The sequence below is a fragment of the Nocardia sp. NPDC051750 genome, assembly GCF_044453135.1.
Taxonomy (GTDB): domain Bacteria; phylum Actinomycetota; class Actinomycetes; order Mycobacteriales; family Mycobacteriaceae; genus Nocardia.
Genome location: NZ_JBITCK010000003.1, coordinates 287,570 through 400,525 on the forward strand (window position 1 = coordinate 287,570; position 112,956 = coordinate 400,525).

Annotated in this window: 113 protein-coding genes, 2 pseudogenes and 1 riboswitch (2 of these 116 only partly in view); of the genes and pseudogenes, 69 read left to right on the forward strand and 46 right to left on the reverse strand. The window is 67.7% G+C overall.

Going from position 1 to position 112,956, the window contains the following annotated elements; all coding sequences use genetic code 11:
* The 15 genes from sufB to ACIA75_RS15030 form a co-directional block, all read left to right on the forward strand.
* Nucleotides 1-13, forward strand: partial view of a Fe-S cluster assembly protein SufB gene (gene sufB, locus ACIA75_RS14960; protein ID WP_397103998.1) — the final stretch only. 1,424 nt of this gene lie to the left of the window's left edge; the window shows 13 of its 1,437 coding nt (coding positions 1,425-1,437); its start codon lies off the left edge, out of view; its stop codon occupies nt 11-13.
* Complete coding sequence (gene sufD / locus ACIA75_RS14965; RefSeq protein ID WP_397104000.1) at nt 13-1,191, forward strand: Fe-S cluster assembly protein SufD; 1,179 nt, start codon at nt 13-15, stop codon at nt 1,189-1,191. Before sufB ends, sufD begins: the two co-directional genes overlap by 1 nt.
* 37 nt (nt 1,192-1,228) lie before the next feature.
* Nucleotides 1,229-2,041: a Fe-S cluster assembly ATPase SufC gene (gene sufC, locus ACIA75_RS14970; RefSeq protein ID WP_397104002.1), complete on the forward strand. Its 813-nt coding sequence runs from the start codon at nt 1,229-1,231 to the stop codon at nt 2,039-2,041.
* A gap of 1 nt (nt 2,042) precedes the next feature.
* Complete coding sequence (locus ACIA75_RS14975; RefSeq protein WP_397104004.1) at nt 2,043-3,296, forward strand: cysteine desulfurase; 1,254 nt, start codon at nt 2,043-2,045, stop codon at nt 3,294-3,296.
* A gap of 3 nt (nt 3,297-3,299) precedes the next feature.
* A complete protein-coding gene (sufU, locus tag ACIA75_RS14980; RefSeq protein ID WP_397104006.1) occupies nt 3,300-3,806 on the forward strand; it encodes a Fe-S cluster assembly sulfur transfer protein SufU in 507 nt (168 codons plus the stop codon).
* Nucleotides 3,803-4,186 (forward strand): metal-sulfur cluster assembly factor, encoded by a 384-nt coding sequence (locus ACIA75_RS14985; protein WP_397104008.1) that lies wholly within the window; start codon nt 3,803-3,805, stop codon nt 4,184-4,186. The genes sufU and ACIA75_RS14985 overlap by 4 nt, the downstream gene beginning before the upstream one ends.
* Nucleotides 4,187-5,008: 822 nt before the next feature.
* Nucleotides 5,009-6,586 (forward strand): ATP-binding protein, encoded by a 1,578-nt coding sequence (locus ACIA75_RS14990; RefSeq protein WP_397104010.1) that lies wholly within the window; start codon nt 5,009-5,011, stop codon nt 6,584-6,586.
* A complete protein-coding gene (locus ACIA75_RS14995) occupies nt 6,586-7,020 on the forward strand; it encodes a roadblock/LC7 domain-containing protein (protein ID WP_051157625.1) in 435 nt (144 codons plus the stop codon). The genes ACIA75_RS14990 and ACIA75_RS14995 overlap by 1 nt, the downstream gene beginning before the upstream one ends.
* Entirely contained in the window at nt 7,017-7,364 is a 348-nt protein-coding gene (locus ACIA75_RS15000) for a DUF742 domain-containing protein (protein ID WP_397104012.1), read from the forward strand. The genes ACIA75_RS14995 and ACIA75_RS15000 overlap by 4 nt, the downstream gene beginning before the upstream one ends.
* Nucleotides 7,339-7,962 carry a GTP-binding protein gene (locus ACIA75_RS15005; RefSeq protein ID WP_397104014.1) on the forward strand — a complete coding sequence of 208 codons (624 nt, stop codon included), beginning with the start codon at nt 7,339-7,341 and terminating at the stop codon, nt 7,960-7,962. Before ACIA75_RS15000 ends, ACIA75_RS15005 begins: the two co-directional genes overlap by 26 nt.
* Before the next feature lie 146 nt (nt 7,963-8,108).
* Nucleotides 8,109-9,230: a cytochrome P450 gene (locus ACIA75_RS15010; RefSeq protein WP_397104016.1), complete on the forward strand. Its 1,122-nt coding sequence runs from the start codon at nt 8,109-8,111 to the stop codon at nt 9,228-9,230.
* Between the two features lie 12 nt (nt 9,231-9,242).
* A complete protein-coding gene (locus tag ACIA75_RS15015; protein ID WP_397104018.1) occupies nt 9,243-10,460 on the forward strand; it encodes a cytochrome P450 in 1,218 nt (405 codons plus the stop codon).
* 194 nt (nt 10,461-10,654) lie between these two features.
* Nucleotides 10,655-11,923 (forward strand): cytochrome P450, encoded by a 1,269-nt coding sequence (locus ACIA75_RS15020; protein ID WP_397104020.1) that lies wholly within the window; start codon nt 10,655-10,657, stop codon nt 11,921-11,923.
* A gap of 328 nt (nt 11,924-12,251) precedes the next feature.
* Nucleotides 12,252-13,466, forward strand: a complete 1,215-nt coding sequence (locus ACIA75_RS15025; protein ID WP_397104022.1) for a cytochrome P450 — start codon at nt 12,252-12,254, stop codon at nt 13,464-13,466.
* 18 nt (nt 13,467-13,484) lie between these two features.
* Nucleotides 13,485-14,714, forward strand: coding sequence for a cytochrome P450 (locus ACIA75_RS15030; RefSeq protein WP_397104024.1), 1,230 nt, complete (start codon nt 13,485-13,487; stop codon nt 14,712-14,714).
* A gap of 69 nt (nt 14,715-14,783) precedes the next feature.
* Here ACIA75_RS15030 and ACIA75_RS15035 read toward each other — a convergent pair whose 3' ends face one another.
* Nucleotides 14,784-16,394, reverse strand: coding sequence for an ABC transporter permease (locus tag ACIA75_RS15035; protein ID WP_397104026.1), 1,611 nt, complete (start codon nt 16,392-16,394; stop codon nt 14,784-14,786).
* Nucleotides 16,391-17,302 (reverse strand): ATP-binding cassette domain-containing protein, encoded by a 912-nt coding sequence (locus ACIA75_RS15040; protein WP_397104028.1) that lies wholly within the window; start codon nt 17,300-17,302, stop codon nt 16,391-16,393. The genes ACIA75_RS15035 and ACIA75_RS15040 overlap by 4 nt, the downstream gene beginning before the upstream one ends.
* Before the next feature lie 305 nt (nt 17,303-17,607).
* Between ACIA75_RS15040 and ACIA75_RS15045 the strand changes: the two genes are divergently transcribed.
* The gene (locus tag ACIA75_RS15045; RefSeq protein WP_397104030.1) at nt 17,608-17,796 is read left to right on the forward strand and encodes a hypothetical protein; all 189 of its coding nucleotides are present in this window, start codon (nt 17,608-17,610) and stop codon (nt 17,794-17,796) included.
* An 80-nt stretch (nt 17,797-17,876) separates the two neighbouring features.
* Here ACIA75_RS15045 and ACIA75_RS15050 read toward each other — a convergent pair whose 3' ends face one another.
* The 7 genes from ACIA75_RS15050 to ACIA75_RS15080 all read right to left on the reverse strand — a co-directional run bounded on the left by ACIA75_RS15050 (nt 17,877) and on the right by ACIA75_RS15080 (nt 25,873).
* A complete protein-coding gene (locus ACIA75_RS15050) occupies nt 17,877-18,869 on the reverse strand; it encodes an Acg family FMN-binding oxidoreductase (protein ID WP_397104032.1) in 993 nt (330 codons plus the stop codon).
* Between the two features lie 68 nt (nt 18,870-18,937).
* Complete coding sequence (locus tag ACIA75_RS15055; protein ID WP_397104034.1) at nt 18,938-20,215, reverse strand: hypothetical protein; 1,278 nt, start codon at nt 20,213-20,215, stop codon at nt 18,938-18,940.
* Between the two features lie 91 nt (nt 20,216-20,306).
* The gene (locus tag ACIA75_RS15060; protein WP_397104036.1) at nt 20,307-21,059 is read right to left on the reverse strand and encodes a L,D-transpeptidase family protein; all 753 of its coding nucleotides are present in this window, start codon (nt 21,057-21,059) and stop codon (nt 20,307-20,309) included.
* A gap of 119 nt (nt 21,060-21,178) precedes the next feature.
* On the reverse strand, nt 21,179-23,290 hold the full coding sequence (locus ACIA75_RS15065) for a glycogen debranching N-terminal domain-containing protein (RefSeq protein ID WP_397104038.1): 2,112 nt from the start codon (nt 23,288-23,290) through the stop codon (nt 21,179-21,181).
* Nucleotides 23,287-24,438, reverse strand: coding sequence for a glycosyltransferase family 4 protein (locus ACIA75_RS15070; protein WP_397105323.1), 1,152 nt, complete (start codon nt 24,436-24,438; stop codon nt 23,287-23,289). The genes ACIA75_RS15065 and ACIA75_RS15070 overlap by 4 nt, the downstream gene beginning before the upstream one ends.
* A 271-nt stretch (nt 24,439-24,709) precedes the next feature.
* A complete protein-coding gene (locus tag ACIA75_RS15075; RefSeq protein WP_397104040.1) occupies nt 24,710-24,991 on the reverse strand; it encodes a hypothetical protein in 282 nt (93 codons plus the stop codon).
* A gap of 219 nt (nt 24,992-25,210) precedes the next feature.
* Nucleotides 25,211-25,873, reverse strand: coding sequence for a cyclodeaminase/cyclohydrolase family protein (locus ACIA75_RS15080; RefSeq protein ID WP_397105325.1), 663 nt, complete (start codon nt 25,871-25,873; stop codon nt 25,211-25,213).
* Nucleotides 25,874-26,002: 129 nt separating this feature from the next.
* Here ACIA75_RS15080 and ACIA75_RS15085 point away from each other — a divergent pair, with 129 nt between their 5' ends.
* Nucleotides 26,003-27,043: an LLM class F420-dependent oxidoreductase gene (locus tag ACIA75_RS15085; protein WP_397104042.1), complete on the forward strand. Its 1,041-nt coding sequence runs from the start codon at nt 26,003-26,005 to the stop codon at nt 27,041-27,043.
* Between the two features lie 117 nt (nt 27,044-27,160).
* Here ACIA75_RS15085 and ACIA75_RS15090 read toward each other — a convergent pair whose 3' ends face one another.
* From ACIA75_RS15090 to mftR, 7 genes are all read right to left on the reverse strand, one after another.
* Nucleotides 27,161-27,499, reverse strand: a complete 339-nt coding sequence (locus tag ACIA75_RS15090; protein WP_397104044.1) for an STAS domain-containing protein — start codon at nt 27,497-27,499, stop codon at nt 27,161-27,163.
* A gap of 46 nt (nt 27,500-27,545) precedes the next feature.
* The gene (locus ACIA75_RS15095; RefSeq protein ID WP_397104046.1) at nt 27,546-29,876 is read right to left on the reverse strand and encodes a SpoIIE family protein phosphatase; all 2,331 of its coding nucleotides are present in this window, start codon (nt 29,874-29,876) and stop codon (nt 27,546-27,548) included.
* 16 nt (nt 29,877-29,892) lie between these two features.
* On the reverse strand, nt 29,893-30,540 hold the full coding sequence (locus tag ACIA75_RS15100) for a SpoIIE family protein phosphatase (protein WP_397104048.1): 648 nt from the start codon (nt 30,538-30,540) through the stop codon (nt 29,893-29,895).
* Nucleotides 30,533-30,946 (reverse strand): anti-sigma regulatory factor, encoded by a 414-nt coding sequence (locus ACIA75_RS15105; protein ID WP_397104050.1) that lies wholly within the window; start codon nt 30,944-30,946, stop codon nt 30,533-30,535. Before ACIA75_RS15105 ends, ACIA75_RS15100 begins: the two co-directional genes overlap by 8 nt.
* A complete protein-coding gene (locus tag ACIA75_RS15110) occupies nt 30,936-31,328 on the reverse strand; it encodes an STAS domain-containing protein (RefSeq protein ID WP_357231267.1) in 393 nt (130 codons plus the stop codon). Before ACIA75_RS15110 ends, ACIA75_RS15105 begins: the two co-directional genes overlap by 11 nt.
* Nucleotides 31,329-31,338: 10 nt before the next feature.
* Nucleotides 31,339-32,241, reverse strand: a complete 903-nt coding sequence (locus tag ACIA75_RS15115; protein ID WP_280399396.1) for an STAS domain-containing protein — start codon at nt 32,239-32,241, stop codon at nt 31,339-31,341.
* 116 nt (nt 32,242-32,357) lie between these two features.
* Nucleotides 32,358-32,975 carry a mycofactocin system transcriptional regulator gene (gene mftR / locus ACIA75_RS15120; protein WP_397104053.1) on the reverse strand — a complete coding sequence of 206 codons (618 nt, stop codon included), beginning with the start codon at nt 32,973-32,975 and terminating at the stop codon, nt 32,358-32,360.
* 166 nt (nt 32,976-33,141) lie between these two features.
* Here mftR and mftE point away from each other — a divergent pair, with 166 nt between their 5' ends.
* The 4 genes and pseudogenes from mftE to ACIA75_RS15140 all read left to right on the forward strand — a co-directional run bounded on the left by mftE (nt 33,142) and on the right by ACIA75_RS15140 (nt 37,168).
* Nucleotides 33,142-33,843, forward strand: coding sequence for a mycofactocin biosynthesis peptidyl-dipeptidase MftE (gene mftE, locus ACIA75_RS15125; RefSeq protein WP_397104055.1), 702 nt, complete (start codon nt 33,142-33,144; stop codon nt 33,841-33,843).
* Nucleotides 33,840-35,057 (forward strand): pre-mycofactocin synthase MftD, encoded by a 1,218-nt coding sequence (gene mftD / locus ACIA75_RS15130; protein ID WP_397104057.1) that lies wholly within the window; start codon nt 33,840-33,842, stop codon nt 35,055-35,057. The genes mftE and mftD overlap by 4 nt, the downstream gene beginning before the upstream one ends.
* Before the next feature lie 35 nt (nt 35,058-35,092).
* Nucleotides 35,093-35,293: pseudogene (locus ACIA75_RS15135) on the forward strand (ADP-ribose pyrophosphatase); the annotation flags it as partial.
* Nucleotides 35,294-35,491: 198 nt separating this feature from the next.
* On the forward strand, nt 35,492-37,168 hold the full coding sequence (locus ACIA75_RS15140) for a fumarate hydratase (protein WP_397104059.1): 1,677 nt from the start codon (nt 35,492-35,494) through the stop codon (nt 37,166-37,168).
* 26 nt (nt 37,169-37,194) lie between these two features.
* Here ACIA75_RS15140 and ACIA75_RS15145 read toward each other — a convergent pair whose 3' ends face one another.
* Entirely contained in the window at nt 37,195-37,662 is a 468-nt protein-coding gene (locus tag ACIA75_RS15145; RefSeq protein ID WP_397104061.1) for a hypothetical protein, read from the reverse strand.
* Nucleotides 37,663-37,835: 173 nt separating this feature from the next.
* Between ACIA75_RS15145 and ACIA75_RS15150 the strand changes: the two genes are divergently transcribed.
* The 6 genes from ACIA75_RS15150 (at nt 37,836) to ACIA75_RS15175 (ending at nt 45,629) form a co-directional block, all read left to right on the forward strand.
* The gene (locus ACIA75_RS15150; protein ID WP_397104063.1) at nt 37,836-39,365 is read left to right on the forward strand and encodes an ABC transporter substrate-binding protein; all 1,530 of its coding nucleotides are present in this window, start codon (nt 37,836-37,838) and stop codon (nt 39,363-39,365) included.
* Nucleotides 39,350-40,291 (forward strand): ABC transporter permease, encoded by a 942-nt coding sequence (locus ACIA75_RS15155; protein ID WP_397104065.1) that lies wholly within the window; start codon nt 39,350-39,352, stop codon nt 40,289-40,291. The genes ACIA75_RS15150 and ACIA75_RS15155 overlap by 16 nt, the downstream gene beginning before the upstream one ends.
* Nucleotides 40,288-41,121 carry an ABC transporter permease subunit gene (locus ACIA75_RS15160; RefSeq protein WP_397104067.1) on the forward strand — a complete coding sequence of 278 codons (834 nt, stop codon included), beginning with the start codon at nt 40,288-40,290 and terminating at the stop codon, nt 41,119-41,121. Before ACIA75_RS15155 ends, ACIA75_RS15160 begins: the two co-directional genes overlap by 4 nt.
* Nucleotides 41,118-42,554, forward strand: coding sequence for an ABC transporter ATP-binding protein (locus ACIA75_RS15165; RefSeq protein WP_397104069.1), 1,437 nt, complete (start codon nt 41,118-41,120; stop codon nt 42,552-42,554). Before ACIA75_RS15160 ends, ACIA75_RS15165 begins: the two co-directional genes overlap by 4 nt.
* A gap of 361 nt (nt 42,555-42,915) precedes the next feature.
* The gene (locus ACIA75_RS15170) at nt 42,916-43,935 is read left to right on the forward strand and encodes a fused (3R)-hydroxyacyl-ACP dehydratase subunits HadA/HadB (RefSeq protein WP_397105327.1); all 1,020 of its coding nucleotides are present in this window, start codon (nt 42,916-42,918) and stop codon (nt 43,933-43,935) included.
* 158 nt (nt 43,936-44,093) lie between these two features.
* Nucleotides 44,094-45,629: a serine hydrolase domain-containing protein gene (locus ACIA75_RS15175; RefSeq protein ID WP_397104071.1), complete on the forward strand. Its 1,536-nt coding sequence runs from the start codon at nt 44,094-44,096 to the stop codon at nt 45,627-45,629.
* 190 nt (nt 45,630-45,819) lie between these two features.
* On the opposite strand, the gene ACIA75_RS15180 is transcribed toward ACIA75_RS15175, so the two are convergent.
* A complete protein-coding gene (locus ACIA75_RS15180; protein ID WP_397104073.1) occupies nt 45,820-46,179 on the reverse strand; it encodes an Rv2640c family ArsR-like transcriptional regulator in 360 nt (119 codons plus the stop codon).
* A 97-nt stretch (nt 46,180-46,276) separates the two neighbouring features.
* On the opposite strand from ACIA75_RS15180, the gene ACIA75_RS15185 reads away from it, so the two are divergent.
* The 3 genes from ACIA75_RS15185 to ACIA75_RS15195 are packed head-to-tail and all read left to right on the forward strand — an operon-like array spanning nt 46,277 to nt 48,245.
* The gene (locus tag ACIA75_RS15185; RefSeq protein ID WP_397105329.1) at nt 46,277-46,756 is read left to right on the forward strand and encodes an ArsI/CadI family heavy metal resistance metalloenzyme; all 480 of its coding nucleotides are present in this window, start codon (nt 46,277-46,279) and stop codon (nt 46,754-46,756) included.
* Nucleotides 46,757-46,791: 35 nt separating this feature from the next.
* Entirely contained in the window at nt 46,792-47,817 is a 1,026-nt protein-coding gene (arsB, locus tag ACIA75_RS15190; RefSeq protein WP_397105331.1) for an ACR3 family arsenite efflux transporter, read from the forward strand.
* A gap of 14 nt (nt 47,818-47,831) precedes the next feature.
* Entirely contained in the window at nt 47,832-48,245 is a 414-nt protein-coding gene (locus ACIA75_RS15195; RefSeq protein WP_397104075.1) for an arsenate reductase ArsC, read from the forward strand.
* A 289-nt stretch (nt 48,246-48,534) separates the two neighbouring features.
* On the opposite strand, the gene ACIA75_RS15200 is transcribed toward ACIA75_RS15195, so the two are convergent.
* The 3 genes from ACIA75_RS15200 to ACIA75_RS15210 form a co-directional block, all read right to left on the reverse strand.
* On the reverse strand, nt 48,535-48,882 hold the full coding sequence (locus ACIA75_RS15200; protein ID WP_397104077.1) for a DUF1330 domain-containing protein: 348 nt from the start codon (nt 48,880-48,882) through the stop codon (nt 48,535-48,537).
* 104 nt (nt 48,883-48,986) lie between these two features.
* Nucleotides 48,987-49,229: a hypothetical protein gene (locus tag ACIA75_RS15205; protein ID WP_397104079.1), complete on the reverse strand. Its 243-nt coding sequence runs from the start codon at nt 49,227-49,229 to the stop codon at nt 48,987-48,989.
* Entirely contained in the window at nt 49,229-49,564 is a 336-nt protein-coding gene (locus tag ACIA75_RS15210) for a hypothetical protein (protein WP_397104081.1), read from the reverse strand. The genes ACIA75_RS15205 and ACIA75_RS15210 overlap by 1 nt, the downstream gene beginning before the upstream one ends.
* Nucleotides 49,565-49,583: 19 nt before the next feature.
* Between ACIA75_RS15210 and ACIA75_RS15215 the strand changes: the two genes are divergently transcribed.
* The 3 genes from ACIA75_RS15215 to ACIA75_RS15225 all read left to right on the forward strand — a co-directional run bounded on the left by ACIA75_RS15215 (nt 49,584) and on the right by ACIA75_RS15225 (nt 52,123).
* Nucleotides 49,584-50,255, forward strand: a complete 672-nt coding sequence (locus tag ACIA75_RS15215) for a TetR/AcrR family transcriptional regulator (protein WP_397104083.1) — start codon at nt 49,584-49,586, stop codon at nt 50,253-50,255.
* Between the two features lie 174 nt (nt 50,256-50,429).
* On the forward strand, nt 50,430-51,116 hold the full coding sequence (locus ACIA75_RS15220) for a HEAT repeat domain-containing protein (RefSeq protein ID WP_397104085.1): 687 nt from the start codon (nt 50,430-50,432) through the stop codon (nt 51,114-51,116).
* Complete coding sequence (locus tag ACIA75_RS15225) at nt 51,110-52,123, forward strand: HEAT repeat domain-containing protein (RefSeq protein ID WP_397104088.1); 1,014 nt, start codon at nt 51,110-51,112, stop codon at nt 52,121-52,123. The genes ACIA75_RS15220 and ACIA75_RS15225 overlap by 7 nt, the downstream gene beginning before the upstream one ends.
* 178 nt (nt 52,124-52,301) lie before the next feature.
* Here the strand turns inward: ACIA75_RS15225 and ACIA75_RS15230 are convergent, their stop codons facing one another.
* The gene (locus ACIA75_RS15230) at nt 52,302-53,258 is read right to left on the reverse strand and encodes a hypothetical protein (RefSeq protein WP_397104090.1); all 957 of its coding nucleotides are present in this window, start codon (nt 53,256-53,258) and stop codon (nt 52,302-52,304) included.
* A 170-nt stretch (nt 53,259-53,428) separates the two neighbouring features.
* On the opposite strand from ACIA75_RS15230, the gene ACIA75_RS15235 reads away from it, so the two are divergent.
* Nucleotides 53,429-53,848: a VOC family protein gene (locus ACIA75_RS15235; protein ID WP_397104092.1), complete on the forward strand. Its 420-nt coding sequence runs from the start codon at nt 53,429-53,431 to the stop codon at nt 53,846-53,848.
* Nucleotides 53,848-54,420, forward strand: coding sequence for a TetR/AcrR family transcriptional regulator C-terminal ligand-binding domain-containing protein (locus ACIA75_RS15240; RefSeq protein ID WP_397104095.1), 573 nt, complete (start codon nt 53,848-53,850; stop codon nt 54,418-54,420). Before ACIA75_RS15235 ends, ACIA75_RS15240 begins: the two co-directional genes overlap by 1 nt.
* A 190-nt stretch (nt 54,421-54,610) precedes the next feature.
* Here the strand turns inward: ACIA75_RS15240 and kstD are convergent, their stop codons facing one another.
* The 3 genes from kstD to ACIA75_RS15255 are packed head-to-tail and all read right to left on the reverse strand — an operon-like array spanning nt 54,611 to nt 57,523.
* Complete coding sequence (kstD, locus tag ACIA75_RS15245) at nt 54,611-56,290, reverse strand: 3-oxosteroid 1-dehydrogenase (RefSeq protein ID WP_397104098.1); 1,680 nt, start codon at nt 56,288-56,290, stop codon at nt 54,611-54,613.
* 4 nt (nt 56,291-56,294) lie between these two features.
* A complete protein-coding gene (locus tag ACIA75_RS15250; protein ID WP_397104100.1) occupies nt 56,295-56,927 on the reverse strand; it encodes a TetR/AcrR family transcriptional regulator in 633 nt (210 codons plus the stop codon).
* Between the two features lie 35 nt (nt 56,928-56,962).
* A complete protein-coding gene (locus ACIA75_RS15255; protein WP_397104102.1) occupies nt 56,963-57,523 on the reverse strand; it encodes a GNAT family N-acetyltransferase in 561 nt (186 codons plus the stop codon).
* A 23-nt stretch (nt 57,524-57,546) separates the two neighbouring features.
* A riboswitch (ZMP/ZTP riboswitch) is annotated at nt 57,547-57,626 on the reverse strand.
* Between ACIA75_RS15255 and ACIA75_RS15260 the strand changes: the two genes are divergently transcribed.
* Nucleotides 57,589-58,260 (forward strand): chloramphenicol phosphotransferase CPT family protein, encoded by a 672-nt coding sequence (locus tag ACIA75_RS15260; protein WP_397104104.1) that lies wholly within the window; start codon nt 57,589-57,591, stop codon nt 58,258-58,260. Its footprint overlaps the riboswitch before it by 38 nt.
* Nucleotides 58,261-58,501: 241 nt before the next feature.
* On the opposite strand, the gene ACIA75_RS15265 is transcribed toward ACIA75_RS15260, so the two are convergent.
* The 3 genes from ACIA75_RS15265 to ACIA75_RS15275 all read right to left on the reverse strand — a co-directional run bounded on the left by ACIA75_RS15265 (nt 58,502) and on the right by ACIA75_RS15275 (nt 59,855).
* A complete protein-coding gene (locus ACIA75_RS15265) occupies nt 58,502-58,711 on the reverse strand; it encodes a DUF397 domain-containing protein (RefSeq protein ID WP_397104106.1) in 210 nt (69 codons plus the stop codon).
* 66 nt (nt 58,712-58,777) lie between these two features.
* On the reverse strand, nt 58,778-58,981 hold the full coding sequence (locus tag ACIA75_RS15270; protein ID WP_397104108.1) for a DUF397 domain-containing protein: 204 nt from the start codon (nt 58,979-58,981) through the stop codon (nt 58,778-58,780).
* Nucleotides 58,968-59,855, reverse strand: coding sequence for a helix-turn-helix domain-containing protein (locus ACIA75_RS15275; RefSeq protein WP_397104110.1), 888 nt, complete (start codon nt 59,853-59,855; stop codon nt 58,968-58,970). Before ACIA75_RS15275 ends, ACIA75_RS15270 begins: the two co-directional genes overlap by 14 nt.
* Nucleotides 59,856-60,355: 500 nt before the next feature.
* Here ACIA75_RS15275 and ACIA75_RS15280 point away from each other — a divergent pair, with 500 nt between their 5' ends.
* Together ACIA75_RS15280 and ACIA75_RS15285 are read left to right on the forward strand one after the other, a co-directional pair.
* The gene (locus tag ACIA75_RS15280; RefSeq protein WP_397104112.1) at nt 60,356-60,685 is read left to right on the forward strand and encodes a hypothetical protein; all 330 of its coding nucleotides are present in this window, start codon (nt 60,356-60,358) and stop codon (nt 60,683-60,685) included.
* A gap of 284 nt (nt 60,686-60,969) precedes the next feature.
* Entirely contained in the window at nt 60,970-61,296 is a 327-nt protein-coding gene (locus ACIA75_RS15285) for a hypothetical protein (RefSeq protein WP_397104114.1), read from the forward strand.
* A gap of 19 nt (nt 61,297-61,315) precedes the next feature.
* Here ACIA75_RS15285 and ACIA75_RS15290 read toward each other — a convergent pair.
* Nucleotides 61,316-61,723, reverse strand: a pseudogene (locus ACIA75_RS15290) (transposase); the annotation flags it as partial.
* Between the two features lie 19 nt (nt 61,724-61,742).
* Nucleotides 61,743-62,315, reverse strand: coding sequence for a helix-turn-helix domain-containing protein (locus tag ACIA75_RS15295; RefSeq protein ID WP_397104116.1), 573 nt, complete (start codon nt 62,313-62,315; stop codon nt 61,743-61,745).
* A 67-nt stretch (nt 62,316-62,382) separates the two neighbouring features.
* On the opposite strand from ACIA75_RS15295, the gene ACIA75_RS15300 reads away from it, so the two are divergent.
* Complete coding sequence (locus ACIA75_RS15300; RefSeq protein WP_397104118.1) at nt 62,383-63,360, forward strand: alpha/beta hydrolase family protein; 978 nt, start codon at nt 62,383-62,385, stop codon at nt 63,358-63,360.
* Between the two features lie 34 nt (nt 63,361-63,394).
* Here ACIA75_RS15300 and ACIA75_RS15305 read toward each other — a convergent pair whose 3' ends face one another.
* Entirely contained in the window at nt 63,395-64,366 is a 972-nt protein-coding gene (locus ACIA75_RS15305) for a helix-turn-helix transcriptional regulator (protein ID WP_397104120.1), read from the reverse strand.
* A 175-nt stretch (nt 64,367-64,541) separates the two neighbouring features.
* On the opposite strand from ACIA75_RS15305, the gene ACIA75_RS15310 reads away from it, so the two are divergent.
* The 6 genes from ACIA75_RS15310 to ACIA75_RS15335 all read left to right on the forward strand — a co-directional run bounded on the left by ACIA75_RS15310 (nt 64,542) and on the right by ACIA75_RS15335 (nt 67,889).
* Nucleotides 64,542-64,895, forward strand: coding sequence for a RidA family protein (locus ACIA75_RS15310; protein WP_397105333.1), 354 nt, complete (start codon nt 64,542-64,544; stop codon nt 64,893-64,895).
* On the forward strand, nt 64,892-65,044 hold the full coding sequence (locus tag ACIA75_RS15315) for a hypothetical protein (protein ID WP_397104122.1): 153 nt from the start codon (nt 64,892-64,894) through the stop codon (nt 65,042-65,044). The genes ACIA75_RS15310 and ACIA75_RS15315 overlap by 4 nt, the downstream gene beginning before the upstream one ends.
* A gap of 84 nt (nt 65,045-65,128) precedes the next feature.
* Nucleotides 65,129-65,653 (forward strand): M15 family metallopeptidase, encoded by a 525-nt coding sequence (locus tag ACIA75_RS15320; protein ID WP_397104124.1) that lies wholly within the window; start codon nt 65,129-65,131, stop codon nt 65,651-65,653.
* Nucleotides 65,654-65,754: 101 nt separating this feature from the next.
* A complete protein-coding gene (locus tag ACIA75_RS15325; protein WP_397104126.1) occupies nt 65,755-66,672 on the forward strand; it encodes an RNA polymerase sigma-70 factor in 918 nt (305 codons plus the stop codon).
* Nucleotides 66,673-66,714: 42 nt separating this feature from the next.
* Nucleotides 66,715-67,494: an SDR family oxidoreductase gene (locus tag ACIA75_RS15330; RefSeq protein ID WP_397104128.1), complete on the forward strand. Its 780-nt coding sequence runs from the start codon at nt 66,715-66,717 to the stop codon at nt 67,492-67,494.
* Nucleotides 67,494-67,889, forward strand: a complete 396-nt coding sequence (locus ACIA75_RS15335; protein ID WP_397104130.1) for a hypothetical protein — start codon at nt 67,494-67,496, stop codon at nt 67,887-67,889. The genes ACIA75_RS15330 and ACIA75_RS15335 overlap by 1 nt, the downstream gene beginning before the upstream one ends.
* An 87-nt stretch (nt 67,890-67,976) precedes the next feature.
* On the opposite strand, the gene ACIA75_RS15340 is transcribed toward ACIA75_RS15335, so the two are convergent.
* On the reverse strand, nt 67,977-69,209 hold the full coding sequence (locus ACIA75_RS15340) for an XRE family transcriptional regulator (protein WP_397104132.1): 1,233 nt from the start codon (nt 69,207-69,209) through the stop codon (nt 67,977-67,979).
* A 213-nt stretch (nt 69,210-69,422) separates the two neighbouring features.
* On the opposite strand from ACIA75_RS15340, the gene ACIA75_RS15345 reads away from it, so the two are divergent.
* Complete coding sequence (locus ACIA75_RS15345; protein WP_397104134.1) at nt 69,423-69,728, forward strand: hypothetical protein; 306 nt, start codon at nt 69,423-69,425, stop codon at nt 69,726-69,728.
* A 33-nt stretch (nt 69,729-69,761) separates the two neighbouring features.
* Here ACIA75_RS15345 and ACIA75_RS15350 read toward each other — a convergent pair whose 3' ends face one another.
* Nucleotides 69,762-70,649 (reverse strand): PAC2 family protein, encoded by an 888-nt coding sequence (locus ACIA75_RS15350; protein WP_397104136.1) that lies wholly within the window; start codon nt 70,647-70,649, stop codon nt 69,762-69,764.
* Nucleotides 70,650-70,806: 157 nt separating this feature from the next.
* On the opposite strand from ACIA75_RS15350, the gene metH reads away from it, so the two are divergent.
* The 8 genes from metH (at nt 70,807) to hisG (ending at nt 82,295) form a co-directional block, all read left to right on the forward strand.
* Entirely contained in the window at nt 70,807-74,403 is a 3,597-nt protein-coding gene (gene metH / locus ACIA75_RS15355) for a methionine synthase (protein WP_397104138.1), read from the forward strand.
* 318 nt (nt 74,404-74,721) lie between these two features.
* A complete protein-coding gene (locus ACIA75_RS15360; RefSeq protein ID WP_397104140.1) occupies nt 74,722-76,329 on the forward strand; it encodes a protein kinase in 1,608 nt (535 codons plus the stop codon).
* Between the two features lie 112 nt (nt 76,330-76,441).
* Entirely contained in the window at nt 76,442-77,110 is a 669-nt protein-coding gene (locus ACIA75_RS15365) for an HAD family hydrolase (RefSeq protein ID WP_397104142.1), read from the forward strand.
* Between the two features lie 155 nt (nt 77,111-77,265).
* Entirely contained in the window at nt 77,266-78,126 is an 861-nt protein-coding gene (locus ACIA75_RS15370; protein ID WP_397104144.1) for an arpA protein, read from the forward strand.
* Between the two features lie 47 nt (nt 78,127-78,173).
* Nucleotides 78,174-78,977 carry a class I SAM-dependent methyltransferase gene (locus ACIA75_RS15375; RefSeq protein ID WP_397104146.1) on the forward strand — a complete coding sequence of 268 codons (804 nt, stop codon included), beginning with the start codon at nt 78,174-78,176 and terminating at the stop codon, nt 78,975-78,977.
* A gap of 131 nt (nt 78,978-79,108) precedes the next feature.
* A complete protein-coding gene (locus tag ACIA75_RS15380; RefSeq protein WP_397104148.1) occupies nt 79,109-80,923 on the forward strand; it encodes a choline/carnitine O-acyltransferase in 1,815 nt (604 codons plus the stop codon).
* 218 nt (nt 80,924-81,141) lie between these two features.
* Nucleotides 81,142-81,405, forward strand: coding sequence for a phosphoribosyl-ATP diphosphatase (locus tag ACIA75_RS15385; RefSeq protein ID WP_030521337.1), 264 nt, complete (start codon nt 81,142-81,144; stop codon nt 81,403-81,405).
* A gap of 38 nt (nt 81,406-81,443) precedes the next feature.
* Complete coding sequence (hisG, locus tag ACIA75_RS15390; protein ID WP_397104150.1) at nt 81,444-82,295, forward strand: ATP phosphoribosyltransferase; 852 nt, start codon at nt 81,444-81,446, stop codon at nt 82,293-82,295.
* A 45-nt stretch (nt 82,296-82,340) separates the two neighbouring features.
* Here the strand turns inward: hisG and ACIA75_RS15395 are convergent, their stop codons facing one another.
* Nucleotides 82,341-83,237, reverse strand: coding sequence for a RecB family exonuclease (locus ACIA75_RS15395; protein WP_397104152.1), 897 nt, complete (start codon nt 83,235-83,237; stop codon nt 82,341-82,343).
* A gap of 79 nt (nt 83,238-83,316) precedes the next feature.
* Here ACIA75_RS15395 and ACIA75_RS15400 point away from each other — a divergent pair, with 79 nt between their 5' ends.
* Nucleotides 83,317-84,150, forward strand: coding sequence for a tRNA (adenine-N1)-methyltransferase (locus tag ACIA75_RS15400; protein ID WP_397104154.1), 834 nt, complete (start codon nt 83,317-83,319; stop codon nt 84,148-84,150).
* Between the two features lie 161 nt (nt 84,151-84,311).
* Here ACIA75_RS15400 and ACIA75_RS15405 read toward each other — a convergent pair whose 3' ends face one another.
* Nucleotides 84,312-84,854, reverse strand: a complete 543-nt coding sequence (locus ACIA75_RS15405) for a hypothetical protein (protein WP_397104156.1) — start codon at nt 84,852-84,854, stop codon at nt 84,312-84,314.
* Between the two features lie 179 nt (nt 84,855-85,033).
* Here ACIA75_RS15405 and arc point away from each other — a divergent pair, with 179 nt between their 5' ends.
* The 4 genes from arc (at nt 85,034) to ACIA75_RS15425 (ending at nt 89,757) form a co-directional block, all read left to right on the forward strand.
* The gene (gene arc / locus ACIA75_RS15410; protein ID WP_397104158.1) at nt 85,034-86,794 is read left to right on the forward strand and encodes a proteasome ATPase; all 1,761 of its coding nucleotides are present in this window, start codon (nt 85,034-85,036) and stop codon (nt 86,792-86,794) included.
* A 198-nt stretch (nt 86,795-86,992) separates the two neighbouring features.
* Complete coding sequence (locus ACIA75_RS15415; protein ID WP_397104160.1) at nt 86,993-88,531, forward strand: ArnT family glycosyltransferase; 1,539 nt, start codon at nt 86,993-86,995, stop codon at nt 88,529-88,531.
* Nucleotides 88,532-88,558: 27 nt separating this feature from the next.
* Complete coding sequence (locus ACIA75_RS15420) at nt 88,559-88,927, forward strand: arsenate reductase family protein (protein ID WP_397104162.1); 369 nt, start codon at nt 88,559-88,561, stop codon at nt 88,925-88,927.
* Nucleotides 88,928-89,079: 152 nt separating this feature from the next.
* Complete coding sequence (locus tag ACIA75_RS15425; protein WP_397104164.1) at nt 89,080-89,757, forward strand: TIGR00266 family protein; 678 nt, start codon at nt 89,080-89,082, stop codon at nt 89,755-89,757.
* A 193-nt stretch (nt 89,758-89,950) separates the two neighbouring features.
* Here ACIA75_RS15425 and ACIA75_RS15430 read toward each other — a convergent pair whose 3' ends face one another.
* The 6 genes from ACIA75_RS15430 to ACIA75_RS15455 all read right to left on the reverse strand — a co-directional run bounded on the left by ACIA75_RS15430 (nt 89,951) and on the right by ACIA75_RS15455 (nt 96,768).
* Nucleotides 89,951-90,496 (reverse strand): dihydrofolate reductase family protein, encoded by a 546-nt coding sequence (locus tag ACIA75_RS15430; RefSeq protein ID WP_397104166.1) that lies wholly within the window; start codon nt 90,494-90,496, stop codon nt 89,951-89,953.
* A 1-nt stretch (nt 90,497) separates the two neighbouring features.
* Nucleotides 90,498-91,421, reverse strand: coding sequence for a helix-turn-helix domain-containing protein (locus tag ACIA75_RS15435; RefSeq protein WP_397104168.1), 924 nt, complete (start codon nt 91,419-91,421; stop codon nt 90,498-90,500).
* Nucleotides 91,422-91,579: 158 nt separating this feature from the next.
* Nucleotides 91,580-92,815 carry a DUF3533 domain-containing protein gene (locus ACIA75_RS15440; protein ID WP_397105335.1) on the reverse strand — a complete coding sequence of 412 codons (1,236 nt, stop codon included), beginning with the start codon at nt 92,813-92,815 and terminating at the stop codon, nt 91,580-91,582.
* 394 nt (nt 92,816-93,209) lie between these two features.
* Nucleotides 93,210-94,799: an FAD-dependent monooxygenase gene (locus ACIA75_RS15445; protein WP_397104170.1), complete on the reverse strand. Its 1,590-nt coding sequence runs from the start codon at nt 94,797-94,799 to the stop codon at nt 93,210-93,212.
* A gap of 107 nt (nt 94,800-94,906) precedes the next feature.
* A complete protein-coding gene (locus ACIA75_RS15450; protein WP_397104172.1) occupies nt 94,907-95,515 on the reverse strand; it encodes a TetR family transcriptional regulator in 609 nt (202 codons plus the stop codon).
* A 68-nt stretch (nt 95,516-95,583) separates the two neighbouring features.
* Nucleotides 95,584-96,768, reverse strand: coding sequence for a DUF418 domain-containing protein (locus tag ACIA75_RS15455; protein ID WP_397104174.1), 1,185 nt, complete (start codon nt 96,766-96,768; stop codon nt 95,584-95,586).
* A gap of 128 nt (nt 96,769-96,896) precedes the next feature.
* Between ACIA75_RS15455 and dop the strand changes: the two genes are divergently transcribed.
* The 5 genes from dop to pafA all read left to right on the forward strand — a co-directional run bounded on the left by dop (nt 96,897) and on the right by pafA (nt 102,005).
* Complete coding sequence (gene dop, locus ACIA75_RS15460) at nt 96,897-98,396, forward strand: depupylase/deamidase Dop (RefSeq protein ID WP_397104176.1); 1,500 nt, start codon at nt 96,897-96,899, stop codon at nt 98,394-98,396.
* A gap of 167 nt (nt 98,397-98,563) precedes the next feature.
* Entirely contained in the window at nt 98,564-98,758 is a 195-nt protein-coding gene (locus ACIA75_RS15465; RefSeq protein ID WP_030521323.1) for a ubiquitin-like protein Pup, read from the forward strand.
* Complete coding sequence (prcB, locus tag ACIA75_RS15470; RefSeq protein ID WP_397104178.1) at nt 98,755-99,627, forward strand: proteasome subunit beta; 873 nt, start codon at nt 98,755-98,757, stop codon at nt 99,625-99,627. Before ACIA75_RS15465 ends, prcB begins: the two co-directional genes overlap by 4 nt.
* Nucleotides 99,624-100,388 carry a proteasome subunit alpha gene (prcA, locus tag ACIA75_RS15475; protein ID WP_397104180.1) on the forward strand — a complete coding sequence of 255 codons (765 nt, stop codon included), beginning with the start codon at nt 99,624-99,626 and terminating at the stop codon, nt 100,386-100,388. The genes prcB and prcA overlap by 4 nt, the downstream gene beginning before the upstream one ends.
* Nucleotides 100,389-100,646: 258 nt before the next feature.
* Nucleotides 100,647-102,005, forward strand: a complete 1,359-nt coding sequence (gene pafA, locus ACIA75_RS15480; RefSeq protein WP_357430260.1) for a Pup--protein ligase — start codon at nt 100,647-100,649, stop codon at nt 102,003-102,005.
* On the opposite strand, the gene ACIA75_RS15485 is transcribed toward pafA, so the two are convergent.
* Nucleotides 101,989-103,236 carry a M20 family metallopeptidase gene (locus tag ACIA75_RS15485; protein WP_397104183.1) on the reverse strand — a complete coding sequence of 416 codons (1,248 nt, stop codon included), beginning with the start codon at nt 103,234-103,236 and terminating at the stop codon, nt 101,989-101,991. The two genes, pafA and ACIA75_RS15485, sit on opposite strands and share 17 nt — an antisense overlap.
* Before the next feature lie 49 nt (nt 103,237-103,285).
* Here ACIA75_RS15485 and ACIA75_RS15490 point away from each other — a divergent pair, with 49 nt between their 5' ends.
* Nucleotides 103,286-104,197: a dihydrodipicolinate synthase family protein gene (locus tag ACIA75_RS15490; RefSeq protein ID WP_397104185.1), complete on the forward strand. Its 912-nt coding sequence runs from the start codon at nt 103,286-103,288 to the stop codon at nt 104,195-104,197.
* Here the strand turns inward: ACIA75_RS15490 and ACIA75_RS15495 are convergent.
* The 4 genes from ACIA75_RS15495 to ACIA75_RS15510 are packed head-to-tail and all read right to left on the reverse strand — an operon-like array spanning nt 104,173 to nt 108,493.
* The gene (locus ACIA75_RS15495; protein WP_397104187.1) at nt 104,173-105,069 is read right to left on the reverse strand and encodes a hypothetical protein; all 897 of its coding nucleotides are present in this window, start codon (nt 105,067-105,069) and stop codon (nt 104,173-104,175) included. The genes ACIA75_RS15490 and ACIA75_RS15495 overlap by 25 nt on opposite strands.
* A gap of 9 nt (nt 105,070-105,078) precedes the next feature.
* Nucleotides 105,079-106,407 (reverse strand): MFS transporter, encoded by a 1,329-nt coding sequence (locus ACIA75_RS15500; protein WP_397104189.1) that lies wholly within the window; start codon nt 106,405-106,407, stop codon nt 105,079-105,081.
* A complete protein-coding gene (locus ACIA75_RS15505) occupies nt 106,404-107,471 on the reverse strand; it encodes a dihydrodipicolinate synthase family protein (RefSeq protein ID WP_397104191.1) in 1,068 nt (355 codons plus the stop codon). The genes ACIA75_RS15500 and ACIA75_RS15505 overlap by 4 nt, the downstream gene beginning before the upstream one ends.
* A complete protein-coding gene (locus ACIA75_RS15510; protein WP_397104193.1) occupies nt 107,471-108,493 on the reverse strand; it encodes an NAD-dependent epimerase/dehydratase family protein in 1,023 nt (340 codons plus the stop codon). Before ACIA75_RS15510 ends, ACIA75_RS15505 begins: the two co-directional genes overlap by 1 nt.
* A 93-nt stretch (nt 108,494-108,586) precedes the next feature.
* Between ACIA75_RS15510 and ACIA75_RS15515 the strand changes: the two genes are divergently transcribed.
* The 4 genes in view from ACIA75_RS15515 to ACIA75_RS15530 are tightly spaced (at most 60 nt apart) and all read left to right on the forward strand, a layout consistent with a single transcriptional unit that may run on beyond the window.
* Nucleotides 108,587-109,942 (forward strand): L-serine ammonia-lyase, encoded by a 1,356-nt coding sequence (locus ACIA75_RS15515; protein ID WP_397104195.1) that lies wholly within the window; start codon nt 108,587-108,589, stop codon nt 109,940-109,942.
* On the forward strand, nt 109,926-111,176 hold the full coding sequence (locus ACIA75_RS15520; protein WP_397104197.1) for a hypothetical protein: 1,251 nt from the start codon (nt 109,926-109,928) through the stop codon (nt 111,174-111,176). The genes ACIA75_RS15515 and ACIA75_RS15520 overlap by 17 nt, the downstream gene beginning before the upstream one ends.
* Nucleotides 111,177-111,236: 60 nt before the next feature.
* Nucleotides 111,237-112,232: a helix-turn-helix transcriptional regulator gene (locus ACIA75_RS15525; protein ID WP_397104199.1), complete on the forward strand. Its 996-nt coding sequence runs from the start codon at nt 111,237-111,239 to the stop codon at nt 112,230-112,232.
* On the forward strand, nt 112,229-112,956 hold the 5' portion of the coding sequence (locus ACIA75_RS15530) for a helix-turn-helix transcriptional regulator (RefSeq protein WP_397104201.1). The gene runs 241 nt beyond the window's last position; 728 of the gene's 969 nt are visible here — the first part of the coding sequence; its start codon is at nt 112,229-112,231; its stop codon lies beyond the right edge, outside the window. The genes ACIA75_RS15525 and ACIA75_RS15530 overlap by 4 nt, the downstream gene beginning before the upstream one ends.

The window sequence follows — 112,956 nt, forward strand, 5'->3', positions numbered from 1 at the left end:
AGCCGTCGGCTGATGGCAGTGGAAAATATTGCCGAGGCCGCCGAGGCTCGTACACCGGCGATCAACAAGGGCGAGGTCTTCACTTCGTTCGATGTGAACGCCTTCGAGATCCCCACCAGCAAGGACGAGGCGTGGCGGTTCACCCCGCTGCGCCGGTTGCGCGGTCTGCACAACGGCACGGCCACCCGGGACGGGCAGGCCGGGGTCGAGGTGACCGACGTCGCCGGAGTCACCGTGGAAACGGTGGGCCGCGACGATGCCCGGCTGGGCACCGGCGGAACCCCGTCGGATCGGGTCGCCGCCCAGGCGTACTCCGGATTCGAGCAGGCGACCGTCGTGTCGGTGGGCAAGGAGACCGAGGTCGCCGAACCTGTCGTGGTGCGCGTGACCGGGCCGGGCGAGGGGAAGACCGCTTACGGTCATCTCCAGGTCCGGCTGGCCGAATTCGCCGTCGTGACCGTCGTCATCGACCAGCGGGGCAGCGGAACGTACGCCGAGAACATCGAGTTCGTGCTCGGCGACAGCTCCCGGCTGACCGTCGTCGCGGTCCAGGACTGGGCCGACGACGCGGTGCACGCCACCGCGCATCACGCGACCCTGGGGCGAGATGCCGTACTGCGGCATACCGCGGTCACCCTGGGCGGGAATCTGGTGCGGCTCACCGGCAATGTCCGCTACGCCGGTCCGGGTGGCGACGCCGAACTCCTGGGCCTCTACTTCGCCGACGCCGGACAGCATTTCGAACAGCGCCTGCTGGTCGATCACGCTGTCCCGCATTGCAAGTCGAATGTGCTGTACAAGGGCGCGCTGCAGGGCGATCCCGATTCGCACAAGGGCGATGCCCGCACGGTGTGGGTCGGCGATGTACTGATCCGGGCCGCCGCCGAGGGAACCGACACATTCGAGATCAACCGCAATCTGGTCCTCACCGACGGCGCGCGCGCCGATTCGGTGCCGAACCTGGAGATCGAGACCGGTGAGATCGTCGGGGCCGGCCATGCGTCGGCCACCGGCCGGTTCGACGACGAGCAGCTGTTCTACCTGCGCGCCCGCGGTATTCCGGAGGATGTCGCCCGCCGCCTCGTGGTGCGCGGTTTCTTCCACGAGATCATCCAGAAAATCGGGGTTCCGGAGGTCGCCGAACGGCTGGCAGCGGCCATCGAGGCCGAACTCGCCGCGATCGGCGCCTGACCGACCCCCACAGCCCACCGAAGGAATTCAGCAACCCATGACCACTCTGGAAATCAAGGACCTGCACGCCGAGGTCAACACCCCGGACGGGGATACCGTCAAGATCCTCAATGGTGTGAATCTCACCGTGAAATCCGGTGAGACGCACGCCATCATGGGGCCGAACGGTTCCGGCAAGTCGACGCTGTCCTATGCCATCGCCGGCCATCCCAAGTACACCGTCACGTCGGGTTCGATCACCCTCGACGGCGAGGACGTGCTGGCGATGTCGGTGGACGAGCGGGCGCGCGCGGGCCTTTTCCTGGCCATGCAGTACCCCGTCGAGGTTCCCGGGGTATCCACGTCCAACTTCCTGCGCACCGCGGCGACCGCGGTGCGCGGCGAGGCGCCCAAGCTGCGGCACTGGGTCAAGGAGGTGAAGGAGTCGATGAACGAACTCGAGATCGACGCCGCCTTCGCCGACCGCAGTGTGAACGAGGGCTTCTCCGGTGGCGAGAAGAAGCGGCACGAGATCCTGCAGCTGGGGCTACTCGCGCCCAAGATCGCCATTCTCGACGAGACCGACTCCGGCCTGGATGTGGATGCCCTGCGCATCGTCTCCGAGGGCGTCAACCGCTACAAGGAGCGGGAAAACGGCGGCGTGCTGCTGATCACCCACTACACCCGCATCCTGCGCTATATCCAGCCGCAGTTCGTGCACGTTTTCGTGGGCGGGCGCATTGTCGCCGAGGGCGGCCCGGAACTGGCCGAGGAACTCGACGCCAACGGCTACGTGAAGTTCACGCAGAGCTCACCCACCCCGTCGGCTTCGCCGACTGCCGTCCCCCGTCCAGCGACCGCCGGAGCGTGATATGACAGCGACCCTGCCCGCCTTCGACGTCGCCCGGATCCGGGCCGACTTCCCGATCCTGAACCGTACGGTCCGGGACGGGAAGCCGCTGGTGTACCTGGATTCCGGGGCCACTTCGCAGCGGCCGCTGGCGGTGCTGGACGCCGAACGTGCCTTCCTGCTCGAAAGCAATTCGGCGGTGCACCGCGGCGCGCATCAGCTGTCGGAGGAAGCCACGGACGCGTACGAGGAGGCCCGCGCCGTGATCGCCGGCTTCGTCGGCGCGGCGGCCGACGAGATCGTGTTCACCAAGAACGCGACCGAATCGCTGAACCTGGTGACCTATTCGTTCGCCGACGACCGCTTCCCGTACCACCTGGGCCCGGGCGACGAGATCGTCATCACCGAACTCGAACACCACGCGAACCTGGTGCCGTGGCAGGAACTGGCCCGCCGGACCGGTGCCACGCTGCGCTGGTACGGCGTCACCGAGGACGGGCGTATCGACCTGTCGTCGTTGGAACTGTCGCCGGCGACCAAGGTCGTGGCCTTCACCCACCAGTCCAATGTCACCGGCGCGGTGGCGCCGGTCGCCGAGATCGTGCGCCGGGCCCGGGCCGTGGGTGCGCTGGTGGTGCTGGATGCCTGCCAGTCGGTACCGCACGCACCGGTCGACCTGCATGCTCTGGACGTGGACTACGCGGCCTTCTCCGGGCACAAGATGCTCGGACCGTCGGGAGTCGGTGTGCTGTACGGGAAACGGGCATTGCTCGCGGAGACCCCGCCTTTCCTCACCGGTGGTTCCATGATCGAGACCGTGACGATGGAGCAGACCACCTTCGCACCACCGCCGCAGCGGTTCGAAGCCGGTGTGCCGATGACCTCGCAGGTGGTCGGGCTCGGTGCCGCGGTGCGGTATCTGCAGGAAGTCGGGATGGAGGCGGTGGCCGCGCACGAGCACGAGCTCGTCGACGCGGCCCTGGAGGGCCTCGGCGGTATCCCGGGCATCCGGATCGTCGGCCCCACCGAGAACGTCGACCGCGGCGGCGCGGTGGCCTTCCTCGCCGACGGTATCCACGCGCACGATCTGGGACAGATCCTGGACGACGAGGGCGTGGCCATCCGGGTGGGCCATCACTGTGCCTGGCCGCTGCACCGGCGCTTCGGTATCGCCGCGACCGCGCGCGCCTCGTTCGCGCTGTACAACACCGTGGACGAGGTGGAAAAACTGGTCGCCGCGGTGCGGAAGGCCCAGAGCTTCTTCGGGGTTGTCTAGAACATGCGCATGGAGCAGATGTACCAGGAAGTGATCCTGGATCATTACAAACATCCGCACAATCGCGGCCTGCGGGAACCGTTCGGCGCCGAAGTGCACCACGTGAACCCCACCTGCGGTGACGAGGTGACCCTGCGAGTGCACCTCGGCGCGGGCGGCGATGTCGCCGATGTGTCCTACGACGGGCAGGGCTGCTCGATCAGCCAGGCGTCGGTGTCGGTGCTGACCGATCAGGTGATCGGCCTGCCCCTCACCGAGGCGCTGGGAGTTGTCGACTCGTTCAACGAGATGATCGGCAGCCGGGGCACCGTCGAGGGCGACGAGGATGTGATCGGCGACGGGATCGCGTTCGCGGGTGTCGCCAAATATCCGGCCCGGGTGAAATGCGCACTGCTGGGCTGGATGGCGTTCAAAGACGCGGTGCTCCGGATCGACGGCGCGGCGAATGCCGTGGCCTCGGGCACTGCTACGCCGGAGACCGACCGAGTACGGAACGGGGAAACAGCATGACCGATACTTCCGCCACCGAATCTGCCGCGGAGACCGCGCCCGCCGAGGTCGAATTAACGGCCGAGGAACTCGCGCAGCTCGCCGACCTAGAGGAGGCGATGCGCGATGTGGTCGACCCCGAGCTCGGTATCAATGTCGTGGATCTGGGCCTGGTGTACGGGATGCGGGTCGAGGAGAGCACCGCGGTGCTCGATATGACCCTGACCTCGGCCGCCTGCCCGCTCACCGATGTGATCGAGGACCAGTCCCGCAATGCGCTGGTGCGCAGCGGTCTGGTCGACGATCTGAAGATCAACTGGGTGTGGATGCCCCCGTGGGGTCCGGACAAGATCACCGAGGACGGCCGGGAGCAGCTGCGGGCCCTGGGGTTCACGGTGTAGGCCGGGACAGACCGGACAAGCACCTATTCGGGCGGTGACCTACGGGTCGCCGCCCGAAATTGGTCTATACCCGAATTGGTTCGGATTCGTGCGGGGTAGCGGTCCACTGGTATGGACCGAAGCGGATTCCCCGTGGAACGGTCGCATTTGCTTCCCTTTAATACCCGTGTGCTACCGGAACCGGGACATTTCCGCGCGCCCGAGTTGTTCGGGCCGGGTGGATTCCGCGGGCGGTGTTATTGATTTCCGTTGCGGGACGACTCCGGTAACCCACGGCCGGCCGTGGCATTCGGTATCCGCTCCAATATCAATTTTCCGCTCCGGTTGCCAATCGCCGACCGATCGGTCCGTTCCGGATTCCGTGGCTGGTGATAGGGGACGGCTGCCGTCTGTGGGCTGGAGCACGCCCTCGGTGGGCCGGCTGTCGCGCGGCCAATCGCCTTCGTGATCTTCACCCGCGCAATGCCTTTCCGCATTCCGCGAGGTCGCGACGCAATCACGGATCGGTGACAATCGATTATCGACCGTTATTGAGAGAGTTCACGACAATGCTGCTACTGTGGGCGAGTCGTCGGGTTCCGGGCCATCGGAGGATGTGCTCCGATGGTCAGCGAACGGCCGAATGACTTGTCCCTTAGTTACTTTCGAGTAGCCGAAAGTAACTAAGGGATATGTCACCGACCGTAATCGCTGGTGCCCGGCGCAGACCTCATCCGGCCAGGGCGAACATGGTCGGCGTCGCGAGGAAGGCGAGACGAAGCGCCGTGGCCTGTCACGGCACCGCGTAGCGCACCTCGAACCCCGTCAACGACGAGAAAGCTGATGAATCTGAATACCGCCGTGCTGCTTCCCTGGATACTCGCCCTCTTACTGGTGTTCGGCGTGGCGTGGTACGCCGTTCGGGCCGTGCGCGATCAACAGAAGCGACTCGCTGTGCTGGAGCGGGAGCTTGCCGTGCGCGAGGACGCGCTCGAGCATCTCGCCGCCAGCACGCTACCCGCGCTCTCGGAATCCGTGCGCCGCTTCGAACAGGGCGCCGTCGGGCCCGAAGTTCCCCCGGGACTCGAGAACTCGCGTTTCGCGCAATGCCTGCGCTGGATCATCGACCGGGTCTCCGACGATCTGCGTACCGTCCAGAGCGAAACCCGCGAAACCGTCACCCGGGAAACCGAGGAACAGACCCGTACCGCGGTCGCCACCGCCGAAGAGGCTGTCCGGACCGAGGCCGACGCCGGCCGGGAACGTTCGGAAACCCTTGCCCGCGAAGCCACCAGCGCCGCGGTGCGTTCGTTCGGTACCTCCGTGGTGAGCCTCGGCGCCGATGTCAGCCAGGTGGTCAGCGCCGCGCTGCGCGAACATCGCGACGACCGCGTCTACGAGACCCTGATCCGTATCGACCACACCGTGCAGCAGATGATCCGTCAGGCGCAGTCCTACGTGATCGTCTGCGGTGGCCTGCCCGGCCGCCGGTGGCCCGCCCAGTCGCTGACCGATGTGGTCGGCGGCGCGACCGGCCGTGTCCGTGACTATCTGCGGGTGCGCCCCTCCCAGCTCGACCGCGTCGTCATCAGCCGTGCGGTGGAGCCGCTGGTACACACGTTGGCCTCGCTCATCGACAACGCGCTGCGCTATTCACCGCCGACCTCGTTCGTCGACGTCACCTTCCAGGAAGGTCATCACGGGGTGACCGTGATCGTCGACGACGCCGGTGTGCGAATGAACTCCGAGCAGATGGAGGAGGCCCGTCAGGTCCTCGCCAACGAACGCTCGGTCGATATCCACCAGCTGGGCCCGGCCCCCAAGGTCGGCTTCCCCGGCATCGCCGCCCTCGCTCGCCGCTATGGGTTCACCGTCTACATCGACGGTCCCAACGCCTACGGCGGTATGCGCGCCATGGTCTACATTCCGGAGGCACTGCTGGTCGCTCCAAAGGCAGATCACGACAACGACGCTCTCGCCAACGGTGGCGCCGCACCGCGGGAACTCGCCGCGGTACCCGGCGGCCCGGCCTCCTCGGTATCCGGCAGCTCCGGAAACGCCCTGGTAGGCAACGGGGTATCGGCAACGGCCGGAGCGCATTCCGCTGTGGATACCGGCGCGCACGCCGCGGTGTCCGGCCCGGCCGAGCGGTCCACTCCCGGCGAGTGGGCCTCCGCGGCCGAATCCGCCGAGGACACCGACGGTGAACAGCGGACGACCGTCCACGACATCACCAGCGGTGGTCTACCCCGACGCCGGCGCCGTGCCGCGGCCGTGCCCGCGGATATCAACGATCGCCTGTCCGGGCAATCCAGGACCGAACCGGGGCAGGCTCGCCCCGATATCGCCGCCGCATGGCAGAGCGGCTCCAAGAGCGGCCGAGCCGCCGCATCCGAAAACACCGAAGGGATGACATCCTGATGGGTTCACCGAGGACAGTGGTATCCGACAGCACCAATAAACTGGGCTGGTTACTGGACGATCTCGAGGTTCCCGGCGTCCGATTCGCCGTTCTGCTCTCCGAGGACGGGCTGCGTATCGCGCATTCGGCCGGTATCGCGAAAGACGATGCCGAACGGTTCGCGGCCGCGGCGTCGGGCCTGCGCTCGCTCGGAAAGGCGCTCGGGGAATTCTGCGGGAGCACCGGAAACGACGTGCGGCAGAACATGACCGAGTACGACCAGGGCATGATCATGATCACCGCCGCGGGTGAGGGTGCGCTGCTGGGTGTGGCCACCATGACCGATATCGATGTGGGTCTCATCGCTCATCGGATGAACGAGCTGGCCGGCCGGGTGGGTCACGAGCTCGGCAGTGAGCCTCGCAGAGGCGCACACGGCGGCGATCTGCAATGAGCCGGTCGCGGCGTGATCCAGACCTGGTCCGTGCGTATGTGCGGACCGGCGGGCGCTCGCGCCCGACCCGTGAACTGGGCCTGGTGACCCTTGTCATCGCCGTATCGGACCCGGCGCCGGGCGCGACTCCGGACGCGCGCCGAGTGGTCGACGTGTGCTCACGCGGTGCGCTGTCGATCGCGGAGGTCGCCGCATACCTCGACCTTCCGCCCTCGGTGGTGACGATCGTCGTTTCCGATCTGCTGGACAGCGGACACCTGAACAACCCGACCCCGGCGGAGATCATGCCGGAGATCGCCCTGCTCGAGGAGGTACTCAATGGGCTCCGTGCTCTCCCGGCCTGATCGGTCCGCGGATTACGGACGTTCGGTCGACTATGTCGCGGAGACGGTGACCCGGTCGGTGAAGCTGCTGGTGGCCGGTAATTTCGGCGTCGGCAAAACCACCTTCGTGAGCAGTATTTCGGAGATCAAACCGCTGCGTACCGAGGAAACCATCACCGAGGCCAGCGTCGGGATCGACGATCTGGGCGGGCTGGGTTCGAAAACCACGACCACGGTCGCGATGGATTTCGGGCGTATCACGCTCAATCCCGAACTGGCCCTGTACCTGTTCGGCACCCCGGGGCAGCAGCGGTTCATTCCGCTCTGGGAGGAACTGGCCAAGGGCGCGCTGGGCGCGCTCGTGCTGGTGGATACCCGGCGGATCGAAAAAGCCGACGAGGTGCTCGCGGTTCTCGAGGAACGCAATGTGCCCTATGCGGTCGGGGTCAACGAGTTCGAGGGCGCGAACCGGTTTCCGCTGTCGGAGATCCGGGAGGCGCTGGATCTGACCGCGGACACTCCGCTCGTTGCGCTCGACGCGCGGGATCGGCGCACCTGCCTGCAGGGCCTGATCACGCTTGTCGAATATCTGTTCCATCGATTGGAGTCTCGTCTTTGACCACGCAGTTCTCTCCGGTTCCGCAACAACAACCTCCGTTCGCCGGATGCCCGGTGATCCACGGAGAACCCACCGGAGGCGTTGGCCCTCGATTCAGTCTCTATTCGGCGGAGTTCGCCGATGACCCGCATCGCGCCTATGCCGCGATGCGGAGCCGGTACGGTTCGCTGGTACCCATCGATCTGGCCCCGGATGTGCCGGCCACCCTGGTGATCGGTTACGAGGCGGCCGTCCGGATCCTCAACGATCCCGACCGGTTTCCGGCGGATCCGCGCACCTGGCAGGGCAGTATCCCGGCCGATTCGCCGGTCAAGCCGATGATGGAGTGGTATCCGAACGCGCTGCGCAACAGCGGCGAACTCCATCAGCGCTATCGTCAGGCGTATGTGCACGCGATCGACGGAATCGATCTGCACGAGTTGCACCAGACGGTGGAGCGGATCGCGGTTCCGCTCATCAACGCGTTCTGCGAATCGGGTGAGGCCGATCTCGTTACGCAGTACGCCTTCCCGCTCGTCTTCGAAGTGGTCAACCGTATGGTCGGCTGCACTCCCGAACTGGGGGAGCGGGTGGCCAACGGGATGGCTGCGCTGTTCGACACCGTCAACGCCGAATGGGGGATGAACCACCTCAGCGAGGCGCTGATGGAACTGATCTTCCAGAAGCGGTCCGATCCCGCCGGTGATGTCACCTCGCGCCTGGTCCACCATCCGGCGAAACTGGACGACGAGGAGCTGCTGTCCAATCTGATCAGCTTCTACGGTGCCGGCGTGGAACCGCAGCAGAACCTGATCAACAACACCCTGCTGCTGATGATGACCGACGAACGGTTCGGCGGCAGTATGCTCGGCGGCAGCCTCTCCACCCGAGACGCGCTGGACGAGGTGTTGTTCAACGACCCGCCGATGGCGAATTTCTGCACCACGTACCCGCGCCAGCCGATTCTCATCGAGAACACCTGGTTGCCGGCCCACCAGCCGGTGCTGATCAGTCTGTCCGCGTGTAACAACGATCCGGCCATCCGGGGCGGCGACCCCATCGGGAACCGATCCCATCTGGCCTGGAGTATCGGACCGCATACCTGCCCGGCACAGTCACCGGCGCTCGTTGTGGTCCAGGGAGCGATCGATCTACTGCTCGACGCGCTTCCCGAACTGGAGCTGGCGGCACCGCCGGAGGAACTCGCCTGGCGCCCGGGGCCCTTCCACCGCGCGCTGGCGGCGCTGCCGGTCGTTTTTCCGCCGTCACCGCCACTGAATCTCGTGTAAGGAGAACGCGCGTTGCCACGCGAAACCATCGTCCTGGATATGGCCGGCGCCGATGTCGTCGGTGAGTCGGCCCGGCTGCGTGCCCAGGGCCCGGCGGCGCTTATCGAGTTGCCGGGCGCGGTGCCGGCCTGGGCCGTCACCGATGCCGCGGTGCTGAAAAGCCTGCTGGCCGATCCGCGGGTGTCCAAGGATCCGCGTCAGCATTGGACGGCGTTCGTCAACGGTGAGATCACCGAGGACTGGCCGCTGCTGCCGTGGCTCGCGGTGGAGAACATGTTCACCGCCTACGGTGCCGATCATCGGCGCCTGCGCAAACTGGTCTCGCCCGCGTTCACCCACCGGCGGACCGCGGCCCTGCGGCCCCGGGTGGAGGCGCTGGTCGCCGAACTTCTCGACACACTGGCCGCCGCCCCGGCGGGTGCGGTCGTCGATCTGCGCGAAAACTATGCCTATCCGGTGCCGATCCAGGTGATCACCGAACTGCTGGGGGTGCCGGACACCCTGGGCCCCGGGCTGCGGGTCTGTGTCGACCGGTATTTCGACACCACCATCGGGCAGGAGGAGGCGCAGGCCAACTATGTCGAGATGTACGGGCTGGTCACCGAACTCGTCACTTACCGGCGCGCGAACCCCGGCGACGATATCACCAGCGTGATGATCACGACCCGTGACGAGGACGGGTCCCAGCTGACCGAGAATCAGATCGTCGATACGCTGATGCTGGTCATCAACGCCGGCCACGAGACGACCGTCAACCTACTGGATCAGGCCATCGTCGCCCTGCTCACCCATCCGCAGCAGCGAGCCGCCGCGCTGGCCGGGCAGGTCGGCTGGCCGGATGTGGTGGAGGAGACCCTGCGCTACCAGGCACCGGTCGCGCATCTGCCGCTGCGCTTCGCGGTGGAGGATATCGAGATCGCGGGACTGCGGATCGGTAAGGGCGAGGCCATCCTCGCGTCGTACGCGGCCGCCAGTCGTGATCCGAAAGTGCACGGCGATACCACCGATACCTTTGATCCGGCCCGTACCGTCAAGGACCATATCGCCTTCGGGCACGGCGCCCACCACTGCATCGGTGCGCCACTGGCCCGGATGGAGGGCGAACTCGCGTTGCCCGCGCTGTTCCGCCGTTTCCCGGATATGCGACTGGCGGTGGATCCGAGCGAGCTGAAACCGGTGGTGAGCTTTGTTTCCAACGGTCATCAGGAATTGCCTGTGTACCTGTCCTGAGACCGGTAGCGCGAAGTTCGCCACCGCGCACCGGGAATCGCCTGTGCAGCGGCGCCGTGGCCGGTAGCGTACGACACACAACTTCATTGCTGATGGCTCGTAGCGGACGCCGCTGAACGGGATATATGGGTCGGCGGATACGTCTGTGAAACCGCACTATTCACCGATTCATCCGAACCTCGGAGTGTGACGTCTTGACCACAGCGAGATCTGATCAGTTCTTTGCCGTCGACAGTGTTCCACTGACCCACGGTTCTCCCGTTGTTACCACGGGCCCGCGTATTCCCTTGTACACGGAGGAATTCGCGGCCGATCCGCACAAGATCTACCGGGAGATGCGCGGCCGTTTCGGTTCGCTGGCCCCGGTGGAACTCGCACCCGGAGTCCCCGCCACCCTGGTGATCGGATATCACACCGCGGTCCGGATCCTGCACGATCCGGAGCATTTTCCCGCCGACCCCCGGGTCTGGCAGCGTGATGTCCCGTCGGACTGCCCCGTGCTGCCGATGATGGAATATCGGCCGAATCCACTACGCACCGTGGGACATGATCGCCTGCGCTACCGGTCGGCTGCGGTCGCGGCCGTCGACGGGGTCGATCTGCACGAAATGCACACCATCATCGAGAAGATCTCGATCTCGCTGATCAATTCGTTCTGCGCGGACGGCTACTGCGATGTGGTCGGCCAGTACGCCTCCCCACTCATCTTCGCCACACTCAACGCCATGCTCGGCTGCCCACCCGAACTGGGACATCGGGCGGCGCAGGGGCTGGCGGCCATGTTCGACACCGTGGACGCGGCCGCGGGCAACGCGGCACAGGCCGACGCGCTGCTGGAACTGGCCCGGCTCAAGCGAGTACATCCCGGTGACGACATCACCAGCCGCCTGGTACGGCATCCCGTTCATCTCAGTGACGAGGAGATCAGGCAGCAGCTGGCGCTGCTGTACGGAGCGGGCACCGAACCGCCGCAGAACCTGATCGCCAATACGCTTCTGTTGATGCTCACCGATGATCGGTTCGCGGCCCATGTCCTCGACGGGAGCCTGTCCACCCGCGACGCGCTCGACGAGGTGCTGTTCAACGATCCGCCCCTGGCCAACTACTGCATCAGCTATCCGCGCCAGCCGATGCTGATCGATGGCATCTGGTTACCGGCGCATCAGCCGGTGATGATCAGTATGAGCGCCTGCAACAACGACCCCGCGATCAACACCGGGGCACTGGCCCACAATCGTTCGCACCTGGCGTTCAGTATCGGCCCGCACAGCTGTCCCGCCCGCTCGGTGGCGTTGCTGATCGTGCAGGACGCCATCGATCAGCTTCTGGACGCGATCCCGGAGATGCGGCTCGCGGTGGAGCGCGCCGAGCTGCGGTGGCGGCCGGGGCCGTTCCACCGGGCCCTGGTCTCGCTGCCGGTCCTTTTCCCGGCGATCCCGCCGATTCGTTCCGGCGGTGCCTGAAACGGCTGGGACCGGGATCGGAAGGTCCGTCATTCGTTCGCCCCAGCATCTGCTCGGCATCGGGTGATGAAGATCACGTAGTGGCGTCCGGGTGTGGGTCACGCCCGGGTGTCGTGAGAGGTGGCGGCTGGTTGGGCAACCGGTGCCGCACCGGCGGCGGCCGCCCGTGTCTGGGCCGAAGAGCGATGTGAGGCTGCGTGATTCGGGCATCCGGGCTGAGTTCTGGGTACAGTTCCAGATCGAGTCCGGCGGTCGGGCGTGCCCGGCCGCAGAGTAAATCGTCAGGAATCGGGGGACCTTGACCGACGGCAGCCGAACTCGCTCGACCGTGGCACCAGGTGATTTCGACGGGCCGCGCATTGCGCTGGCTTCGGCGGAATTCGCGGCCGATCCACATGCGGCGTACCGCGAGATGCGGCGGCGCTACGGTTCGCTCGCTCCGGTGGAGCTGGCACCCGGGGTGCCGGCCACCCTGGTCGTCGGTTATCACGCCGCACTCCGGATCCTCAACGATCCGGAACATTTCCCCGCCGATCCGCGGATCTGGCAGCGCGGTATCCCCGCCGACTGTCCGGTCCTGCCGATGCTGGAATGGCGCCCGAATCCCATTCGCAGTGCCGGCCCGGACCATCTGCGTTACCGCTCGGCCGTCGCCGGGGCGCTGGGCAAGGTCGATCTGCACCGGTTGCATGCGACCGTCGAGGAGATCGCCGTTCCGCTGATCAATTCCTTCTGCGAGACCGGCCGATGCGATGTGCTCGGTCAGTATGCGCAGCCGCTCGTCTTCGCAGCGCTGAGCGCCATGCTGGGCGTCCCACCGGAGATCGGGCGGCGCGCGTCCGAGGGGATGGCGCTCATCTTCGGCATGGCCGACGCCGCTGCGGGAAATGCGATGCTGGCCGAGGCGCTGCTGGACCTGGTCCGGCTCAAACGCTCGACCCCGGGTGAGGATGTCACGAGCTGGCTCGTCCAGCATCCGGTGGGTCTGGACGACGAGGAGATGGTGCAGCAGCTGGTGCTGCTGTACGGAGCCGGGCTCGAGCCGCCGCAGGATCTGATCGTCAACACCCTGCTGCTCATGCTCACCGACGACCGGTTCGCGGCGACCGTGCTCGACGGGAGCCTGTCGACGCGGGACGCGCTGGACGACGTCCTGTTCAACGACCCGCCGATCGCGAACTTCTGCATCAGCTACCCGCGGCAGCCCATTCTGGTGGACCGGGTGTGGTTACCGGCGCATCAGCCGGTGATCATCAGTATGGGCGCCTGCAACAACGACCCGGCGATTCGCCGGGGCGAGATCCTGGACAACCGGTCGCATCTGGCCTTCGGCGCGGGTCCGCACGCCTGCCCCGCCCAGTCGCCGGCGGTGCTGATCGTCCAGGACGCCATCGATCAACTTCTGGACGCACTACCGGAAATGGCACTGGCGGTCCCGCGGTCGGAGCTGCAGTGGCGGCCCGATCCGTTCTACCGGGCGCTGGTATCACTTCCGGTCGAGTTCCCGCCGAGTCCACCGATCGGAATGGCCGGTTTTCGATAGTCGAGTGAGGAGTTCTCGATGGAGAAGCACATCACCCCTGTAGTCCTCGATCCCACAGGCTCGGATATCCAGGGCGAGAGTGCCCATCTTCGGGAACGGGGACCGGTCACGCGGATCGAGTTGCCCGGCGGTGTGCCCGCCTGGTCGATCACGGACGCGGCCCTGCTGGAGCAGCTACTGGCCGGACCGGAGGTATCCAAGGACCCCCGGCAGCACTGGCCGGCCTTCCGCAACGGCGAGATCGCCGCGGATTGGCCGCTGCTGCCCTGGGTGGCGGTGAACAATATGTTCACCGCCTACGGTGCCGAGCACCGCCGGTTGCGCAAGATCGTGGCCCCGGCGTTCACCCATCGGCGCACCATGGCACTGAAACCCCGGATCGAGCAGATCACCGGGGAACTTCTCGCCGACCTCGCCGCGACACCGGCCGGCACGGCCGTGGACCTGCGGGAGCGCCTGGCGTATCCGCTGCCGATCCGGGTGATCAGCGAATTGATGGGGGTTCCGGAAGAACTGCAGGCGAATCTGCGGAAATGCGTGGACGGGGTTTTCGATACCTCGCTGTCCCCGGAGGAATCCGCGGCCAACTATACGGACCTGTACGGGGTGATATTCCGGCTCGTCGCCTACCGGCGGGAACACCCCGGCGACGATATGACGACGCTGCTCGTTGCCGATACCGCCGATACCGAGACTCCGCTCACCGAACAGGAACTGGCCGATACGTTGATGCTGGTGATCGGCGCCGGGCACGAGACCACGGTGAATCTGCTCGACCAGGCTGTCTATCAGCTGCTCGTCCGGCCCCGGCAGCGGGCGGATGTGCTCGAAGGCCGGGTCCCCTGGCCGGATCTGATCGAAGAGGTTCTACGCTTCGAGGCGCCGCTCGCCCATCTCCTCCTGCGTTTCGCGGTGCAGGATCTGGTGGTGGGGGGAGTCGAAATCGCCCGGGGTGACGCAATACTCGCCGGGTATGCCGGAGCGAACCGGGATCCGAAGGTCTACGGTGCCACCGCGGATGAATTCGACCCGACCCGGACGGTCAAGAGCCATCTCGCCTTCGGTTACGGCGCCCACCACTGCTTGGGCGCGCCGCTGGCCCGATTGGAGGCGGCGGTGGCCCTACCGGCCGTCTTCGCGAAGTTCCCGGATATGGAACTGGCTGTCGCGCCGGAGGAACTCGGTTCGGTAGCCAGTTTCATATCCAACGGGCACAGCCGCCTGCCGGTGTACCTGAACGGGAAGTGAGCCGCCGAGCGGTCGCTGTTCTCCCGCCGTCCGGGCGGCCCGGGTGCGCGGTCCGGACGGCCCCGGTACTCAGTTGGTTTCGAGGTCGCGGCGGCGGAAACCGAACGCGCCTGCCGCGCCGAGCAGCAGCGCCACCACCAGCGTGATCAGTACCGGGACCAGGTCGAACGACTGAGCCGGCACCAGGGGGAGGTTGTCGAACGGGGACAGACTCATGAGCCAGGCGGGGAACTTCAGGGTCGCGCCGAACATCAGGACCACCACGCAGAAGGCCATGGCCAGCCAGGCCGCGGAGGTCAGTTTCGGTGCGACACCGAACAGGAACAGCGTGACCCCGCCGAGCACCCACACCGCCGGCAGGTAGACCAGTGCGGCACCGGTCAGCGTGACGGCCCGGGAAAGGTCGTCCGCCAGGAGGCCGTAGGTGAGCCCCATCCCGAACCCGCTCAGCGCGACCACGATCGCCGATCCCGCGAGCATGATCACCGCGTGACCGGCCAGCCAGCGCAGCCGGGAGAGTTCCGTGGACAGCAGCGGTTCGGCCTGTCCCGCCGCCTCCTCGGCCCGCGGGCGCAGGCCGGACGAGATCGTGTACGCCGACCCGATGATCGCCAGGATCGCCACGGCCATCGCATAGAACGCGTCGACCATACTGCCCATGTTCTGGCCGAGGATCTGGTTCAGATCGATATCGCCGAGCAGATCGTCGACATCGTCGCCGATTGTGCCGAAGGCCAGGCCGGCGAAGAACATCCCCAGTGACCAGCCGATCAGGGACCCACGCTGCAGCCGCCAGGCCAGACCGAATATTCCGTGCAGCGATTCGGGTGCCCGGGCCGGCCCCGGCCGCGGGGGGATCACCCCGGCACCGAAATCGCGCCGGTCCAGCACCCGCGCCGCCACCACACCGGTGCCCGCCGCCACGACCACCGAGAGTGCCGCGGGCCACCAGATCTCGCCGTCGTAGGGTCGCATCGCCTGACCCCAGCCCAGCGGCGAGAACCAGGACAGGACCCCGTTGCCGACATCGCCGACCGCGCGCAGCAGATAGGACACGGCCAGCGCCGCGCCGGTGATCGCGTAGCCGGTGCGGGTGCTCGCGCTGAGCTGCGCGGCCAGAAGCGCAATCGCACCGAAGACGAAACCGGCGCAGGTGGCAGCGACGCCCAGCGCGATCGAGCCCGGGACCGGCAGGCCGTAGCCGATCAAACTCAGTGCGATCGCCAGGCCCAGCAGGATATTCGCGGCCACGGTCACGACGGCCGCCGCACTCGCCGGGGCATAACGGCCCACCACGCCGGACCGGATCAGCTCGTCCCGGCCGGATTCCTCGTTCGACCGGGTGTGCCGGCCGATGAGGAACATACTCATCAGCCCGGCCACCACCATGCCGAACGCGCTGGACTGGAAAGCAACCTGACCCTCGACCGTGTTCAGTACCCGCGGCGGTCCGGCCATCGCGATCATGGCGGCATTGCCGGCCATGCTGCCGGCGAGGGCATCCAGTTTCTCCTGGGTGGGATAGGCCGCGTCGAGCGCGACCGCCTGCGACCAATAGATCAGCGTGCCGCCCACGATCCACGCCACCAGGGGCAAGCGTTCGCGGCGCAACGCGAACCGGGTGAGGACACCGGTTCCGGTGAAGGTGCCCGCATACCGGGCCGGCTGCCGGACAGTCACGATTCCGGAACCCCCGCGGCCGCGAGTTCGTCCCCGTAGTGACGCAGGAACAGTTCCTCCAAGGTAGGTGGCTGACTGGTCAGGGTCCGGATGCCGAAGGGTGTGAGATGCTCCATGGCCGCGCCCAGATCGACGGTGTCCACCTGGAAGCGCACCCGGGTCCCGTCGTCGACCAGATCGTGGACGCCGCGCAAGGCGGCCAAACCGGTGACCGGGCGCTGGGTTTCGGCTTCGATCGAGGTTCGGGTGAGGTGCCGCAGATCGGCCAGGGTGCCGGATTCGACCGCCCGGCCGTGCCGGATGATCGTCACCCGATCGCACAATGCCTCGACCTGCGCCAGGATATGGCTGGACAGCAGAACGGTGCGCCCGGCGCGGCGCACCTCCTCCACATATTCCTGGAACACCGCCTCCATCAGCGGATCCAGTCCCGAGGTGGGTTCGTCGAACAACAGCAGCTCCACATCGGAAGCCAGCGCCGCGACCAGTGCGACCTTCTGCCGATTGCCTTTCGAGTAGGTGCGGCCCTTCTTCGTCGGATCCAGATCGAAACGTTCCAGCAGATCGGCGCGTCTGCTTTCGTCCAGCCCGCCGCGCAACCGGCCGAGCAGGTCGATCACCTCACCACCGGTGAGATTGGGCCACAGGCTCACATCGCCCGGTACATAGGCCAGCCGGCGATGCAGTTCGGCGGTCTGCGACCACGGATCGCCGCCGAGCAACCGGACCGTACCGCCGTCGGCGCGCAGCAGGCCCAGCAGAACCCGGATGGTGGTGGATTTACCGGCTCCGTTGGGGCCGAGGAAACCGTGCACCTCACCCGGGGCGACCTGCAGGTCGAGACCGTCCAGGGCGCGGGTGCGGCCGAATGTCTTCACCAGACCGGAGATATCGATCGCGGCAGTCATGAATGCACCCTATTCCGGTTCCGGTGGCCATCGTGGGTTTTCCGCACCGGGGGTAGCCGAGTCTCCGGTCGGGCGGTTCGGCGCGACTCCGGCCGCGGCGAGCTACCGGCCGGGGCCCGCCTCGTCCGGATGGCCGGTGGGTCAGCCGGCCGACAGTTCCGGCTGAGACCGGTGGTGCGCGCCGGCTGCCAGGTCACCACACCGGGAACCCCGGCCAGGGTCGCGCCGTCGGCGGCGGTGGCGCCCTCGATTTCGCGCACGTTCTTCTCCAGGACCGCTGCGGCGAGGGCGTCGCGATCGGGAAAGTGCCGGCACAGCACGCCCTGCCCGACCCGGCCCGGCGCGCGATCAAGGACAGCGGTGCGGTCCAGGCCCTGCACCGCGAAGATCTCCCGGGCGGCGTCGACCAGCGCGGCCCGGCGGCGGCCTTCGGGCCCTGGTTCGCGTGCCGCCGTACGCCCGGCGTCGGCTGCTGGGGCATCACGACAGCGTAACGGGCGAACGGCGCGGTTCCGTCGTGGCGATTCCCCGGCCCGGGCGAGCGACCTGTGCTGTTGCCTCGCCCGTGCGGACCTCAGGCTGCCCGGTGCAGATCGAGGAAGTCGCCGACCGGACGGCGTGGCGTCGGCGGCTGGGCGGCGGTGGCGGGTGCCGTGCCGACCCGGACGACGACCTGTGGTTCGGCAGGTCCCGGCACGAGGTTCGCGATGGCGCGGCGGCTCACCGGGATCTCGGTGATATGGGTCAGCGGGCAGGTGGTCAGACCCGCGGCCGTGCATTCGAGCAGCACCGCGGAAAGGGCTTCACCGGACCGTAGCCACTGGAGGGGACCGTCCGCGGCCGAACCGATCACCAGCAATTGCGAGGCATCGGTGAGTTCGCCGCGGCGCAGCGACGGCGGCGCGGTCGGGAACGCCCGGCCCACACCCACCTGAGCGAGTTCCGCGGCCGAGACCAGGGCCGAGAGCGGGACACCGTCGGCCGGCGAGTCGTTGCCCGCCCACCAGTGCAATTCGTTCAGGTACTGCGGATCGTATTCCCGCAGTGCCGCCGACCGGGCGGAAGCGGCCGCCAGCCGGAGCCGGGCCGACCCTTCGAGCACGTCCACGGAAACCTCGTGCGCTGCCGCCACCGTCCGCAGCACCGGTTCCACCTGCTCCCAGTCGCGGGGTGGCAGCATCGGCAATCGGTCGGTGTAGCGGCGATCGATGGCCGCCGCGCGCGCCCGGGTGGTGTCGGAGACATCGCGCGCCGGCGCGAACTCGATCTCGGCCAGATGATCTCTGGCGGTATCGGGCAAACGGATCACCTCGGTCCACCAGCCCGCTGCCGCGAACGCGGTACGGATGTGGTCGAGCAGGGCGCCGCAGCTGATGATCAGCTGACGGCCTTGCGGGTCGGCCGACGACAGCCGCCGGTAGGTATCGGCGTACAGCTGCAACCGGTGGCCGTCGAAGACCAGGCGCCACGGTTGGGTGTTGTGCACCGAGGGTGCACGGCGGGCGAGGGAGAGGGCGGCCTGCACCGTCGGATGATCGGGGACCCGAGCCGTGCCGATAGCGTCCATCTTCCGAGTCTGCCCGCCGCTGTCCCCGGCGACCACCCCGCAAAGCGATCCGGGCCGAATCGTTCCGGTCAGGGCATGGGCCCGATACCGGTGATCAAGGTACGGTCACCGATTCGCATCGTCGTGACCAGTTGCGGGTTGTAGCCGACGGGCGCGGTCTCAGGCCGGTGCTCGGTGATTGCCACGGTGTACTGGCCGACGAAAGCTCCCGGGGTGATCCGGATACAGTGCGTGGTCCCGGGCGGGATGGTGTCGATACCGCGCTGGATGTCGGCGGCCACGGGCACACCGGCTTCCGGTGCCACCAGGGCCCGCGCCTGTTCGCCGGACCGCGCCACGTAGTAGGCGTACTGGAAACCGAAGATCACCTCCGGCCCGGAGCCGGTGCCGCCGGGACCGTTGCCCTGCACGGTGTTGCCGGTGCGTTCGGCCGGGCAGTTCGGATCGGCGACGGGCACCCCGGGTGCCGGTGCACCGAATATTCCGGGTTCGGTCGGCGCCGGGGTGGACGGCGCCGGTTCGCCGGCGCCGACCACCGCGAATTGAACGTAGGCGGCGGCTGCGAGCGCCACCACCGCCGCGCCGCCCAGCAGCACCGGAAGCAGCCGGGTCCGGCCCGGTGGGGCGGTGGACCGGGGTGGTGCCGGCGCGGCGCCTTCGCGGGGTGTGAGCCGGTCCCGCAGCCGTTGACGCGCGGTGGACGGCCCCGGGACGGTCACAGGCGAGCCCGGTGTGCCGTCGACGGCCAGGACCGGGTTCGTGCCGGCATGGTCGCGGCTGTCGGCCGCGCCGGTGCCTGCTACGGCCTCCCTGGGCTCGGCGGCGCCCGGCGATATCGCCTCCGCAGGGCCGGCTCCGGGCCTGGGGGGATATCCGTCGGACGACATCATCCAGTCCGACCAATTGCCCTCGTAGCGGGCATCGGGGTCGGGGCCGGTCGCGTCCGGCGGTGTCGGGTGTGAACCGGCCGGGGACATGAGTCCGGGCCCGGCCGTGCCCGGGGGCAGCGAGGGGCCGTCCGGGCCATGAGCTGTCGGGCCGGAACCAGCCGAGCCCGGTGGCATCGGGCCGGAACCAGCTGGGCCCTGCGGTGCGGTGCCCGGACCGGCCGCACCCGGCGATATCGGGATGGGCGCGGTGGGCGCCGGGTCTCCGGGGCCGGTAGCTGCACCGGATGGATCCGGGGGGACCGGGAGATTCAGGCTGCGGAGCCCGCGCGGGGGATCCGGATCGTCGAACCCGGAAAGCGAGGGGGAGTGCGGGGAATCTCCCCCGCCCGGGTTGCCGGCGGGATGGGTGGGGGAGTGCCCGCTGCGGGTGCCGTGCTCCGGCGGTGGTCGGTCCATGGCGCGGCCCCCTTCGACGATTCACTGCGCGTAATGCTTCCACTGTTCTAGTGGATACGCGATCGTCGCGCAGCACAGTGGCCGCGACGGTTCACCAGTGAACCGTCACCGGATCGCCGATGCCGACGTTCTCGTAGTACCAGGACGCATCGGCGGGCGCGAGATTGATACAGCCGTGGCTGACATTGGAATTACCCTGCTGATCCACCGACCACGGCGCCGAATGGACGAAGACACCGCCCCAGGTGAGGCGTTCGGCCCATTCACCGTCGATCAGATAACCCTCCGGGGAGTCCAGTGGGATTCCGATCGTGCGGGAATCGAAGATGATGTTGCGGAATTTCTCCAGCACCGGGTATGTGCCGGTCGGGGTCTCGTAGCCGGGCTTACCCATGGACGCCGGCATCGTCCGGACGACCTGGCCGCCGATGCTGACGGTGAACATGTGGGTGGACATGTTCGCGTCGGCGACGACTCCGCCGTTGGTCTGGAACTGGGTGCGCTGATCACCGAAATTCACCGTGAGCGTGGTGTTCGCCGGCAGGAATCCGGTGGGGGTCCAGGTCAGTTCCCGGTCACCGTGCCAGGCATAGGTACCGGGCAGCGGGGCCCCGGCGGTGACCGACAGAGACTTCTCGGCGTGGGCCCGATCGGCGACCTCATCCGGGAACCGGACGGTAACTGGGTGGGCGATCCCCACCACGGCGCCGTCGGCCGGAACGACCGAGGCGACCGGTGCGGGGCGGGGTACGTCGCCGGTCATGGCGTTCGCCCCGGCGGGGACGACGATCACCGACAGTGCGATCGCGAGTGCCAGAAAAACGTGCCGGACAACAATATTCATGGTTCCACCCCTTACGGAGGACTGGTGGACAGACGTCCATCCTAAGGGGCCATGATCAACAGAACCAGCTAAGATACCTTCCCGGCACCGGTTCGCGATGTAGACACACCGGGCGATTGCTATTCGGTGACAAGTTTCCAGTCGTCGGGCAACCCGTGGACATGCATCGTTGTGCCCTCGGCGTGGATACTGACCGTCGCCGGACCCAGCCGGAGGTCGGTCAGACCCACTTTGCCCCATTCCCGCGGCAGCTGCGGCGTCACCCGCAGGGTGCGATGCGGCGCACAGGGCGACAATCCGAGGAACGAGCGCACCAGCAGCAGCGGCGCGGCGCTCGCCCACGCCTGCGGGGAGCAGGAGGTCGGGTAGGGGACCGGGGACCGGAAATCGGTGCGGGCGAATCCGCAGAACAGCTCGGGGAGCCGCCCGCCGAACTCACCGGCCGCGTCCAGCAGTCCGGTGGTGAGCCGTTCGGCCAGCTCGCTCGCGCCCGCGATATGCCGGTACCGCAACAGTCCGGCCACGGCGATCGCGGTGTCGTGCGGCCATACCGACCCGTTGTGGTAGCTCATCGGATTGAAGGCGCCCATGGTGGACGCCAGCGTGCGTAGCCCGAAACCGCTGTCCATGGACACATCGGCGAGCCGTTCGATGAGTTCGGCGGCCCGTTCGTCGGAGACGATCCCGGTCCACAGACACTGGGCGGCATTGCTGGTCAGCGAATCGACCTGGTTCTTCTGTCCGTCCAGCGCGACCGCGTACCAGCCGTTCTTGGCGACCCAGAACGCCTCGTCGAACCGGTCTTTGAGATTCTCGGCCTGTTCGCGCAGGCGCGCGGCGGTGCCGGTATCGCCGAAGTACTCGGCCAGCTGGGCGCGGGCCAGCCGCGCCGCGTACACGTATCCCTGGACCTCGCAGAGCGCGATGGACGGTTCGGCCAGATGGCCCGTCGCGTCGTTGATGGAGTCGAAGCTGTCCTTCCACCCCTGGTTGCTCAATCCGCGATCGGTTTTGCGGCGGTACTCGACGAATCCGTCGCCGTCGGCATCGCCGTATTCATCGATCCAGGCCAGTGCCGCGTCGGCGGCCGGGAGCAGCTCCCGGACCACCGCGTCCCCGGCGCCCCAGCGCCAGCATTCGGCCAGCAGCATGACGAACAGCGGGGTCGCGTCGACCGAGCCGTAGTACACGGTGCCGCCGAGTACCTGGCCGCTGGCCGGGCCGTGCCGCATTTCGTGCATGATGCGGCCCGGCTCCTCTTCGGTGATCGGATTGACCTTCGTACCCTGCAGATCCGCCAGCCGCCGCAGGGTGCCCACCGCCAGTGCCGAATCCAGCGGGAGTGCCATCCACGAGGTGAGCAGGCTGTCCCGGCCGAACAGGGCCATGAACCAGGGTGCGCCCGCGGCCACATAGGCGGGTGCGCCGTCGCTGCTGCCGTCGATCCGCAGCGCGCCCAGATCGCTTTCGGTGCGCTGCAGCACGTCCGACAGCGCCGGATCGGTGGCGGTGAGATCGGTGGCGGTGGCCCGCCAGGCCTTGAGCCGGCTGATCGGGCTGTCCTCGTCGTCACCGAAGGACGCCTGGACCCGCCGGTGCGAAACCACCGGCTGGACCAGGATTTCGGTATCCCACCGGCCCCGGGCCGGCACCACCACCTGCCAGGTGATGGTGCCGGGCAGCATCACGGCCCCGGCCGTGGCGCTGATGGTCAGACCGCGGCCGGGTTCGTTGTGATCGGTCAGATGCAGGTCGCCGTCCACGGCGTTGTGCTCGGCACCGCCGCCATGGTTACGGCCTTCCTTGACGGCGAACAGGTCCGCGAAATCGGCGTCGACGAACATGGTGATGGTCATCGCCGTGTCCTCGTGACCGAGGTTGTGTACGGAGATGCCCTCCTTGAGGCCGTTGCCGATGAGCCGCCGGCGCACCACGAGCACGGTGCTGTCGGCGACCCCGGCACGGGGCGGTTTGCGCAGGATGAACCGGCCTTTGAACGCCTCCGGCGTGAGCACCGTGAGATGTTCGGCCGGTTGGCCGTCCAGGCGCAGCTCCCAGCGGGAGATCACCCGCGAATCGCGGTAGAACAGGCCTTGCGAAGTACCGGAATGGATATCGCCGAGTGGGTCGGACAAGCAGAAGGTGCTCGCCTCGACCAGGGTGACCGTCCCCCCGCCGCCGTTGACGGCGGCGGGCTGGCCGGAGTTGAGAATTCTCGGCGGTGCGTTCATGCCCTACTCCATACCGGTGTCGTGCCGGCGTCGGCGCGGATCGCGGGTACCGCGTTGCGGCGCATACCGACGGCGGTCAATGCCTGTCCCCTGCTGTGGGCTTCGTCCCACGCATCGAGTATGCGGTAGTAGGCGGCCTCATACCCCGCACCCAGCTGATCCACGCCGAAATAATCTTCGACGCGGCGCCGGCAGGCATGCGGATCGAGTTCGCTCGCCTTGGCGATGGCGGCCGGCAACTGGTCCGGATGATCGCAGAGAATGCCGGTGACACCGTCTTCGACGACCTCCTCGACCGCACCGCCGCGCAGCGCGACCACGGGTGTACCGCAGGCCATGGCCTCGATCATCACGATGCCGAACGGCTCTTCCCACTGGATGGGGAACAACAGGCAGCGCGCATTCGCGAGCAGTTCCCGTTTCGCGACCGCGTCCGCTTCCCCGAAGACGTGGTCGGTATCGGTGAGCAGCGGTTCGATTTCCTTGGCGAAGAAGGCCTTTTCGGGCGGTTCGTTGCATTTACCGGCCAGGATGAGTTTGATACCGGCCTCGTGCGCGGCGTGCAGGGCCAGATGCGGACCCTTGTAGGAGGCGTAGCGGCCGAGGAACAGCGCGTAATCCTGCTTCTCGGTGCGGAACGGCCATTCGCTGGGGCGCAGCGCATTGTGCACGCGGCCGATCCAGTTGAAACTCGGCGCCAGTTCCCGCTGCCGGTCGCTGATCGCGACGAGGCGGGTGTGTTCGTCGAGCGCGCCGTAGTACTCCCACATATCGTTGTCGACCGGCCCGTGCACGGTGACCGCGGTCGGAATACCCAGGTTTTCGTAGGCGGGGGCATTCAGCGGGCCGGCGAAAGTGTGGTCGTGGATGATGTCGATATGCCGGGAGCGGGCCAGTTTCTCCACCATGCGGCGGACCTTCAGCGCGTTGACGACCTCGGGGAACGGGTCGCCCAGCCGATCGGCCTGGGTGGTCTCCCAGACCGGCACGAATTCCGCCTCCGTACCGGGCTTTCCGGCGCCCAGTAGCGTCACCCGGTGCCCACGCGCGACCAGCGTGTCGGCGAGTTCGGCGACCACGGCCTCGACACCGCCGTAACCGGCCGGGGGCACATCGAAGTACGGAGGCGCGACCAGGACGATGTTCAACGGGTGATTACGGCCGGCTCCGCCGAACCGGGCGCGCCGGGGTTTTCGCGCCGGAACATCCGATTCGGATTCTTCATTCGTGAATATGGTGCTCAACTTTCCCTCCTTGATTAGTGGTCGCACGACATGTGTCGATCGCCGCCCGGCCAATGGGTGGAGCTGCTCGAGAACCATTCGTAGAGAGCGCGGTGAAGCTATTGGAAGCACGCCGGAATGCGCCGGCGGGCAGAAAGACACGCATAGGCGGGTTTACGAATCCGCCGCGCGGGAATCAATCGCCGCGATGGGCCGAGCGGCCGGGCGAAATACCGAAAGCGGGCCGGTCCGGCGGCGTGGCAATGGCCAAGATCAGGCCGGCACGTCTGCGGACCAGACATTCGGGGGAACAGAGTCTGTGGATATCGCGGGCCCGTCGGGCCTGACCAGGGGTCAGAGCGCCCGGATCCGCCGAGCAGTCGGCGATATTGGATACGACTCCGTGTTCGGTGATGACATCGATACCCGGTTCAGGGACTTCCGCCGTTTCCGGCGCCGATGTGTACCCGATCCTCACCGTTACCTCCTGCACTCGTCGAGCTGGAGCAAACAGTTTCCCGGCCGCCGGTGCTCCGCCGGCCGGTCTAGCTGATGTCGCCTGGGGCGAGCGGTGGAGCAGTGTGAAAATCTCCGAACGCCGCCCATTCTACGCGTACTGCGTTCTTCCTAGAATCTCGAATAATCCCAGTTCGGCATATACATGGTTAATTCCCGCGTGCGGATATGTGCACGTGTTTCAGCCCGCGCGCACCGCGTGGAGCACCTCTTGATGTAGCGAATCCGCGCGTGCAGTGATTTCCGAAATCCGGCCCAGTACCTCGGTGAATGCCGTGGTTAGCTCGGCCGGAAGCGAACCCAGATTGATCTCGATATTCAGTTGTGAGGTCACCGCGGCAGCCCGCGCGGCCGCACCGGCGGCACCGATATCGGTGACTACATTCGTGTTTCCGATCGGCAGCAGTTCGGTTGCCAGGGTCAGGATCCCGTCGGCCTCGTCCACCACGGCCGCCGGCACCCGGGCGGCCTCCAGCAGGGCGGCCTCGATCGCGGCGCCCCGGGCGGCGGATTCGCTGTCGGTGTCCTTGGGTAGCTTGTAGGCCGCGCCCACCGCGGTGAAGGCGGCGGCGTCGGCATCGGCCAGGGCGAGTGCGCGTTCGCGGGCCGCGTCGGCGGATTCGATGATCCGGTCGATGACCGGCCGGTGCTCGGCATCCTTGGCGCGCGTGGTGTATCGCGCCACCATGGCCACCAGGGCGGCGCCCTGGGCCGCGTGTAGTGCCGCGACCGCGCCGCCGCCCGGTGCGGGCACCTTCGCCGCGAGTTCGCCCAGGTAGTCGCCGATCGGGGAACCGCCGAAACCGGTGGCGGTGGACTGGGGCGACTGGGTGGGCTGCGACACGATCAGGCCTTTCTCGACACGATAGCTCGAAGTTAGCTGCACTGCGCACGGTGTAACTGCCCTCAACCTACCGCGTCCCCCGGCGTGGCCGGTGCCGGGCCACCCCGTAGCCGGGTTTATGTTGAGGGCATGCGGATCGGATTGAGTATCAATTATTCGGGCGGCTTCACCGAGGCCGCGGCCGAAGTGGCCGATTTGGAACGGGCCGGCCTGGACATCGTGTTCGTTCCCGAGGCGTACTCGTTCGACGCGGTGAGCGCCCTGGGCTACCTGGCGGCCAAGACCTCCCGCCTGCAGCTGGCCTCGGGAATCATGCAGCTCTACACCCGGACCCCCACGCTGACCGCGATGACCGCGGCCGGACTGGATTTCGTCTCCGACGGCCGCTTCGTGCTGGGGCTGGGCGCCTCGGGCCCGCAGGTCATCGAAGGCTTCCACGGGGTCCCCTACGACGCGCCGATCGGGCGGACCCGCGAACTCGTGGAGATCTGCCGCAAGGTGTGGCGGCGGGAACGGCTCACCTACCAGGGCAAGTACTACCAGATCCCGCTCCCCGAAGGGGCGGGCACCGGGCTCGGCAAACCACTCAAGCTGATCAACCATCCCGTGCGCGAACGGATCCCGGTCCTGCTCGCCGCGCTCGGCCCGAAGAACGTCGCCCTGGCCGCGGAGATCGCCGAAGGCTGGCAGCCGATCTTCTTCCTGCCCGAACGCGCCGACGCGGTCTTCGGTGAGGCGCTGCGTACCGGTAAGGAGCGGCGCGACCCCGAACTCGGACCGCTCGACGTCTACGCCGGTCCCGCCCTGGCCATCGGGGAGAATGTCGAACCACTGCTGGAGTTCGTCAAACCCATGCTCGCGCTCTACATCGGCGGAATGGGCGCCAAGGGGAAGAACTTCTACCACACCCTCGCCACGAAGTACGGCTACGGTGCCGAAGCCGACCGGATCCAGGAGCTGTACCTGGAGGGGAAGAAGGACGAGGCGACCCGGGTGGTCCCCGACCAGCTGGTCCGGGACGTCTCGCTCATCGGCCCGGCGGGATATGTGAAGGAACGGATCGCCGCCTTCGCCGAAGCGGGCGTCACCGTGCTCAATGTCGCGCCGCTGGCGGCGACCCCGGCCGATCGGGTCGCGCTGATCGAACAGTTGCGCACGCTCTGCGACTGACTCAGGAGGCCGGACAGCGCTCGCACCGGGGGATACGGGGCGAGCGCGGCCGGACCCAGGGTCCTAGCGGCGGTCCCGGAATCTCCGGGACCGCCCGGTTCGGTGAGCCCGCGGGTTTCAGTCGCTCCGGAAGCCGGCCAGCGCGTCGTCCAGGGTGGAATGCAAGTCGAAAACCTGGTCCAGTGCCGTCATCTTGAGCTGGCGGCTGGTGGCCGGGCCCTCCGCGACCAGCGCGATCGTGGTCTTGTCGCCGGCGCGCTGATGTGCGGCGACCAGTGCGGCCATCCCGGCCGAGGCCAGGAAGCTCACGGCGGCCAGATCGACGACCAGCTGGGCCGGTCCCGCGTCGAGTGCCGCGTCGATCGCGGTCTCCAGGGCGGGGGCCGTGGCGAGATCGACCTCCCCGGTAACCGTGAGCACGGTGACGCCGTCGTGGTCGGCGACCGAAGTCGTCATCGTATCCGTGAGTGGGTTCGCGTCTGGAGAAGAGTTCGTCACATCGTCATAATCTGCCATGAGCCTCTCGATCTCGCTGCATCGAGCCCCCGCGGGACCGGTTGTTCGTCCCGCGCAGGGCGCTGGCCACCGGGAACGTGATTGCCGGCAGGGTCACCGACATCCGCACCCGCGTGCCGGGGCCCGGATGGTCGATTTCGAGTTCCTCGGTGAGTGCCCGCATCATATCGATTCCGCGGCCGCGTGGCCCCGGATCGGCCGGCCGGGGCCGCCAGGTTCCGGTATCCGTTGTTTCGATGACCACCCGGTCGCCGTCGCATTCGGCGGTGAGCATCACCCGTTCCGTCTCCGTGGCGCCTTCGTGATAGGCGTGTTCGATACTGTTGCTGCACGCTTCGTTGGTCGCCGCGACCAGATCGGCGGTCAGATTGTGCGGTACCCCCGCGGCGGACAGCCACGCCGTCAGGGTGCGGCGCAGCATGGTCAGACGGTCCGGCCGGGCCGGTAGGTCCAGCCGGAGCGGTTCGGGTGGCTGCCGATAAACCACCATGGCGATATCGTCGTCGTATCCGCCGTCCGGGCGCAAGGCCGACAGCACCGAATCGGCGACCTCGCGCGGTAGCTTCGCCGCGGTATCGGCCAGGGTCGCGCTGATTTTCGCGAAACCCTCGTCGATATCCTCGCCGCGGCGCTCCACCAGCCCGTCGGTGAACAACACCAGGGTCGAACCCGGCGGCAGCGGTGTGGTGGCTTCCGGGCGGCGGGTGGTCTCGAACGTTGCCAGCGGAACCGACCGGCCGCCCTCGAGCAGCCGGCCGGTGTGATCCACATCGGCCAGGATGGGCGGCATATGGCCGGCATTGCTGTAGCGGACCAGTCCGCGCACCGGATCCAGGACCGCCGCACAGACGGTGGTGCAGAGGGCGCCCGGTATGCGGGCCGCCACCGGGTCGAGTTCGGAGAGCAGCTGCGCCGGTCCGGCGCCGCGCAGCAACAACGCGCGGGCCGCTGTCCGCAACTGACCCATCACCACCGCCGCGGACAGGCCACGACCCACACAGTCGCCGACCACGACGCCGATGGTTCCGTCCGGTAGCGGTACCACGTCGTACCAGTCGCCGCCGATCTCGAGCGGAGGCAGCGCCGGTTCGTAGTGCACCGAGAAACGGGGCGGGAGTTCGATCGGTCCCAGCATCGCCCGCTGCAGGGTCAGCGAGGTGGAGCGGGCCTGGTCGAAGTTGCGGGCCCGCTGTACGGCCAGGCTCAGATGGCCGATGAGCAGCGAGAAAAGCGTCCAATCGGCCGCGTCGACCACCCGGGGTACGGCGAAGCGCAACCATAGCGCGGCGTCACCCGTTTCGCCCAGCGGGGCCACGATCCCCTCGGCACTGCCCGCGCTCTCGGGGACGGCGATGAGAGTGCGGCCGGGGCGTACGCGGGCACGTTTGAGTATCGCCTCGGTGGCGGGTTCGAGGCCGGTGGACTCCGATGATCCGGTGGGCGGGGTCCCGGAGACGTACACCTCCGGCGCCGCGTGGCCGGCCCATACGGCCACCACAGCGGTCTCCGCGCCGACCGTGCGCCGCAACTCGTCCAGGCCGACTTCGAGCACCTCCGCTACGGTGGTCGCCGCGGCCAGTGCCGTGGCCAGCCGATTAGCGGCCTGGTCGCGGGCCTGTGCGTCGTGCTCGGCGGTGACATCGCGGACGGTGCCGACGAAGATATGTTCCTCGCCGTCCGGTTTCACCAGGGCACTGGTACTCACCCCGATCCAGCGGCGCCGGCCGTCCCGGTGCTGGATCGGAACGACGAAACGCGAAGCCTCGGTACCCAGATCGGGGTAGCGCGGGCCCTCCGGGATAGACCAGGGGTGCGGTATCGGATAGGGGACGCCGGTCGCCCCGTACCCGGTGAGCTCGCCGAACGCCTTGTTGACTTCGATCAGCGTGCCGCGGGCGTCGGCGACGAAGAATCCGTCCTGCAGCGATTCCACCAGGGCGGTGCGGAATTCGTCGCGACCGGCGAGATCGTCGGCACGGGACCGCTGCTGTTCGTAGCGGCGGGTGCCGTCGAGGTAGCCGCGGGTTGCCACGTCGAGGGTGATCAGCGTTTGCAAGAGGAATTCGAGCGCGTTCTCGGCCAGCGGGTTATCCGGGCGGGCGGAGACGGCCGCGGACTCCGGTTCGCCCGCTTCGAGCTGTACCTGTTTGGCGACGCGGAAGTGGTGCTCGGTGAGATCGAGCAGGCTGATTCCCTGCACCAGCGCCCGGCGGCCGAGCTCATGGGCCTCGGCCAGCCCGTCGCGTTCGGGGGCTGCGAGGTGGCGGCGCAGTGCGTCGGCGTAGGCGTCCAGGAACGCCGTCAGTATCTCGCTCATCGTCTGCCCCGCGGGGTCACGACGCTTCTCGCTCGTGGGCGACTCCGTTCGAAACACCACGTACCCGGGCGGCGAGCACCAGCGCGTCGTCGCTGTCCTTGGCGTGCCGGTCCACCAGTTCCCGGGCGATTTCCGCCGTCGATTTCGCCAGGTCGATCCCCGCGTCCGGCTCAACCGCCACACCGTCGGTGGACATGAGCAGCAGATCACCCGGCCGCACGGGGACGGTCTGCGGCTGGAGCGTGGGGGGCAGGCGATACCCGACGATGCCGCCGCTCTGCAATACGGTGGCGCTGACCTGCGGCCCGGTGGGCCCCGCGGTGAGCACCTGCGAGTCGACATTCCCGACTCCGAGCCACTGCGCCTCTTGGTCGCCGAACAGGGCCAGCGTCACGGCGGCACCCCGAGTATCCGACATCGCCCGATGGCACAGCACCATCAGCACATCCAAGGGTTCGGCGCGATTCTCGGCGAGCACCCGGGTGGCGCGGTCCACCGCCGCCGCGGCGGCGGCGCCGTGGCCGAGACCGTCGAGTACCGCGAAAAGTACGGTGCCGGTACCGGTGTCCAGGACAACGCAGCGATCCCCGGAGACATCCTGACCGGGGAGGGCGCGACCGGCCATTGCCCATTCGATCCGGCCGATGAACCCGTCCTCATGCACCGTGGGGTACCCACTTCCACATTTCCACCAGGGTGCCCTGGCCGGGTCCGGATTCGATGGCCATACCGTCCATGAGACGTTTGGCGCCGGGCAGGCCCAAGCCCAGACCCAGGCCGGTGGAATAACCGTCTTCCATGGCACGGGCGATATCGATGATGCCCGGCCCCTGATCCTTGGCCTGAACTACGAGAGCGCGACGTCCGTCGCGCTCGTCCACGTGCAGCCGGATCTCGCCGCTGCCGGCGTAGCTGGTGATATTCCGCGCGACCTCGGAGATCGCGGTGGAAATCATGGTCCGATCGGTGAGCGTGAAGCCGAGCTCCTCGGCCAGCTCCCGCCCGGCCTGACGTGCGGTCACGATGTCGTTCGACATCTTCACCGCGATTACCACCCGATCAGCGGCCACTGTCACGACCATCTCGGTGCTGGTGCCGGGCCGAAGCCTTCCGGTTCAGCCAAGCCAAGCCCTCCTCGAGGTCCAGTGCGGTGTGCATATCCTCGAAGGTGAGGCCGAGTTGCACCATAGCGAATGCGACCTCGGGCTGCAGGCCGACGATCACCGTCTCGGCGCCCCGCAGCTGCGTCATATGCGCGATTGTGCGCAGGGATCTGGCGGCAAAGGAATCCATCACGTCGATGGCCGTCACGTCGACGATGATGCCCTGCGCGCGATACTTGCTGACCTGGTTCATCAGGTCGTCCTGCAGGCGCTCGGTATCGGCATCGGTCAGCGCGGACTGCACGGACGCGATCAGATATGTGCCCTGCTTGAGGATAGGTACTGGCATAACGATTCCGTCAGCGCGAATCGCGTTCGCTGCGCTCGGTCACTCTGGACACTTCATAGCCCAGTAACCGTTCCGCTTCTTCGATACCGCCCTGCAGATCGCCGACCGCGTTCATCTTCGACAGATCGAGTCCGATGGTCACCAGTGTCAGCGCGATCTCCGAGGACAGGCCGGTCATGATGACGCTGGCACCCATCAGCCCGGAGGCGTCCACGGTCTGCACCAGGTGGTTGGCGACCGTGGAGTCGATATCGGGCACACCGGTGATATCGATGACGACCACCTTGGCTCGGTTGTTCCGGATCGCGCGTAGCAGCTGTTCGGTGAGCTGCCGGGCGCGCTGGCTGTCGAGCACGCCGATTATCGGCAGGATCAGCAGCTGTTCGCGCACCTGGAGAACCGGGGTGGACAGCTCGCGGATGGCTTCCTGCTGCTGCCGGATGACGCGCTCGCGCTCCTGGACGAAGGAAACGCCCACGGTGTTCGCGATCCGGTTCGCGGCTGGTTCGTAGGCGTCGAGGACGGCATTGAGCAGTTCGAAATTCGACTGGTACTTCTCGAACAGCGAGCGGGCCAGCACATCGCGCAGCAGCAGCACCATGCCGAGAACCTCGTCGGTTTCGACTCCTCGCGGAATGATGCGCTCGGACAGATCGCGGGCATAGGCCTGCAGCGCTTCGACGCTACCGGTCTCGAGCACCTCGACGTAGTTGTCGTACACCGACGTGGCCTCGGAGAAGACCTCTTCGGGAGTCATGGCGGTGAGCAGCCGGGCTTCGGTTATTCGCCGCGCCCACTCCTCCCGCAGAGCGGTTCGGTTCTGGCGGAGGTGCTCGACGAGCTGCGGGAGCAGCTTGTCGACCGATACCTCGGCCAATGAGTCCGCCGAAAGGCCCATGGACACCTCGGACATGTAACTTGTGCCCCTTTCGACGGCGGTCCGGTACATCGTAGTGACTTCGGCGGTCGTGCCGATACCGAGCCTAGTCATACCCCTGCGGATATGCCGGTGAAACCTTCCGGTTCGGTTTATCCGGTGGTTGTGACCGGTTCCGCGTTCTGCGTGGTGAAACCCTGCTCCAATCCGGCCAGTGCGCGGTCGAGATAGACGGTCAGATCGGCGTCGGCGCGGGCGAGCCAGGCGTCGAACGCGGCCCGGGCGGCGGCGAGGGTGGTCCGGCCGACGGCCATCGGGATCAGCGACTCCGCGGGCTCACCCAGCCGTGCCGCCGCGAATTCGCCTACCGCCCGTTCCCAGGCGTCGTAGTGGGCACCGGCGGTGGCGGCCAGTGCGGGGACATCGGCCACCAGTTTCATCCGGGTGCGCAATTCGGGGACGTCCTCGGCGCGATAGCGGTTGGCATTGACCACCACGCGCCGGACCGCCGCCATCATCGGCTCGCCGGGCGGAACGGCGGCGAAGGCGGCGCGTAACCCGGTGACCTCGTCGTCGAACGAGTACCACAGCACCTCGGCCTTGCCGGGGAAGTACCGGAAGAAGGTCCGGCCACTGATTCCGGCGGCAGCCGCGATCTGCTCGACAGTGGTTTCCTCGAACCCCTGCTCGCTGAACAGTCGCATGGCGATCAGTTCGAGCTCTCGTTTGGTGGTGCCGCGGGGCCGCCCCCGCGGATGCTGTGCCGTCACAGGAAGATTCTGAACGTAGCGGCCGCGTAATCCAAGGTGGCCCGCGGGCCGGACGTGCCCGGCGGCCACGCCGGGGGTCCGAGTTCCGGCGGTCGACTCCCCGTGGGGGCGCCCCCGGAGCACGGCCCTATTGATTTTGTCAGTGAGTGACGTTAATGTCTGCCGCATGATGGTGGCGGACCTCACATGGCCGGAGGCAGGTGACCTCGGTAACGCCGGCGCCCTGCTGGCGGTGCCGGTGGGGTCGACCGAGCAGCACGGCCCCCACCTGCCGGTATCCACCGATACCGATCTGGCCGTCGCGCTGTGCGCCGGTCTGGCCGATCGCTGCCCGGATGTTCTCGTCGCCCCGCCCGTCGCGTACGGCGCCAGTGGGGAGCACAGTGGTTTCCCCGGAACGCTCTCGATCGGCCAGGCGGCGCTGGAGCTGCTGATCGTCGAACTGTGCCGGTCGGCCACCGACACCTTCGAGCGGATCGTGCTGGTCAACGGTCACGGCGGCAATGTGGAACCACTGCGGCGGGCGGTGGCCCTCTTGCGCAGTGAATCCCGCGATGTCCGGCTGTTCCTGCCGCGCTACTCCGGCGACGCTCATGCCGGCCGCACCGAAACCTCGCTGCAGCTGACACTGTCGCCGGATCGCGTGCGTTCCGAGCGTGCCCGGCCGGGCGATACCCGCCCGCTGGCCGAGGTGCTGCCGCAGTTGCGGGCCGGTGGGGTCGCGGCGGTCAGCGCCAACGGAGTTCTCGGCGACCCCACCGGCGCCACCGCCGCCGAGGGCGAGCGGTTACTCGCCCGGCTCGTCTCCCAATTGTTCGAACAGGTCCGGCAATGGTGGCCGGAACCAGTGGAAAGGATCCGACCATGAACCCGTGGTTCGAAACCGTCGCCGAGGCGCACCGCCGGGCCAAGAAGCGGCTGCCGAAATCGGTGTACGGCGCCCTCGTCGCCGGCTCCGAGCGCGGCCAGACCATCGACGACAACCAGGCGGCGTTCGCCGAGCTCGGTTTCGCCCCGCATGTCGCCGGCCCGATCGGTGACCGTGACCAGTCCACGACGGTGCTGGGGCAGCAGATCTCCATGCCGGTGATCATCTCGCCGACCGGTGTCCAGGCCGTCCACCCGGACGGTGAGGTCGCGGTCGCGCGGGCCGCCGCCGCGCGGGGCACCGCGATGGGCCTGTCGTCGTTCGCGAGCAAATCCGTCGAGGAGGTCACCGCCGCCAATCCCACGACGTTCTTCCAGCTCTACTGGTGCGGTAGCAAGGACGATATCTCCGCGCGGATGGCGCGGGCGAAGGCGGCGGGCGCGCTGGGGCTCATCCTCACGCTCGACTGGTCGTTCTCGCACGGCCGGGACTGGGGTTCGCCGGTGATCCCGGAGAAACTGGATCTGCGCACGATGGCGGGCTTCGCCCCGCAGGTGATGACCAAACCGCGCTGGCTCACCCGCTATCTGCGGTCGGGCACGCTCCCCGACCTCACCGCTCCCAATATGGCACTCGGCGACGCCCCCGCACCCGGATTCTTCGGTGCCTACGGCGAATGGATGGGCACCACCGCACCCGACTGGGCCGATGTCGCCTGGGTGGTCGAGCAGTGGGACGGCCCGGTGATGCTCAAGGGCGTCATGCGGGTGGACGACGCGCGCCGGGCCGTGGATGCCGGGGTCGCCGCCATCTCCGTGTCCAATCACGGCGGTAACAACCTCGACGGCACCCCGGCCTCCATCCGCGCCCTCCCGGTGGTCGCGGACGCGGTGGGTCACGAGATCGAAATCCTGCTCGACGGCGGTATCCGCCGCGGCAGCGATGTGGTGAAGGCCGTGGCGCTCGGTGCGCGGGCGGTCATGATCGGCCGCGCCTACCTGTGGGGCCTGGCGGCGAACGGGCAGGCCGGGGTGGAGAACGTGCTGGACATCCTGCGCGGCGGGATCGATTCGGCGCTGCTCGGGCTGCGCAAGACCTCGATCACCGAACTGGATCGTTCGGACATCGTGGTTCCGGAGGGTTTCGAGCGCCGGCTGGGCGTCGAACCCGGGTCCCAGTTGCGCGTCCCGGAATCGGCCGCCGAAGCGGTATGACTCCGCATCGGTAGTCCCGGCCTGACACTGGATGCGTGAGTATCGGGACGGTGTCATCCAGGGTCGTGTACGAAAATCCGTGGCTGACGGTGCGCGAGGATCGGATCGAGCGCGGGGACGGGTCGCCCGGCCTCTACTCGGTGATCGAGAAACCCGATTTCGCGCTCGTCATCCCGATGGACAACGAGGGCTTCCACCTCGTGGAGCAGTATCGGTATCCAGTGGGGGTTCGCCGACGGTCCGTCGCTGGCCGCGTACCTGCTGCTCGAACTCCGCACCTGAGAAGAAGACGCGGGCGCGCCACCCAGGTTACGATTTAGGTTTGCCTAACTCGGGGTGGTGTGGGGAGTGGTCGCTACGCTCGATCTCCGGTACAGCGGCGTTCGCGGCGGTGCCGTGTTCTACTCGCAACCACCTCCGAAGGAGTGCGATCGGTGACCGCTCCCGAGTTCCGCTATTCAGACCTGCTCCCGATCGGTGCCGACGACACTCCGTACCGTCTGCTCACCACCGAAGGGGTCAGCACCTTCGAATCCGGTGGCCGGACCTTCCTGCAGGTCGACCCCGAGGTGCTGCGGATGCTGACCGCCGAGGCGATGCACGACATCAGCCACTATCTGCGGCCCGCGCATCTGGCGCAGCTGCGCCGGATCATCGATGATCCCGAGGCCAGCGGTAACGACCGGTTCGTCGCCCTCGACTTGCTGAAGAACGTGAACATCTCGGCCGGCGGCATCCTGCCCATGTGCCAGGACACCGGCACCGCGATCGTGATGGGTAAGAAATCCGAGGGCGTGCTCACCGGGGTCGACGACGGCGAATGGATCAGCCGCGGCGTCTTCGACGCGTATACGAAACTCAACCTGCGGTATTCGCAGCTGGCGCCGCTCACCATGTGGGACGAGAAGAACACCGGCTCCAACCTGCCTGCCCAGGTCGAGCTCTACTCCGCGCCGGGCGATCCCGCGCACCCGTCCTACAAGTTCCTCTACATGGCCAAGGGTGGCGGTTCGGCCAACAAGTCCTTCCTGTATCAGGAGACCAAGGCGATTCTGAACCCCACGCGGATGCTGGAGTTCCTGGACGAGAAGATCCGTTCGCTGGGCACCGCGGCCTGCCCGCCGTACCACCTGGCCGTGGTGATCGGCGGCACCAGCGCCGAATTCGCCCTCAAAACAGCCAAATACGCGTCCGCCCACTACCTGGACAACCTGCCCACCGAGGGCTCGATGACCGGTCACGCCTTCCGCGACCTGGAACTCGAACAGGAAGTGTTCAAGCTGACCCAGTCGTTCGGGATCGGCGCCCAGTTCGGCGGCAAATACTTCTGCCACGATGTGCGCGTGGTGCGGCTGCCCCGGCACGGCGCGAGCTGCCCCGTGGCGCTGGCGGTGTCGTGCTCCGCGGACCGGCAGGCGCTGGCCAAGATCACTCCCGAGGGGGTGTTCCTCGAACAGCTCGAGCGCGAACCCGCGCAGTATCTGCCCGAGCAGACCGAGGAGATCCTCGGCGGCGATGTGGTGCAGGTCGACCTGAACCGCCCGATGGACGAGATCCGCGCCGAACTGTCGAAATACCCGGTGAAGACCCGGCTCTCGCTGTCCGGTCCGCTGGTGGTGGCCCGCGATATCGCGCACGCCAAGATCAAGGAGCGGCTGGACGCGGGCGAGGAGATGCCGCAGTACCTGCGCGATATGGCCGTCTACTACGCCGGCCCGGCGAAAACCCCCGATGGTTACGCCTCCGGTTCGTTCGGGCCCACCACCGCGGGCCGGATGGACTCCTACGTCGACCAGTTCCAGGCGGCCGGCGGTTCGTTCGTCATGCTCGCCAAGGGCAACCGGTCCGCGCAGGTGACCCGCGCCTGCAAGGAACACGGCGGTTTCTACCTCGGCTCGATCGGCGGCCCCGCGGCCCGGCTCGCGCTGGACTGCATCAAATCGGTGGAGGTTCTCGAATACCCCGAACTGGGTATGGAAGCGGTCTGGAAGATCGAGGTCGAGGATTTCCCGGCGTTCATCGTGGTGGACGACAAGGGCAACGATTTCTTCGCCGAAACCCAGAAACCGATCGCCCTGCGGGTGCGCACCCGGTCCAAAGAACGCGTCTGAACCCGCCGCGCTGCACCGAGGTTCGCTCAATCCGGTTCGAACAGGTGGTCGTAGCCGATCGCGAAGGAGTTGTCGGCGGGATCGACCACAACCCGGAGCCGGTCGCCGACCTGCGGCCGGGGCGCGACGCTCGGTACCTCACAGTCCGACGTGAACGGGTCGACACCGGGACCGCTGATCCGGACCCGTAGCTCGGCGACATCCGGGGACTCGCCCCCCTGGCGTATCCGGACCGCGGTGATCTCCGCTGTCGCAAGGAGCCCCACGGCCCGGAATCGGCGCTCGGTTCCTCGCCACTCGAAGGTTTGCACGGCAAGCGCCATCCCGATCGGGAAGGTGATGATTCCCGGGCACAGCGCGTCGGCCGGCGAAGCCGTCAACGCGATGACCGGACCGGTCAGAATCAGTCCGGCCGCGATCACATACGTGATCACCCCGGCGACCGGCCCGATGAGTTCGACCTGACTCGGCCCTTTTTCGTCGCTACCGGACACTCCGTACACATTATGTGGGTGGCCGCCACGGCGATGGGCTACGCCGGGGGACCGGATGAGAAAGCTGTGGGCGACCAATGCCTGCCGGGGTGTTGCCCGGTTCACCACACCGGCGATACCCTCATTCCAGTTAGCAGAGGCTAACCTTGGAATGGGCTGGGTGAGGTCGAGCTGTGGATTTGAGTAGGCGCCATGTCTTCAAGGCCGGCCTCGGGTTGGGTGCGGTATTGCTGGTCGCCGGTTGCGGTGACGGATCTTCGCCCGAGGGTACGGAGGGTCCGCCGCAGCGGGGTGGGACGTTGCGGGTCGGTGCAATCGGGAAATCGTCCAAGATCGAGCGGGATCCGCATCAGACCTTGAGCAACGAGAGTGATTTCCTCATCGCCTCCCTGGTCTACGACGCACTGACCGTTCCGGGGGCGGATCCGAATGTGGCGCCGCGGCTGGCCTCGCGGTGGGAAGCTGATGCGCAGCAGCGGAAGTGGACCTTCACGATCGCGGACGGGGCGCGTTTCCACGACGGCCGGCCGGTGACGTCGGACGATGTCGTCTGGTCGCTGCGCCGGTTACGGGAGATCGCCGGCGAAACCAAGGTGCCGGTGCCGTCGGCCGCCGATATCCAGCCCGCCGGCGCCGACGCGGTGATGCTGACCTGCGCGGCCCCGAACAGTCAACTGCCGCTGCTGCTGCGGATGATGACCTTCGTGGTCCCGCAGGGGACCACCGATTTCACCGCGGCGGTCGGGACCGGCCCGTTCCGGCTCGAGTCCTACGACAACGGCAACGCCCGCCTGGTGCGCAACGAGAACTGGTATGGGGAAGCGCCGCTTCTCGACGCCGTCGAGGTGACGCTGTTCGAAAGTCCCGACGCGATGGCCAATGCCATCATGGCCGGCCAGATCGATCTCGCCTCGAGCGTGGGCGCGGTGGCCGGGCGGATGGCGGAAACGCGTGACGAACTCGAGGTGATCCGGCGCCCGGACGATGTCGCGGTGGCGATCGCCATGCGCACCGCCGACGGCCCGTTCGCCGATCCGCGGGTACGCGAAGCGCTGCGTCTCGCGGTGGATCGGGAAGCGATGGTGGCGCAGGTACTTTCCGGGTACGGCACCGTGGCCAACGATATTCTCGGCACCGCCGACCCGGAATACGATACGTCGATCCCGCAGCGGCAGCGCGATCTCGACCGCGCCCGGCAACTGCTCACCGACGCGAAATTCGACACCGCGAAGTCCTATCGCCTGCTGACGAAACAAGAGGCCGTGGGCGAGGTCGAGTCGGCCAAGGTCTTCGCGAGCCAGGCCGCGGAGATCGGGGTGAAGATCGAGGTCGTGGTGCAGGAGGCGAACGCCTTCTACGACGAGACCTGGCTCACGGCGCCGCTGTACACGGTGAACTGGGGCACCAACGATTCGGTGGTGTTCTTCGCCAGCAAGGTGATGTATTCGCGGACCAAATGGAACGAAACCGGCTTTCGCGACGCCGCGTTCGACAAGGCCTACACCGATGCCCTCGCCGCGCCGCCGGGGCCGGAGTTCACCGCGGCCTGCCGGGAGATCCAGCAGATCCAGCACGAGCGCGGCGGTTACCTCGTCTGGGGGATGGCCGACGGGATCGATATCGCCGCCCGCTCCGTGCACGGCCTGCCGACACTGGGCGGATACGGCCGGGTTCAACTCGAACGGGCGTGGTTGTCGCGTTGACCGGATTCGCCGCGGTGCTGGCGCGCCGGATCGGCCTGTTGATCGCCCTGCTCGCGGTGGTGTTCGTGGTCGTCGACCTGCTGCCCGGTAACGCGGCCCGGGCCGTGCTGGGCCGGGATGCGAGTGCCGAGCAGATCGCGGCGAAAGAACGCGAACTGGGGCTGGACCGGCCGCTGCCGGATCGTTTCGGGGAGTGGTTCGGTGGCGTTCTCACCGGCGATTTCGGCACCACGGCGCGCGGGCAGTCGGTCAACGAGATGCTGGCGGCCAAGTTCCCGCAAACGCTGCTGCTGGCCTCGATCGCCATCCTGGTCACCGTGGTCGTAGCGCTGCTACTCGGCGTGTGGTGGGCGGCGCGCCCCACCGGTTTCGCCGCGCGGGCACTGCAACCCGGTTCGGCCTTCGTGATCGCGGTGCCCGAATTCGTCGTCGCGACCCTGCTGGTATTGGTCTTCTCCCTCTGGCTGGACTGGCTGCCCGCGGTGACCTTCACCGACCGGGCCGGCTACCCGGCCGCTCCGGACATGCTGATCCTGCCGGTGCTGGCCCTGGCGATACCACAGGCCGGCTGGAATCTGCGGGTCGTGCGGGGGGCGGTGGCCGATGCCGCGTCCGCGCCGCATGTGGAAAGCGCGATGCTCAACGGCCTTCCGGAACGGGCGGTGCTGGTGCGCCACATCCTGCCGTTCGCGTTGCCGACCATCGCGATGTCGTTCGCGACCTCGGTCGGCACCCTGTTCGGTGGCGCGCTCGTCGTCGAGACGATCTTCAATTATCCGGGAATGGGCGCCATGGTCGCGGGATCGGTAGCCGATCGCGACACCGCCCTGGTCGCGGCCGTTGTCGCCGTGACCGGGGCAACGATCATGGTCATCCTGCTGGTGGCCGATGCCCTGCGGGTCTGGTCGAACCGAGGCCGGGCATGACGATTCCGGCTCTCGACCGCACGCTTCCGGCCGGTCCCGGTCCACTCCGGCTCTGGCTGCCCGCACTGTTCGCCGGCGCCGTGGTCGCTCTCGCGGTTCTCGGCCCGGTGTTCGCACCGCATACCGTCGATCACGCGGTGGGTATCACCTTCGCGGCACCGAGCGGGCAGGCCTGGCTGGGCGGTGACCGGCTCGGGCACGATGTGCTGAGCCAGTTGCTGCACGGCGGCTGGGGACTGTTGCTGGTCGCGCTGATCATCGCGCTCCTGGTGACCGGCTGCGCGGCCGGTCTCGGCTCCGTGGCTGCACTGTATCCGCGGGTGGGGGCGTGGATCGAGCGGGCGGCGGACCTGGGGATGCTGCTGCCGCCGGTGCTGGCAATGCTCCTGTTCATGCTGTCCTGGCCGGAATCCGGTGCGGTGGGGCTGGTCGTGATCTGTGTGGTCGCCGGGACGCCGTATACCGCGCGGGTTTTCGCGGCGGCGGCCGCCGGCGTGGCGGCCGCCGGTTTCATCGAGGCCGCCCGCGGCCGCGGGGAGGGGGCGGCCTACCTCGTGACCCGGGAGCTGCTGCCGAACCTGCGGGAAACGCTGCTCACCCAATTGGGATTGCGGTTCGTGGAGGCGATGTATCTGGTGAGCACCGCGGCGTTTCTGCAGTTGCCGACCACGCTCGGTGACGCCAACTGGGCGGTCATGGTCCGCGAGAATGCCTCCGGAATCCTGCTCAACCCCGCGGCTGTCCTGGCGCCGAGCCTGGCGATCGGCCTGCTCGCGGTCAGTGTGAACAGCGCCGTGGCGGCGTTCGGCCGAGGGAGGCGAACGGTATGACCACAGGTGTTGTGGTCGAGGAACTCTCGGTCCGGGCGCGCTCCGGCACCGAACTGCTGGCGCAGACGTCGATCCAGGTGCCGCCGGGCACCATCACGGCGATCACCGGACCGTCCGGCGCGGGGAAGACAACTCTGCTGCGGGCCGTACTGGGCCATTTGGCCGACGGCACCACGCGGGCACATGGTTCGGTTCATGTCTGCGGACAGGACGTCTTCGCCTTGGAACCCCGGGCGTTACAGGTCTTCCGTCGCGAGCACCTGGCCTATGTCAGCCAGGATCCGGGCGCCGCGCTGAACCCGACGATGCGGATCGGATCGCTGCTGGCCGAGGCGGCGGCGCGCCGGCCCACCCGCGCGGAACAGATCGCGGCGCTCGGCCGGACCGGGCTGCCCGAGCGCGTGCTACGCAGCCGGCCGGGGGAACTGTCCGGAGGTGAGCAACGCCGGGTGGCCCTCGCACTGGCGCTGGCCCGTGGGGCCGGGGTGCTCGTCGTCGACGAGCCGCTGGCCGGTTTGCACGGGCAACTGCGCAACGAGATCGCGGAGCTGCTGCGCACGCTGGCGGCCGACGACAAGGTCGCGGTGCTGGTCTCGGGCCACGACACCTCGGCACTGCATCGACTGGCCGACGAGGTGATCTCCTTGGGCACGGCGCGGGCCACGCTGCGGCCGGCCGCGCTCGCGGAGCATGCGCCGGAGGACAAGGTTGCGTTCCGGGCGACGGGCCTGTCCGCGCGGGCCGGCCGCCGGACCCTGCTGGAATCGGTCGATCTCACCGTCGGCGCCGGGGAGTCGGTGGCGATAGCCGGGCCGTCCGGCGCGGGTAAGACGACGCTCGCCCGGGTGCTTGCGGGCCTGCACACCGCGGCGTCGGGAACCCTCGAGGTGAACGGGCGCACGCTCGGTATCGGCAGTGCACGCTCCCGCCGGGACCGGCGGCGTATCCAGCTCATCCCGCAGAACCCCCTGTCCACGCTCAACCCGAAGCGCACCGTTCTGCAGACTGTGTCGCGCCCGCTGCGGCTGAGCGGAGTGCCGCGTCGTGCGGTGCCCGGCCGGGCCGACGCCCTGATGCGGCAGGTCGAACTGGACCCCGCGCTGCTGCACCGCTATCCGGACGAACTGTCCGGTGGGCAGCGGCAGCGGGTGGCGATCGCCCGGGCTCTGGCCGCCGCGCCCGAGGTCCTGATCTGTGACGAGATCACCTCCGCCCTCGACACCGAGACGGCCGCCGCGATCATGCGGATGGTCGACCGCACGCGCATCGACACCGGTATCGGCGTGCTCGTCATCAGCCACGATATGTCGGTGATTGCCGGCCACTGCCACCGGATGCTCGTCCTCGCCGACGGGGTTGTGGTGGAGGCAGGGACTACCGGCACCGTGCTCGGCGAACCCGGCACATCGCACACTCGCGCCCTGCTCGCCTGACCTGCGTACGTTCCCCGTGCAGCGCAGGCACTGCTCGGCTTGCCAGGGCGGCGATATCGCGGATGGTGCTGCCGGCCTCGTTCGCCGGGTGCCGACGTGGTAGAACCAGTTTCGCCGGTCGCCGCTGATCAGCGACGCACCGGTGCTACGGTCTGCCTGATCTGCGGCATCCCTGGACCGGGAGCAGTTCCGAGTTGCGATATGCCCGTAGCGGGCCGGTCGCAGCGAGGGGTTCTTCTCCCTGCGCTCTGCGGTGTGGAAGAGCGCCGACGCGTGTGAATGCGGTTCTCCGGACGCCGATGCCGACTACGAGTATCGACAATTCAGGAGTCAGGAGGCCTTGGTGGACACAGCGTTGGATATGGCTGGGCTGGTGGGGTATCGCTATCGCGCGGACGACTACTACGAGGTGGGACGGGAGAAGATTCGCGAATACGCCCGCGCTGTACAGGATTTCCACCCCGCCCACTGGAGTGAGGATGCTGCTTGGGAGCTGGGGCATGAGGGTCTGGTCGCGCCGACCACGTTCGTCTCGATTGCCGCGATGCTGGCCAATCGCCGGCTTTTCGACACGGTGATGACCGGCTACGACGTGTTCGTGCAGACCGACCAGGTCTTCGAGCTGCACAAGCCGATACTCACCGGTGACCGGTTGATCAGCGATGTCGAGCTCTCGGCGGTACGTCGCGTGGCAGGCAAGGACCTGCTCACCATCACCAACACTTTCACCGACCGATCCGGTGACGTTGTGCACGTCATGCACACGACGGTCGTGGGTCTCACCGGCCAGGAGGTCGACGCCGGGGTCGGCGACACGATCGATGGCGTGGTCATGCACGGCATCGGAACGCCCCTGTGGGATTCGGTCACCTCCGATGAGGGGGAGGGGCCGGCCGCGGAGCCGGCTCCAGGGGCCGACCCGCGCCTTTCCCCGGTCTCCCGGACCCGTGACCTGCGCACCGCAATCCGATTCGACGATATCTCGGCCGGTCACGAACTGACCCCGCGCACCGTACAGCTGACGCGGGGGGATCTGGTGAATTACGCCGGCGTCTCCGGTGACGCGAACCCGATTCACTGGCACGACGGCGTCGCCGCGCTCGCCGGTTTACCGGATGTGATCGCCCACGGCATGCTCACCATGGGCCTGGGCGCGGGGTTCGTCACCGATTGGCTCGGTGACCCGGGCGCGATCCTCCGGTACGGGGTACGGCTGTCGAACTATACGGTCGTCGAAGCCCGCTCCGCGGGGACTGTCGAATTCACCGGGCGCGTCAAGTCCGTCGACCCCGAGACCAGGAGCGCCGTCGTCGTCATCGTCGCGAAATCCGCGGGCCGCAAGATCTTCGGCCTCGCCACCGCAGACGTCCGTCTCGCGTAGCCACCGGCCGGGATCTGGGGTAACCGCCACCGCTTCGGTTTCGAGGGGTCCACCGATCACCGTGTCAGCGGGAGCGTCAGGCCGGTGTCAGGCAGGTGTCAGCCGGGGCAGCGACAGTCTTCTCATCGCCACAAGGCATTTCGAAGGAGAAGATCACCATGCTCACCACCCTGACCGACCGGGACAAAGCCACCCTCCGGACCGCCGCGTACGGTGCCCTGTCGCTGATGGCCGCCACCGGTATGCCCCACTCGGCCGTCACGAAGGGTTCTCTCGTCCTCGCGTCGTCGACCGGTCCGGTCGGCCATGTGCTTGCGGCGAAGACGAAGGACGTCGTCCTGAAGGGCAAGACCGTCGCCGAACTCGCCGACCGGGTCCTGCCCGCCCTGACTGCGTCTGTGAACCTGCTCGCGACGCAGGATCGGGTCGAAGCCGGCAATTTCCGCGGTACCGTCCTCGCTGCGATCGGCGCCGGCGCCCGGCCCCGGTCCACTGAGCCCGATTACCTTGCGGCCGAGATGATCCGCAAGATCACCGCTGCCCTCGACGCCGGCGACAACAGCGGTGTTCTGCCGGCGTCGGCGTGGCCGGATGCCCGGAAACTTCAGAAAACGTTGGACGATATCGTCGATTCCGGCTTCACCGGGATCACCCTGCGTGTCCGCGACGCGCAGGGCGAGTGGACCGGCAGTGCCGGGGTGAGCGTGCTGGGCGAGACTGCGAAGCCGCCGATCGACGGGCATATCCGGATCGGCAGCAACACCAAGACCTTCACCGCCACCCTGGTGCTCCAACTGGTGGCGGAGGGCCGGGTCGGGCTGGACACCCCCGTGGCCACGTACCTGCCCGAGTTCGGGCTCGACGAGCGGATCACGGTCCGGATGCTGTTGCAGCACACCAGCGGGATCTTCAACTTCACCGGCGAGTACTTCCCGGACGGGACGATCGTGGCGGGGATCGCCGCCACTCCGTCGGGTAAAGAGTGGGTGGACAACCGGTTCCGGACCTACCAGCCGGACGAATTGGTGCGGGTGGCCCTGTCGAAGCCGGCCCGATTCGAGCCGGGTGCCGGCTGGAGCTACTCCAACACCAACTACGTGCTGGCCAGGCTGCTGATAGAGAAGGTCACCGGACGTCCGGTCGCTCAGGAGATGCAGCGCCGGATCCTGGGGCCACTGGGGCTGACGGGCACGGTGGCACCGACCAGCCAGACCGAAATCCCCGCGCCGCACGCCCACGCGTACTACCGCTACGAGGACGCCGGTGAGCAGCGGACGGTCGACGTCACCGAGCACAACCCCTCCTGGATCTCCAGCGGCGGTGACATGATCTCGACCACTCGGGACCTGCAGACCTTCATCTCGGCGCTGAACAGCGGCAAGCTCCTGCCGCCCGAGCTGCTGGACGAGATGCGGGCCCCGCACCCGACGGGCATCCCCGGTATGGACTACGGCCTCGGAGTATTCGTCCAGGACACCGGGCACGGCACGGTCATCACGCACAACGGGGGCGCCGCGGGTCACGGAGCACTGATGTTCAGTACGCCCGACGGCAGCAAAACGCTGACCGCCGCGCTCAACTATGTCGACGATGCCGAGATGTCACTGTCGGCGGCGTTCCAGACGGCGCTGCAGCGCCTCGTCGAGGAGGTCTTCGGCGGCGGGCAGTCCGATCCGGCTGATCTCATGTCGTGACACCTCCGACCGGAGCGACTCTCCCGGCATCACGTCACCCGAGGCCGCGCCCAGCTCGACGAGCTGGGCGCGGCCTTCGCGCACGGGCCCGTGCCCGGTCCGCCCTTGCCGATGACCGACCGGGGCGGAAGTCGCGGTCGACGCTGCCGGCCCGTGACGGGAAGGCGTTCGCGATGGCCGGGGAACCGGGTCAGCGGCAGCAGTTGGGGTCGAGGACGGTGCAGAGTGCGGTGAGGGCGTCACGGCGAGCCCGGTGGAGCACGCTCATCCCGTGACGTTCGGAGTCGATGAACCCGGCTTTGCGGAGCTGGGTGAGGTGATGGCTGACGGTCGATTCCGACAACTCGACCGCCGCAGCGAGGTAGCCGCCGGTACGGCCGGTATCCGGATCGGCGAGCAGCAGCGAGATGAGCTTCACGCGTACCGGGTCGGCGAGTGCCTTCAACCGCAGTGCGACGTGCAGGGCGGCCTCGTCGTCGACCGGTCCGGCGGCCACGGGGGCGCAGCACACGGGCGCGGTGGTGTCGAGGACGGGCAGAGCTTTCGGCATGCACACCACCTTACCCGCGCTTATTGACTTATGTCGAAAAGGTGGCAGACTTGCTGCCGTCAGCTATTTGATATATGTCACACAGGTGGTGGTCATGATGTCCCGGATACAGCTCGCGCTCAACGTCGATGATCTGGAGACGGCGGTCGGGTTCTACTCGACCCTGTTCGGCACCGAACCCGCGAAACGGAAGCCCGGCTACGCCAACTTCGTGATCACCGAACCGCCGTTGAAGCTGGTGCTCATCGAGAGCCCCGGTCACGGCGGCAGCCTCAACCATCTCGGCGTCGAGGTCGAGACCTCTGACAAGGTCCATTCCGAGATCGCGCGGTTGGCGGAGGCGGGGTTGTTCACCGAGGAGCAGATCGCGACGACATGTTGTTTCGCGAAGCAGGACAAGGTGTGGGTGACCGGGCCCGGCCGGGAGCGGTGGGAGGTGTACACGGTGCTGGCCGATTCGGAATCCTTCGGCGCTGCTCCGGGGGCCGGTGAGATCTCCGATCGCGAGGCGGCGCAGGCATGCTGCGGCGCCGATGGCCGGGGCGACGCCGAAACCGTCTGCTGCACCCCGGCGTGAGCGCGGTGGTTCAGGCGCCGGCGCCGCGGTTGCCGATGCTGGACCGGTTGCTGCCGGTATGGATCGGTGTAGCGATGGCGGCGGGGTTGGCGTTGGGCGGTCTCGTGCCCGGGCTGGGCGGGGCACTGTCGGCGGTCGAGATCGGCGGAGTTTCGCTGCCGATCGCGGCCGGGCTGCTGATCATGATGTATCCGGTGCTGGCCAAAGTCCGCTACGACCGCCTCGGCACCGTCACCGGTGATCGGCGGCTGCTGCTCGGATCGCTGCTGCTGAACTGGGTGATCGGCCCGGCAGTGATGTTCGCGCTGGCCTGGCTGCTGCTGCCGGACCTGCCCGAATACCGGACCGGGCTGATCATCGTCGGACTCGCACGCTGCATTGCGATGGTCATCATCTGGAACGACTTGGCCTGCGGCGACCGCGAAGCCGCCGCAGTGCTGGTCGCGATCAACTCGGTGTTCCAGGTGCTGATGTTCGCGGCTCTGGGATGGTTCTACTTGTCGGTCCTGCCGGGATGGCTGGGTCTGGAGCAGACCACGATCGAGGCCTCGCCGGCCGATATCGCTGCCTCGGTGCTCGTGTTCCTCGGGATCCCGCTCGCTGCCGGGTATCTCACCCGCCGGGTCGGGGAGAGGGCTCGCGGCCGGGACTGGTACGAAACGCGACTGCTGCCGGTGCTCGGGCCCTGGGCGCTCTACGGGTTGTTGTTCACCATCGTGATCCTGTTCGCGCTGCAGGGCGAACAGATCACCGGCCGCCCACTCGATGTCGTGCGGATCGCGGTGCCACTGCTGATCTACTTCGCACTCATGTGGGCCGGCGGTATCGCCCTCGGTGTAGCCCTTCGGCTCGGGTACGCACGGACCGTGACAATGGCGTTCACCGCCGCGGGCAACAACTTCGAGCTCGCCATCGCCGTCGCGATCGCCACCTACGGCGCGACGTCCGGCCAGGCCCTGGCCGGTGTCGTCGGGCCGTTGATCGAGGTCCCGGTCCTGCTCGCCCTGGTCTACGTCTCCCTCGCCCTGCGCCGGCGGCTCGACCCGGCGCCGGTCCGTTGAAAGGTCTCCGCTCCATGTCCTCTGCCCCCAGCGTGTTGTTCGTGTGTGTCCACAACGCCGGACGCTCCCAGATGGCCGCGGCGTTCCTCATCCACCTCGCCGGGGGACGGGTCCGGGTCCGCTCCGCCGGCACCGCACCCGCCGGGTCCGTCAACCCGGTTGCGGTCGAGGCGATGCGCGAGACAGGCATCGATATCTCCGCCCGGATCCCGACCCTCTTGACCGCCGGCACCGTCGAACTGTCCGATGTGGTGATCACCATGGGTTGCGGAGACACCTGCCCCTACTTTCCCGGAACCCGTTATCTGGACTGGCAACTCGACGACCCCGCCGGTGCCGATCTCGCGACCGTGCGCCGGATCCGCGACGACATCGAGCGCCGGGTCCGCGGTCTTCTCACCGAACTCGGCGTGACGCCAACGGTGTAACCACCGCGGCGGGCGCTGCGTCGTGCCAGCCGGGCAGGGCTCGAACAGAATCGGTACCTGCTGGTGTTCACGGTCGCCTATTCGGCCGTCGCCCTGCTGCACCCGCCGGCAAACAAGCCCTGGACGACGAGATCGCGCACCTCGAGCGCGTCATCAGCCAGGTCGAAGAGACCGCGCGGCGGTGTACCCGGCGATCGGAGTAGCTACCGAGAGCAGGTGCAGGTACTGCCGCCCAGGTCCCGGAAAGTTGCTCTGCGCTATCGGCGGTGGTCTGTAGCCGGCGGATGTTTCAACTCTGCGGGGTACCGGCGCGCAGTTTCCCGGCGCGTTCACGGGGGTCGTAATCGGGGCCGACGCCCTCGATCAGCAGCAGGTCACCGTCGATGTGCTCGGCGCGCAGCGGCAGGATTTCCTGGTAAGCGGGCGAGTGGTACCAGCCCCGCGCCTCGGTCAGGCCGGGGAACTCGATCAGCACCATGCTCCCCGGCCAGTTACCCTCCAGGACTTCGACCGGGGAGCCGTGAATGACGAAACGTCCACCGAACGGCTCCAACGTGGCCTGGATGCGCTCCAGGTACTCGAGAATATCGGGGTGCGGCCTGCGATTACGCAGATGGGCGAATCCATAAACGGACATGTCCCGACGGTAGGTTCGTGCGGCGCGGGGCGGCAATTACCGCACAGGTAAAGGCGCGTCCCCGCAAACCGCACCCGCCTGCCATGTACAGGGGGCGCCCACAATCAGGAGGGCTGCAGTTCGCCGGTGCCGGTGAACAGGTCGATGAGCCCGTGGGGTGCGTGGTCGCCCAGGCAGAGGTCGATGATTTCGCGCGCGTCCGCATAGGCCGCTGCGCTGCGCGGGAACAGCGCCTGTTCGTAGGCGGTCAGGGCGGCTTCGAGGTCGCCGGGATGCGCAGCGATCGCCAGCCCGAGTTGGGCGCCGTCGAGCATGGCCAGGTTCGCGCCGTCGCCGGAGGGTGGCATCAGGTGGGCGGCGTCAGGTGGGCGGCGTCACCGAGGAGGGTCACTCCGGGTGTGTGATCCCAGCGGTGGCCGTCGGGGAGACTGTGGATCATGCGCGGGACCGGTGCGGTTTCCGCGTCGGTGATCAGTGCGGTGAGTTCGGGGGCCCAGCCGGCGAACTCGGCGGCGATTCGTGCGGTCGCGGTGGCGGCGTCGGTGAAATCGATGCCGGGAGTACGCGGGCGAGGGTGAGGCCGCCGAGGCCCGCCCCGATGATCGTGATCGGTGTCGCTGTCATGGTGTTCTCCTCCGCATGGTTGGAACGCTGTTCCATGAAGTTTGGAACGACGTTCCATTTATGTCAAGATGGTGCCCATGGTGAGCAAGGCGCAGCGGACCGAACGGCGCACGGATGCGCTGTCCAAGGAGCGGATCGTGGAGACCGCGATCGAGATCCTCGACACCGACGGCGAGAACGCACTGACCTTCCGCGCGCTCGCGGCCCGGCTGGCCACCGGGAGCGGCGCGATCTACTGGCATGTCGCGAACAAGAACGAGCTGCTCATCGCGGCCGCCGATCATATCGTCGCCCACGTCATCGACGACGTGGCCGGCGGTTCGGCGCCGCAGGAGAAGATCCGGGCCCTCGCCCTCGGAGTGTTCGATGCGATCGACGCGCATCCGTGGGTGGGCACCCAGCTCTCCCGCGCCCCCTGGCAAACCGCGGTACTGCAGATCTTCGAGGGTCTCGGCGGGCAGCTCCGGGCGCTCGGCGTCCCCGGCCGGGCGCAATTCGACGCCGGCTCCGCGCTGCTGAACTATGTTCTGGGCGTCGCCGGACAGAACGCCGCGAACGCCCGCCGCCCCCATCCCGATCGGTCGGCATTCCTGGATGCGGCCGCCGAACACTGGGAGCAACTCGACCCTGCGCAGTACCCGTTCCTCCGCCAGGTGGCGCCCCAGTTGCGTGACCACGACGACCGTGAGCAATTCGTCGCCGGAATCGACCTCATCCTCGCCGGCATCGGAACCGTGGTTGGAGACTGAGCGGTGATCGCGAGCCTCGTCGCGGTCATCTGCACCGGCTGAAGCCGGGCCCGCTCGGTCGAACTGCGGACGAGAAGCCCGGTACTCTCCGCGAGTGCGACCACCTCCAGGGTATGCGCCGCGCTCACGCACTTGACCTTGTCACTGTGACAAGGTCTTCACTGGCTGTCGGAGGTGGTACCCATCAACGCGACATACAGGAACCCACAGAACACACGGCTGCTCGGCGCCTTGGCGGCCCGCGACTCGTCGACACGGCTCAAAGCCGCGCTGGCCGCTGGGACGCAGCCCGCGCCGGAGTACATCGATGCGCTGATAGAACGGTGCGCTGTCGAACCGGACTTCTTCGTGCGCGACATGCTGACGTGGGCACTGACCCGATTCCCGGCGCAGCTGACGGTCCCGAAACTCCGCGCGGAGCTCCGTTCCGAGCGCGGACAGGCCCGTAGCCAAGCGCTGCACACGCTGTCCAAGATCGGGGACCGGGACGCCTGGCCGGCGATCACGCGGTCGTTACTGTGCGACGCCGACGAGGAGGTCGCGCGCAGTGCCTGGCGCGCTGCCGTCGTTCTCGTGCCCGACGGGGAGGAACATGTCCTCGCCACGGAACTGGCCACACAATTCGGCCGGGGCGACCGGGAGGTCCGGCTGAGCCTGAGCCGCGCCTTCGTTTCGCTCGGCGAGGCGGCCGAGACAGTTCTCGAGGCGGCAGCGGCGAACAATGACCCGGAAGTCCGTGCCCATGCGTCTGCCACCCAGCGCCTCCTGCGCGACCCCGACGCCGGCTTCGACCTCGCCGTCGACGAGGCGAAACGAGTGGTGGCGCTCGGTCCCGGCGCAGAGGAAGCGAATGCATGCTGATCGGTGAGGTGGCGCGCCGCTCGGGGGTGAGTACCCGGATGCTCCGGCACTACGACTCCCTCGGGTTGGTGCGGCCCACCGGCCGGACCGTGGGCGGCTACCGGGAATACGCACCCGAGGACATCCGGCGGATCTTCCACGTCGAGGGTCTGCGATCGCTGGGCCTGTCCCTGCGCCAGATCGGCCGCGCCCTCGACGATCCCGGATTCACCCCGTCCACGCTGGTCCGCGACCTCATCCGGAAAACCGGGGAACGTCTGGACCGGGAGCGGGAGCTGCTCGATCGGCTCCGCACGGTCGACGCGGCCGAACCTTCGGGCTGGCCGGACGTCCTGCGCATCGTCGAACTCCTGCACGGCCTCGGTTCCCCGAGCGCCGCGCGGCGGCAGCAGGCCGTTCTGGCCCCGGCCGAGGACGTCCCGCCCTCCGCGGAGCTGCTGGCCGCGGCGATCCTCGGCGAATCCGATCCGTTTGTTGCCGGCTCGCTGCGATGGGCTCTCGCGCGAGCCGACGGTGACGCAGTAGCCGGGCTCCTGTCCGGTGTCCGCTCGGGGGATCCGGAACTCCGCCGGCGCGCGGTCCACGCGCTCGCCGAACTACCCGGTCCCGAAGCCACCGCGGCGCTGACCGAAGCGCTCGCGGATCGTGACACCACGGTCCGCCGATACGCCGCGCTCGCCCTGGGCGCGCGCGGCGAGACCACAGCCGTCCCGGAACTCGTCCGCACGGTGGTCGACGGCCCGAACGATGTGGAGGCGGCCGAACTTCTCGGAGCGCTGGCGGCGGACGAAGCCTGGGCCGACCGGATCATGAGCGCGCTGGCAGACGAGTTCACCGCATACCCGGCCGACTCAGTGGTGCGTCTCCGGCTGACCCAGGCCCTCGCCGAGATGCCCGGACGTCTCGCTCTCGACCTCCTCCGGCAATTGACCCACGACGCCGACCATGCCGTGACCCTGCTCGCCTCGGCCCTCGTAGGTGTGCTCGAAGAGCGACCGGACGAGTAAAAGCGCAATTGCCGGTGAAGGACAAGGCGGATCCGCTACCTCATAGCCTGACGACTGGTCCGCGAATCCCGATGCGCCGCTGGCCGGTCCACTGGTCTGCTCTGTCGCACTAGATCATGCTGACCGACTCCTGGATCAGTCGATCGACATCCGCGGTACCTGCCGCTGACAGTCGCGGCTACTCGGCGAAGACGTCCGTGATATCGGTGGCGGCGATGGCCCGGTCGAACCAGCGGTCCAAGACCTCGAGGTCGGTGCAGACCTGGATGCGCTGTCTGTCGTGGGCTGAGAAAGCGATTCCGCGGGTCTCCAACAGCCGCAGGATCTTCTCGACCACCTCTTGGATGCGCCCTTTGTGGAGCCCTTCGAGGTGGCCCTCCGCGAGGCCTTCGAGGCGGCCTGCGTCACGGCCTTCGGCGCGGCCTTGTGCGCGGCCCTCGGCGCGGAGGCGCTGGGAGGTGCGTGATCGGTAGAACGAGAGGTCCACGCTCATCAGTTGTCTCCAGGTTTTCGCGGCTCGGGTCACGCCGAGGCCGAGTTCGGTGAGTTCGGCGAAGACGTTGAAATCTTCCTCGTCTTCCAGTTCGTGCAGGGCGTCGGCGAGTGTTTTCAGTATCGCATCAATACTGCGGTCCTTGGCATGGGTGATCGCCGACAGTACGGCCAAGGGGATATCAGAGGCTGCAACGGCGGGGTCGGTGACGACCGGGACGTTGTGCGGGCCCAGGACCAGTGGGCGAACGGTGATACTGGTCCATTGCGGCAGCCCGATGGTGATCGGTTCGGTGGCCCAGTCGGCGGTGGCGGTGTCGCGGCAGACGACGAGCAGCACGACCGGCAGCCGGTATTTCTCGTGCAGATGGGCGAGGTAGTAGGCCCAGGCGCTGGGCTTGTCGGGGTCCTTCTTGTTCTGGGCTTCGACCAGTAGCAGGAACGGGCCCTCGCGCACGGTGGTGATCTGTAGCAGGGTGTCGACGCGGCGTTCGAGGGGGCGGATCTCGGTGAGGTCGTTGGTGAGGACCGCGACTTCGGCGGGGTCGTCGAAAGGGAGACCGAGAACCCGGAACACGCGGGCGAAGACACCGGGGTTGTCTTGGATGAGGCGGTGCATCGCCTCATGTGGGGAGCCGACCATGTGGGCAAGCTATCGGAGTTACTCCGGGTTACGTTAGAAAGTGTGTTCGATTATCGGCGCGTCCGGATCGTCGGCGTGTCATCCGGTGCAACCCCAGCCGGTGACCGGCGCATCCTTCCGGTGGGAGTCGCCGTGGCGTTATTACAGTACGTACCGTACCGTAATAAGCTATGACGACAACCACCTGGCCCGACACCTTGGGCGTCACCCAAGTCAGATTCGCCCGTCCCACCGACCGTCTCGGCGAGGTGATCCGTTTCTACGTGGATGGTCTCGGTTTGACCGAGCTCTACCGGTTCGAGAACCACGAGGGCTACGACGGTGTGATGCTGGGGCTGCCGGGCGCCGAATACCATCTCGAATTCACCACCCACAGGGACGGCAGTCCCGGTGATGCGCCGAGCAACGAGAATCTCCTCGTGCTGTACTTCACCTCGGAAACCCGGATGTACGAAACCGTGCAGCGGCTGGGGGAATTCGGCGCCGAACCGGTGCCCACCGAGAATCCGTACTGGGCAGCGAACGGTGCGATCGCCTTCCTCGACCCGGACGGCTGGCAGGTGGTCCTCATGCCACGGCCGGTGTTCTGATGGCGGGTCGGGTCCGGGACGACCGGATCGATACCGCGGTGCTTGCCGCCGCCCGCGCCCTACTCGACACCGAGGGATACGCGGGGATGACCATCGGCCGGGTCGCCACCACCTCCGGTATCCACCGCCCGGCGATCTACCGGCGCTGGCCGTCGAAACGACACCTGGTGGTCGATGTCGTCGCCGACCTCCTCGGCCTCCAGCCGACGCCCGATACCGGCGATCTCCGCGCGGACCTCGTCTCGTCCATGCGCGAACTCGTCGCGGCAGTGCGTGACACCTCGCTGGGCCGGGTGCTGCCCGCCCTGGTCGCCGACCTCTCCGCCGACCCCGAACTACGTGAACAACTGTGGTCCAGAGTCTTCGGACCACGGCGCGACACCACGGCCCGCGCACTGCGCTCGGCGATCGACCGCGGCGAAATCGACCCGGATATCGATATCGGCTTCGTACTCGACGCGGTAGCCGCGCCGATCTACTTCCGCGCACTGTTCCGGCACCTGCCGCTCCCCGATACGCTCGCCGACCAGTCGGTGGACGCGGCGCTGGCAGCCATCCGCCCGAACCCGTGACCTTTCCTGATGTGGACTACCCAGCGCGGTGGTGATGCCCAGCAGGGTGTCAGCACGTCGCTCTCCATCGGGCCAGGCTTACTTCCTGACGCCGCGCGAGCAGCGGCACCGGTGTCGATGCGGCGGTCGCCGCGATCTCCCGATAGACGGAAAAGGGCCGAGTTCCGGGTACGACCCGCCTCTGTCGTTCTTACCTGGTAGCGGCGTGGAGAGCGGAGAGGTATCCGAAGACGATGGCGGGACCGATGGTGGCTCCGGGGCCGGCGTAGGTGTGCCCCATGACCGGTGCGCTGGTGTTACCGGCGGCGTAGAGGCCCGTGATAGTGGTTCCGTCGTCACGTTGGACACGACCGTGGATGTCGGTGACCAGGCCGCCTTTGGTGCCGAGGTCGCCGGGGACGAGCTGCGCGGCGTAGAAGGGCCCGGTGTCCAGGGCGCCGAGGTTGGGGTTCGGGCGTTGCCGAGGGTCGCCGTAGTAGCGGTCGTAGGCGCTGGTACCGCGGTCGAAGTCCTCGTCGATGCCGGTGCGGGCGAAGGTGTTGAACCGGGTGACGGTGGCAGAAAAACGGTCTGCGGATACCCCGATCTTTTCGGCGAGTTCCGCCACCGTGTCAGCACGAAAAAGGACACCGGCGTCGAACCAGCGTCGCGGCAGCGGTTGCCGGGGTGGCAGTCCGGCGAAGAGGTAGCGATTTCGGTAGCGCTGATCGAAAATCAGCCACGCGGGGATATTGGCGGCCGGCCCGTCGCCTTGCCCGTGTTCGCCGCCGTACATGCGGTGTGTGGCTTCGACATAGGGCAGCGATTCGTTCATGAAACGGACACCGCGGTCGTTGACGATGAGGCTACCGGGCAGGTTTCGTTCGGCCAGGCAGAACCAAGGAGTGCGGGGCAGCGGTATCGTTGGGCCCCACCAGGCATCGTCCATGAAAGCGGTGGCCGCGCCGATGTTCCGGCCGGCACGGATGCCGTCTCCGGTGTTCGCCGCCGCACCGACGGTCCAGTCGGCACCGATTGGTTCCCGCTGGTACTGCTTTCGCATGGCTTCGTTGTTCTCGAACCCTCCACAGGCCAGGATCACTCCGCGGCGGGTCATGATCGTCTGTTCGGAGTCGGCGCGACGTACGGTGATGCCGGTGATCTGCTCGCCGTCCGTAACGAGGTCGACGAGGGGTGTGTCGAGCAGAAGTGCGACGCCGGCATCGCGTAATCCTTGGCGCAGCATCGCGCTGAGCGCTTGGCCACGGGCGAGGAGATGCCGACCGCGTAGCCGGCCGGTGAGCCAGCGGGTGCCGATCGTCATTGCGCGCAGCGGGGCCCGTGGATTGCGCAGTCCGAGATGGATCTGCCGGAAGTCTGCTTGCGTGAGCACAAAGTTGCGTGGAGCCTTGGAATAGTCGGGCTCCATGGTGGCGAGCTCGGCACCGAGCGCTCGGGCGTCATAGGGTTTCGGTTCGACCGATCGGCCGTGGGATCGACCGCCGGGCGCCTCGGGGTAGTAGTCGCTGTAGCCCGGAACCCAGCGCATCGTCAGTGGCGTGTAGCGGGCCAGGAACTCGAACGCCTCTGGGCCGCGGTCGATATAGGTGTCGATCATCTCCGGTGCGACCCCCTCGCCGATGATGGTCGTGAGGTAGGCGCGGGCCGCATCGATATCGTCGGCGGGTGCCTGCCGGCGCAGCACCGGATTACCGGGAATCCACACCCCGCCGCCGGAGCGGGCGGTCGATCCACCCCACCGGCTCGACTTCTCCACCACCACCACGGAAAGACCCTGGTGGGCGGCCGTTATCGCGGCGGTCATGCCCGCTGCCCCTGACCCGACGACAACGACATCCGCCGCCTCGGGGATCGGATTCTGCTGCTTCACGGTGCTACTTCCTGTCCGATTCGGCTGCTGTGGAGCGTGGGTCCGCGCGGTTCGCGCGCCAGCGGTCGTCCAGGACGGCAGCGACGGCGGCTTCGACACAGACCGGTAGGGAGGCCTCGAGATTGTGGGGGTTCCGCAGCCACTGCAGGTATCCGAACTCGGCTGCCGCGAGCATGAGGTGCACCAATAGGCCAGGGCTACTATCGCCGGTGGGGTCGGTGCCCATCCGTCGTGCGGCCAACTCCACCAAGCGCACCCGGTGATCGGAAGGGATCAATGCGACACGGTCGAGCAACTGCGGTGCGGTAGCGAAGGCGGCACGCCACTGCTCCAGTTCCTCGACCCCGAGCGCGGTCGATCGGGCGAGGATGGCCTGAGCCAGCGCGATATCGGCGGGCTCGTCTTGCGGCCTGCTCTCCAGCAGGGCCGCGATCCCGGCTCCCCCCTCTCGGACGGGGTCCAGCAGTAGGTCCTCTTTGCTGCGGACGTGCCGGAAGTACGTGCTCGGCGAGACACCCGCCGCAGCGGCGATCTGGTCGGTGGTCACCTGATCGAACCCCGCCCGGGCGAACAACATGAACGCCGCACGCTGGATCTCGGCGCGAACCTGCCGCCGCTGTCTCTCCCGCAATGACATCCATAACTCCTTCACCAGCCTGTTGAGCAGGCGCCCTAGAAGGAGTCTCTATCTATACGACAGTTTCTGTCAACTCGGGTGTATGTGTCGATCATGCTGGAAGTGAGTCTGCGCTCGAAGAGGGCGACCTTGTGCTGCGGGTTGTGTAGCTCGCGGCGGCCGACCTGGTTGAATCCGTTGCGCCGGTAGTAGTCGGAGAGGGGCAGGTTGGTTTCGGCGCAGTCCAAACGCAGCAGGTCTGCACCTGCGTGCCGGGCGCTGTGCGCGGCCCACTCCAGCATTTCGCGGCCGATTCCGAGGCCGGTGTGATTGCGCGAGACAACGAGTGAGTGGATGTATCCGGCGAACGTGTCGAGTTCTTGCCAGATGACGGGATCGCGCCAGATCAGCCGTAGGGCGCCGATGATCTTCGGCCGGTCGCTGAGCCGGGCGACGAAGAACTCCCCGGCGTCGATCTGCTGTCGAAACACGGATTCCGGAGTTTCGCGCGGAGCCCATTGGTCGATGCCGCGTTGGGCGAGCCAGTCTTCGGCGGCATATCGCAAGGCAATGATCTCGGTGGAGTCGCAAGCCTCGGCAGGGGTGATGTCGAGCATGGGCCTTCCCGTTCCTCGAAACGGTGAAGCACCCAGGCGGACGATGCCCCAACTGTCGCTCCCCGGTGGTCCGATCCACCTGTCGCCAGTCGCATTCGCAGTTCAGGGTAACGGTCCGCTCCGCCACCATGAAAGACATGAATGAACCCCTCGATGGCCTGGACTCGCTGACGGATACAGCGCCCGGTCAGGTGATTCTTCTCAATGGGGTGTCGAGTTCGGGCAAGTCGAGTATCGCGCGGCAACTGCTTGTCGACCTGGACCGGCCCTTCTTTCATATGGGCGTCGACATGATCGGTGCGATGCGTTCCGTGGCCCGGACTCGTGAACTCGACGACGTCGCGCTCGCTGAGATCCTTCGGAGAACCCGGGCCGGTTTTCATCGGGCGGTTGCCGCCATGGCCTCGGCGGGCAACGACGTCGTCATGGACCACGTTCTGAGTGAGCCCTGGCGCCTTCGGGACTGCCTGACCGTCATGACCGGCCTCGACGTCGTTTTCGTCGGTGTGCGCTGCTCGCTGGGCGAACTGCAACGCCGCGAACAGCAGCGGGGTGATCGTTCGCCCGGCACGGCAGCCGGACAGATCGCCGCGGTTCACGCCCACGGAATCTATGACCTCGAGGTCGACACCAGCGTGAACAGTGTCGAGGCTTGCTCGGCTCAGATCAAGAATTACCTCGGCCGAGCTTCGTTCCCGTGCGCTTTCGACCGACTGCGGGCGGCGGCGGAACGTTGACTGTGCGCCGGCAGGTCGCGGACCGGACGCCCACATGGCAGTCGTCTGAGTACTCGTACGTCCTGCCGGAGGAGGAGGCTTGTGGCGCTGGGAGCGAAGCGGATTCGGGCTCGCATGCGATTGCAGGTCCTTCGGTCAGGTCCGCTGGACGTGACGCGGTCGCCGCAACCTCCCGGAGCGAGAGTGTTGCGACTACCGAGTGAACCATACGTTCGTGAGTCAGGCTTCAGCGTCTTCGGTCTCAGGGCCAGCCGAAATGTCCGGACTTCGTCGAGGTCAGGAATGCGTCCCATTCGCAGGGGGAGAAGACGAGGGCAGGGCCACCTGGATTTTTGGAGTCCCGCACGCCGACTCGCCCTTCACTCAGATGGGCGGCCTCGACGCATTCCTTGGTGCTCGAACTATGGCTGCTCTTGAACCACTGTGCTTCGCGCAGATCGGCGCTGTTCATCGTGCCCCCTTGGCTTCGGGAAGAACCACCATGGGCAGGATATCTCGGCCATCGTGGGTGCGGGGGCTAGTCGAACTCGCCGGCCTTCGTGGCACCAAGGAAGGCGTCCCATTCGCCAGGGGTGAATACCAATGCCGGCCCGGAGGAGTTCTTGGAATCGCGAACGCCGACAAACCCTTCGCCCAAGTGCGCAGCCTCGACACATTCTTTACTACCCGAGCTGCGGCTGCTCTTGAACCATCGTGCACCGGAGAGGTCAGCGCTGTTCATCATGCTCCTTCGCTATCTTCAGGACCAGGTCTCTGGTCGCGTCCTGGCTCAGTGCCGATTGTCCGATTCGGATGCTGGCATCCTGGTATCGGGCGATCTCGTCCGGCCGCTCCAAATATTGGTCGCTGGTATACCCCTGAACGTACACAACGGGCGGCTCCGACATCCATGCGGTTCGTTGTTCAGGGAACTCCAGGAGGACGAACAATCCGACGTCCAGGCCAACATGGGTGGCGCTGAACGGTACGGCCCTGACAGACACATTCGGCAGTTCGCTGGCCTCTGCCAGGTAGCGCAACTGCTCCGCCATCACCGCGCCGCCGCCGACGCGGTGACGGAGGGCAGCTTCGCTGACCAGGATCTCCACCTTCATGTTCGGATCTTCGCGCAGGCGCGATTGTCTTCGGGCGGCGATCTCGATGCGCTGCTCCACTTCCAGCGTCGACATCCCCGGATTCGCAATCCAGATCATCGCTCGTCGATAAGGCTGTGTCTGGACCAGACCGGGAAGCAGTGTCGGCGCATAGCTGAGGAATCGGCTGGCTGCGATCTCCAATCCCAAATAGAGGTCGAAGTCCTTCGGCACTGCTTCTCGGTATGCATGCCACCAGGACTTGTAGGACAGTCCACCGACCAGATCCAGCAGAACGTCCTCGACCTCCTTGGGTGCCTTGTAGATCCGGCAAAGCTCCCGCACCTGTAGCGCTGAGATCCGCGTCGACTGACCGGTCTCCAATCGCCACAGTGTCTGGTGCCCGACCCCGATAGCCTTCTTGGCTGTCTCGACGCTGACCCCCGATGTTTCCCGTAGATGCCGTAGCTGCCGACCCAACATCCGCCGCGCGAACGTGCTGTCGGTTGCCTTATCTGCCATCCCCGTTCCTCCAGTTCGGAACCCCGGTGCATCTCGATTCGGAATGTAGTCTGCCCCAGTTCGGAACCCGTGGCACCCCAAAACTGGAATGTCGCAATATTTTTCTGGTTTTGCCGGACAGGAAGCTTCCAGTTCAACCTCGTACGGGTTCTGCTGGGGAAGCGCCCGGCGCAGGCCACCTCCCAGAAGTCCTGGGGGACACCAGATCAACGCCAGGAGTGTCGCGAGCTGGTGGTCCATCATTCACAGTTTGGTCGCTGATGCCGTGCTGGACCCTGCGCCGGGTGCTTGCCAAGACTATTCCAGGAGTAGGGGATTCATCATGTATGCCAGTGGGTTATCGGATGGTCGGATCTCGCGCGGGTCCTGTCTGCTACCGGCTCGGGTGCGGGGTGGAACGGGGATACCGGATGGGCCCGTGGTGGCGCCGCCATCGATCGAACGGCTGGAGTTAATTGCGCGGGCTGTGCGGCGGTGGTGTGCGGACGGGGGAGGTCCTCGTGGGCACTGCTGATCGCCCGGCCGCGGTGGCACTGGTCCGGCGGGATACTCCGGTTGCCGGGGTCGATCTGCATGCGCTGGCCGAGCGGCATGGATACCGGCTCGTATTCACCGTGTTCACGGACGCGGGGCCGCGGGTGACCGCGCTGGCGCTGGCTCGTCATGCCGGGGAGCACGATGCGCGAGCAGTTGTCGTGCCGGGATTCGAGCATGTCGAAGCGGTGCGGCATCTGGTCACCGATAACGCCGACCTCATTACCCCGATGCGGTTGTATCCGCGCGGCTATCGCTGGGGTGGGGACCATCGAGTACCGGGACCGGCCGGTTGATGGCAGACGTGGCGCTGGCGCAATTGGTGCTGGGTCTGCTCGGGCTGACCATCGCCTTGTGGTGGCCCGAACAAGGGTGTTGAAATCGGGCGTACCCCACGAGGGGGTGCGCCCGGTTCGGGTTCGTCCGACCGAGGCCTACTGGCCCGGGTTTTTCAGCGGTTCAAGAGGTTTCCGGCCAGCGCATCGGCGCCGATGGGGTCGTCCGGGCCGGGGGGTGTGCCTATGTCGATTGTCGAGCGGAGAGGTTGCGGTGATTTGGGGCGTAGTGGTGTGGAACTCTGGTGACCATGGTGGGGTTGGTCGAATATCCAGAGCTAGAGCTACCGGGTTCGTGGTGGGACCTGCGAGGCGGTGATGGGGAGGATCAGCGCTCGGCTCTCGCGCGTGAACTGGTTGCCGAGCTTTCGCCTGAACATCCGCTGGTCGGATATCGGGGAGGGGTGGTTGCCCAGGCACAGGCGTCCGACGATGTGCTGCTTTTGTTGGAGGATGGTCGCTGGGCGATAGTCCATCTGACATGGCGCGGCGCCCCGGAGTCGCCCCCGTGGCCGGTGACCAGGATCTATGACAGCGTGGATGCGCTGCAGGCAGCCCTGGTCGCCGATTGAGCTGTATTGTCCGAGCGCGCTATGCGGCGGCAGGGCTGCGGGCCGCCTGGTAGGTCCGACCGGTTTTCAGCACGGCGTAGAGGACGTCGCAGCGTCGGCGGGCGAGGCAGATGAGGGCGGCGTTGTGTTTCTTGCCCTCGGCTCTCTTGCGGTCGTAGTAGGCGCGGGAGGCAGGGTCGTGCAGGGCGGCGAACGCGGACAGGAACAGGGCTCGTTTGAGTTTGTGGTTGCCGGAGCGGGCGGGATGTTCGCCTCGGATCGAGGTGCCGGAGCGGTGAGTGACGGGGGCGATGCCAGCGTAGGCGGCCAGGTGTCCAGACATAGCGAAGGCGGAGCCGTCGCCGACATCGACCCGCCGCCGGGCGTGGGGCACGGTGCGGGCGGCGTCGGCGATGCGGCGCATCGCGAGTCCGGGCAGGGAGGCCACGTCGTGGCCGGCGTCGTGGTCACGACCTGGTCGCAGTCTCGTCTGGTGAAGGCTCGTCTTCGTCCTGTCCGCCGATCGGGAACAGGATCGGGCTGAGGAGATACTGTGTGCGGTCCGGTGTGGGTGTATTCCGCAGGCGCGGAAGGATTGCCGTGCGCAGGTCGGCGATCAGGTCCTCGATCTCGCCGGGAGAGAGCCAGACGGCGTGCTGCCGGTATCCGACCGAATCGGCCGTGGGGTCGGCGGTGTCGCTGTCGAGATAGGTGTTGAACTCGGCCAGCAGCGTCGCCATGGCGGCCGCGAAGATCCCGCGATGATCCTCCGTGGTCGCCGAGGCGGCGGTCTGGGCGTCGACGGCGGCGCCGCCGGCGCGGAGACGGTAGCTGCGTTCCACGGCGCCGCGTACCCGATGTTCGCCGGCGATCTCGAGAACGCCCGCGGTCGCGAGTAGTTCGACGTGCCGGTAGACCGTTGCCTTCGATACGCCTGACAGGCGGGTGCACAGTTGGGTGGTCGTCTGCGTTCGCCCGCCGGACATGGCGTGCACGATCCGTAACCGCACGGGGTGTGCCAGCAGCTCCAGGGTATCCACGGTTCCCATTGTCTCATTGGTGATACCTTTCTCAAAGATAAGAACGATGAGAGTCGGTGGAGGACATATGGAGCGAATCGAATCGACCGTGGAGACGTGGCGGGCGCCCGCGTATGCCGACCCGGCCGCGTTCAGCGAGCAGGAGGTGACGGTTGGTTCGGGGGCGCTCGCGGTGCTGGGCACCCTGACCGTTCCGCGTGGTGACGGGCCGTATCCGGCGGCGGTACTGCTGGCCGGTGGCGGGCCGTTCGACCGGGACGGCACCGCGGGGCCGAACAAACCCCTCAAGGACATCGCCTGGGGGTTGGCCTGTCGCGGCGTGGCGGTTCTGCGGTTCGACAAGGTGACCTATGCACACCGCGACCGAATCGCGGCGTCGGGAGGATTCACACCGACCGACGAGTACATACCCCACGCCGTCGCGGGTGTCGCACTCCTTCGCGAATGTCCGGCGGTCGACGCTGAAAGGGTCTTCGTCGTCGGTCACAGTATGGGCGGTCGATTCGCGCCGCGGGTGGCCGCTGCCGAACCCGCCGTGGCAGGCCTGGTCGTTCTCGCCGGAGATACGGTGCCGCTGCACTGGTCGCTGGTGCGTGTCATTGCGCATCTGAAGGAAGTCGATCCGGCCACCGCGGCGGGATTGCCCACCGTCGAGGCCGCTGTCGCACAGGCGAAACTGGTCGACAGCCCGGAGCTGACAGTCGACACTCCTGCGGACGAACTGCCCTTCGGGATGCCCGCACCCTACTGGCTGGACCTCCGGGCCTATGACCCGGCGGCCGTGGCCGCCACTCTGCCAGTGCCCATGTTGTTCCTTCAGGGCGAACGCGACTACCAGGTGACCGTCGAGGACGACCTGGCCGGATGGCGCACGGCCCTCGCCGGACGCCCCCGCATCACGTTCCGAACCTATCCTGCCGACGATCACATGTTCTTTCCGGGGAAAGGACCTTCGATGCCTGCCGACTACACCCGTCCGCACCATGTGGATCCGGAGGTAGTCGCCGATATCGCCGACTGGGTGGCTCGGCCACTGTCCGGGTAGCGGGCAGACCGAGAACTCCGGAAGGAGGCCGTTCTCAGGGGTCTTCGTAGCGGGCGGCCATTGCGGCGGCGCGGTTGCGCAGGGACGTGCGCAACGACTCCGGGGCCAGGGCTTCCGCGTCCGTGGTGAGCTGCCAGAGCGCCCATTCGGCATGTCGTGCGTCTTGGTAGGTCACCTCCAGTCGCAGCCAGCCGTCCGGGCCGGGTTCCTCGGTGTGGACGGCCAGTGCGGTGCTCACCAGATCCTCACGCCGCGCCGGGTTCACCCGTACCAGCACGGCGATCCGGTCGCCGCCGGTCCGGAACCGCGTGCTGCGCTCCAGCCAGGCCCGGTCCAGGTCGACCCGGTCCGATCGCTGTGCCGGTTCGGCGAGTTCCTCGGCGGCCAGGACCCGGGACAGCCGGTAGGTGCGGTCCGCGCCGGATCTCGTGGCCAGCAGGTACACCTGATCGCGCACGATGACCAGGCCGATCGGGTCCACCGTGCGCCATTCCGGAGTCCGGCCGACCGCCGCGTAGTGGATGCGCAGTTTGTTTCCGGCGAGCACCGCGTGCCGGACCTCGGCCGATATGATGCCGGGGACCTCTTCGGCGGCGAGCCGGCGGGACAGCAGATCGGTCTCCGGTTCGATGAGCAATCGCTCGGCCACATCGGCGGCGGTGTCCCGATAGCTCTCCGGTAGCGCGTCGACCACCTTCAGCATCGCCGAAGCCAGCGCCGAGCCGAGGCCGAATGCCTGTGCACCGCGCCGTGATCCGGCGACCAGCAACGCGAGCGCTTCGTCGTGGTTCAGGCCGGTGAGTTCGGTCCGGAACCCGGGTAACAACGCGAAACCGCCGTGCCGGCCGCGTTCGGCGAAGACCGGGACACCGGCGGTGGACAGCGCCTCGATATCGCGCAAGACGGTGCGGGTGGACACCTCCAGCTCGTCGGCCAGCTCTGTCGCGGTCAGCCGGCCGCGCTGGCGCAACAGCAGCACCAGCGACACCAGCCGGTCCGCACGCATCCGAAAACCCTACCGAATACACGACACAGGATGTCGTGATTCGCTGGCAGGCTCACCACCACGGCGTCAGGGACAACGGCATCTACGCCGGTGGGCGTCGGTATTTCGATGATCGAACGGAGCTGATGTGGTAGCGGTACGAACGGCAGTCAACCCGGTCACGTGGTCGGTGGCGATGGGCTTCAACCAGGGTGAGCTCGTCTCCGGGCACACCCGGACCCTGTTCTGCTCCGGGCAGACCGCGATGAGCGGCGACGGCGAGCCCCGGCATGCCGATGATATGGCGGCGCAGCTGGCGCTGAGCCTCGACAACGTGGAGGCTGTGCTCGTCGAAGCCGGTATGTCGCTGGGGAACCTGGTGCGGCTCAACGTCTACACCACTGACGTCGACCTGCTTTTCCAGCACTACGGCGTGCTGGCGTCGCGGTTGGGCACTGCCGGGGTGGCGCCGGCTACCACGATGCTCGGGGTGACCCGGCTGGCGATCCCCGGTCAGCTGGTCGAACTCGAGGGCACCGCCGTCGAGTGATGTGGTCCTGGCCGGCCGGTCTCACACCGGACCTCCGCGTCCTGGGCGCTCAGCGCCGCCGCGCTGTTGGCCATCAGGCAGCTCTGGGGCCCGACGCCGCCTACATCACCGGCGCGAGCCTGAACATCGACGGCGGATTCACCGCATGATCCCCGACCGCTTCCCGATCACATCTGTGCAGCTCATAGGTAACGCAGCTGGTCGGGGGTTCCGCGGTCGATAAGATCATCCGCATGCTCTTCCGCTTGCGCGCAGTATCCGGTCGCACCGCCGCGGCGGTGATAGCGGCAGCGATCGCAGTCGGCGGTCTTGTCCACGGCGGCGGCGAAGCCGCGGCCTCGCCGTTCCCGGTACCGCCGCTCACCGAAGTGGCGGCGGCCGGCACCGAAGGGCTCGACCCCCTGCTGGCCCTCGCGTACACGATGGCCGAGCAGGATGCGCATGCCGCCGGTGTGCCGATGTGGATCAACTCCGGTTACCGCAGCCCGGCCGAACAGCAGTCGATGTGGGAGGACGGGCTGCGCACCTACGGAACGCCGGAGGAAGCCCGGCGCTGGGTGCTGCCGCCGGAGGAGTCGACACATGTCACCGGGCGGGCGGTCGATATCGCGCCGCAGGCGGGAGCCGCCTGGCTGGAAGCCAACGGCAACCGCTGGGGGCTGTGCCGCACCTTCGACAACGAGTGGTGGCATTTCGAGTTGGTCACTGTTCCGGGGACCGCATGCCCGGCCAGGGTCCCCGACGCCGCACACCGCTGAGGGCTCGGCTCGTGCTTTCGCGCGGCCGGAGGCGCCAGTGGCCGATGTGGGAAAGTCCGGGCCACACCCGGGCCGATGGGGTGAGGTGGTAGGACCGGACGGTGGAACCACGTGTGGTCGATGATTTCGAGCGGTACCGTCGGCGGTTGTTCGGCTTGGCGTACCGGTTGCTCGGATCTGCCGCAGACGCGGAAGATATTGTGCAGGAAACATTTCTGCGTTGGCAGCACACCGAACCGGGTTCGGTCGGAACGCCGGACGCGTGGCTCGTGAAAGTCACCACGAACCTGTGCCTGAACCTGCTGAGCTCGGCCCGGCATCGGCGGGAGCGCTATATCGGGCCGTGGCTGCCGGAGCCGGTGCTGACCGGTGACGGCCCGCTCGACCCGCTGGAGACGGCCGAGCAGCGGGACACGATATCGCTGGCGTTTCTCCTGCTCGCCGAGCGACTCAGCGCGGCCGAGCGCGCGGTATTCGTGCTGCGCGAAGCATTCGGTTACAGCCACCGTGAAGTGGCCGGAGTGCTCGAGCTCTCGGAGTCGAACTGCCGGCAGTTGTACCACCGGGCGCGAAACCGGCTCAGCGGCATCGCACAACGTCCGGGCCCCACCGATATGCGGGTCCACCGGGCGCTGGTCGAGCGGTTCCTCGAAGCGGCTCGGGGCGGCGATCTGGCCGCCCTGGAGCAGATGCTGGCCGATGACGCGGTATCCGTCGCCGACGGCGGTGGTGCCCCGGGAGTGGCCCGGCGTCCGGTTCGCGGAGCCGCGAAGGTTGCGCGGTACATGGCAGCGGTTACCGGCCGTTCCGGTGCCGGGTTGACCGTGTCCATTCGCGAAGTGAACGGGTCGCCGGCGGCGATCGCCCTGGCGTCCTCGACGCTGGCCGGTGTCTTCGTGCCGGAAATCGCGGACGGCCGGATCGCCCGTATCCGGATCGTCGCCGCGCCGGACAAGATCCGGTTCGCCGGTAGGCAGCTCGACCGGTTGTCACATTCCGGAGGGCTATCCGGTTCCTAGTGGTGCCAGCCGAGAGGAAGTCTCGAAACCACGGAGGAAAACATGGCGGAATCGAAGCGAATGCTGGTGACCGGGGGCACCGGGAGACTTGGACGCGCACTGGTACCACGGCTGCTCGAAGCCGGGCACGAGGTGCGGGTGCTCACCCGTAAGACGCGGCCGCCGGCGGCGCACGAGTGGGTGGTCGGCGATCTGCGCAGGCGCGGCGGGCCGGCCGCAGCTGTCGCCGGCGTCGATACGATCGTGCACCTGGCGACCACCAATGGGCGCCATGACGTGGCCGCGACCGGCAATCTGATCGAGGCCGCGCGGGCAGCAGGCGCCCCGCACCTCGTGTACCTCTCTATCGTCGGCATCGAAAATTTCGAGTTCGGCTATTACCGGGCCAAGCTGGCGTGTGAACACCTGGTCGAGGAGTCGGGCCTGCCGTGGACGATCCTGCGCACGACCCAGTTCCACGACCTGGTCGCCGCGATCTGCGATGTACAGCGGAGGCTGCCGGTCACCATCGTGCCTGCCGGGATGAGTGTCCAGCCGATCGACGTCACCGAGGTGGCGGACCGGCTGGTCACGATTTCGGCCGGCTCGGCCGGGCACCGGGTACCGGATCTGGGCGGACCGCAGGTGCGCGATCTCCCAGGCCTGGCCCGGAGCTATTTGCGGTCGATCGGGCGGCGACGTCCGGTCGTGTCGGTCCGGTTGCCGGGCAAAATGTTTCGCGACTATCGCGCCGGCAACCATCTCGCCCCGGACCGTGCGGTAGGCCGAATCACATTCGACGAATTCCTGGCCGATCTTCCGGTCCGCGAAGGTGGCCGGTGATGCGGTGCGGGATCCGTGCGGGCATCGGGTTTCTCGCCGCGACCCAGACCGTAGTCGGCGTCTGGGCGCTGTTCTTTCCCGCCCGGTTCTTCGCACTTGCCGTGGTCGGCATGGGTATGGCCTACAACGAGCATCTGATGCGGGACTACGGCGCCATGACGCTGGCGAGCGCGGTGGTGCTCGGTGCAGCCACGGTCCACGGAGGGGAGTGGGCGGCCCGCACGGCGCTGGTCATGTATCTGACCTGGTCGGTTCCCCACTTTCTCGTGCATCTGACCATGCTCGATCATCTCGCTCCGGCGACCGCCGCACTGCTCATGGTTGCCCTCGCCGGTGCCATTGCGCTGTCCACGGCGTTACTTGTGCTCAGCATCCGAACATCCCGGACCGAGTAACCGGCGCGGGGGGAATGGTGCAACAGTATCGGCCTGTCCACCGGCGTCCGCGCTCGCCGGACGGGTATCGACGCCGGTGGGACAGGTTCAGACGCCGGACAGGGCCCGAAGTTCGTCCAGGTATTCCTGCGTCCGCGGGTCGTCGGGGAAATGGGCGACCAGTTCCCGGCCGACCTCGCCGCCGATGCTCAGCAGCGAGGGGAGCGACCGCCGTTTCGCCTCGAACGCGCAGAGGCCCTCGGAGACCGCCAGTTCCAGATCACGTCCGCGCGCGGCCACCATGGCCAGCGTGAGATGGGCCTCGGCCACGCGCATCGGATTGCGGACGGTGCCGTCCAGCGTGGTGGAATCGGCCAGGACCGCGCGGGCGAAACGTTCGGCCCGCGCATCGTCGCCGACGACCCGGCAGCAGTCCATGGCGTAGAAATCGAACTTCTGCGGATCGACGACGAAATGATTCTCCAGGTCCTCGGGATGGCCGAGCCGGTCCAGCAGCATCCTGCCTTCCGCCAGCGCCGCGTCCACCGCGGTGCGATCGCCGAGTCGCGCCCATGCTTTCGCCCGTTGCGCGGCGAGTTGGACGCCCACACCGCTGTTCCCGCATTCCGGGGGCACCGCTTCGGCCGCCAGGATGACGCCGCGATTGTTGCCCTGGGTCAACGCGAACCACGCCGCCAATTCCGAACTCCAGCCGATGATTTCGGGATGGCCGGATTCCAGGCCGAGGGACCGGGCGGCCCGGCGAGTGGCCTCGGCGCCGCCCCGGCGGCCCAGATCGTATTCGAGGCAGCCGAGCAGCAGCGCGACCCAGCCCGCCAGTTCCAGCACCTCCTTGTGCTGGGCGAGGGTCAGCCGGCTGTCGAGTAGTGCCGCGATCCGCCGCAGCCAGCCCGAAGCTTCGCGATGGAGTTCGTGGGCATCGGTGGAGGCGTATTCCCGGCACAGTCGTTCGGCGGTGATCCGGACGGCATCGAGGGTGGCGGTCGAAACATCGGACATCCGTAGCCGGCCCATGAACTCGAGCGTGTCCATTCCGGTGGCGGTGAGCAATTCGTCGTCCCGGCTCGGCCGGGCCTTGGGGAAGAACGCCGCGGCCGCGGTATCGAAGGCGGCGGCGATGAGGGGGGCGTAGAAATCGTCGGGGCGGGATTCGCCCGATTCCCAACGCCGCCAATTACGTAGCAGGGTGCTGTCGGTCGGTAGGTTGTGCGACGATTTGGCGCGTAGCGCGCGTACGGCCTCGGCTTGTGACCACCCACGCGCATCGCGTTCCGAGCGCATCCGGATGGCCCACAGCGGACGATCTTCAGCAGCAGTCACGCCGCCAGTATTGCACCAGCAAACTTTTCGTGGACCCCATAGGGCATACAGATGTCCCCCGCATGACCTCTTCTGCGCCCTGTGACCTTCGGTCATGCTCGAATCGGACCGGCTTCGCGCCGGTTCAAGCAACACCCCCGCGAATGCGGGGTGGAGATCCCGGAGCAGGAAATGGTTCCCCGCCTTGTGCGGGGAAGGATTCAGGAGGTTCGGGTGGAAGCGTTGGTATATGGGTATTTACGCGACGATCTGGCCGCGGGCGACGGCGATGATATGGAGGCCGCGCTACGTGAGCTGGCCGATGCCCACGGCCTCTGCTTCGCCGCGACATTCCACGAATCACATGCGGGTGACGGAACGGCATTCGCCGAGCTGACCCGGGAACTCCAGCGAGCGGATGCCCACCACGTGGTGGTGCCCTCGCTCGATCACCTCACCGGCCAGACCATTCCACGCGAACTGCTCATCGCGAAACTGGCCAGTGACGCCGCCGCCCGAATCTGGTCGGTAGCGGGCTGAACCGGCGGCCCGGCGGCGGCTCGGCGTACCCCCTCAGCGCCCGAAGCCGCCGGGCCCTCGCCGGCGCAGATACTTCTCGAATTCGGCCGCGATGGCATCACCATCGATCTTGGCCATGGCCTCGTTCACATCGAGCGCGGCGTCCCCGCGCTCCTCCAGCGAGCGCACATATTCGGCGATCTCGTCATCGGCTTCGGTCATCTCGTTCACCGTCGACTCCCACTCCTCGGCCTGCTGCGGGAGTTCGCGCAGCGGCACCTCGATATCGAGGACATCCTCTACCCGGTGCAGGAGCGCGATCGTCGCTTTCGGGTTCGGCGGCTGCGAGACGTAGTGCGGTACCGCCGCCCAGAACGACACCGCCGGAATTCCGGCCTTCACGCATTCGTCCTGGAGCACCCCGGTGATACCGGTGGGCCCCTCGTAGCGAGTCTGCTCCAAGTTGAACCGCTCGGCCGCTTCCTTGCTGTAGGCCGAACCCGTCACCGGCACCGGCCGGGTGTGCGGGGTATCCGCCAGCAGCGCCCCCAGGATGACCACCGTCTCCACCCCGAGCTGATCGATCAACTCCAGCAGATCGGCGCAGAAACGCCGCCACCGCATATTCGGTTCGATCCCGCGCAGCAGGACCACATCGCGTTCGCTACCCGGCGGGGAGCACACCGACAAGACTGTCGCCGGCCAGACGATCTCCCGGGTGACTCCTTCCACCTGCCGGACCATCGGCCGGTTCACCTGGTAGTCGTAGTAGTCCTCGGAATCGAGTTCGGCCAGGGGCCGCGCATCCCAGATCAGCTCCAGATGTTCGACCGCTCCGCTGGCCGCGTCACCAGCGTCGTTCCAGCCCTCGAAGGCGGCAACGAGCACCGGGTCACGCAACGCGGGCAGTTCCCGATCCACTGGTGATTCACTCGAGCTCACCCGAGTCAGCCTACGGTGCGGGTCGCAACCGGCGCGCAGTATCGGTCTCCCCGCGCCTGTCGCGACCGGTCCGCGGGCCTGCGGCGGCTGTGTCCGCCCGCACAGGGGTGTGAACTAGGCGAACATGCCGTCGGTGGCGCCCACTACTCTGGAATCCATGTCTGCCTCCCGCCCCGCCGAGTTCGATACCACCCTGCTCGACACCCTCAGCCGGCGTGTCGTCATCGGCGACGGTGCGATGGGCACCATGTTGCAGGCCGTGGATCTCACCCTCGACGATTTCCGCGGCCTGGAGGGCTGCAACGAGATCCTCAACGACACCCGCCCCGAGGTGCTGCGGGATATCCACCGGGCGTACTTCGAGGCCGGCGCCGACGCGGTGGAGACCAATACCTTCGGCTGCAACCTGCCCAACCTCGCCGACTACGATATCGCCGACCGCATCCGGGACCTGTCCGAGAAGGGCACCCGGCTGGCTCGTGAGGTCGCCGACGAGATGGGGCCCGGTCCGGACGGGACGCCCCGGTATGTTCTGGGCTCGATGGGCCCGGGAACCAAGCTGCCCACACTGGGTCACGCCCCGTACGCGAGCCTGCGCGACGCCTACACCGAGGCCGCGCTGGGCATGCTCGACGGCGGCGCCGACGCGGTGCTCATCGAGACCTGCCAGGACCTGCTGCAGGTCAAGGCCGCGATCACCGGCACCCGCCGGGCGATGAAGCAGGCCGGCCGCCGGATCCCGATCATCACCCACGTCACGGTGGAGACCACCGGCACCATGCTGGTGGGTAGTGAGATCGGCGCGGCGCTCACCGCGCTCGAACCGCTCGGTATCGACCTGATCGGCCTCAACTGCGCCACCGGGCCGGACGAGATGAGCGAACACCTGCGCTACCTGTCCCAGCATTCCCGGATCCCGGTGTCGGTGATGCCCAACGCGGGGTTGCCGGTGCTGGGCGCGCACGGCGCCGAGTACCCGCTGACTCCCGAGGAGCTGGCCGCGGCGCTGCGTGGTTTCGTCGCCGATTACGGTCTGGCGCTGGTCGGCGGCTGCTGCGGTACCACGCCGGAACATATCCGGCAGGTCGCCGCGGCCGTTCGTGAGGTCGAACCCACGCTGGCGCCGATCGGGCAGCGCCGTACGCCGCAACCGGAGCCCAGTATCTCCAGCATGTACACGGCGGTGCCGTTCGAACAGGACGCCAGCGTGCTGATGATCGGCGAACGGACCAACGCCAACGGATCGAAAGCGTTCCGTGAGGCCATGCTGGCCCAGGACTGGGGTAAATGCCTCGATATCGCCAAGGACCAGACCCGCGACGGCGCCCATATGCTCGATCTCTGCGTCGACTACGTGGGTCGCGACGGTAGCGCGGATATGTCGGAGCTGGCCTCCCGCCTGGCCACCGCCTCCACCCTGCCGATCATGCTCGACTCCACCGAGACCCCGGTGCTCCGCGCCGGGCTGGAGCATCTGGGCGGCCGCTGCGCGGTGAACTCGGTGAACTACGAGGACGGCGACGGCCCCGAGTCGCGGTTCCAGCAGACGATGAGCCTGGTCGCCGAACACGGTGCCGCGGTGGTCGCGCTGACCATCGACGAGGAGGGCCAGGCCCGCACCGCGGAGCACAAGGTCGCCATCGCCGAGCGGCTGATCGCCGATATCACCGGCAACTGGGGGCTGCACGTCGGCGATATCATCATCGACACGCTCACCTTCACCCTCGGCACCGGCCAGGAGGAGTCGCGGCGCGACGGCCTGGAAACCATCGAGGCCATCCGCGAACTCAAACGCCGCCACCCCGGGGTGCAGACCACGCTGGGGCTGTCGAATATCTCCTTCGGTCTCAATCCGGCCGCGCGGCAGGTCCTGAACTCGGTGTTCATGAACGAATGCGTCCAGGCGGGCTTGGACAGCGCCATCGTGCACGCCTCGAAGATCCTGCCGATGAGCCGGATTCCGGACGAGCAGCGGGAGACCGCGCTGGACCTGGTCTACGACCGGCGCCGCGACGGATACGATCCGCTGCAGAAGCTCATGCAGCTGTTCGAAGGGGTGTCGACCGCCGATTCCCGAGCCTCGCGCGCCGACGAACTGGCCGCGCTGCCGCTGTTCGAACGGCTGGAGCGGCGCATCGTCGACGGTGAGAAGGCGGGGATGGAAGCCGACCTGGACGAGGCGATGCGGGAAGTGCCGCCGCTGAAGATCATCAACGAGACCCTGCTGTCCGGCATGAAGACCGTCGGTGAACTGTTCGGGTCCGGACAGATGCAGCTCCCGTTCGTGCTGCAATCGGCCGAGGTCATGAAGGCCGCCGTGGCGCATCTGGAGCCGCATATGGAGGCCACCGACGACAGCGGTAAGGGTCGCGTCGTCCTGGCCACGGTCAAGGGCGATGTGCATGATATCGGCAAGAATCTGGTGGACATCATCCTGTCGAACAACGGCTACGAGGTGGTGAACCTCGGGATCAAGCAGCCCATCGCGAGCATTCTCGACGCCGCGCTGGACAAGAAGGCCGACGTGATCGGAATGTCCGGGCTGCTGGTGAAATCCACCGTGGTGATGAAGGAGAACCTGCAGGAGCTGAACACCAGGGGAGTGGCCGAACAGTTCCCGGTGCTGCTCGGTGGTGCCGCGCTCACCCGCTCCTACGTGGAGAACGACCTCACCGATGTCTACGACGGCGATGTCCACTACGCGCGCGACGCGTTCGAAGGCCTGCGTCTGATGGACGAGATCATGGCCGTCAAACGCGGCGCCGCCCTCGACCCGGACAGCCCCGAAGCCGTGGCCCAGCGCAAGAAGGCCGCGGAACGGAAAGCCCGCCACGAACGTTCGAAGCGCATCGCCGAGCAGCGGCGAGCCGTCGAGGTCCCGATCGAGGTTCCCGTGCGCTCGGATGTGGCCGCCGATGTGCCGGTGCCGGTGCCGCCGTTCTGGGGTACGCGAGTGGTGAAGGGTCTGCCGGTGCACGAGTACTCCGGGCTGCTGGACGAGCGCGCGCTGTTCCTCGGCCAGTGGGGGCTGCGGGGCCAGCGCGGGGGCGAGGGGCCCAGCTACGAGGAACTCGTGGAAACCGACGGCCGTCCACGGTTGCGGGCCTGGATCGACCGGCTCAGCACCGAGGGCGTCCTGCAGCACGCGGCGGTCGTGTACGGGTACTTCCCGGCGGTGTCCGAGGGGGACGATGTCGTGGTGCTCACCGAACCGGAACCCGATGCGCCGCAGCGGTATCGCTTCACCTTCCCGCGCCAGCAGCGCGACCGGTTCCTCTGCGTCGCGGATTTCCTCCGGTCGCGCGAGCACGCCCGGGAGACCGGACAGGTCGATGTGCTGCCCTTCCAGCTGGTCACCATGGGACAGCCGATCGCCGACTTCGCCAACGAACTGTTCGCCGCCGACAACTACCGGGACTATCTGGAGGTGCACGGAATCGGGGTCCAGCTGACGGAGGCGCTCGCCGAGTACTGGCATCGCCGGATCCGGGAAGAACTCACGCTGGAGGGGCACGCGATCGCCGAATCCGATCCGGCCGATGTGACGGAATACTTCAAGCTCGGTTACCGGGGCGCCCGCTACTCGTTCGGTTACGGCGCCTGCCCGGATCTCGAGGACCGGGCCAAACTGGTGGACCTGCTCGACGCGGGGCGGCTCGGGGTGACACTGTCCGAGGAATTGCAGCTGCATCCCGAACAGTCGACCGACGCCTTCGTCCTGCTCCATCCGGAGGCGAAGTACTTCAATGCCTGAGCCGCAGTAAACGTGCGGCCGATGTGATTGTGGTCACTTGCCGGTGGGGTCGATACCGACCCTACCGGGGCCGGATTCGGAAACCGCAGGTAACCGGCGTGTGCGCAGGCCCGTAATGCCGTACTGCCCGCAGGTGTTCCCGGTGTGAAAGCGTACTATTTCCAGGAATTTCCGCCGAGGTTCCCGCGGAACCAGAAGTCCGAACCGTGCCGTTCGGGTGCGATGCCCGCGCCTGGTCGAAGCGGAACCGTAGGCAGCCGCCTGTGACGCGCGGAGTGCGGGACGACTCGGCGGCGAACAGAAGGGGCCACGACAGAGATGAGCAAGGATCGGCTGATCGCCGGACGGTATCGGCTCACGGATCCCATCGGCACCGGCGCCATGGGTGTGGTGTGGCGTGCCCTCGATATCCGGCTGCAGCGCACCGTCGCGGTCAAGCAGGTGCTGCTCGGCCCGAACCTGACCGAACAGCAGACCGCGGAGGCGCGCAAACGCGCACTGCGCGAAGGCCGGATCGCCGCGCGGCTGCACCATCCGAACGCCATCTCGGTATTCGACGTGGCCGACGAGGACGGCCAGCCGTGGCTGGTGATGGAGTACATGAACGCGCCCAGCCTGGCCAGCAGGCTGAATCTCGACGGCACGCTCGCACCGCTGAAGGTGGCCGAACTCGGCGCCCAGGCGGCCGCCGCGCTCGCCGCCGCCCACGATGCCGGCATCGTGCACCGGGACGTGAAACCGGCGAATATCCTGGTGGGCGACGACGGCACGGTGAAGATCACCGATTTCGGAATCTCGCGGGCCACCGGGGACGTCACCGTCACCGCGACCGGTTTCCTGGCCGGCACCCCCGCCTATCTCGCCCCCGAAATTGCACGCGGCGAACAGCCGATACCCGCGTCGGATGTTTTCGCGCTCGGGTCGACGCTCTACCACGCGACCACCGGCCGCCCGCCCTTCGGTGACGGCGACAACCCGCTGGCCGTGCTGCACGCGGTCGCCGGCGGGCAGGTCGAACCGCCCACCGGTATCGGCGCACTGGGCCCGGTGCTGATGCGGTTGCTGGAGACCGAGGTGGCGAACCGGCCCACCATGGACGAGGCACGAGTCATGCTCGACGAGGTAGCAGCCGGGCGTGCACCGGAGCCGGTCGAGGGGCCGCCGCCCGCAGTGACGAAGGTGCTGCCGCCCACGCTCGCCGCGACGGCTCCACTGTCGCAGCACGATCCGGGTCCGGAACCTGCCGCGTCCCGGCCGGGTGTTCCCGTATCCGCCGCGGCGCCCGCTTTCCGCGGACCCGGACAGTCTCCGGTCGCGGGACCCGCACCGGTGACTCCTGCACCCGCGCCCGCTCGTCCGGCGGCTGGCCGCGGTTCGGGTGGGCGGACCAGGGTCGCGGTGCTGGCGGGAGCCGCGGCGCTGCTGGTGGTGGTCGTGGTCGGCCTGGCCCTGGCCAACAGTGGCGGCGAGACCCCCGCCGGGACGCCGGGCACCAGCCAGGCGGCCGCCCCGCAGGTCACCGATTCCGCGGAAGCGGAAGCAGAGCCGAGCGATCGGCCGTCGACCACGAGCGCCGCACCCAGCACCACCACGACCTCCACCACCGAAACGGGCCCACCCTCGGCCGCGCGCGTGGAACAGTTCGTCCGCGGTTACTACGGCATGCTGCCCGGTAATCCGTCCGCCGCGTGGGCTCAGCTCTCGCCCGAGTATCAGGCCGTGACGGGCGGGTACACCGCATACACCCAGTTCTGGTCGACCATCGGGTCGGTCAGTATCGGCTCGGTCCGCCCGTCCGATGACGGCTCCGCCGTCGCGACGGTGACCTACACGATGAGCGACGGGTCGGTGCAGTCGGAGAGCCGGTCGTTCCGGGTGGTGCCCGCCGGCGGACGCCTGGTCATCACCGATTCCCAGCTGGTGTGATCCGGGCACCCGGGTTTGCCGCCGCCACCGGGGTGGGCCTACCGTCGGCCGGGGGTTTCCGGCCGTATGCCGTGGCCCGGCACCACTCACCGTGAACGAAAGGTCCGAGCGTATGGCCCAGCTGGCCGGGGTCCTGTGGGATATGGACGGCACGCTGCTCGATTCGGAGAAGCTCTGGGATATCGGCGTCCGCGAACTGGCCCGGGAACTGGGCCGCGAGATGACCCAGGAGATCCGGCACGCGCTCATCGGCGCGTCGGGGGCCAATGCGCTACGGATCATGTTCACCGAACTGGGGCTGGAGCCGCATCCTTCGGCGGTGGAGGCGGCCGGGCACTTCCTGGAGCAGCGGGTCACCGAACTCATGACCGGGCCGATCCCGTGGCGGCCGGGCGCGGTCGAGGCGCTGGATATGGTCCGGGCGGCGGGGTTGCCCTGCGCCCTGGTGACCAATACCAAGCGTTCGCTCACCGAATTGGCGCTGGAAACGCTGGGCCGTGATCGGTTCGACGTATCGGTCTGCGGGGACGAGGTGCCGCACGGAAAGCCCGATCCGGCGGTCTATCTCCGTGCGGCGGAACTGCTCGGGCTGGACCCTGTCGATTGCGTGGCGGTCGAGGACTCGGTCACCGGGGTCGCCGCCGCCGCGGCGGCGGGATGCGGGGTTCTCGTGGTGCCGTGTGAGATACCGGTGCCCGTCGATCCGTCCCGGATCCACCGGGAAAGTCTTATCGGGCTGACCCACTCCGATCTCGAAATGTGTCTCTGGCAGCGCGGGTAGATACTCCGGGAACTCGGGACCGGTGGTGGGAACCGACAATCTTTTCCCGCGAATAGTGTTGCGAATCAACAAGACCGAACGGTCCGTGACCGGGCTCACCGGGCAGATCCGGGATTTGCCGGGCGTGTCGCACATTCGGCGATAACAATATCGCTATGGCCGCCACGGTGACCTTGGACGAAATCGTCGACACTTCCCGCTACCCGCTCGCCGAACCCGATACGCCGGAATGGCGTGCCGCGGTAGCGGCGGCGCGGGCCGACCTCGCGGAGGACGGATGCACTGTACTGCGCGAGTTCATCCGGCCGGAGCTGCACCCGCTGCTGGGCGAACAGGGTGAGCGGATGGCGCCACACGCGTACTACCGCACCGAACGCGTCAATGCCTACAACATCCCACTCGACACCGATCTGCCCGCGGAGCATCCCGGCCGGATCATCTTCGAACGCGGGAACGCCTTCGTCCCGCGGGACCGGATTCCGGCCGATTCGCTGATCCAGCAGCTCTACACCAACCCCGAGTTCCAGCGATTCCTCGCCGACTGTTTCGGCCGGGAGCAGCTGCACGAATTCGCCGATCCGCTGGCCGGTCTGGTCCTGAACGTGGTGGCGCCGGGCAATGCGCATCCGTGGCATTTCGATACCAACGAGTTCACCGTCAGCATGCTGACGGCGGCGCCGGAGTCCGGGGGCGTGTTCGAGTACTGCCCGAACATCCGCTCCCCGCGTGCCGAGAACCTCGGCGACGTCCACGCGGTGCTGACCGGGTCGGGTGACGGGCTCGTTCGGCGGCTCACCCTACGCCCCGGTGACCTGCAACTTTTCCAGGGAAGGTTCTCGCTGCACCGGGTTTCCCCGGTGCAGGGCGCGTCCCCTCGGCATACGGCGATCTTCGCCTACAGTGACCGCCCCGGTGTCATCGGCACCGTGGAACGCACCCGCCAGCTGTTCGGGCGGGTGCTCCCGGATCATCACGCGGCGGCGAATGCCGTCCGGGGTGACCGGCTGCTCGATTGATCAGGTCCACGATCGAGTGGGTACCGCCCTACCGAGAGGAACACAACGTGCCCGTGCCGTTGCACACCACCGGGAAAGCATCCTTCGACGATATCTACTCGAGGCCCGACCCCCGCGACTACTACGCGCGCATGTCCGAACTGGACTACTGCATACCCGAGCTGGCGAAACCGTATCTGCGGGAGCAGATCCTGGCCTACCAGGTCGCGACACGGACCGCGCCCACCGTGCTCGATGTCGGCTGCTCCTACGGTGTGAACGCCGCCCTGCTGAGACTGGATACCAGCCTCACCGAGCTGGCGCAGTCCTATGCCGAGCCCGGCCTCGGGACCGGGGATCTCATCTACCGTGACCGCGACCGTGTTCGCGATGCCGATGCCCTTCCGGGTGTCCGGTTCATCGGAATGGACGCCTCCGAGCCGGCCCTGGACTACGCGCGGTCCGCGGCACTGCTGGACGCCGTCGTGCACGCCGACCTCGAATCCGCCGAACCCAGCGATGAGCAGCGGGCGATTCTCGCGCAGGCCGATCTGGTGATCTCGACCGGCTGTATCGGCTATGTCACCGAGAAGACGATCGCCCGGATCGCGACCGCCCATCCCGACCGCCGGCCGTGGATGGCACACTTCGTCTTGCGGATGTACGGTTTCGGTCCGATCGAGGCGGAGCTGGACGCCCTGGGATACCGCACGGAGCGGATGCCGGGCGAGTTCGCCCAGCGCCGGTTCGCTTCGGACGCCGAACGTGAACAGGTACTGGAAACTCTCACCGCCAACGGCACCGCGACGGCCGGCCTGGAGGACGAAGGTAGGTTGTATGCCAATCTGTATGTGTCCCGACCGATTTCGTAGCCACCGCGCCGCTGGGACCGTGCCGACCTGAATGCGACCCGCTGCGGTGCCGAGTCTTACGAGGCCCTTGGAGGCCCAAGGGGGGCCGAAACCACGCGCGCCGGAGGCGCGCCGAAAATACAGGAGAAGACTTGACCGAAAGCACCTTTGCCGCCGAGGATCAGCTGCCCCGGGTCCCGTTGCCGACCTTGGAAGACAGCTGCGCCCGCTTCGTTCAGTGGTGCGCCCCCCTGCTGACCGCCGAGGAACTGGCGGTCACCGAGGACGCCGTCGCCGATCTGCTGCGACCGGACGGCGCCGGCCGGGCCCTGCACGCGGCCCTGCGCGAGTACGACGAAACCCCCGGTGTGGGCAGCTGGCTGGACCGGTTCTGGCCGTCTCGGTACCTGGGCCGGCGAGACCGGATCGCGTTGAACGCCAATTTCTTCTTCCTGTTCCGCGACGACACCGTGCTGGCGGCCTCCACCCCGGCGGGCCAGGCCGAACGGGCCGCGGGGCTGGTCACGGCGGCCGTCGACTACAAGGTGGCGCTCGATCAGGAAGAAATTCCCCCGGTCACGCAGCGGGGGCAGCGGCTGTCGATGTGGCAGAACAAGTACCTGTTCTCCGAGACCCGGATACCGGGTGCCGAACAGGACACCGTGCGGGTGCCCTACAGCGAGGAATGGCCGGGACCCTCCACGGCCCGGCACATCCTGGTCCTGCACCGGGGCAGCATGTTCCGGATGGACGTCCTGGGCCCCGACGGCGACCCGTACGCGTTCGAGGATCTGGTGGCGGGTCTGCGCACGATCCTGAAATCCGCCACCGAGCCCGCACCCGCCGGTACTTCGGTGGGGCACCTCACCACCGCGGCCCGTGCCGAGTGGGCACATGCGCGCGCCGAACTGCTCACCGACCCGCACAATGCCGCCGCGCTCGACACGATCGAGACAGCGCTGTTCTGCGTCTGCCTCGAGGATTTCGCACCCCGCGACGAACTCCATGCGTCCGACACCCTGCTGCACGGTGACAGCGCCAACCGCTGGTTCGACAAATCCGTGTCCTTCATCGTGTTCGCCGACGGCCAGGCCGGGATCAATATCGAACACTGCGGGCTGGACGGCACCACCGTTCTGTCCTTCGTCGACGCCCTGCTGGAGACTCCGGTCGCCGGGCATACGGAACGGTCCGGCGCGCGGGGGCAGGGGTTGCCGCCGGTCGAGCAGATCGAATTCCGGCTCGACGCCGATCAGCGTGCCGCGGTGGTGGCCGCCGGCGCGGCGTTCGCGCAGTACGCCGCGGACAACGCCACCACCACGGTCTCCTTCGACGGGTTCGGGACCGCCCGCGCCAAACAGCTCGGTATCTCCCCGGACGCGTTCGCCCAGCTCAGCTACCAGCTCGCGCACCGCCGTAGCAAGGGACTCACCGGCGCCACCTACGAATCCATCGCCACCCGGCAGTACCGCAACGGCCGCACCGAGGCGATGCGGGTGATCACCCCGGAGATGATCGCGTTCGTCGACACCATGCAGGACCCGGCGGCCGATACCGCGGCGAAGCTCGCCGCCGCCCGCACCGCCGCCGGTGCGCATGTGGCGCGGGCCAAACAGTGCCAGTCCGGTGCGGCGCCGGAGCAGCACCTGTGGGAACTCGAATGGATCCAGCGTCGGCGCGGCGCCGAACTCGGCGTCACCGAAGAGATTCCGCTGTACCGCAGTCCGGGCTGGACGATCATGCGCGACGACTACCTGAGCACCAGCTCGGCGCCCTCGGTGAATATCCGCTACTTCGGTTTCGGATCCACCAGCCCGAAATGCATCGGCGTCGCCTACGTCCTGCTGCCGGACCGATGGAACCTCTACCTGGCCACACCGACCCAGGTGGCCGATGAGATGTACGCCTTCGCCGGCCACCTGCGCACCGCGGTCGCCGAGTTGGAGGCACTGCTCGCCGAGCAGTAGCGAGGGCCCCGCACCCGCCGCGGCGTTCGGTGCGGCGCTTGATGCGCAGGGCGACACGTCGATGACATGGGAATGCCCGATCGGCACGTCCGTGGGCGGGGTTGCCCGCCCGCGGACGTGCCGGCCGGGTCCAGGTGCGCCGACGGAATGAGGGCTACGGCACAGCGATGCGCAGTCGGGCGGAGGCGCGGCGCGCTGGTCTGAAACAATGACCAGTCGTGAAGACTTTCGAGGCCCTGTTCGCCGAGCTCCAGGATCGCGCAGCCACCCGGCCCGCCGGGTCGGGTACCGTCGCCGCACTGGACGCGGGTGTCCATACCCAGGGCAAGAAGGTGCTGGAGGAGGCCGGCGAGGTGTGGCTGGCCGCCGAACACGAGGGTGACGAGGCACTCGCCGAGGAGATCTCCCAGCTGCTGTACTGGGTGCAGGTGCTGATGGTGGGCCGCGGGCTGCGGCTGGAGGACGTCTACCGACATCTGTAGACGCCCCGTCTATTCCTCCGAAGCCGAAAGGACCAGCCATGCTGCGCGTCGCAGTACCCAACAAGGGCGCACTCTCCGAATCCGCCGCCGCGATCCTCGCCGAAGCGGGTTATCGCAAGCGCACCGATTCCCGGGATCTCACCGTGCTCGACCCGGCCAATCAGGTCGAATTCTTCTTCCTGCGGCCCAAGGACATCGCCATCTACGTGGGTTCCGGGGAACTGGACCTCGGTATCACCGGCCGGGATCTGGCCCTGGACTCCGGCGCGCCGGTGGCCGAGCGTCTCCCGCTCGGGTTCGGCGGCTCCACCTTCCGCTACGCCGCCCCGCAGGGCCAGGACTGGACCGTTCAGGATCTGCAGGACAAACGGATCGCCACCTCGTTCCCGAACCTGGTGCTCGCCGACCTGTCCCGGCGCGGGATCCAGGCGGAAGTGATCCGGCTCGACGGTGCGGTGGAGATCTCGATCCAGCTCGGTGTCGCCGACGCGATTGCCGATGTGGTCGGCTCCGGGCGGACCCTGCGCCAGCACAACCTGGTGGCCTTCGGGGAGTCGCTCTGCGATTCCGAGGCGGTGCTGGTGGAACAGGCCGACTCCGACCAGCGCGACCGGGCGCGTAACCAGCTCATTGCCCGGGTGCGTGGCGTCGTGTTCGCTCAGCAGTACCTGATGCTGGACTACGACTGCCCGAAGAGCCTGCTCGAGCGGGCCGCGCAGCTCACCCCGGGCCTGGAATCGCCGACCGTGGCGCCGCTGGCCGATCCGGACTGGGTCGCGGTGCGCGCCCTGGTGCCGCGTAAACAGGGCAACGAACTGATGGACCAGCTCGCCGAACTGGGTGCCCGCGCCATCCTCGCCACCGATATCCGTTCCTGCCGGGCCTTCTGACACGAGCCCGCGCCGCCGCCGGCGGCGGCGCGGGTCGATACAGTCTCAGTCCGATACCGATTCTGCGAAGGTTTCGGCGGTGGATTCCGCGTCCGCGGGCCAGCCCGGATACGGCGGTGGTGTTCCGTCGAATGCCGGGCACAGGCTTTTGTAGGCGCAGTAATCACACAGCCAACCCGGATTCGGTGGAAAATCTCCGGTGCTACCCGCTGTGCGGACCGCCTCCCAGAGGGCCATGAGCGTGCGCTCGAACCGGAGCAGTTCTTGCTCCTCGGGGGTGTAGGTGAGCAACTGGGCGTCGGCCAGGTAGACCAGCCGCAGTTGGGCCGGGACCACCGCGCGGGTGCGCAGCAGCATAAGGGCGTAGAACTTCAGCTGGAACAGTGCCCGTGTCTCCCGGGTCGGGTCCGGCGCGCGGCCGGTCTTGTAGTCCACCACCCGCAGCTCGCCGGTGGGCGCCACATCGATGCGGTCCACGAAACCGCGCAGCGGAGCACCGTCGGCCAATTCGACCTCGAGCCGGGTCTCGCAGGATTCGGGGTCGAAGCGGCGCGGATCCTCCAGCCGGTAGTAGGTGCGCACCAGCGCCCGGACCTCCGCGAGGAAGCCGTCGAGTCCGCCGTCGTCGTCGACCAGCCGGGCCGCTCCGGGTTCGGCGGCGAGCACCCGCGACCAGGCGGGTTCGGCCAGCGTCATCGCCCGTTCCGGATCCCGTTCGGCGGCCGGCAGCGCGTAGAGGTCTTCGAGGACCGCGTGGACGACCGTGCCGCGTACCGCCTGGCGGGTGGGCGGTTCCGGAATCCGGTCGATCGCGCGGAGGCGGTATTTCAGCGGGCACTGTTTGAAATCGGCTGCGCGCGAAGGCGACAGCGCCGGACGTACGGGCCGGGGTGCCGTATCGGGGCCGCGACTCGACGGGGGTGTGCTCGGGGGCGCTGACATACCTGGCAGGCTATCCGTCGGTACCGACACGGTGCCCGCGCGCACGAGCGCGCGCAGGGGAAACGCGGAACGGAGATTCATGACGGCCAGACGGACCGGGCCATTCGTCGTCGGCGACCGGGTGCAGCTGACCGACGCCAAGGGCAGGTTGTACACGGTGCTGCTGGAACCGGGTAAACAATTCCACACCCACCGCGGCGCCATCGACCACGACGAACTCATCGGCGCCGAGGAGGGCACGCTCGCGCACTCCAACAACGGCACCCCGTATCTGGCTCTGCGCCCGCTGCTGACCGACTATGTGATGTCCATGCCCCGCGGCGCGGCGGTGATCTACCCGAAGGACGCGGCGCAGATCGTGCACGAGGGCGATATGTTCCCGGGCGCCCGGGTCCTCGAGGCGGGTGCCGGCTCCGGGGCGCTGACCTGTTCGCTGCTGCGTGCGGTCGGGCCGGACGGGTCCGTGGTGTCCTACGAGATCCGGGAGGACCACGCCGAGCACGCGGTCCGGAATGTGGAACGGTTCTTCGGCGAACGGCCTGCGAACTGGGAGTTGACGGTCGCCGATGTGGCCGACTACGCGGGGGATCAGGTGGATCGGGTCGTCCTGGACATGCTGGCGCCGTGGGATGCCCTGCCCGCGGTCTCGCGGGCCCTGGTGCCCGGCGGAGTGCTGATGGTCTACGTGGCGACGGTGACGCAGCTGTCGAAGCTGGTGGAGGCGTTGCGCGAGCAGCAGTGCTGGACCGAACCGCGATCCTGGGAGTCGATGGTGCGGGGCTGGCATGTGGTGGGTCTGGCGGTGCGGCCCGAACACCGGATGCAGGGGCATACGGCGTTCTTGGTGAGCGCGCGACGGCTTGCCGAGGGTGTGGTGACCCCGAAGCCGCAACGGCGGCCCTCGAAGGGCTGACGGGCCTTTTCACCGCCGGACAGCAAGGCCCGCGGCGGGGCCGGAGAAGGCTCCACCGCGGGCCTGGACGAACTGATCGGGGAGGCTACGTGTACAGGTGACATGCTGTGCGGGTGGCCGTGCCCCGGTCCCGTGGCCCGGGCTCCGGCCGGCTGCGCCCGTCAGGCGGGAGCGCAGGGGATCTGCGCGAAACTGAGCAGAACGCACGCGGCGGCGTCGGACAGTTTCCAGATGTCGTCCTCGTGCTGCCAGGTCATCGGCATCGGCGGGGCACTCTGGCCGGTGGGGCTGGTGATGGTGGTCTGACCGGTGGCCGTCTCCCCGTCGACCGTGACCTCGGCGACCTGGTAGGTGATACCCCGGTAGGACTGCAGCGCCGCGTTGAGCTGTTCGAGCAGGCCGCGCCGGTTCTCGCCGTCGACGATCAGGTTCACTTTGTCGTCCACCGAGACATCCGGGTTTGTGATCTGCTCGAGGGTGGCCTGTAGGCTCTCCGCGGTGGGCGCGTCCCCGGAGTCGCCGTGGTCATGGTCGTGTTCGGCCGCGGTGGTGGGGTCCGCGACACTGCTGGTGGCCGCGCTCGTCTCGGGGGTTCCGGTGCCGTCGTCCGATCCGCATGCCGTCAGTCCCGCCGCCAGGGCGGCGGCCGTGATCGTCGTCGCCGCGACTCGGGACAACCACGGCATCCGTGCGGGAAGGTGCATAGCTGGCAACCTTTCGGCTAGTCGGTGGGTAGGCCCACCGAGTTGGGGTTAGGGCAGGCTAACATTGTCTGACCAGCAGAGGTCTGCGGACTATATGTGATCACGACGAAACCATGTCGGACAGCGCAAACGGGTCGCGCCCGGTAGCGTTGATAGACCGGGACTGGGAGGAGCAGCACATGAGCCCCATCGAGAATTCGGATTCGGCGGCCTGGAGAGAACTCGAGGCAGTACGCGCCGAAGCGGCTGCACTCCGGAGGCAACTCGCCGACTCACCGGATCGCTCACGGGAATTGGAAGCCCGTATCGATTCGCTGACCATTCGCAACACCAAGTTGATGGATACCCTGAAGGAGGCGCGGCAGCAACTCGTCGCGCTGCGTGAGGAGGTCGACCGGCTCGGTCAGCCGCCCAGCGGTTACGGGATTCTGATCGGTGTCTACGAGGATCAGACCGTCGACGTGTTCACCTCCGGCCGCAAGATGCGACTGACTTGCTCGCCGAATATCGACACCACCACCCTCACCTACGGACAGACCGTCCGCTTGAACGAGGCCCTGACGGTTGTCGAGGCGGGCATGTTCGACGCCATCGGCGAGATCGGCACCCTGCGCGAGGTGCTCGACGGCGGCCGCCGCGCCCTGGTCGTCGGCCATGCCGACGAGGAGCGGGTGGTGTGGCTGTCCGGCCCGTTGTCCAAGCTCGCCGAGGCCGACGATCTGGCGGATCCGGACTCCCCGATCCGCAAATTGCGGCCGGGTGATTCCCTGCTGGTCGATACGAAGGCCGGTTTCGCGTTCGAGCGCATCCCCAAGGCCGAGGTCGAGGACCTGGTGCTGGAAGAGGTGCCCGACGTCGGCTACCACGATATCGGCGGGCTCGGCCGGCAGATCGAACAGATCCGCGATGCCGTGGAGTTGCCGTTCCTGCACAAGGACCTGTTCCGCGAATACGCGCTGCGTCCGCCGAAGGGCGTCCTGCTCTACGGCCCGCCGGGCTGCGGTAAGACGCTCATCGCCAAGGCAGTGGCCAACTCACTGGCCAAGAAGATCGCCGAGGCGCGGGGACAGGATGCCAAGGAGGCGAAGTCCTACTTCCTGAACATCAAGGGCCCCGAGCTGCTGAACAAGTTCGTGGGTGAAACCGAGCGCCATATCCGGATCATCTTCCAGCGGGCCCGGGAAAAGGCGTCCGAGGGCACCCCGGTGATCGTGTTCTTCGACGAGATGGACTCGATCTTCCGCACCCGCGGTTCCGGTGTCTCCTCGGATGTGGAGACCACCGTGGTGCCGCAGTTGCTCAGCGAGATCGACGGTGTGGAAGGGCTGGAGAACGTCATCGTCATCGGCGCCTCCAACCGCGAGGACATGATCGACCCCGCGATCCTGCGGCCCGGCCGGCTGGACGTGAAGATCAAGATCGAGCGGCCCGACGCCGAATCCGCGCAGGACATCTTCTCGAAGTACCTCACCGAGCATCTGCCGCTGCACGCGGACGATCTCACCGAGTTCAACGGCGACAAGGTGGCCTGCATCAACGCCATGATCGAGCGGGTCGTGGACCGGATGTACGCCGAGAGCGAGGACAACCGCTTCCTGGAGGTCACCTACGCCAACGGTGACAAGGAAGTCCTGTACTTCAAGGACTTCAACTCCGGCGCCATGATCCAGAACATCGTGGACCGGTCCAAGAAGTACGCGATCAAGGCGGTGCTCGACACCGGCAATCCGGGTCTGCGGATCCAGCATCTCTACGATTCGATCGTGGACGAGTTCTCCGAGAACGAGGACCTGCCCAACACCACGAATCCCGATGACTGGGCCCGTATCTCGGGTAAAAAGGGCGAGCGGATCGTCTACATCCGCACGCTGGTCACCGGTAAGAACGCCAGCGCGAGCCGGGCGATCGATACCGAATCCAACACCGGCCAGTACCTGTAACGGAACTGCCGTCAGGGCCGCGCTTCCCACGGGAGCGCGGCCCTGCTTCGTGTACGCCGCCCGCCCGCTCCCGCGGATCGTCCTGCGGGTGTACATCGTGGCGCGGGATACACGCCCCGGAATCGTCCCGGAGGCGGACGGCAGCGCGGTGCGGGCCGGATATGTTCCAGGGGTCAGGTTCACACCCCAGGAGATCGCGTGACGACCACCCGCATCGCAGATCCACCCCGCCGCGACACCGCCGCCCTGCCCGCGTTCGCCACGGCCCCGGTACTCGGTGTGGCCGTCGTGTCGGCGCTGGTTCTGCTGGCCTCGGCGACCCGCTACGGCTATTTCGGCGACGAACTGTACTTCCTGGCGGCCGGCCGGCGACTGTCCTTCGGCTATGCCGACCAGGGGCCGCTCCTGCCACTGCTCGCCGGGATGATGGACGGCCTCGCGCCCGGTTCCCTGGTGGTGCTGCGGATACCGGCCATCGTGCTGACACTTGCCGCGGTGGTGGTGAGCGCCGAGATCGCGCGCGAATTCGGCGGCGGTCGCGGCGCCCAGATCCTGACGGCCGTGGCCTATGCCACCTCGCCCTTCCTGCTGCTGCAGGCCAAGAATCTGTCCACCAACGCCCTCGACACCGCCCTGTGGGTGCTGATCACCTGGCTGGTCGTGCGCTGGGTGCGTACCCGGCGCGACGGTCTGCTCTTGGCGGCGGCCGTCGTGACGGCGATCGATATGCAGGTCAAATGGCTCATTCCGTTCTTCTGGCTGGCGCTGGCCGCCGGTGTGCTGGTCTTCGGGCCGCGGGATCTGCTCCGCCGGCCGCTGCTCTGGCTGGGCGGGGTGATCGTCGTGCTCGTGTCCATCCCCGCGCTGCTGTGGCAGGCCGGGCACGGATGGCCGCAGTTCGCCCTGACCGCGGCGGTGCGACGGGAACAGCAAGCCACCGGCGGCATGGTGGGGTTCGTCCCCTTGGCGGTGCTGATCGCGGGCACGCTCGGTGCGGTCCTGCTGTGCTACGGGACCTGGGCTCTGCTACGGCACCCGGCGCTGCGCCCGTACCGCTTCCTGGGGCTCACCACGGTGCTGCTGACGGTGATATTCCTGGTCACCGGCGGCCGGATCTACTACGTGGCCGGGATGTACGCCGCGATGTTCGCGGCGGGCGCGGTGGCGGTGTCGGAGGTGATCCGGCGGTCGTCGTCGCGGCTGCGCAAGCGCCTGCTCGTCGGGTCCGGGGCAGGGCTGACGGCCGTATCGGTGCTGGTCGTCCTGGGTTCCACGCCGTGGCAGCCGGCGGCGGATATTCCGCCACCGGAGAACGACGCCGCGGCCGCAATGCAGATCGGCCTCTACGGCGAGTTCGGCTGGCCGGAACTGGCCGCCGGCGTGGTCGCGGCCTACGAATCACTGCCCGCTCGGGAACGTGAGCGGTCCGCGGTGATCGCCGGCGGCTACTGGCAGGCGGGAGCGCTGGATCAGCTGGCGGGCGATCGGCTGCCGCCCGTCTACAGCCCGGCCCGCGGGTTCGGCTACTTCGGTGCGCCGCCCGATACCGCGACCACCATGATCTGCGTAGGCGGGGATACCGGCAGGCTGCGGGAGCAGTTCGCCGTACTCGAGCCCCTGGGCCGGGTCGACACCCGCCTCGGTTTCCTCGGCAACACCAGGGACGTCGTGGTGTGGAAATGCGCCGAGCCGCGGGACGCATGGTCGCGTGTGTGGCCCGGATGGATGCATATGTGAGTGGTACGTGGCGGTTACGCTCGCGGTATGAGTACTCCGGAAACCGAGATCTGGCACAACCCCCGCTGTACCAAGAGCCGGGCGGCGCTGGCACATCTGGATGCCGCGGGCACCGCGTACACGGTTCGCCGATACCTCGAGGATCCACCCAGCGCCGCGGAGCTGCGGACCGCGCTGGAGCGACTGGGGGCCGAGCCCTGGGACATCACCCGGACCGGCGAGGACATTGCCAAGGAACTCGGAATGTCCGGCTGGGGTCGCACCGCCGCGGACCGGGAGCGCTGGATCACCGCCCTCGCCGAGAATCCCCGGTTGATCCAGCGCCCCCTCGTATTCGCGGCCGACGGGCGCGCGATCGTGGCCCGCGACGAGGATGCTCTGCGGTTGCTGGATTGATTCACCTCTCGTTAGCTGGCGTGTAACGCTGTTCGGTATCGATGGGGTCCGAAGATCGTGCGCGGACCTCGGGAAACCCGGTGCGTGACCGTTCGGGAGGCGGTCGCGTACCGAATCCCGGCCGGTGCTGCACGGGGCGGTAGTGTCGGCTCATGAAAGTTGAACTGCGGCACAACCCGTCGTCTGCCGTGGCGCGTTGCGTGCTGGCGGGCGGGGAGTCGGTTCGAGTGGAAACCGGTGCCATGGTGGCGCATTCGGCCGGAGTGACGCTGGAAGCCAAGGCCGAAGGTGGAATCCTGGCCGGGCTCAAACGTTCGGTGCTGTCGGGCGAATCGTTCTTCGTCTCCACGTTCACCGCGCCCGCGAGCGGCGGCTGGGTGGATGTGGCGCCCTCACTACCCGGCGATATGCTCGCGCTGCCGATCGTCCCGGACCGGCCGTACTTCATCAGCCGCGGTGGCTGGATCGCGAATTCGGCCGGGGTGCGGGTGGAGAGTCAGTGGGGCGGTTTCGCGAATCTCTTCGGCGGCGAGGGCGGTTTCGGTCTCCGCGCGGAGGGCCAGGGAGACGTGGTGGTGGGGGTCTTCGGCGCCATCGACGTATTCGATCTACCAGCCGGTGAGCAGGTGAGTATCGATACCGGGCATGTGGTGGCGTACGACCTCGCGATGCAGTTCACCATCCGCCGTGCGGTATCCGGACGGTCCCTGCAATCGCTGAAATCGGGTGAGGGGCTGGTCTTCGATTTCACCGGCCCGGGGCGGATCCTGCTGCAGACCCGCAACCCGCGGGCCTTCGCCTCCTGGACGGCTTCGGTTTCGTCCGGCTAGGCGCACCTCCGCCGTCGCTCCTGCCGTGGGTGTGCGGCACGACGGTGCCGAACAGGATGAATTCCGGTCGGCCGGGGTTCGATACCGGCGCTACTTCACCCTGCAGGACGGCATCCGCGCCGAGTAGATCTGGTCGTCGCGCTGAGCCGACCGGCTCCTGGTCCGGGCTTTCCGTTGGCACCCGGGGCGATCGTCAGTCGGGTCCACGGACCACTGCGTAACGGATGCAGGCGAATTCGCCGTTGGCTGCCAGTTCGCTTACTCGCAGTTCCAGTTCGCGCGGCAGCAGCGGAGCGCCGGCACCCAGGGTGACCGGGGCGACGGAGACGATGATCTCGTCCAACAGGCCGTGGTCGGCGAATGAGCCCGCGAGCTCGCCGCCGCCGACGATCCAGAGGTTCTTTCCGGCCGCTACGGCGGTCATCGCCTGGTGGAGCGCGGGGACCTCTGCGTGGGTGAAGCGGATATCGGCGTCGGTGCGCGGCGGGAACTCGCGGTGGGTGCACACCCAGCTGGGTACCGCGTAGGGCCACGGCTCCGTGCTCTGGTTGTCGAGTATCCACTGGTAGGTGTTGGCGCCCATGACGATCGCGCCGACCCCGGCGAGGAACTCGGTGAAGCTCATGGGGCCGGATTCGTCGGATTCACGGGACAACAGCCAGGCGAGCGAATGATCCGGCGTAGCGATATAGCCGTCCAGACTGGTCGCCGTGTTGTAGATGGTGCGGGGGGTGGTCAATTCAGTCTCGCTTCCGGAGCCAGTCGATCGGGTCGCCCCAGCCGACGGTGTCGTCATCGGGTGAATCACCGCGGATCCAGTACCGCACCTGCTGGCGGCGATACGCGGAGTAGGTGAGCACATGGGCGATCACGCTGCCGAGTACGAAGCTTTCCGGTGGTTCGCACAGTGCGTCGATCAGGGTGTCGCCCCAGCCGCCACGGCGGTCGATCTCACGGATCGTGTCCAGCCAGCGCGGGCCCACATCGTCGAGGCGGGCCGACAGCGCGGGAATATCGTCGCCGCCGTACTCGGGGGTATCGGCGCCGTCGATCGAGGCGAGCCACAACTCCTTGGTCCGGATCAGATGGTCGAGCACCGCGGCGATCGAATCCTCCGGCCCATCCCACGGCAGCACCATGGCCGCGCCGGCGCGGGGCCGCCGGTACTGCTCCTCGCGCAAACCCGCCGCCGCTTTCAGCAGCAGCCGGGTGTCGTCGAGATCGTGGTGCAGCAGCAGCGCGGTCGGGTCCATCTCGGCGCGTCCCTTCGGTTCTCCTTCGACCCACAGCGACATGGGTGGATGGAAATGGATTCCGTTCGCCGCCGGCAGCCACCGGGGTGCCCGGCCGGTCGGCGGCGGGGTCGCGCTCGGTGGATGACCGAAGGCGCGGGTGAACGCCCGGCTGAATCCCTCCACCGTGTCGTATCCCGCGCCGAAGGCCACCTCTGTCACGGTGGCACCCGTTCCGAGCTGCCAGCAAGCGCGTTCCAGCAGGACGCGCCGCCGCAGACTCACCGGAGATTCGCCGGTGCCACGGCTGAACTGCCGGGCGAAATGGAACGGGGACGAGTAGACGCCGGCGGCCATCTGGCCGAGGGTCGCATTGTCCTCGTCGAGCACGGCATCGAGGAGTTCGCGGAGTCGGTCACGTCGGGTGGTCACGGAGAAAGTCTGTCTGTTCGGCCCCGGGATCTGCTTGACCGTTCTTGCGCAGTCGCCTGCTGTCGCCGCGACGGCCGCTCCTTTCAGCGGCTGTGCAGTTCGAGCCGCTCAGCGGCTGTGCAGTTCGAGCCGCTCAGCGGCTGTGCAGTTCGAGCCGCTCAGCGGCTGCGCCGTTCGAGCCCCTTGCGGTCATAGACGAAAGTGGCGACCGCTCCGAGGACCAAGCCGATGGCGAGGCCGAGCAGGCTCATCCAGACGCCACGCGCCAGCCCGGGGTTGCCGTGGGCGTCGAAGTAGAGGATCGAGCGGACACCGAGATAGATCTGGTGCATCGGTTCGAACGCGGCCAGCCAGGCCATGTACTGCGGGGTTGCCTCCAGCGGGATGGTGGCGCCGGCCGAGGGCAGGCCGAGCACGATGAACAGCACCAGGTTCACCAGCAGACCGGCGGAACCGAACACCGCCAGGATCGACAGCGCGGTCACCCCCACCGCGACGATCGCGAGCGTGCTGAACAGGAACAGGGCCAGCGCGTGGTCGAGCGGCATATCCAGGAGTGTCCCGATACCCAGGAAAATTCCCGAGACTATCGGTGCCGCGACCGTGATCACGCCCCATTTCAGCAGCAGCGTGCGCAATCGCGAATGCGGCGCGGTGGGGTGATGGACGAACCACGGACCGTATTCGGTCGGTATGAATCCCAGGGCCGAATCCACCATGGTGTGCACGATCATGGCCCCGGTGAAACCGGCCAGCACCACCAGCAGGGTGTAGAAGAACGCCGACAGCCCGCGACCGGTCCCGTCCGGTAGCGGCCGGTACGGATCGATGAGGACATCGATCGGGTCGGCCAGGGCCAGGCGGGCGGCGCCGGTGAGTTCGGTACCGCCGGCGGGCGCGGAATTCAATTCGTCCTCGACCGCCGCCGTCAACTGTTTGCCTACCTCGGCGTCGACCTGCGTCAGTGCCTCCTGGGCCACGATCTGCACGATCTGGGTGGCGTAGGTACCGGTGCGCGGGTTGGTGACCACGGTGATGGCCGGCCGTTCGATATCCCCGGGAACCACGGCACCGGCGCCGAGGATCGACAACCGCTTGGACAGATCGCTGGGCAGCAGGATCGCCCCGTAGACCTCACCGTTGCCGAGGAGCCGCTGGGCCTCGGCGATACCGGCCACCCGCAGGTCGACCTTGTCCGCCGGAACCCGGTCGGTGAGCGCCTGGGTGATCTGATCACCGACATTGACCGGGGTGCCGTCGCGGATATCGCCGTCGTCCTGGTTCACCAGCGCGATGGGGAAATCGTGCAGGTTCTTCTCCGGGTCGATGACATAGCCCAGATACATGGTCGCCAGCAGCGACATCAGCGCGGTGACGACCAGCAGCGGTCCCATCCACGTCCGGATCGCGGTGGGGCGCGCCGGTACGCCGGTTGCCTGTGCGGAGGCTGCGCCGGAATCCGGCTCGCCGTCGGTCTGTTTCGGCTCCACCTTGCGCTCCCTTTCCGATAACGGTCGACCGCCGGCAATGGCGCCGGCCGGTGCCCGGTCAGATCATCGTCGCAGGTACCCGGCGAGTACAGGCAGAGCACGCAAGTGTGTCGGACACCTCGGATGCGCCCCGTGGTGTGTGCGATCACGGACAGCGCCGGGCGGCTACGACCTCCGGTGCGCTGTCGTCATCCGATCCGTGCCAGGGCACGTGGCGGGCGTTGGGCGAGTATCGGCGTGCGGGTCGCTTCGGCGACCGGCATCGTGTGCCCCGCGACGGTCCCGTCCGGCGCGTCGTTCAGCCGACGCGGGTGGGCGCCGGCCGCGCCGGGACGAACCAGCGGTCGAGGGCGGCGTGCAGACCGGTGTCGGTGGAACCGTCTGTCGCCCAGGCGATATAACCGTCCGGGCGGATCAGCAGGGCCTTTGCGCTGGTGTCGGAGGTGGTGGCGACGACGATATCGAGATCGTCCCGATGTTCTGCGGTAGCGGTGATTCCGGCACCCAGGTCGAGGAGAAGCGGTCGCGCGGAGTGCAGCAGTTCGGCGATCCGGCGAGGCCCGCTGCCGGTGTCGAGCACGAGATCGGGTACCAGCCGGCCCGACAGCGGATGGTCGTCACCGATGTCGTACCGCACATCCGAACCCGCCAGCAGGTGCGCGATATGCCCGGCTACCGCGGGTGTGCCGAGCAACTCCTCGAACAGGCCGCGCAGGGCGGTGACCTCCGGTCCCGGAGCGAGTAACGCGGTCTGCGCGAGGCTCTGCGCGATCACGCGTTCGGCGATCGGTCGCCGTTCGGTCTCATAGGTGTCGAGCAGACCCTCCGGCGCGGTGCCGCGTAGCTGTGCGGCCAGCTTCCAGCCCAGATTGATCGCGTCCTGCAGTCCGAGGTTGAGGCCCGGGGCGCCGGTGGCCGAATGCACGTGGGCCGCGTCGCCCAGCAGGAACACGCGGCCCTGCCGGTAGCGCTCGGCCAGCCGGGTGTTCTGGTCGACGATACGACGCAGGGCGTGCGGCCCCGGACCGGCGGGCGGCCGCATCGGCAGATCCGCGCCGAGGACGCGGCGGATGCTGTCCCGCAGTTCGTCGAAGGTCATCGGGGTGTCCGCGGGGACCGCGCCGGCGTCGTACTCGGTGGCACCGACCATCGGTGTGCCGGGGATCAATTCGGCGAACACGAACATGCCGCCGCGCTCGATTCTGTTGTGACCGAAGTGGAACCGGCCGGCTCCGGGAATGTCGATACCGCCGTCGGCGGTGCGCAGTTCGGCCGGTATCTCGGCGTGGCCCATCCGGGTGATCCGGTCGCCCGTGGTGAGACCGGGGAACGCGATCCCGAGTCGTTTGCGGACCGGGCTCGTGCCGCCGTCGGCCGCGACGAGGTAGCGCGCTGTCGGCCGGTAGCTGCCGCCGGGATGCGTCACTGTGGCCGTGACCGTATCGCCGTGGTCGGCAATGTCGTCGAGGCGATGTCCCCACCGCAGGTCGACCCCGAGTTCGGTGGCTCGGCCGGCCAGTAGGCGCACCAGCAGGGGTTGCGGAACCGGCAGGCCGTAGAGCGGATTGTCCGGCACCTCGGTGAGGTCCAGCGTCATGCCCGCGAAGAGGTAGCGGGGGCTCGGTTCCGGGGTGTCGGGCTCGTCCGGAAAGCCCTTCCGGGCCAGTTCCGCGGCGAAACCCGGGTACAGCCCGCGCATATCGAGCATCCGCACGACCTGCCCGACCAATCCGTTGGCTTTGGGCTCGTCGCTCGGCCCGGGCAGCGGATCCAGGACGATCGGGCGTATTCCGCCCAGCGCGAGTTCGCAAGCGAGCATGAGCCCGTTCGGGCCGGCGCCGGCGATGATCACGTCGTGATGCGGTTCGGATGTTCTGTTTTCGGACATGATGGGACAACCCCTGTCGATTCGGGTGTTCGGTGTGATTTCGGTGTGCGGGCAGGCCGGAGCCCGCCTACGGTTTCGGAGGCGTTCGGGTGATGACGGGACGGGCGTCAGTTGTTCGGTTCGGGGAGGCCTTCCGCCAGTTGCGCCAGAGCCGTCCGCACTACGGTCGTGACCGGGGTGGGTGGGTCGGAACGCGAATAGGTGTCGAGAGCGACGAGGTAGGCCGCGTTGACTGTGGCCGCGACCAGTTTCGGATACAGGTCGGCGGGGTCGGTGCCGGTGCGGCGGGCGACGGCGATGACCAGATCGTCGCCGACGGCCTTCGCGGCGGCGGCCTGCATTTCGGGCGCTGCCTGCAATTTCCGGGTTTCGGCGAGCATCTCCGCTGTGGGCGAACCGCCGGCGCCGTCGTCCCGGAGGGGTTCCACGAGGGCTTCGGTGAGCGCGGTCCACAGTGGTTCGGTCGCCGGACGGGTGAGTAGTAGTTCGGCGCTGCGCTGGAGGCGTTCGATGTGCCGGTAGGCCAACGCCTCGTACTTGCCGGCGAAATAGTTGTTGAAGGTGCGCACCGACACTCCGGCCCGCTCGGCGATATCCTCGCGGACCACATTGTCGAGGCCGCGCTCGAACATCAACTCCAGCGCGGCGTCGCTGAGCGCTTTGCGCGTATCGCGCTTCTTTCGTTCCCGGAGTCCGAGGTTCGGTTCGGCGGCCATATCCCCAGGATGCCACAAAAGTGCCCGATGGGCAATATTTCCCCGTGGGCACTTTTATCGGTCGGTAGCTACGTTCGGACGAGGCGCTGATACCCGAGATGCCAGAGCCATTCCACCGGGCCGCGGTCGAACCGGCGCAGCCAGACATGTGCGAAGACCGTGATCACCAGGACGACGACCAGGTAGACGGCGACGGTGAACGGGACCCGGGCGTCGGGAGCGAACCGCGCGGCGAGACCGAATCCCCAGCCGTAGCAGAGCATCGCGGCCACCAGATTCTGCAGGATGTAGCAGCTCAGCGCGGTCCGGCCGACCTCCGCGAGGCGGCGGCCCGCGAAACCGGTCCGCGGCCGGTGCAGGTAGAACTCGGCAACCAGGGCCAGGAGGGCGAGGGAAACCACCGGCGCGATCGCATACCGGGTGATCAGTACCCAGTCACCACCGCCGAGCACACCGAGCAGCAGGTCCACGGGGGCGGCGATACCGAGACCGGCGACCAGCAGCCACCGGCGCAACCGGGCACCGGCCGGGGCGAACACGCCCGCGTGGAACAGCCGGGCACCCACCAGGAACAAGGCGATCGACAGCGGCAGGATCAGCACCGGTTCGGCCCGGAACAGGCCGGCGTTCTCGGCCCGGAACAGCACCAGGTCCCAGAAGGAGCCGTCGGCGTAGGGGTTCGGCGACAGCGGTTCGGCCGCCGCCGGCGCCGCGGGCTGCCGCGTGGCGAGACTCAGGGCCCACAGCGCGATCATGGCCAGATGCAGGCACAAGGTGCCGACCAGCCACCGGCCTTGGGTGCGCGGACTGCGGGCGAGCAGGAACGCGACGATCAGGGCGGTCACCGCGTATCCCATCAGCACGTCGAACTCGGCGACCAGCAGGAAGTTGAGCAGTCCGTCCAGGAACAGCAGTGCCGCCCGCCAGGGATACCCGCCGGGCCAGGGCCGCCCCGCCCGCCGCACGGACGACTGCTGGATGGCGAGGCCGACCCCGAACATCACGGTCAGCAGGCCGAGAAACTTTCCCTGGGCCAACTGCTGGAGGACCTTCTCGGCCCACGTCCACCCGTCCTCGGGCGCGGCGACGAGCCGGTTCAGATAACCGACCATGCCCTCCGGGTCGGTGAGAATCCAGATATTGGTGCCGAGAGTGCCGAGGATCGCGATCCCGCGCAGCACATCGAGCGCCACCAGCCGCGCGGGGCGGGGCGTCGATCCGGCTGTGGCGGAATCCGCTGCGGTGCTGGTCATACCACCGAGCATGCGGGGCCGCGGCCGGTGCCGGCATCCGCCGGAAGTACGACTCGGGGGATGATTCGCTCGCCGGGACGAGGCGCTGCTCGCGTGCCGGGGGCGAATCGTCGCCTACGCTCGATGATATGCAGCGCATCATCGGTATCGAGGTCGAGTACGGGATATCCACTCCTACCGAACCGTCGGCCAACCCGATCCTCACCTCTACCCAGGCGGTACTGGCGTACGCCGCGGCCGAGGGGGTGCCCCGCGCCAAGCGCACCCGGTGGGACTACGAAGTGGAATCGCCGCTGCGCGACGCCCGCGGTTTCGATCTCAGCCGGATGAACGGGCCTGCGCCGGTGATCGACGCCGACGAGGTCGGGGCGGCGAATATGATCCTGACCAACGGTGCCCGGCTCTACGTCGACCACGCCCATCCGGAGTATTCCGCCCCCGAGGTCACCGACCCGATGGACGCGGTGATCTGGGACAAGGCGGGGGAGCGGGTCATGGAAGCCGCCGCCCGGCACGCCTCGAGTGTGCCCGGCGCCCCCCGGATGCAGTTGTACAAGAACAACGTCGACGGTAAGGGCGCCTCCTACGGCACCCACGAGAACTATCTGATGAGCCGGGAAACCCCGTTCAACGCGGTTATTCTCGGGCTCACCCCGTTCTTTGTCTCCCGCCAGGTGATCTGCGGATCAGGGCGGGTCGGGATGGGGCAGTCCGGCGACAACGCGGGCTTCCAGCTGTCCCAGCGGTCGGACTATATCGAGGTCGAGGTCGGCCTGGAGACCACCCTCAAACGCGGCATCATCAACACCCGCGACGAACCGCATGCCGACGCCGACAAGTACCGCCGGCTGCACGTCATCATCGGTGACGCCAACCTGGCCGAGATGTCGACTTATTTGAAGGTGGGCACCACCGCGCTCATCCTCGATCTCATCGAATCCGGGGCCGACCTGTCCGATATGCAGCTGGCCCGTCCGGTCACCGCGGTCCACACCATCAGCCACGACCCCACGCTGCGCGCGACCGTCGCGATGGCCGACGGCCGGGAACTGACCGGACTCGCGATTCAGCGGCTCTACCACGAACGAGTCGCCAAGTTCGTCGAGGTGCAGGGCATCGACGATTTCCGGGTGCGCGATATCCTCGACAACTGGACCATGGTGCTGGACAAGCTCGAACGCGACCCGATGGAATGCGCCGATCTGCTGGACTGGCCCGCGAAACTCCGCCTGCTCGAGGGGATGCGCAGCCGGGAGGGGCTGGGCTGGGCGGCGCCCAAACTGCATCTGATGGATCTGCAGTATTCCGATGTGCGTCTCGACAAAGGCCTCTACAACCGGCTCGTGGCCCGCGGCTCGATGAAACGGCTGGTCACCGAACAGCAGGTGCTGGACGCCATGACCAAGCCGCCCACCGATACCCGTGCCTATTTCCGTGGTGAATGCCTGCGCCGTTTCGGCGCCGATATCGCGGCGGCGAGCTGGGACTCGGTGATCTTCGATCTGGGCGGTGATTCGCTGGTGCGGATTCCGACTCTCGAGCCCCGGCGCGGGACCAAAGCCCACGTCGGCAAGCTTCTCGACGGGGTCAATACCGCCGCTGAACTGGTTAAACAGCTCACCACCTGAAGGCCGCGCCGGGTGGCGGCCGGTGGTTTCCGGCTGCGGGGTGGGACGTAATCCGACTACGTGTCGGCCCGGCTGGGTAGTGTTGAAGAACGAGCACACCAGGCTGCTCACGATTCGTCCGGTACGTACCAGCGTCCGGTCGGTGGAAACAGAGGAGGTCGGCTGCGATGGCACAAGAGCAGACCAAACGCGCCGGGGGCGGCGACGATGACGAAGGCGTCGACGGCGTAGACGCCGCCGGTCAGGAACGGCGCGAGAAGCTGGCGGAGGACACCGACGACCTGCTCGACGAGATCGACGATGTGCTCGAAGAGAACGCCGAAGACTTTGTTCGCGCCTACGTGCAGAAAGGTGGCCAGTGACCGCAGGTGACCCCACGCGTCTCCATTTGGGGTACGCCCTGTCATCCTTTTCCGAACATTTGCGCCAGAACGCGCCGGATCTGCTGCCCAGCAACAGATTCGACCTGCTGGGCCAGCCCACCGCCGCCGGGAAACCCGGCGGCGGTGCCGCGGGGGATATCGCACCGCACGGTACGACCGTGGTCGCGGTGTCCTATCGCGGCGGTGTGCTGATCGCCGGTGACCGGCGGTCCACCCAGGGCAACCTGCTGGCCGGCCGGGATGTGGAGAAAGTCCACATCACCGATACCTACTCGGCCACCGGTATCGCCGGAACCGTGGGTATGGCGATCGAACTGGTGCGGTTGTTCGCGGTGGAACTCGAGCACTACGAGAAGATCGAGGGTGTTTCGCTGACCTTCGACGGTAAGGCCAACAAACTGTCGAAGATGGTGCGCGACAACCTGCCGGCCGCCATGCAGGGGCTGGCCGTGGTACCGCTGCTGGTCGGCTTCGACCAGCACGCCACGGACCCGGACCGGGCCGGGCGCATCGTGTCCTACGACGTGGTCGGTGGACGCAGCGAGGAGCGATTCGGTTTCACCGCCGTGGGCTCCGGCTCGATGTTCGCCAGGACGTCGTTGAAGAAGCTGTACACCAAGGGAATCGACGCCGATCGCGCCCTGCGGATCGCGGTCGAAGCATTGGTGGACGCCTCCGACGACGACACTGCCACCGGCGGTCCGGATCTGTTGCGCGGGATCTATCCCACGGCGATCCTCGTCGATGAAGAGGGGGCGGTCGAGGTGGCCGAACCCCGGCTCGAGGAGATCGCCCGGGGTATCGCGGCCGACCGTGAGGCCGCCGAGGAAGGGAGCGCACGGGCATGACCCTGCCGCTGTATGCGTCCGCCGAACAGATCATGCGCGACAAGACCGAACTTGCGCGCAAAGGTATCGCCCGCGGCCGCAGTGTCATCGTGCTCGCCTACGACGAAGGCGTGGTGTTCGTTGCGGAGAACCCGTCGGCCACCCTGCACAAGGTCAGCGAACTGTACGACCGGACCGGGTTCGCCGCGGTCGGTAAGTACAACGAATTCGAAAGCCTGCGGCGTGCGGGGATCCTGCAGGCCGATCTGCGGGGCTACCAGTACGACCGCCGCGACGTCAGCGGCCGGGCCCTGGCGAACGCCTACGCGCAGGCGCTCGGATCGATCTTCACCGACCAGCTCAAACCGTATGAGGTGGAGATCTGCGTCGCGGAGGTGAGCTACGCGGAGCAGGAGCCGGAATCGGTGCTGTACCGGATCACCTTCGACGGTTCGATCGTCGACGAGCGCGAATACGTGGTGATGGGCGGTACCACGGAACCGATCGTGGCGGCACTGAAGGAGTCCTACCGTCCGGGGCTGGACCTGGTGGCGGCTATCCGGATCGCGGTGGCAGCGCTGCAGTCGACCGAGGGACCGGACAAGGAGAAGCGGGTCCTCGGCGTCGGCTCGCTGGAGGTCGCCACCCTGGAGCGGTCCCGTCCCCGGCGTGCCTTCCGCCGGATCGGCCGCACTGCCCTCGAAGAGCTGCTGGGTACGGGCCGTGCGGATGGCGAATCGTCCGATTCCACGGAATCGGAGGCCGGCGGAAAACCGGACTGAGCGGCGCCGCCGTTCGCGGCGGAGCGAGTCCACCTGCCCGTGCACCACGTCAGGGTGCACGGGCCGTCTCCGTGGAGCGGAGACGGCGCTACGGGTGCGGTGGCTCGGCGCTGTCCGGATCCGGGCCTGTTTCGGGGTTGTCGCGGCCTCCGTCCGAGCGCCCGGCGAACGATCGACGGCCTAATCGTTGCCAAGCCGTATACATCGGGTTTTCCGCTCCGACCCGCAGGAATCATTCCGCGCTGTAATCTCGATAGTGTGCAGCGACGAATTATGGGGATCGAGACCGAATTCGGTGTGACGTGCACCTTCCACGGGCACCGCAGGCTCAGCCCCGACGAGGTGGCCCGGTATCTGTTCCGCCGGGTGGTGTCCTGGGGGCGCAGTTCCAACGTGTTCCTCCGCAACGGCGCCCGGCTCTACCTCGATGTCGGTTCGCATCCGGAGTACGCCACCGCCGAATGCGACAGCCTGGTCCAGCTGGTCACCCACGACCGGGCCGGGGAGCGAGTGCTCGAGGAACTGCTCATCGACGCCGAGCAGCGCCTCGCGGAGGAGGGGATCGGCGGCGATATCTACCTGTTCAAGAACAACACCGATTCGGCCGGCAACTCCTACGGGTGCCATGAGAACTTCCTGGTCGTGCGGGCCGGTGAGTTCTCCCGGATCTCCGATGTGCTGTTGCCGTTCCTGGTCACCAGGCAGCTGATCTGCGGTGCAGGCAAGGTGCTGCAGACACCGAAGGCGGCCACGTTCTGCCTCTCGCAGCGCGCGGAGCACATCTGGGAGGGGGTCTCCTCGGCGACCACCCGGTCCCGGCCGATCATCAACACCCGCGACGAACCGCATGCCGATGCCGAGAAGTACCGGCGTCTGCACGTGATCGTGGGCGATTCGAATATGGCCGAAACCACCACCATGCTCAAGGTCGGCACTGCCGCCCTGGTGCTGGAGATGATCGAGGCCGGGGTCTCGTTCCGCGATTTCGCCCTCGACAACCCCATCCGGGCCATCCGGGAGGTCAGCCACGATCTCACGGGCCGGCGTCCGGTGCGGCTGGCCGGGGGCCGGCAGGCCAGCGCCCTCGATATCCAGCGCGAGTACTACGCCCGCGCCGTGGAGCATCTGCGCAATCGGGAACGTGATCCCCAGGTCGACCAGGTCGTGGACCTGTGGGGCCGCACCCTGGACGCGGTGGAGTCCCAGGATTTCGCCAAGGTCGATACCGAGATCGATTGGGTGATCAAACGCAAGCTGTTCCAGCGCTACCAGGACCGCTACGGCATGGAGCTGGCCGACCCGAAGATCGCCCAGCTGGATCTGGCCTATCACGACATCAAACGCGGCCGCGGCGTGTTCGACCTGCTGCAGCGCAAAGGCCTGGCCAAACGGATCACCGAGGACGACGCCGTGGACGCCGCGGTGGACACCCCACCGCAAACCACCCGCGCCAAACTCCGCGGCGATTTCATCACCGCCGCCCAGGCTGCGGGCCGGGATTTCACGGTCGACTGGGTCCACCTCAAGCTGAACGACCAAGCTCAGCGCACCGTGCTGTGCAAGGACCCGTTCCGCTCGGTCGACGAACGCGTGGACCGGCTCATCGCCTCGATGTGATTCGGCGAGGTTTCGGAGCCTCCTCGGCGCCGGAACCGTCGGCTGTCGCGAGGGCGCGCAGTCGCGCGATCGTCCATTCGGTCTCGAATCGCACTCCGCGTTCGACGACGGCATCGTCGAACACCGCGAACGGTGAGTGGTTGGAAGGCGCCGCCGCGGGGTCGCGGTCCGGTGGGCACGCGCCGAGTAGGACGAACGCGCCCGGTACCTGATCCAGGAACCACGAGAAGTCCTCGGACGCGGTGAAGGGTTGGTCCATGATGTCCACCGTCCCCTGCCCGAACAGGTTCCGCGCTGTAGCGATGGCGAAATCGGCTTCCGCGTCGGCACTGACGGTAGGGATCGCGACTTCGTCCAGTTCGACCGCGGCCGCGACACCGTGTGCGGCGGCGATCCCGTGCGCCACCCGGTCGATCAGCATCCGCAGCCGGCCCGAGTCCGCCGCGGTGAACGCCCGCGCGGTACCGCTGACCCGGGCCGTATCGGGGATGACGTTGCCGCTGTGGCCGCCCACGATCTGACCGACGGTCGCGACGACCGGGGTGAGCATGCCGAACGACCGGGTGACCGTGGTCTGCAGGGCCGAGACGAAATCCGCCGCGGCGACGATCGGATCGCGGGCCGTCTGCGGCGCCGAGCCGTGTCCGCCGCTGCCCACGAACCGGACCGTGAAGGTATTCGAGGCCGACATCATCGCCCCGCGGCGCATTCCGAAGACCGCGTGCGGCAGCTCGTAGGAGAACACGTGCAGACCGAGGGCGGCATCGGCGCGCCGGCCCGCCACGTCGAGAACGCCCTCCGCCAGCATCGCGAGTGCGCCACCCCAGTTCTCCTCACCGGGCTGGAACACCAGAACCACGTCCCCGGCCAGTTCGGCGCGGCGGGCGGCGAGCCGGTGGGCCGCGCCCACCAGGATCGCCATGTGCAGGTCGTGACCGCAGGCGTGCATGGCGCCGTTGGTGGCGGCGTAGTCCAGGCCGGTCGCCTCCTCCACCGGGAGTGCGTCCATATCGGATCTGACCAGCACCGTGGGTCGCGTCGCGCTCCGGGCGGCGCCGCCGCGCAGGACAGCGGTGACCGAAGTCGTGGTCGTGCCGGTGGACACCTCCAGACCGAGGCCGTCGAGGGCCCGCAGGATCCGGGCCTGGGTCCACGGCAGATGCAGCCCCACTTCCGGGTTGCGGTGCAGCTCGCGACGCAACAGGATCAAGTCGGGAATCGAAACGGTCACAGGTCACTCCTCGTCGGGATGGTGTCGGGACATGGATAGGGTTGGCGGTATGGAGTGGTTCGGAAGAGCACGCGAGTGGGCGGGGCAGGCACGCGGCCGGCTCTATTCGGCACCCGCGACGCCGTTCGACGCGGCGGGTGTGGCCCGTCCCGAATTCGCGGGCGACTACTTCCGCGCGCTGGTCGCGGCCGGGGCGGACGGTCTTGCTATCGCCGCCCACACCGGCCGGGGGCCGCACCTGTCCGCGGCCGTGCGCACCGAACTGATCCACGCCGCGCGGCGGGCCGGCGCCTCGACCGTGGTCGGTGTCGCGAACGCCGGCGAGGCCCGCGTCGCGGCGGACGCGGGTGCCGAAGCGGTCCTGGTGTTCCCGGTGCCCGGTGACACCTCAGCGGTGCTGCGCCATCTCGACGAGCTCTGGACGGCCGCCGAGCTGCCGCTCATCGCGTTCGACCTGTACACCACGCCCTATCCGGACTCGACCTTCGCCGCCGTCGTCGAACACCCCGCGGTGGCGGCCGTCAAACTCGCCCGGCTCTCCGAGGCGATCGCGTGCCAGGATCGGATCGCCCTGGTCCGCAACCGTGGCAAACTCGCCGTCACCGGGGAAGACCGGATGTTCGGTGCCTCCCTGACCTGGGGCGCCGAGACTGCCCTCGTCGGCATCGCGGCGGCCGCGGTGAGTCTCACCCGCGCGGTACTCGATACTTTCTCCGGCCCCGATCTGCCCGCGTTCCTGGAGGCCACCCGCCGGCTCGACGCATTCGCCGCGGCCACCTTCCGGGAGCCGTTCGACGGATACGTCCAGCGCATGGCCTGGATCGCGGGAGCCGAGGGCATCCTGCCGACCGATCTACTGACCGACCCGTACGCTCCGCCGCTGCCCGGCGACGAGAAGGCCCGGGTCCTGGCCGCCTTCCACCGGCTCGCGACCGATCAGCCGCCCGCACGCGCGAGCTGAGCGGCGGCCAGAGTCGTCCGGACCACCGCGCGGCTGCGTTCCCACGGCACCGGCGATGGTGCGCCCTGCGCCATCGCCAGTACCGCGCGCAGGCAATCGATGTAACCGAGGTCGTCGGACCCGCTCAGCGATATCCGGTGCACGCCGGTCTCGGTGTGCACCACCACCTCGTAGCCCTCATCCGTCCCGGCTCCCACGATGTCCACGCTGACGGGTATGCCTCCGTCGGTGAGGGCATGCACGGTCACGACGTTCTCCGAGATCGTGCGACTGTCCGGCACCCAGGCCGTCACACCGCCCAGTGGCGTGATCGCGTGGCCGAGGACGGTATCGAGCATCTCCCAGGCGTGCAGTCCCATCGAGACCGCGGTGCCGCCGCCGTCGGCCGGATCGTCCTGCCAGCGGCGTTCGGGGGTGGTGAAGATATCGATCCCGTGCCGCACCGAGACGTGGACGGCGATCGGCCGCTCGAGTTCGCCGGCGAACGCGCGCAGCCCGGGTGCGAACCGCAGCACCGAGGAGGTGAGGAACCGCCCGGACCGGGTGCCGACCGCCGCGTCGAGGTCGGCCAGGGCCGCCGGGCTCGCTGCCGGAACCTTGTTGAGAAAACATGCGACACCGCGATCGAGTACCGCCGCCACCACCGCGGCGATCCGCCGGGGCCGCGGGGTCACGATCACCACGTCCGGTCCCCAGTCGAGCAACCCGGTGAGGGTCTCGTATTCGGTGGCGGACCACTCCCGGACGAAGTCCGCGCGCCGGGAGTGGTCGTCGGCATCCCAGACAGCCAGATCGGACACCCCGAGCGACCGCGCGTTGCGCGCGTCACTGAACGGGTGCGAATGGGCGACGCCCGCGAAGCCGATCCGCATGCGCTCTCCTCACTTCATGTCGACGTCACGCGTCTCCGGGCTGAGTACCGCGCCCACCACCGTGAGCAGTCCGCCGACGCACAGCAGCACCACGGCCGTGTACGGCAGCGGCATGAACGCCGACAGCCCGCTCTGGATATAGGCGTAGAACGCGGGGATCACCATGCCGAGCGAATAGCCGAGTCCGTAACCCGAGGCCCGGACGCCGAGGGTGAACCGCTCGGTCAGGTACGTCGTCAGACATCCCCACGGCACGCTGATCAGCACCGTGACCGAGATCAGCAGCACCAGGACCGTACCGAAGGATCGCACGTTCCCGGACGCGATGAGTGTGTACGGGATCGGTGCGACGAACATACACAGCAGCCCGCCGGCGATGAGCATCGGCCGGCGGCCGATCCGCTGCGACAGCAGTCCGCTCCCCATGTAGACCGCGACCACGATGGCGTTCGCGATCACCAGGGCCAGCGTGGTGGAGTTCGGGCTCAGTTCCGCTTCGCTCTTCATCAGGCCCGGTAGCACGGTGGTGAGCATGTAACTGGTGAACCACAGACCGGTCGTGAGCACGAAAACCTGGAGGAAATCGCGTCCGGACCGGCCCTTGAACAATTCGAGCAGCGGCGTCTTCACCTTCTCCGACTGCTGCCACTCCTCGCTGTCCTCGACATTGCGCGAGTACCAGATCGCGAAGCCGACCGAGAGCACCGCGCCGATGAAGAACGGGATGCGCCAGCCCCATTGGACATAGGCGGAGTCGATCCCCTGGGCGGGCATCACCTGGAGCAGGCCGAGCGTGATCAGCGCGATCGAACAGTAGGCCAGCGGGAAACCGGTCGAGATGATCGCGCCGTTGAGGCCGCGGCGTTCCTTCGCGCTCTGCTCGAGCGCGGTCGGCGTCGCGGAGGTGTACTCGCCGCCGAGGAAGACGCCGTCGATGAACCGCAGCGCGATCAACAGGATCACGGCCAGAATGCCGATCTGCTGGTAGCCGGGCAACAGTCCGATCGCCATGGTGGTCACACCGAATCCGGTCACCGAGACCACGGTGATCCGGCGACGCCCGAACTTGTCCGCGAGATGTCCGAACAGCATCGCGCCCAAGGGCCGGCCGATGAGAGTCGCGGCGAACACCGATCCGTTGATGAGGGCGATCGTGCCCGGCGAGGCGCCGGTGGCCTGGAAGTACACCGAGGCCGGGGCGAGCACGATGACCGGCAGATAGATATCGAACAGGTCGACGTAGAACCCCAGCCAAGCCCCGAAGACCGCTTTCTTCGCGCGGGCGGCCTTCGCCTCGTCCGGTGGCGCGGTGCGCGCGTCGACAGTGGTCGAGCTCATGACATCCATCCTTCGAGTCCTGCGGTGACGAAGCCGTCCTCGGCGCGTAGCCACTCGTACGCGTCGAGGATTCTGGTCAGTTCCGCGGATTGGCCGTCCGACAGATCTTCGGCCGGATCGAGACACCAGGTTCCTTCGAGAAGTCCCTGGCGGCGCAACACCTCGTGTACCCCGGCGATGACACCGGCGAAATCGTTGCGTACATCGAATACCGCGGCGTTGGCGTCCGTGACACCCGCGGACATCGCCAGTGCCCGGTCGCGCGCGGTCTCGTCGCCCGCCCACGCGCGGCGGACGAGGTCGTGCAGCCGCACGGCGGCCCGGGTCCACACGGCCCAGTGCCCGAGCAATCCGCCGACGAACCGGCGGGTCACCGGGCCGGACGGACCGCACAGATCGTACCGGGCGAGCAGATCACCGACGATGTTGTCATCGTTGCCGGTGTAGAGCGCGACCTCGCCGCCGCGCTCCGAGTCGACGATTCCCTGGACCAGCTCGAGCGTCCGATAGCGGTCGAACGGCGCCGCCTTCACCGCGACGGTGGACTCCTGGTCGGCCAACCGGCGCCAGAAATCCCGGGGCAGATAGCGTCCGCCGACGGCTTCCTGCAGATAGAAACCGATGACGGGCAGTACCTCCCCGACGGCGGCACTGCGGTCGAGGAGATAGTCGAGATCGCGGTCGGCCAGACCGCCGGGTGAGACCAGCACGGCGTGGTAGCCCAGTTCGCGGGCCAATTCGGCCTCGGCAACCGCCTGTCCGGTAGGCCCGGCGACGCCGGCGATCCGGAGGAACGGTCGCCGGTCGGCGCGGGCGTCGAGTTCCTCGGCGGCGAGTTCGAGAACAGGTCGCAGCAGGCCGACCTCGGGCCGGCGGATCTCGAACTGAGTGGTGTGCACACCGACCGCGAGGCCGCCCGCACCGGCATCGACGTAGTAGCGGGTCAGCGCGCGCTGCCGCCGCTCGTCGAGAGTGCGGGTGTGATCGAGGGCCAGAGGGTGGGCCGGTACGACGGTCCCCTGGTGCAGCAGGGTGTTTTCGGCGTCGGGCAGGAGCGACGCCATCAGAAGTTCCCGTCGCGGCGCTCGAATTTGGTGGGTTTGTTCCACAGGGTGCCGCCGGCGCCGATCCAGTCGGCCTGCATCTGGATCAGCTGCCCCAGGGTGCGGTCCGGGTAGCCGAAGAGACGGTGGCACTTCGAGGCGTTGCTGAGCAGGCTGGTCGTACCTTCGACACCTACGAACTGTGGTGCCACGCCGAGCTTTTCGCCGAGTTCGGTGGCGATGGCGCGTACCGAGGCGATCTCCGGGCCGGTGAGATTGAGCAGGAACGGGGTGGTGTCCGCCTGTCCGAGCGCGCGCAGGACGACCTCGTTGGTGTAGCGCTGCCAGACAACGTTCACCACGCCGATCGACAGGTCGACGGGTTCTCCGGCGTGCACCCGGCGGGCGATATCGGCGACGACACCGTAGCGCGGTTCGCACGCGTAATTGAGCCGGACGAGCGCGACCCGGGTGCCCCGGGTCCGTGCCCCATGGGTGAAGACCTGTTCGCGGCCCCGGCAGGTGATCGCGTACTCCCCGACCGGGCCGGTCTCGTCGGTCTCCACCGGCCCGCCGGTCATCGGCGAGGTGAGTGGGTAGACGTTACCGGTGGACAGCGCCGAGATCCGGGCCTGTGCGTAACGCCGGGCGACATAGGCGGGAAGCACCGTATTGGTCATCCAGGCCTCGTCGGAGTTGGTGGACGTACCGAACTTCGCGCCGACCAGGAAGACCACGTTGCCCGCGTCGGGCAGCTCGTCCACGGCCACCGGATCCGATAAATCGGTCGTGACCGTATCTACTCCGCCGGTTTCCAGGCGTTCACGGGCGACCGTATCCGTCCATCGGGAGACAGCCAGTACCCGAAGGTCTTTCCGGCCCGCTTCATCCAGCGCGCGCCGCGCCATCGTCGCCACGCCGGACCCGATTTTTCCGCCGGCACCCAGGACTATCACGTCACCTTGCCATTCGGCGGCCTCGGCGACGAGCTCGGGGCTCGGCCGGCTGAGCTCGAGTTCGAGCTCCTTCTCATCCGCGAACATTCAACCGGCCTTTCCTTCGGTGGACTATTTCGGTCAGGACCGTAATAATGAGCGAGCGTCCCGAAAAGCGCAACAGGAAGGAATCCCCGGACCGTGACCGTGAGCGTGTTCGACCTCTTCTCGATCGGCATCGGCCCGTCGAGTTCCCACACGGTGGGCCCCATGCGCGCGGCACGCATGTTCCTCGCCGAACTGGAGCGCGCCGAGCGGCTTCCGCAGGTACGCCGGGTACATGCCCTGCTGTGTGGCTCACTCGGGGCCACCGGCCGCGGACACGGTTCCGACGCGGCGGTGATCGCCGGCCTGCACGGCGCGGACCCCGAAACCGTCGATCCCGGCCGGCCCGCCCGGTGGTACTCCGCGCTGGCACGCACCGGGACTCTCCACCTGGCGGGCCGCTACCCCATCCCGTTCACTCCCGCCGACCTCGTACTCGACGGTGCCGCCCGGCGGGCCGGCCATCCGAACGCGATGGTGCTGACGGCCGAGTTCGCCGGGGGCCCACCCGTCGAGCGGACCTACTATTCGATCGGTGGCGGATTCGTCACCGAGGCCGGGAAGGTTGCCGAGGCCGCCGGCATCCCCGTACCCCACCCGTTCCGGACCGGCGACGAACTGTTCGCCCGCGCCGCCCGCACGGGTCTGCGCGTCAGCGATATCGCGCTGGCCAACGAACACGCGCTGCGTCCGGGAGTCGATATCGTCGCGGGGCTCGACCGGATCTGGACAACGATGCGCGACTGCGTCACCGCCGGTCTGCACACCGATGGGTCGCTGCCCGGTGCCTTGGCGGTCCGCCGCCGGGCCCCGGGGCTGTACCGCCGGCTGGTGGCCGCGGCGGCACCCCTCGATCCGCTGCACCAACTGGACTGGGTGAACGCCTTCGCCATGGCGGTGAACGAGGAGAACGCCGCCGGGGGCCGGGTGGTCACCGCCCCGACGAACGGGGCAGCGGGAATCATCCCCGCGGTCCTGCACTATTACGAACGCTTCGTCCCGGGAGCCGGCGCCGATGGAATCCGGCGCTTCCTGCTCACGGCGGCGGCGATCGGCGCGCTCTACAAAGGCAACGCCTCCATCTCGGGTGCCGAGGTCGGCTGTCAGGGCGAAGTCGGTTCCGCGTGCTCGATGGCGGCCGGCGCGCTGTGCGAAGTCCTGGGCGGCAGTACCGCGCAGGTCGAGAACGCCGCCGAGATCGCGATGGAACACAATCTGGGGCTCACCTGTGATCCGGTCGGCGGTTTCGTGCAGATCCCGTGCATCGAACGCAACGCGGTCGCGGCCGTGCAGGCGATCAATGCGGCACGAATTGCCTTGGCCGGTGACGGGAATCATCGAGTCAGCCTGGACACTGTGATCAAGACAATGCGCGACACAGGAGCGGACATGCAGGCCGAGTACAAGGAAACCTCGATGGGGGGTCTCGCCGTCAATGTCGTCGAATGCTGAACACACCTACCGGATCGGCGTGGTCGGGCCGTCGGATCTGGTCTCGCTGGTCAAACGTGTTGCCGCCCTGGAGTTCACCGATCACCTCGTCGTACCGCTCACCTACCGCAACGAGGCGCAGGCAGCCGAGGTCGTCGCGGCGCGCCCGGAGGTCGACGCGCTGCTGTTCACCGGCGTGATCCCGTACACGCTCGCCCATACCGCGGGCGTGGTCACCAAGCCCGCGGCCTATATCGACTACACCGGCGCCACCCTGTACGGCGCACTCGTGGAGCTGATGTCCGCCGGGCACGATCCGGCCCGGATATCCATCGATACGCTGGCCCGGCCGCTCGTGGTCGAAAGCCTGTCCCATGTCGGAATACCGACCGGCGACGTGGCGACCCTGGAGTACCGCAGCGGGATCGACACCCGGCGCCTCGCGGAATTCCACCGGGAACACGCGCGCCACCGTCCCGGTGCGGTCGCGATCACCTGCGTCCGGTCGGTGTACGACCTGATCCGGGAGGACGGCTACGCGATCCGCCTGGCCCCCGCGATCGCGTCGGTCCGCACCGCGCTCGACACCGTGACCATGGAGCTGGCCGGACGCATCTCCTCGGACGCGCAGGTTGCGCTCGGCATGATCGAACTACCCGCACCCGACGACCGGCTCGCCGACGATATCCGCGCCCTGGCCGGCAGCCTGTTCCCCACCGGTCCATCGAGCTATGTCCTGGTCAGCACCCGGGGGGTGCTCGCCCAGCACACCTGCGACTGGAGCGTGATGCCCTTGCTGGAGCAGCTGGCGGAACGCCACGTCTGGGTGCGGATCGGACTCGGCGTCGGGCGGTCCGCGGCCGACGCCGAGGCGCTGGCCCGCCGGGCTGTCGAACGCTGCCGTAGCGCGGGACCTTTCACCGCCGTCGTCTCGGTCGGCGCGGGCCGTGATTTCGTGATCACCGAAACCAGCCCGGACCCGAACCGGACCGAGGAGCCGTTGAGCCTGCACATCGCGGCCCGCCGGGCGGGGCTGTCCCGGGCGACCCTGCTCAAACTCGAGGCGGCCGTCGCGGCCCGGCCGGACGGCGAGGTCACCGCCGGTGATGTCGCCGCCGCCCTCGGCATCGAGCCCCGCTCGGCGCGCCGGACACTGAAACAGCTCGAGCGGTCCGGCTTGGCACAGCCCGTGGGAACGGTCGCGGGCAGCGCCGGCCGCCCCGCCGTGCGCTACGCGATCAGAATCGACACCTAGTACCCCCCGAACCAGCGGCGCCGGAGGCGCCGCAATCAAACACTGCATTACGCTGTTCGGGTGGCGATATCCAAGGTCGAGCGCCTGATGAATCTGGTCATCGCGCTACTGTCGACCCGGCAGTTCCTGACTGCGGAGCGGATCCGGGAGAGTGTCGCGGGGTACGAGGACTGTGCCAGCGACGAGGCGTTCAGCCGGATGTTCGAGCGGGACAAGAACGAGCTCCGCGATCTGGGCATTCCGCTGGAGGTGGGGGCCTCCGGCCGGTTCTCCACCGTGGAGGGCTACCGCATCAACCGGGATGCCTATGAACTACCCGATATCGATCTGACCAGCGAGGAGTCGGCGGCGGTCGCGGTCGCTCTGCAGATGTGGGAGTCGCCCGAGCTCGCGTCCGCCGCGGCCGGTGCCCTGCTGAAGCTGCGGGCCGCCGGTATCCATGTGGAGACCGATACCGCGTTCGCCGCCATTCCCGCGGTGCCGGCGCGTACCCGCGGGTCCGAACCGGTGCTGGGTAAGTTGCTCGCGGCCATCGACGCCGGTCAGGCGGTGCGGTTCGAACATCGCGGGGCCAGTAATTCGCCGTACCTGATGCGCGATGTGGAGCCCTGGGGTGTGGTCACGTTGCGGGGCCGCTGGTATCTGGTGGGACACGATCGGGACCGGGATGCCGTGCGGACCTTCCGGTTGTCCCGGATCGGTGCGGAGATCACGCCGTACGGGCCGCGTAATGCCGTGCGCGCGCCGGCCGGTACGGATCTGCGGGAGATCGTCGCCCGCGTCACCGGAAGTGCGCCCGTCACCGGATCGGCGACGATCTGGGTGGCGCAGGGCCGTGGCCGGGATCTGCGCCGGATCGGTGAGGTGGTCGGCTCCCGCAGTTTCGGCGGGCGGCCGGGCAGTGTGCTGGAGGTGCCGATCCGATCGCAGAATTGGGTGGCTCGCCTGATCACCGGGTTGGGGCCCGATGCGCTGGTGCTCGAACCGGCGGACCTGCGCGCCGATGTGGTGGCGCGGTTGCGTTCGGTGTTCGATCGGACCGAGGTGCCGTTGTGAGTACGCGACTCTCGGCGCGGCTGTCGCGCCTGTTGAACATGGTGCCGTATTTCGTGGCCAATCCCGGTATCAGCGCAGCCGAGGCCGCCGCGGACCTGGGTGTCACGACGAAACAGCTGATGGCCGACCTCAACCAGTTGTGGATGTGTGGCCTGCCCGGTTACGGGCCCGGTGACCTGATCGACCTGTCGTTCTCGGAGGAGAGCGTGCAGGTGACCTTCACCGCCGGTATCGAACGTCCGCTGCGGCTGACGTCCATCGAGGCGACCGCGGTGCTGGTGGCGTTGCGATCCATCGTGGATCTACCGGGCATGGTGGACCCGACCGCCGCGCATGCGGCCATCGCCAAGCTGGAGGCCGCGATCTCGGATGCGGTACCGCCCGCGCCGTCACCCGGCCCGCCGGTCGAGGCACCCGCCGTCACCGCCGTCCGTTCCGCGGTGGCGGCGGCCCGGGCGGTCCGGCTGGAGTATTACTCGGCCAGCCGCGATGTGGTGTCGACGCGGGTGGTCGACCCGATTCGCATTGTGGCGGTGGACGACAACAGCTATCTGCAGGGATGGTGCCGGGAGGCCGAGGGGGTGCGGCTGTTCCGGTTCGACCGGATCGAATCGGCGGAAGAACTGGCCGAACCGGCGCGGCCGCCCCATGAGGCACGCGATGCCGATGCGGGCTTGGATCTGTTCCAGGACGACCCCGCGGTGCCGCTGGCCCGGCTGCTGAT

What these genes read in the sequence shown, in the direction of transcription:
- ACIA75_RS15065 (WP_397104038.1), bottom strand. Translation starts at nt 23,290, where the DNA reads ATGAACGCACCGCCGAGAATTCTCAACTCCGGCCAGCCCGCCGCCGTC.
- mftD (WP_397104057.1), top strand. Translation starts at nt 33,840, where the DNA reads ATGAACCCGTGGTTCGAAACCGTCGCCGAGGCGCACCGCCGGGCCAAG.
- ACIA75_RS15185 (WP_397105329.1), top strand. Translation starts at nt 46,277, where the DNA reads ATGTCCCGGATACAGCTCGCGCTCAACGTCGATGATCTGGAGACGGCG.
- ACIA75_RS15240 (WP_397104095.1), top strand. Translation starts at nt 53,848, where the DNA reads ATGGCGGGTCGGGTCCGGGACGACCGGATCGATACCGCGGTGCTTGCC.
- ACIA75_RS15095 (WP_397104046.1), bottom strand. Translation starts at nt 29,876, where the DNA reads ATGAGCGAGATACTGACGGCGTTCCTGGACGCCTACGCCGACGCACTG.
- ACIA75_RS15010 (WP_397104016.1), top strand. Translation starts at nt 8,109, where the DNA reads ATGCGGAGCCGGTACGGTTCGCTGGTACCCATCGATCTGGCCCCGGAT.
- ACIA75_RS15060 (WP_397104036.1), bottom strand. Translation starts at nt 21,059, where the DNA reads ATGAATATTGTTGTCCGGCACGTTTTTCTGGCACTCGCGATCGCACTG.
- ACIA75_RS15000 (WP_397104012.1), top strand. Translation starts at nt 7,017, where the DNA reads ATGAGCCGGTCGCGGCGTGATCCAGACCTGGTCCGTGCGTATGTGCGG.
- ACIA75_RS15250 (WP_397104100.1), bottom strand. Translation starts at nt 56,927, where the DNA reads ATGTCATTGCGGGAGAGACAGCGGCGGCAGGTTCGCGCCGAGATCCAG.
- ACIA75_RS15270 (WP_397104108.1), bottom strand. Translation starts at nt 58,981, where the DNA reads ATGAACAGCGCTGACCTCTCCGGTGCACGATGGTTCAAGAGCAGCCGC.
- ACIA75_RS15495 (WP_397104187.1), bottom strand. Translation starts at nt 105,069, where the DNA reads ATGCGGATCGGCTTCGCGGGCGTCGCCCATTCGCACCCGTTCAGTGAC.
- prcA (WP_397104180.1), top strand. Translation starts at nt 99,624, where the DNA reads ATGACCCTGCCGCTGTATGCGTCCGCCGAACAGATCATGCGCGACAAG.
- ACIA75_RS15520 (WP_397104197.1), top strand. Translation starts at nt 109,926, where the DNA reads ATGTCGTCGAATGCTGAACACACCTACCGGATCGGCGTGGTCGGGCCG.
- ACIA75_RS15200 (WP_397104077.1), bottom strand. Translation starts at nt 48,882, where the DNA reads ATGTCCGTTTATGGATTCGCCCATCTGCGTAATCGCAGGCCGCACCCC.
- ACIA75_RS15490 (WP_397104185.1), top strand. Translation starts at nt 103,286, where the DNA reads ATGGAGTGGTTCGGAAGAGCACGCGAGTGGGCGGGGCAGGCACGCGGC.
- ACIA75_RS15320 (WP_397104124.1), top strand. Translation starts at nt 65,129, where the DNA reads ATGCTCTTCCGCTTGCGCGCAGTATCCGGTCGCACCGCCGCGGCGGTG.
- ACIA75_RS15510 (WP_397104193.1), bottom strand. Translation starts at nt 108,493, where the DNA reads ATGTTCGCGGATGAGAAGGAGCTCGAACTCGAGCTCAGCCGGCCGAGC.
- ACIA75_RS15465 (WP_030521323.1), top strand. Translation starts at nt 98,564, where the DNA reads ATGGCACAAGAGCAGACCAAACGCGCCGGGGGCGGCGACGATGACGAA.
- ACIA75_RS15160 (WP_397104067.1), top strand. Translation starts at nt 40,288, where the DNA reads ATGACGATTCCGGCTCTCGACCGCACGCTTCCGGCCGGTCCCGGTCCA.
- ACIA75_RS15395 (WP_397104152.1), bottom strand. Translation starts at nt 83,237, where the DNA reads ATGTCAGCGCCCCCGAGCACACCCCCGTCGAGTCGCGGCCCCGATACG.
- ACIA75_RS15170 (WP_397105327.1), top strand. Translation starts at nt 42,916, where the DNA reads ATGGCTGGGCTGGTGGGGTATCGCTATCGCGCGGACGACTACTACGAG.
- ACIA75_RS15365 (WP_397104142.1), top strand. Translation starts at nt 76,442, where the DNA reads ATGGCCCAGCTGGCCGGGGTCCTGTGGGATATGGACGGCACGCTGCTC.
- ACIA75_RS15445 (WP_397104170.1), bottom strand. Translation starts at nt 94,799, where the DNA reads ATGTCCGAAAACAGAACATCCGAACCGCATCACGACGTGATCATCGCC.
- ACIA75_RS15230 (WP_397104090.1), bottom strand. Translation starts at nt 53,258, where the DNA reads ATGGTCGGCTCCCCACATGAGGCGATGCACCGCCTCATCCAAGACAAC.
- ACIA75_RS14995 (WP_051157625.1), top strand. Translation starts at nt 6,586, where the DNA reads ATGGGTTCACCGAGGACAGTGGTATCCGACAGCACCAATAAACTGGGC.
- ACIA75_RS15040 (WP_397104028.1), bottom strand. Translation starts at nt 17,302, where the DNA reads ATGACTGCCGCGATCGATATCTCCGGTCTGGTGAAGACATTCGGCCGC.
- ACIA75_RS15440 (WP_397105335.1), bottom strand. Translation starts at nt 92,815, where the DNA reads ATGGGACCGCTGCTGGTCGTCACCGCGCTGATGTCGCTGCTGGCGACC.
- ACIA75_RS15085 (WP_397104042.1), top strand. Translation starts at nt 26,003, where the DNA reads ATGCGGATCGGATTGAGTATCAATTATTCGGGCGGCTTCACCGAGGCC.
- ACIA75_RS15425 (WP_397104164.1), top strand. Translation starts at nt 89,080, where the DNA reads ATGAAAGTTGAACTGCGGCACAACCCGTCGTCTGCCGTGGCGCGTTGC.
- sufU (WP_397104006.1), top strand. Translation starts at nt 3,300, where the DNA reads ATGCGCATGGAGCAGATGTACCAGGAAGTGATCCTGGATCATTACAAA.
- ACIA75_RS15455 (WP_397104174.1), bottom strand. Translation starts at nt 96,768, where the DNA reads ATGACCAGCACCGCAGCGGATTCCGCCACAGCCGGATCGACGCCCCGC.
- ACIA75_RS15055 (WP_397104034.1), bottom strand. Translation starts at nt 20,215, where the DNA reads ATGGACCGACCACCGCCGGAGCACGGCACCCGCAGCGGGCACTCCCCC.
- ACIA75_RS15370 (WP_397104144.1), top strand. Translation starts at nt 77,266, where the DNA reads ATGGCCGCCACGGTGACCTTGGACGAAATCGTCGACACTTCCCGCTAC.
- ACIA75_RS15310 (WP_397105333.1), top strand. Translation starts at nt 64,542, where the DNA reads ATGGGCTTCAACCAGGGTGAGCTCGTCTCCGGGCACACCCGGACCCTG.
- ACIA75_RS15175 (WP_397104071.1), top strand. Translation starts at nt 44,094, where the DNA reads ATGCTCACCACCCTGACCGACCGGGACAAAGCCACCCTCCGGACCGCC.
- sufC (WP_397104002.1), top strand. Translation starts at nt 1,229, where the DNA reads ATGACCACTCTGGAAATCAAGGACCTGCACGCCGAGGTCAACACCCCG.
- metH (WP_397104138.1), top strand. Translation starts at nt 70,807, where the DNA reads ATGTCTGCCTCCCGCCCCGCCGAGTTCGATACCACCCTGCTCGACACC.
- ACIA75_RS15360 (WP_397104140.1), top strand. Translation starts at nt 74,722, where the DNA reads ATGAGCAAGGATCGGCTGATCGCCGGACGGTATCGGCTCACGGATCCC.
- ACIA75_RS15420 (WP_397104162.1), top strand. Translation starts at nt 88,559, where the DNA reads ATGAGTACTCCGGAAACCGAGATCTGGCACAACCCCCGCTGTACCAAG.
- arsB (WP_397105331.1), top strand. Translation starts at nt 46,792, where the DNA reads ATGCTGGACCGGTTGCTGCCGGTATGGATCGGTGTAGCGATGGCGGCG.
- ACIA75_RS14985 (WP_397104008.1), top strand. Translation starts at nt 3,803, where the DNA reads ATGACCGATACTTCCGCCACCGAATCTGCCGCGGAGACCGCGCCCGCC.
- ACIA75_RS14975 (WP_397104004.1), top strand. Translation starts at nt 2,043, where the DNA reads ATGACAGCGACCCTGCCCGCCTTCGACGTCGCCCGGATCCGGGCCGAC.
- sufD (WP_397104000.1), top strand. Translation starts at nt 13, where the DNA reads ATGGCAGTGGAAAATATTGCCGAGGCCGCCGAGGCTCGTACACCGGCG.
- ACIA75_RS15500 (WP_397104189.1), bottom strand. Translation starts at nt 106,407, where the DNA reads ATGAGCTCGACCACTGTCGACGCGCGCACCGCGCCACCGGACGAGGCG.
- arc (WP_397104158.1), top strand. Translation starts at nt 85,034, where the DNA reads ATGAGCCCCATCGAGAATTCGGATTCGGCGGCCTGGAGAGAACTCGAG.
- ACIA75_RS15115 (WP_280399396.1), bottom strand. Translation starts at nt 32,241, where the DNA reads ATGTCCGAGGTGTCCATGGGCCTTTCGGCGGACTCATTGGCCGAGGTA.
- ACIA75_RS14990 (WP_397104010.1), top strand. Translation starts at nt 5,009, where the DNA reads ATGAATCTGAATACCGCCGTGCTGCTTCCCTGGATACTCGCCCTCTTA.
- ACIA75_RS15335 (WP_397104130.1), top strand. Translation starts at nt 67,494, where the DNA reads ATGCGGTGCGGGATCCGTGCGGGCATCGGGTTTCTCGCCGCGACCCAG.
- mftE (WP_397104055.1), top strand. Translation starts at nt 33,142, where the DNA reads ATGATGGTGGCGGACCTCACATGGCCGGAGGCAGGTGACCTCGGTAAC.
- ACIA75_RS15205 (WP_397104079.1), bottom strand. Translation starts at nt 49,229, where the DNA reads ATGCCACCCTCCGGCGACGGCGCGAACCTGGCCATGCTCGACGGCGCC.
- ACIA75_RS15305 (WP_397104120.1), bottom strand. Translation starts at nt 64,366, where the DNA reads ATGCGTGCGGACCGGCTGGTGTCGCTGGTGCTGCTGTTGCGCCAGCGC.
- ACIA75_RS15450 (WP_397104172.1), bottom strand. Translation starts at nt 95,515, where the DNA reads ATGGCCGCCGAACCGAACCTCGGACTCCGGGAACGAAAGAAGCGCGAT.
- ACIA75_RS15275 (WP_397104110.1), bottom strand. Translation starts at nt 59,855, where the DNA reads ATGGCAGATAAGGCAACCGACAGCACGTTCGCGCGGCGGATGTTGGGT.
- ACIA75_RS15330 (WP_397104128.1), top strand. Translation starts at nt 66,715, where the DNA reads ATGGCGGAATCGAAGCGAATGCTGGTGACCGGGGGCACCGGGAGACTT.
- ACIA75_RS15050 (WP_397104032.1), bottom strand. Translation starts at nt 18,869, where the DNA reads ATGGACGCTATCGGCACGGCTCGGGTCCCCGATCATCCGACGGTGCAG.
- hisG (WP_397104150.1), top strand. Translation starts at nt 81,444, where the DNA reads ATGCTGCGCGTCGCAGTACCCAACAAGGGCGCACTCTCCGAATCCGCC.
- ACIA75_RS15225 (WP_397104088.1), top strand. Translation starts at nt 51,110, where the DNA reads ATGCTGATCGGTGAGGTGGCGCGCCGCTCGGGGGTGAGTACCCGGATG.
- ACIA75_RS15405 (WP_397104156.1), bottom strand. Translation starts at nt 84,854, where the DNA reads ATGCACCTTCCCGCACGGATGCCGTGGTTGTCCCGAGTCGCGGCGACG.
- dop (WP_397104176.1), top strand. Translation starts at nt 96,897, where the DNA reads ATGCAGCGCATCATCGGTATCGAGGTCGAGTACGGGATATCCACTCCT.
- ACIA75_RS15165 (WP_397104069.1), top strand. Translation starts at nt 41,118, where the DNA reads ATGACCACAGGTGTTGTGGTCGAGGAACTCTCGGTCCGGGCGCGCTCC.
- ACIA75_RS15195 (WP_397104075.1), top strand. Translation starts at nt 47,832, where the DNA reads ATGTCCTCTGCCCCCAGCGTGTTGTTCGTGTGTGTCCACAACGCCGGA.
- ACIA75_RS15210 (WP_397104081.1), bottom strand. Translation starts at nt 49,564, where the DNA reads ATGGAACGTCGTTCCAAACTTCATGGAACAGCGTTCCAACCATGCGGA.
- ACIA75_RS15090 (WP_397104044.1), bottom strand. Translation starts at nt 27,499, where the DNA reads ATGACGACTTCGGTCGCCGACCACGACGGCGTCACCGTGCTCACGGTT.
- ACIA75_RS15255 (WP_397104102.1), bottom strand. Translation starts at nt 57,523, where the DNA reads ATGCTCGACATCACCCCTGCCGAGGCTTGCGACTCCACCGAGATCATT.
- ACIA75_RS15005 (WP_397104014.1), top strand. Translation starts at nt 7,339, where the DNA reads ATGGGCTCCGTGCTCTCCCGGCCTGATCGGTCCGCGGATTACGGACGT.
- ACIA75_RS15235 (WP_397104092.1), top strand. Translation starts at nt 53,429, where the DNA reads ATGACGACAACCACCTGGCCCGACACCTTGGGCGTCACCCAAGTCAGA.
- ACIA75_RS15400 (WP_397104154.1), top strand. Translation starts at nt 83,317, where the DNA reads ATGACGGCCAGACGGACCGGGCCATTCGTCGTCGGCGACCGGGTGCAG.
- ACIA75_RS15030 (WP_397104024.1), top strand. Translation starts at nt 13,485, where the DNA reads ATGGAGAAGCACATCACCCCTGTAGTCCTCGATCCCACAGGCTCGGAT.
- ACIA75_RS15110 (WP_357231267.1), bottom strand. Translation starts at nt 31,328, where the DNA reads ATGCCAGTACCTATCCTCAAGCAGGGCACATATCTGATCGCGTCCGTG.
- ACIA75_RS15300 (WP_397104118.1), top strand. Translation starts at nt 62,383, where the DNA reads ATGGAGCGAATCGAATCGACCGTGGAGACGTGGCGGGCGCCCGCGTAT.
- ACIA75_RS15265 (WP_397104106.1), bottom strand. Translation starts at nt 58,711, where the DNA reads ATGAACAGCGCCGATCTGCGCGAAGCACAGTGGTTCAAGAGCAGCCAT.
- ACIA75_RS15180 (WP_397104073.1), bottom strand. Translation starts at nt 46,179, where the DNA reads ATGCCGAAAGCTCTGCCCGTCCTCGACACCACCGCGCCCGTGTGCTGC.
- ACIA75_RS15505 (WP_397104191.1), bottom strand. Translation starts at nt 107,471, where the DNA reads ATGGCGTCGCTCCTGCCCGACGCCGAAAACACCCTGCTGCACCAGGGG.
- ACIA75_RS15215 (WP_397104083.1), top strand. Translation starts at nt 49,584, where the DNA reads ATGGTGAGCAAGGCGCAGCGGACCGAACGGCGCACGGATGCGCTGTCC.